Consider the following 106,516-nt stretch of genomic DNA (forward strand, 5'->3'; position numbering starts at 1 on the left):
CCTCGTCGGTTAGTTTTTCGCGGTCGTGGGGGTGGGGGGGTTGGTGTTTCGGGGGGGGCTGGGGGGGGGGGGGCCGGCGCGGGGGGGGGGGGGGGGGCCCTGCGGGCCCGCCGCCGCGGTGGGGGCGGCGGGGTCGGGAAACATCAGGACAGCATTTGTCAGCTCCCGCAAGGGTGAAGTGCCTGGGGATTGGCGTCGAGTGGAAAACCCGGTGATGTACCCATGCTTGGCCGCGACACTGGAAAACGCCGGCGAGAAAATGATTCCCAGGTTGTTCGCGTCTGCGATGGGCTGGATCTGAATCAGTAGTTCAAGGAAGGGATGCTGCGTCAAAGTCTCGTCGACTTGCCATGGCCCCGTGACGAACTCGGCCAACCGATGCGCTTCCAGCAGGTGCTGACCGTATGTGTCGGTGCCGGCGGTTCCGAAGATGTGACCCAGCGTGGTCGGGTAGGTGCCGGTGTCCATCAGGGCTACGTTCGCCGTGTCTGCTTCCTTGGCCTTGACCGCGGCGCCATCCACCGTCGTAGTACAGCCCGACACCGGCAGCAACACCGCCGTGACGGCCACCGCCAACCGACGCGCCACACCGCTGAACCTGCGGACCATTCATATCCCTCGTGTCCGGTCACGCCAAAACGGCTCCCGCAGAGTGGCTTTCAGAATCTTGCCACTGGCGTTGCGTGGTAACGACGGCACGAAGTCGACAGTTCGCGGGCATTTGAAGCCGGCCAGCTGGCGGCGGCAGAATTCGACGAGGTCGGCGGGTTCGACCTCGGAGGTGGTGACAACGATGGCCTTGACCGACTCGCCCCAGAAGTCATCGGGCACACCGATGACCGCGGCGTCGGCGACGGCAGGATGCTCGAGGAGCACGCTTTCCACTTCGGGGCCGTACACATTTTCGCCGCCGGTGATGATCATGTCTTTCAGCCGATCCTCGATGTAGAGGTAGCCGTCGGCGTCGAGGCGGCCGATGTCGCCGGTACGCAACCAGCCGTCGCCGGTGACGGTGTCCGCAGTAGCCTCGGGACGATTCAGGTACCCGCTCATGGTCTGGTCGCTGCGCGCCCAAATCTCGCCGGGCGCATCGTGATTCAGGCGTTCCCCGGTCGCGGGATCGGCGATCTGAAGCTCGGTGCCCGCCGCGGCCTTGCCCGCCGACAGCAGCAACTCGGGCCGGCCCGGATCGCGATGGTCGGCGGGACTCAGCGCGGTGACCGCACCGCAGAGTTCGGTCTGGCCGTACACCTGGACGAAGTTGACGTCCGGCCACGTCGCCAGCGCTCGCTGCAGCAGCGGCACCGGCATGGGCGCCGCCCCGTACACCAGGTAGCGCAAGCGCGCGACGGCACTGCGGGCCGCCTCGCCGCCGTCCAGAAACCGTGCGATCACCGGCGGCACGAAGAACGCATGCGTCGCGCCGTCATTCAGCACGCGGATCAAGGTCGCGGCGTCGGGTTCGCGGGTCAGGATCGTCGGTACCCCGGCGAAGAGGCCGAAACAGGCATAGCCGATGCCCCCGACGTGGAACAACGGCATGGCGACCAGGTTCGCGTCGCCTTCGGCGAACGGGAAAGCCGGGGCCAGGTTGGTGATGTGGTTCACCAGTGCGCGCTGGCTCAGCAGCACGCCTTTGGGACGTCCGGTGGTGCCAGAGCTGTAGATCACCAGAGCGGTGTCCGAACCGTCGCCCTCCACCTCGGTCGACACGGGTGTCGCCGCGGCGAGCAAAGACTCGTATTCGTCGCCCTCGCCACCTACCACGACCACCCGCTCGAGTCCCGGGACGCGTGCCGCGACCGCCTGCACAGTGGGATGCAGTTCGGCGCCGACGACCAGCAAACGGGCACCGCTGTCGTCGAGCACATGGACGAGTTCGTCCCCGATGACGCGCCAATTGACGACGGTGGCGACGGCGCCGATGGATGCCGCGGCAATCAGAATTTCCAGGCAGGCCGGGTGGTTCTTGTCGAGAAACGCGACCCGCTCGCCGCGATCGGCGCCGGCGGCCCGCAGCGCACCGGCCGCGCGACGGATCCGCAATGCCCACTGCGCCCAGGACCATTGCCGGTCACCGAACCGGATCGCGATACCGTCTGGCCGGTGCCGGGCGTGCTGCTCGATGATTCCGGCGAGTGTGGCCGTGGTGTCCGTGGTGGCATCGGCTGCTGGCATGGGCTCTACTCTGCAATATGGTGCCGCCGTGCCACACGGCGGCCGCAGGCAATATGGTGCCGCAGTGCCACACGGCGCCCAAAGACCTACGATTCGCCAATGGGCGTTTCGGTGACTCCTGACGATGCGATAGATGCGATCCGGGGCACCGGCGGAGCGCAGCCCGGCTATCGGGCGTTGCACGCCAAGGGCACCCTCTACCGCGGCACGTTCACCGCGACCCCCGAGGCATCCCGGCTTTCGCGGGCTCAGCACCTCGACGGGTCGGCGGTTCCGGCGCTTATCCGCTTCTCCAACGGCTCGGGCAACCCGGGCCAGCGCGACGGCCTACCCGGCGTGCGCGGAATGGCGGTCAAGTTCACGCTGCCCGACGGGTCCACCACCGACGTGTCCGCCCAAACCGCGCGGCTGTTCGTGTCGAGCACGCCGGACGGATTCGTCGACCTCTTGAAGGCGATGCGGCCCGGCCTGACCATGCCGTTGCGGATGGCTGGATTCTTTGCCACCCATCCCCGGGCGGTTGGCGCGTTACCCGTCCTGCGCGCCGCCAGTAAGGTTCCGGCTAGCTACGCCACCGCGCAATACCACGGATTGCATGCGTTCCGGTGGGTCGGCGCCGACGGCAGCTCCAGATTCGTTCGCTACCACCTTTTCCCCGCCGCGGGCGAGCAGTACCTTTCTAAACCCGAGCCCAAGGGCGCTGATTTCCTCACCGACGAACTGGATGCCCGGCTGCAGACCGGGCCGGTGCGGTTCTCCTTCCAGGTGCAGATCGCCGGGCCCACGGACTCGACGGTCGATCCGTCGGCACGCTGGCGAAGCAGCGAGATGACCGACGTCGGCACCCTCGAGATCGCCGGCCTGGACACGCTGCGGGAGCACGACGGGGACATCGTGGTGTTCGATCCCATGCGGGTGACCGACGGCATCGAACCTTCCGACGACCCGGTGCTGCACTTTCGCAGCCGGGCCTATTCGGCGTCGGTCAAGTTGCGGACCGGCGTGGATCGCGGTACCGAGGCGCCGCCAATCTGAGACGGTGACCATGAAAAGCGTTGGGTCGCAGCCGCGTTAGATGTCTCACACATCGGCTGGCGCAACGTTCGCGCAGGGTAGGGTGCTGCGCAATGTCGGCTTCTCAATTTGCGTGGATCGGGCTGGCCGGGTTCGCCGCCGGCGCGATCAACGCGCTGGTCGGCTCGGGCACGCTGATCACCTTCCCGACCCTGGTCGCCTTGGGCTATCCGCCGGTTACGGCCACCATGTCCAATGCGGTGGGTCTGGTAGCGGGAGGGGTGTCGGGCACTTGGGGCTATCGCTCCGAGCTGCGCGGGCAAGGGGATCGGTTGCGCTGGCAGATCCCCGCCTCGGTGGGCGGCGCGGCGCTCGGAGCATTCCTGTTGCTGCACCTGCCGGAAAAGGTGTTCACCCGCATCGTGCCGGTGTTGCTGGTGGTGGCATTGCTGCTGGTGGTGATCGGTCCGTGGATTCAGTCATGGGCGCGCCGACGCGCTGAGGAAGCAGGACGCTCGGCCGAAAAAATCCGGCCGGTGCGCATGGCCGTCCTGGTCATCGGCACTTTCGCCGTCGGCGTCTACGGCGGCTATTTCACCGCAGCTCAGGGCATCTTGCTGGTGGGCGTGATGGGCGCACTGCTGCCGGAATCGGTGCAGCGCATGAACGCGGCGAAGAACCTGCTGTCGACTGCGGTGAATATCGTTGCGGCGATTGGCTATACGTTGGTGGCCTGGGATCGCATCAGCTGGCCGGTTGCCGGGGTGATCGCGGCGGGCTCACTGATCGGGGGGTGGCTCGGGGCGCGTTATGGGCGCCGGCTGTCACCGAATTCCTTGCGCGCCACGATCGTCGTGGTCGGCCTGATCGGGTTGTACCGCCTGCTGACTGTGTAGCCCGCATTCAGCTCAGCGTGGCAGCAGCGGCTTCGGCGATGACGTCCGTCATCTCCCCGCGTTTCCGCCACGCGCGGCGCTGGCGCATCGCGCCGTTGCCCTGCGTCGCGATGCGATCGAGTTCGGCTGCAACACAGTCATATTCACCGATCGACTCCAGGGCCGGCCGCACTCGTCGCAGCAATGTGTTCAGTTGCTCGCGGGCGGGGACCGCCCCCCGGCCGCCCACCAGGTCGAGCGTGTTTCCCGACAGCCCGTCATGTGCGGCTTTCCAGTACGCGGCCCGCAGCGCGGCCGGTGGTAGATGTCCGACCTCCACACCTCGCGAGCGCTCGTCGAGCGCCGTCATAACGGCGGCTCTGATCAGGTTGGCCAGCAGCACCGTCTCAGCGACCGTTGCCGGCACGTCGGCCACCCGCACCTCGATCGTGGGGAAGTCTGCCGACGGCCGCACATCCCAATAGATCATGCCGGCATCCAGGATGATGCCGGTGTCCACCAGCATGCGCACCGTACGGTCGTATGCCTCGATGGAGGAGAAGAACGGCGGCGGGCCCGCGGCAGGCCAGCGTCTCCACAGGATGCTGCGCCAGCTTGCGTAACCCGAATCGGTGTTGCGGTACAGCGCCGAATTGGCCGACAAGGCAAGCAGCGACGGCAGCCACGGCCGCAGCCAGGTGCTGGCGTGGATGGCAGCCGTACGATCTGGCACCTGCACATGCACGTGACAACCGCAGATGCCCTGTTCGTGCGCGACCATCCCGTACTCCGCCCCGATCCGCTGATAGCGCTCGGTGTCGGTGACCGGGAACTTGTGCGGCGTGACAGGAGGCAGCCCCAGCGCCAGCAGTTGAGCTCCGGCGGCCTCGGCGGCCTGCGCCGCGACCTGCCGCAGCCTGGCGAGTTCAGCGCCGAGTTCGACGCTGGTTGTCGTTACGGCAGAGGTGGTTTCGACCTGACAGCTGCTCAGTTCCAGTTGCAGTTCGACGCCCCGGCGCTTGGCCTCCTCGGCCACCGCGGCGTTGAGCGGGATCGGCTCGCCGGTCAGCGGATCGGCGAGCAGGAATTCTTCCTCAACGCCGACCGTCGCAATGCCGCTCACCTGGCCTCCACCCGACAGTGGCGCTCATGTCGCGCGAACTACCCACGCGACGATACGACAAAACTTCCGGACGGCCAGGCGGGCTAACCGGCGAGCGGTCTCGCGAGTGCCGAGTCCGCGGTCGGGTAGGTGGGCAGCAACTCGGTGAGGCCGCAAGCCTTGAGGACTCTGCCGACGAGTGGCTGGCGGGCAACCAGACGCAATTCGATACCGCGACGCCGGCAGCGCTCCGCTTCGTCGGCCAGGACGGCGAACGCGCAGCAGGCCATGAAGTCCAGACCGTTGACGTCGATGACGAACGGACCCGGCGCGGTGACGACGCTGCCCGCCTCCCTGATGAGCTGTTGCCAGGTGTGCTCGTTGTGGGCGTCGACCTCACCGCCGGCGTTGATGAGCACCGCCGACCCGCTGCGATCGGTGGTCGCTCTCAGGGTGCTGTGGGGATCGCCGAGTTCGTAGACGAGCCGGGTGCTGAGCATCAGGTGTGTGGAGATGGGTTCTGCTATGGCCAGGCGCATTGTGGACTCCCTCATCAACTGACGCGAGGCGCCAGGATGGATGCCCGTCCTGTTGTCTGAAGACAGACTTTCCGCGACTGCGGAATCTCATTTGTATAACAAGACAGGGCGGTCTGTCTACATGTTCGCGGCTGTGGTTATGGTAAGGATCGTTATGCCTAGCCTCGACGCGGCGACGCCGGGACAGTCGGCCCGGGAGCGCATCTTGGGTGCGGCGTATGAGCTGTTCAGCCGGCGTGGGATCCGAGCGGTGGGAACCGACGAGGTGATCGACCGGGCGGGCGTGGCCAGGGCAACGCTGTACCGTCACTTCGCGACGAAAGACGCCCTGGTGCTGGCCGTTTTGCAGCGTCGCGAGCAAGTCTGGACCCACGGCCTGATCGAGGAACAGTCGCAACTGCGCGGAGAGACCCCCGAAGAACAACTGTTGGCCATCTTCGATGTGTTGCATGACTGGTTTCAGAACCGCGACGGCTATGAGGGTTGCTCGTTCATCAACGTGTTGCTCGAATTGGGGCCGGACCATCCGGCCGGCAAAGCCTGCATCGGTCATATCCACCAAGTCCGTGAGATCGTGCGCCGGCGTGCTGTGGCAGCTGGGCTCAACGACGTCGACGATTTCGCCTCGTCGTGGCACATCCTCATGAAGGGCGCCATCATTCTCGCCGCCGTAGGCGACGTGGATGCTGCTCAACGCGCCCGGAAGATGGCTCGCGCGCTCATCGAGGAGCACCGGCCGACGGTGGCCGACTAGCCCTCAGGCGGCGTCGGCCGCGGTGCTGTCGGCCTTGCGGTAGTGCTCGGCCTCGAGTTCGGCGATCGCGCGGGATGTGCGTTCGCGCAACAAGATTGCCGCGGTGGCGCCGCACACGACGGCGACGACGAGCGCGATCCAGGAGAAATCCTGCATATAGCGTTCGGCGGCCTCACCGGCGAAGTAGACGGCCGCGGTGGTGCCGCCGGCCCAACAGATACCACCCGAGACGTTGGCCACCAGGAAGCGTGGGTAGGGCATTTTCAACGCACCGGCCAAAGGCCCGGCGAAGATGCGCAGCAACGCGATGAACCGGCCGAAGAACACCGCCCGCACACCCCAGCGGTTGAACAATTTCTCGGCAAGCGCGACGTGCCCGGGGCCGAAATGCTTCGGGAAACGCCGGCCGAGCCGGTCGAACAGCGGCATGCCGAAGCGGCGCCCGATCGTGTAGCCGATCGAGTCGCCGACGACCGCGCCGATAACGGCGGCGGCGCCCACCCCGACGGGGTTGACGGCCAGCTCGTGGTGTGCCGACATCAGCGCCGCGCTGACCAGCACGATCTCGCCCGGCAGCGGGATGCCCAGGCTCTCGATCCCGACCACACCACCGACCACGAGGTACACCAGGATCGGCGGGATGGATTGCAGTATGCCCTGGACATTCATGCGTACAGAATGCCTGAATTCTTAGGGCGAGCAGACGCAAAAGCACGCAATTCCGACCCGAAACGCGTGCTTTTGCGTCTGCTCGGCACTATTGCTGCATGGAGTTCAACCTCGCGCAGGTCTTCGGCGCAGTGGCGGCGGCCAATCCGGACCGGGACTGCATCGTGTTCGGGGATCGGCGCTTCACATTCGCGCAGACCGCCGAGCGTTCCCGCCGATTCGCCCACGCGCTACACGAGTGGGGCTTCGGCGCGCGTCGGGAACGCTCCGAGCTGGCGCCCTATGAATCGGGCCAGAGCCACCTCGGCCTCTACATGGCGAACTGCAACGAATTCCTCGAAGCCATGCTGGGCGCATACCAGGCCCGGGTCGCGCCGTTCAATGTCAACTACCGATACGTCGCCGATGAGCTGGTGTATCTGCTCGGCAATGCCAGTGCCGACGCGATCATGTATCACGCCCGGTTCGCCCCGACGCTCGCCGAGGCGCTGCAGCAGATGGGCCGCCGGCCGCGCCTGATCCATGTCGAGGACGGGTCCGGAAACGATCCGCTGCCCGGGGCGGTGGATTACGAGGAACTGCTGGTTTCCATGTCAGAGGCGCCACTCGACGTCGTTCCTTCGTCCGACGACCTGTATGTGCTCTACACCGGCGGGACCACCGGGCTGCCCAAGGCGGTGCTGTGGCGCCAGCATGACATCTATATGAATGCCATGGGCGGGCGGACGTTCGGCACCAGCGAGATGGTGACCAGCCTGGAGCAGATCGTCGAACGATCGCGGCCCGAGGGCCCTGGTTCGATGACCGCCGCACCCCTGATGCACGGCGCCGCGCAGTGGGCGGCCTTCATCAACCTGTGCACCGGACGGCCGTTCGTCATGGCACCGACCACCACTCGCTTCGATCCGGTCGAGGTGTGGGCGCTGGCCAGCCGCGAACGCGTCATCTCGCTCTCGATCGTCGGCGACGCCTTCGGCCGGCCCCTGGTCGACGAACTCGAGGCCGGCGATTACGACCTGTCCGGGCTGCTGGTGCTGGTCACCGGCGGCGCCGCGCTGAGCGCCCCGGTCAAACAGCGATTCCTGCAGCTGCTGCCGTACCTGACGATCATGGACACCGGCGGGTCGTCGGAATCCGGAGCGCAGATGGGACAGTTCTCCAACCGCGCGCAGACCTCGTGCGGCCGATTCGCCCCGAACCCGGGTGCCGTTGTGGTCAGCGAGGACCTGACCAGAATCCTGTCGCCCGGTGACGACGAGATCGGCTGGCTGGCCCAGCAGGGCCTGATTCCGCTGGGCTACCTCGGCGACCCGGCGAAGACCGCGAAAACTTTCCCCGTCATCGATGGCATCCGGCATTCGGTGCCGGGCGACCGCGCCCGCTGGCACACCGACGGCCAAATCGAGTTGCTCGGAAGGGATTCCGTCACGATCAACTCCGGCGGTGAGAAGATCTTCGCCGAAGAGGTCGAGGCCGCCATCGCCGAGCACCCCGCGGTCGCTGACGTGGTGGTGACGGGTCGGCCCAGCGAGCGGTGGGGCAACGAAGTCGTCGCACTCGTCCAGTTGGCGCCCGGTGCACAGGTCGACGCCGGCAGCATCGTCGCCGAGGCCGCCCGCCACATCGCACGCTACAAACTGCCCAAAGAGGTCGTCTTCTGCGCCGCGCTGCAGCGCTCACCGTCGGGCAAGGCCGATTATCGTTGGGCGAAAGCCCAAGTGGCACAGACTAGTTGAAGAAACCAGACTGATTGTCACCGGAGTTGAAGCCGCCTGAACTGCCGTTGCCGGAGTTGCCCACACCCGAGCTGTTGTTGCCGGAGTTGAACAGCCCGGCGTTGTAGGCGCCGGTGTTGCCGAACCCTGAGTCCGCGAAGCCGGTGTTGTAGAAACCGACGTTGCCCCGCCCACCCGAGTTGTGGAATCCGGAGGTGAAGCCGAAGGGGGAGTCCGTCGTGTTGCCGAAACCAGAGCTCTCGCTGCCGGTGTTGTTGAACCCGGACAGATTGCTGCCGGTGTTGTTGAAGCCGGAGTTGACGGCCCCGACCGGAGTGTTGGGACTGCCGAAGCCGGTGTTGTAGTTGCCCGAGTTGAACAGGCCGGTGTTGACGCTGCCCGAATTGAACATGCCGGTATTGAAATAGCCCGAGTTGAAGAAGCCGGTATTGGTGCCGTAGCCGGTGTCGTAGGGGGCGAGGTCGGCGAAATAGCCGCTGTTTCCGATGCCGGTGTTTCCAGAGCTGGCGTTCCAGAAGCCCACGTTGTTGAAGAACGCGTTCCCGGCGCCGACATTGTTGCTGCCGGCGTTGCCGAAACCGAAGTTGTAATCCCCGCCGTTGCCGAAGCCCGTATTGACGGAGCCTCCGTTCCAGAAGCCGGTGTTGGTGGCGCCGGCGTTGCCGAAGCCGAAGTTGCCGTTGCCCGAGTTGAAGAAGCCGACGTTGTTGTCGCCCGAGTTGAAGAAGCCGACGTTGTTGTTGCCTGAGTTGCCCAAGCCGAGGTTGGCGAGGCCGGAGTTCAGTGAGCCGATGCCGATCTGGTTGTCGCCGGTGAGGCCGAAGCCGATGTTGTTGTTGCCGGGGTTGCCGAACCCGAAGTTGGCATCGCCCTTGTTTCCGAAGCCGACGTTGGAATCGCCGATGTTTCCGCTGCCGAGGTTGGCGGAACCGGTATTTCCGCCGCCGACGTTGGTGTTGCCGGAGTTACCGCCGCCACGGTTGCCGTCGCCGATGTTCCCGCTGCCCAGGTTGCCGTTGCCGGACGTCAGGGAGAACTGGTCCGAGTGCCCGTTTCCGCTGCCGAAGTCGAGATTGCCGATGTTGCCGTTGCCGAAGTTGGTGTTGCCGGCGTTCCCGTTGCCGACGTTGGTGTTGCCCCAGTTGCCGCTGCCCAGGTTGGCGTTGCCCAGGTTGCCACTGCCCAGGTTCGTGTTGCCGTAATTGCCGCTGCCCAGGTTCAGGTCACCGGTGTTCTCGCTGCCCAGGTTGGCGTTGCCGGTGTTTCCGATGCCCAGGTTTCCCGCGCCGTTATTGCCGATGCCGGTCAGGGCCGCCAAGGGTGCCAGCGGCTGCTGCCAGGACGTCAACTGTGCCGCGGCGGCCGAGGCTCCGGCGTGATAGCCGCTCATCGCGGTGATGTCCTGGGCCCACATTCCCTCGTACAGGCCCTCGACGGCCGCGATCGCAGGGGCGTTCTGCCCGAACAGATTCGAGGTCACCAGTGACACCAGTTGCGAGCGGTTTCCCGCGATCGCTGCAGGATGCACCGTTGCCGCCCGCGCCGCCTCGTAGGCGGCGGCGGTGGCTTTGGCCTGCCCGGCCGCCCCCGCGGCCCGCGCTGCCGCGGCGCTGAGCCACCCCGCATAGGGCGCCGCCGCGGCCGTCATCGCCGCCGCCGCAGGGCCCTGCCAGGCCGCGCCCGCCAATCCCGAGGTCACCGAACCGAACGATTCGGCCGCCGAACCGAGCTCGCCGGCGAGCCCCTCCCAGGCCGCCGCCGCGGCCAGCATCGGGTCAGAACCCACGCCGCCGAACATGAGCGCCGAATTGACCTCCGGTGGAAACACCAAGAAATTCACGCGTGTGCCCTTTGCCCTGGACGAGAAGACGGTCTTTGGCCCGTAGGACCGTATAAGAAACCGCCCGCCACGATGGGGGATTTTGGCGAACTTGCCCCGGTCTGGGCAGAAAGCGCCAGGGTAGCCTCACGGTCATGCAGAAGAAGGGGCAGCGGGCTTCTGATGAGCCGGCTTCGCCTGCGCCGCAGTACCCCATCGAGTCGGTCGACAACGCGCTGAAGCTGCTGCTGTTGCTGGGCGAGCAGCCCCAGATCCGGCTGAGCGAGGCGACTACGTACCTCGGTGTGGCGTCGTCCACCGCGCACCGGCTGCTGGCGATGCTGACCTACCGCGGTTTCGTGCGGCAAGACCCGGTGTCCAAGGCGTATCTTCCGGGGCCGGCGCTGACCAGCGTTGCGTTTGCGATCTTCGGCCGCATCGATGTTCCGGCGACCGCCACGCCGATCATGCGCAGCCTCAGCGAACGTCTGCGCGAAACGATCCATGTCGGCATGCTCGACGGCGCCGACGTTCGTTTCGTCGCCGCGGTCGAGGGTCCCGCCGCGGTTCGGGTTGCTTCCCGGCTGGGACGCACGATGCCGGCGCACTGCACCTCGACGGGAAAGGTCATGCTGGCCCAGTTGACCGAACCCGAACTGCGGCAATTACTTCCGCACGAGAAGCTGGAGCGCATCACCGCGCGCTCGATCGGAAACCGCACCGAGTTGGAGGCCGAGCTGTCCCGAATCCGGGAATGCGGTTATGCGGTCAATCGCGAAGAGAGCGAGGAAGGTGTTGCCTCGGTTGCGGTTCCGATACCCACCAAGGCTCCGGGGCTGCGCCTTGCGCTGAACGCAGCCGCCCCGCAGAACCGGCTGGACAGCTCGCAGTACACCACCGTTGTCGCCGAACTTGTGGAGGCGGCCAAGGAAATCGGCGACCGGTTGGGTTAGTCGTCCGGTTGGGCTAGTCGGGCGATCTCGTGGCGCCAGGCCGCTTCGGCGGTAAACGCATGACCAAGGTCGGGCAGGTCTTGCCAGTCGGCATCGTCGATATCGCACAAGGTCCCGCCGGCTGCGCGCACCCGCAACGACATCCGGGCCAGCTCGTCGACGCTGATCGCCTGCAGCACCGCTTGTTGCACGGTTGTTGCGGCGCTGGTGATTCCGTGCCCGCGGCAGATGACCACCGGCGCACCGCGCATGGCAGCCACCATTTCCTTGCCCAGTTGCGAGTTTCGGATAAGCACTGCGCGTTCGTAGACGGGCACCCCGCTGCGTGCCAGCCGCGCGCCCGGAATGTCGTAGGCCCCGTAAATCGGCCGGATCGCGATGCCGGCCAGATCGGCGGCGACGACGGCGGGTGGATGCAGATGCGCGACGGCCCGGTGCGAACTCGCGAGCATGGTTTCGACATGGATGGGCAGCTCGTTCGGCACTCGGTAACCGTCGAGTTCGCCGTCGGCGGCCGGGCTGCCGTCGAAACGGATGAGCCGGATATCGGCGGGCCGGGTGAAGGCCACCCCGGTGTCGCTGTCACTCCGGCAGCGGATGAGCAGGTGGTCGTCGTCGACCCGCAGGCTGAGGTGCCCGAGGATCCCGTCGACCAGTCCGCGGGCCGCGGCGACCCGGCAGCCCTGCGCCACCAAAGCTCGTTGCTGGTCTAGGGATTCGGGCGTCGTCATGTCGACTTGGCTCGGCCGATGCGAAATCCGCCGTCCGGGTGGATGGTCTCGCCGGTGATCCCATGGGAGCGGTCCGAGGCCAGGAAGACGAAGCTCCACGCGTGGTCTTCGGCCGACAGCGCGACGTTCAGCGGTGTACGGGCGGCCAGGTCGCGGGCCCGGTCGGGGGTGTCGTTGAGGCGGACGCTGTCGAGCCCCAGGGTGGTAAGGCCCCGCAGGTCGGTGTTCAGCGTGCCGCCCGGGGCCACCCCGTTGACGCGGATGCCCGGTGACAGCTCATGCGCCAGTGCGGCCACCAGCCCACGTACGGCGAACTTCGACGACACGTACAGCACGCCACCGCGTCCGGGGTAGAACGACGACGTGGATTCGGTGAGCACGATCGAGGATCCGGTCCCGGCGCGCAACCAGGGCACCGCGGCCTTGACCGATTGCAGGTGGCTGAGCACATTGATCCGGAACATCTCGTCGAACGCGCCGGAGAGGTCGTCGGCGTTGATGTCGGTGATGCCCTTGTAGAAATCGAACACGCCGACGCAGTTGACCAAAGTGTCAAGGCCCCCATAGGTATTCACCGCGACGTTGACGGCCTGCTCGTTGGCCTGCCGGGTGACGGCATCGCCTTCGACCACCGGTACTCCGGGCAGTTGCTCGCGCAGCATGTCGCACTTGTGCCGATCTAGTTCCAGCACAGTGATTCTCGCGTCCTCGGCGAGGAATGCCTCGGCGACAGCGCGGCCGATTCCCGATCCGCCGCCGACGATCAGGGCCCGCTTGCCATGCAGCCATTCGGTCATGGTTGCGATTCCACCACATCATCGCCCTCAGGCCCGGGCGGTTCGTCCGGCTCGTCCGGCAGCAGCGGCGCATAGGAATTGCCCACCATCGCCGCCAGGGTGCGGGTGTTCTGCCACGTCAGTGCCTCGACTTCAAGCGCGTCGAGGGTGATCCACTGTCCGGTCTTGGGCGAGGTGATCAATAGCCGTGAGCCGTTGCGGGTATCCACCCGGCGCACCACCACCTCAGTGAATTCGTTTGCGACCGTGAGTGGTTCGCCTACGGCTCCCTCCAGTAACCGGGCCACTTCGGGGTTCACAGGAACACCGCCAGATTCTGCATGCGCAACACCGACTCGTCGACGTGGATGACGCGGCGCGCCAGTTTCCACGTCTTGGTGTCGTTGTACCAGCGCAGCAGATCCTCACGGCCGCAAGACACCAACGCGCCCGCGTTGACATCGCCTCGACTACGGAACAACAGTTCGGCCGATTCCACTCGGAGGTGGCCCGGATCCCCCCATTCGAAACAGCGCACGTTGGTGATGAAGTGGCGCAGTCGCGACGGCGGATCCTCGGTCCAGGCATGCTCGGTTTCCAGCCGCGCGACCCGCTGGCTCAGCGAATACTTGTCCTCATCGAAATGGGACATTCCCGGCTCCCTACCAGCCAACGTGTCGAAGCCGGCACCGCGTGCGGTGGTGACGCGGACCGGCATCAGGTACTGAACGTCGTAGGTGAGCGTGTCCAGCCACAGCCGGTACTGCTGGGCATCCAGCAGGTAGGCTTCGTCGACCAGGAACTGATGCGCCTGCAGATGTCGAATATCATTGAAAGGCAATGCCTTTCGTGGAGGCTTGGCGCTCACCCGGGAACCGCCGATTCCAGTTGCGTGGCCCACAATTTGAGCAGCTCGCGCTGGTTGTACTCGTTGTAGCCGACCTGGGCGCGGCCCGGGCCGTGGAAGGCCTCGGCGGGCAACGCCTCGATGACCGGGCGGTCGTCGGCGAGCAGGCCCATCCGGCTGTTCAGCAGCAGCCGTCGGGCCATGGAGCCGCCGGCGGTGGTGGTCAGCGACACCCAGTTCTCCACGTCGTCCTGCTCGAACATTCCCGTCGACCCGAAGCACATCAGATAGGCCTTGTACGAGTCTTTCTTGAAATCGGCTGGCGCCGCGGAGTCCACGGCGAACCACGAGCAGACCTCGGTTTCGTTCTCGCTGATCGGCTGCCAGAGCCGGATCGAGATGAAGGGCAGGACTTCTTGGTCCTTCTCGCGATCGGATTCGTGCGGCTCGTCCCGAACCCGGGGCCAGTTATGGACGAAACTCAGGTTCGGGAAGCAGGTGGCGGCAGAGATCATGAATCCATCGTCGCCGACGACGCGCTGCTGGCGCGGTGACCAGACGTCCTTGATCCGGCGGATCATCTCGTCGGGGTAGCCGACGTAGCGCATCCGCTCGTCGAATCCGCCGGGCGGCAGCTTGTAGGTGGTTCCACCGCCGCGGTGCGCCCAGTAGGTGGCACCGTCCTTGCGCTTCTGGGCTTTTGGCTCGCGGAACAGGCCGATGTCAACGATCGAGGCGTGCGTGTGCGGCGTGTGGTACATGTCGCCGGAGAAGTTCTCGGCGCCGATCTTCCAGTTCGCCTTGATTCGCCAGCGCTGTGGTCCGCGCAGCTCCAGGCCCCCGGCGCTCTGCTTGGTGTAGAAGTCCAGGTAGAACCTGAAGTCGCCGAGGAACTCGTCGAGCGGCTGCGCGTCGCGGTCCAGGTTGATGAACAGCAGACCGTTGTAACTGGCCAAATTCGGTGCGGGCAAGAGGGTTTGGTCGCTTTTGACGAATCCTTCGTCGCCCCCGTAGGCGTCTTTGTGGAACGGCAATCCGGTGAGTCGGCCGTCGTTGCGGTAACTCCAGCCGTGATACGGGCAACGGAAATTGGACGCGTTTCCCAACTCCGCGCGACATACCTGCATGCCGCGGTGCAGGCACATATTAAACATCGCGCGCACATCACCGTTGGAATCCCGCGCGATGATGAACGAGTCGTCCAGCACCCTGCGCACCACATAGTCGCCGTCCTGCGGGATCTCTGACTCGTGCGCCACGAAGATCCACGCCCGGCTGAACAGCCGCTCCTTCTCCAGCGCGAAGAGCTCTTTGTCGTTGTAGATATGGGCGGGGATCATGCCCCGCCGGATGTTCTCGAAAAGATCCGAGACGTCGGGCTGCTCTATCACTGAACGCAACACCCTTCGCTTTTTGTCTGTTCTACAGAGATTCACTCTGTAATACAGAGTCCCTGGTGCGGGGGTGGTAGTCAATGCGCCGGCTGGTAGCCGCATGCGACGTTGAGCTAATTCACAGGTAGCTCACAACCATAGGTCGGGGGTGCCGCGCAAGCGCGACAGGCTACGGTGGACACAATGCACGCAGGCACGGTTTTTTAGGGATTATTTCTCCGCTAGTGCATTCACTCCACGCTTCCAACTCCGCAGTTGAGGAAAGGCAGGGTCATGGTCGGTCGGTCTCGGCACGCCGAAGGTCGATTGCAGCAGATCGGAACGCAAGTGCTGGCGGCCATCGGTCGGCAAGAGTGGCTGGATCGGCCCAGCTATCGGCTGGAGCACGCGCTGAGCTTCGCCTACAACGCGCTGGGCGGCGCGCGTAACCGCGTCACCAACGCGCTGCACGGCGTGTGGCTCGGACATCCCGTGCACCCGCCCCTGGCTTCGCTGACCAGCGGGGCACTCGGCACCACCGTCGCCCTGGACGCGCTCAGCTTGCTGCCGGGCCGGCCCGCCACCGAGGTCCTCGACGCGTCGCGGTTCGCGACGCGCGCCCTCGGCCTGGGAATTCTGGCTAGTGTCGGCTCGGCGGTCACCGGCGTCACCGACTGGCAACACACCCACGAGAAGGACCGCCGTGTGGGGCTGGTACACGGCGTGGTGAACCTGGCCGCGACCGCGCTGTACGCGATGTCCTGGTGGGACCGGCGGCAGGGCAACCACGGCCGGGGGATCGCACTGACCGCGCTGGGGTACGGCATCACCGTCGGCGGCAGCTACCTGGGCGGGGCGCTGGTGTTCGAGTCGGGCATCGGCATCGACCAGTCCGGTGAGCGGCTGCGCACCAAAGAGTGGACGCCCGTGTTGCCCGCGAGCTCGTTGAACGGAAAGCCGGTACGGGTCGAGGTCGACGGCGTCGGCCTGGTGGTGTGTCAGACCAAGCCTGGGGAGATCAAGGCGTTCGGTGAGTTCTGCCCGCATCTGGCCGCGCCGATGGCCGACGGGTGGGTCGACCGGGGCCGCATCGTCTGTCCCTGGCATGGCTCGTGGTTCGAGGCCGAGTCGGGAGACGTGCTGCGCGGCCCGGCGGCAGCCCCGCTGCCGTACTACGAAGCCCGATTGGTCGACGGAATGGTCGAGGTCCGCGGCGGCAAGCAGTCCGGTTTGGGCGGGGCGGCAAGGATCGCAAAAGGAGGAGCCAAGTGAACGCCTACGACGTCTTGAAAGAACACCACGTCGTGCTGAAGGGGCTGGGCCGAAAGGTCAGCGAAGCGCCCATCGACAGCGAAGAGCGCCACGCGCTGTTCGACGAGATGCTGATCGAGCTTGACATCCACTTCCGCATCGAAGATGACCTGTACTACCCGGCCCTGGCGGCGGCCAGCAAGCTGATCGCGATCGCCCATGCCGAGCACCGCCAGGTGATCGACCAGCTGTCCGTGGTGCTGCGGACCCCACAGAGCGCGCCGGGCTACGAGGACGAGTGGAACTCGTTCAAGACCGTCCTGGAAGCCCATGCCGACGAAGAAGAACGCGACATGATCCCCGCTCCGCCTCCGGTCGAGATCGGCGACGAGGAGCTCGAGAAGCTGGGCGACAAGATGGCCGCCACGATCGAGCAGTACCGCGGCTCCGCGCTGCACAAGCTGCGGACCAAGGGACGCGCCGCGCTGGTACGCGCACTGTAGAGCGCGTCCGTGGCGCTCGCGCACGTCCGACGCGTCATATGTCGTGGCTAACTGGCGCAGTCGGTTTCCTTCGGCGACTAGGTCGCCGTTGAACCGAAGGTGTGGAATGCGTTGCAACGCCTGGGTCCAATAGCGGCATAGCGCGGGCTTGCCAAAGTGCTCGAGGACGGATTCAACGGCGTGGGCATTCGCGCCTCAACCCATTACCTGGGAGTCCACCGGATCAATGTCCAGCATGGGCACGGTAGTGGCACTTGGGCCCAAGCGGTTTCGCGACCGGGTAACCTCAGCTCTCGTGAAGGCCGCGCCGGAGCCCGTTGCGTCGCAAGCCGACATTAGCGCGGAGATCGCGTACATCGCAGCCGAATACCAACGCACCGGAATCGGTGAAGCCCAACCGCGGCTCGACTATCCGCCGTACCGCAGTAGCACGCTGCGACATCCGAAAAATCCGCTGTTGCTCCTCGACCCCGAGGAGGTCGAACGCTGGGCGCCGTGCTTCGGGTCGCAGGATGTCGACGCGCTCGACGCCGACCTGACGGCTGGCCATGCGGGCGAGCCGATCGGGGAGCGCATTATCGTGACCGGGCGGGTGCTCGACGGCTTGAGCAAGCCAGTAGCGGGCCAGCTGATCGAGATCTGGCAAGCCAACGCCGCCGGCCGCTACCACCATCAGCGCGACCAGCACCCAGCTCCGCTCGACCCGAACTTCACCGGCGCCGGGCGTTGCCTGACCGGGCCGGACGGCAGCTATCGGTTCGTGACCGTCAAACCCGGTCCCTATCCGTGGCGCAACCACCACAACGCGTGGCGGCCGGCGCACGTCCACTTCTCAGTCTTCGGAACCGCTTTCACGCAACGCCTGGTCACCCAGATGTACTTTCCCGGCGATCCGCTGTTCGACCTGGACCCGATCTTCCAATCGATCGTCGATCCGGTTGCGCGACAACGGTTGATCGCTGCGTACGACCATGATGTCACCGAGCCCGAATACGCGACCGGCTACCGGTGGGACATCGTGCTGTCCGGCAGCTACCCGACTTGGACCGAAAGTCCGCGCAGTGGCTGAATTACTTTGCACCCCAGGGCAAACGGTCGGACCGTTCTTCGGCGTGGCGTTGCCGTATCGGGGCGCCGGCTCGCTGGTCAGCGACGCGGACCCCGATGCCGTTCAGTTGTACGGGACCGTTTACGACGGCGCGGGCCAGGGGGTTCCCGACGCACTGATCGAACTGTGGCAGCCCGACAGCGCCGGTCGCATTGTGCGACAAGCCGGTTCGCTGTGCCGTGACGGTGCCGGGTTTACCGGCTGGGGCCGCGCCGCCACCGACGCCGACGGCCGTTACGTCTTCACCACGGTGCGGCCAGGTGTGGCGAGCAGACGCAAAATCCCCCGTACGCTCGGCGTGTCGGGGGATTTTGCGTCTACTCGCCAGGGAGCGTTCTTTGCGATCGCGGTGTTCGCGCGGGGACTGCTGAACCGGCTGTTCACCCGCGCCTACCTGCCAGACGTTGATCTGGATGCCGATCCGCTGTTGTCCACCCTCGACCCGGGCCGGCGCGCCACCCTGCTGTGCGTCGCCGAAAGCGGTTACCTTTTCGACATTCACCTGCAAGGCCCGAACGAGACGGTGTTCCTGGAGTTCCGCGACGACTCAGGCGATCCAGGCGAGCCGAGATGACGAACCTATTGTGGCCCGGAGACGATCGGGCAGGCCGTCTGATGACGGACCAGGCCTTGCTTCAGTCGATGGTCGCGGTCGAATCAGCCTGGCTGGGCGCGCTGGCCACCGCCGGTCTGGCGCCTGCCGACTGCGCCGGTGCCGATCTGTGGCATCTGCTGAGTAGGCGCGACTGCGAGCTGCTCGCGGTCACCGCGGAGGACGGCGGCAACCCGGTCATCGGCCTGGTGTCGCTGCTGCGTGAACGCGCCATGCCGGCGATCGCACCCTGGATTCACCGCGGACTTACCAGTCAGGATGTACTGGACACCAGCCTGATGCTGGGCCTGCGGGACGTCGTCGATCGCGTGATATCCATTCTTGCGGAACAGATTTCGACGCTGTCCGCACTGGTGTCGACCCACCGGACCACGCCCATGGTGGCCCGCACACTGAGTCAGCATGCCGCCCCCACCACGTTCGGCGCCAAGGCCGCCGGCTGGCTCGACGGTGTCGTCGACGCCTATCGGCAGATGAATGCGCTGGCCATTCCGGCGCAGCTGGGCGGTGCTGTTGGAATCTGGTCTGCGACCACCGAATTGGCCGCATTGCTGACCGGCGCTGCCAACCCGGCGGCGGTCGCTGAGCACGTCGCCCGAAGTGCTGCGGCCACTTTGGGATTGGACTTCCGGGCACCGTGGCACACCACCCGGAACCCAATCACCACGGCCGCCGACGCGCTCGTCGGGTGCACCGACTGCTGGGGCCGTATCGCCTCGGACGTCGTCACCCTGGCCCGTCCGGAGATCGCCGAGTTGAGCGAGCCCGCCACCGAGAAGCGCGGCGGCTCGTCGTCGATGCCACACAAGCGTAATCCGGTGCTGTCCATACTGATTCGCCGAGCTGCCATCTCGGCGCCACACCTGGCCGCGATCCTGCACAGCGCCGCGGCGCTGGCGCACGATGAACGCCCAGACGGCTCCTGGCACGCCGAATGGGACACCCTGCGCGTGTTGGCCCGGCGCACCGTGGTGGCGGGCTCTCAGTGCGCCGAACTCCTGGGCGGCCTGCAGGTGCACACCGACAAGATGGCCGAAAATCTCAGCGGCAGTGATGTTCTCGGCGAGCAGCGCGCCATTGCTGACCTCGCTGACAGCGCGCCGTCGCCAACGTATTTCGGTGCCGTCGATCGTCTGATCGACGAGAGCCTGCAGGGCGCACGGCGCGCCCTCGGCGGTCGCTAACGATCGATCTTGCTCAGGACTTCCGTTCTGACAGAAGCGATCTTGTCGCCCAGCACCTCGTAGACCTGCAGCGGCTCCGCCTTGCCCTTGACCTGCATCCGCGGCAGCTCGCGCACCGTGAAGACCTTGCCGGTGGCCTCGTAACACTCCTGGGTGATCAGGACGTTGGTTCTCATCTTCTGATTCAGCGACTCCACCCGGTTCGCCACGTTCACGGTGTCGCCGATCACGGTGTACTCCATCTTGCGGTCCGACCCGATGTTGCCGGCGATCAGTGTGCCGGTGTGCAAGCCGACCCCGACGTCCACCTCGACGCCGCCCTGCCGTCGCTGCTGGGCGTTGAAGCGCGAGACCTCCTCGATCATCCGGAGCGCCGCGCGCACGGCGCGAGCGGCATCGTCGGGCTTGGGCACCGGCGCACCGAAAACGGCCATCACGGAATCGCCGATGAACTTGTCCACAATGCCGCCCTCGTCGAAGACGATGTCGACCATGCGCTGCAGGTAGTCGTTCAGGAAGCCGACCACCTCCTCGGGAAGCAGTCTCTCGCTGATCGAGGTGAAACCGCGGATGTCGCTGAAAAGCACTGTCGCGGTGAGCTTTGCGCTCAGGCGGCCGCCGTCCTTGATGTTCAGCGCCGCCCGCACGACGTCGGCCGGCACGTACTTCTGGAAGATCTGACGCACCCGCTTCTCGGCCTCACGCGACTCGGCGACCTCGTCGAACAGCCGGGCGTTCTCCATGGCTATCGCCGCCTGATCGGCGAAGGCGTGCAACAGGTTCTGCGATTCTTCGTTGAACTTCGTCTCGGTGAACTTGCTGTCCACGTACAGCGCGCCCAGGATGCGCTCCTTCAGCCGCAGCGGCACACAGATGAGCGAGCGCACCTCCAAAGCCATGATCGATCTCGAGCCACGCAGCGAGGTCTGCGCATCCGTGGTCAACACCGGCTCGCCGGTATCCGTCACGCTGTCGAGGACCGAGCGCGAGATGAGCTTCGAGGGATCCTCGATGTCGGTCCGGTCGCGATTGCGGGCGACCTTGAAGTCGAGTTCCCCGTCCTGCACCAGGATCAGGAAGCCGCGTTCGGCTTTCATCAGCTGGACACCCTTGTCGACGATCGTTTCCAGGACTTTCGACATGTCCAGTTCGCTGTTGAGGGCCTTGGTGGTTTCGATGAGCGCCGTGATGTCACGCAGCTTCTGGCTGGTGATCCGCTGAGATTCCTTGCTCTCGGCCAGCGCGGCTTTGGAAGTGGGGGCCGTGGGTGCCTCGCCGCCCGAGCCCTCGTCGGGCACGAAGTAGAGCACGGTCGAAGCCAGCTGGATGCGGTCGCCGGCGCGCAGTGTGTGCTCGGTGACGGCCAGGTTGTTCACGTACGACCCGTTGAAGCTGCCGAGGTCGCGCAGCAGCCAGTGCCGACCGCTGCGGCGGAACTCGCAATGGCGTCGGGAAAGTCCCGGATCGTCCAGCCAAAGCGTGTTGTCCGGCGCGCGGCCGACAGTGGTCGTGCGGTCACTCAGCACGACGACGTCATCCTGGTCTTCGCGCAGGACGATCAGTTTGGCCAAGAGAGTCCTGCGGGTCCTTCGGGCATGAACTGAGATTAGAGCGTGTGCGACAACCCTGTTGGGCATTCCCGCGTCACTCGCACGTCCCACACGTTCGACGCGCCCGTAAGTTCGCCTCGTCGTTAGGCCGGCTTGCGGGCCACGATAGCCACGGCCGCCAGGCGCTCGCGGTGTTTACGGAACGTGCGGCGCATCGCGAGTACCCGCTTACGGGCGTCCCGATGAACGAGCAGATTCCGGGCGAACCGCAAGGCACCGAACAGGCCTTCGTCGGCGATCACCCGCCGCGGCTCCAGCAGCGCCATCGGCGTGGTGGCGACGTGGTCTACCACCAAGCCGTGGCCGGCCAACAACTGCGACCATTCCGCAACCGTGAGGGGACGCGCGTTGACCTTGATCGTGCGGGCCAGCGACTGCCGGATCTCGGTGCTTACTTCCTCGGGAACATCGTCGGGCGTCAACGCCAGTTCGTGGATCGCGTAACGGCCGCGCGGGCGCAGCACCCGGGCCGCCTCGGCGACGATGGCGTGTTTGGTCGCGTCGCCCTGCATGGTCAGCATCGCCTCGCCGATCACGACGTCGGAGCTGGCATCGGGCAACCCGGTATCGGCCGCGTCCGCGACCCGGACCTCGCCGTGTCCCGCGACGACATTGCGAACCAAGTTGGCCGCATCGGGGTCGGCTTCCGCGCCGAGGTACGACCGCGGCCCGCGGGACAGAATCTCGGTTGCCGTGCGGCCCAGGCCCGGGGCCAGCTCCACCACGTCGGCATCGCCAACCTCGGCACGCGCCAGCAGGGTGCGGGTGAGTTCGACGCCGCCGGGACGCAGCACCCGCTTGCCCAGGCGAGCCAGCAGCCAGTGCCCCTGCACGTTTTCGTCGGCACGATTCGAAGACGGCAGGGGCGGGCGCGGTTCATCTCGCTGGGTGGGCATCAGACCGCCTGTCGCGCTTCGGGTTTCGCGGGCTCCAGGACGAGCGCCTGGCGCCGGTGGTGCACGGTGAGGTATCGCAACCCGTCGGGACCGGCGTAGAACTGCCGGCGCGAACCTCGCGGCAACCACACCAAGGCGCCGGGGGACAGCTCGATAGTGCTCATTTCGGTAGTGAGTGTGCCATTGCCGGACAACACGTGAATCAACACATCGAGGTTGGGTCCGGAGTGTGCGGCGATGCTGCCCGCGGGAGGCAACGCGATGATGTTCGAATCCAGATCGCGGTCACGTGCCTGCAGCTTCCACACCGCACCGGTAGCGTCCGGCTCGGCCCTGAACTCATGCGTGTCGGCCACGACACGCGGCAACGGGGTCGAGGCGAGCTTGGTGATGCGGATTCGCCACACCTCGGGTCCCTTGTCGAGGTACTCCCAGCCGTAGCTGCCAGGGTGATCGGCATCGAACTCGTCCCGCAGGTGCCTGGGATCGTGGTTGTTCACCAGCACGAACGACTCGCCGGCCGACAGCGCCGAATAGGTGGCGAAGATTGTCGGGTGCTTGTCGGGCTTACGCAGCTGCCGGACGTCGAGCTCTTGAAGTTCCCTGTCTGCCACAGCTTCTCCTGTAGTATTTACAATATGGTTTGTGTAAACTCTAGCCCATGACGTACGTGATCGGAAAGCCGTGCATCGACGTGATGGACCGGGCCTGCGTGGACGAATGCCCGGTTGATTGCATCTACGAAGGCGGCCGAGCGCTCTACATCCATCCGGACGAATGTGTGGACTGTGGCGCATGTGAACCCGTGTGCCCGGTCGATGCGATTTACTACGAAGACGACCTGCCCGAGGAGTTGCAACCCTATCTGGCCGACAACGCAGCGTTTTTCGCCGAGACACTGCCGGGTAGGGAGGCGCCACTGGGCTCTCCGGGCGGGGCCGCGAAGGTTGGGCCACTAGGTGTCGACACGCCCCTGGTAGCCGCCCAGCCGAGCGGGGACGACGCACGAGGAGCGTGAGCGAAATTAGGCCGAACGAAGAGAACGCGGGCCGTCGCCGCGCCGTGCTGCGGACGTTGCGGGCAGCGACCGTCCCGATGACGATCATCGAGATCGCCGAGGTGCTCGGTGTGCATCCCAACACCGTGCGCTTCCACCTCGACAGCCTGGTCGGCGACGGGCAGGTGGAGCAGGTCGAGCCCGGCCGCAAGGGGCCGGGACGTCCGCCGCTGATGTTCCAGGCGGTCCGGCAGATGGACCGCGGCGGGACTCGGCATTACAAGCTGCTCGCCGAGATCCTCAGCATGGGCCTGGGCGCCGACGAAGACCCGAGCGCCAAGGCGCTGGCGGCGGGGCGGGCCTGGGGACAGAAGGTCGAAACGGGAGAGGACGCTGTAGAACCCGTCGCGAGCGCCGACGAATCGATCGATCGCCTGGTGGACGTGCTCGACGAGCTGGGGTTCGCTCCCGAGCTGCGTACGTCCGAGGGAGAGCAGCAAGTCGGCCTGCGGCACTGTCCATTCCTGGAACTGGCCGAAACCGGAAGCAAGGTCGTTTGCCCGGTCCACCTCGGGCTCATGCAGGGTGCGTTGGAAACCTGGTCGGCGCCGGTCACCGTCGACCGGCTCGAACCGTTCGTCGAACCGGACCTGTGTCTGGCCCACCTCAAGTTGGTGGGTGCCGCCAAGTGACCAGCCACACGGCTGGAACCAGCACTGCCATAGCGGTCACCTATGTTTGGCTCGGCATGGTGCTGGCCATCTCCTTCCTGGAAGCGCCGCTGAAGTTCCGGGCGCCGAATGTGACCCTGCAAATCGGGCTGAGCATCGGTCGTCTGGTCTTTCGTGCGCTCAACACTGTGGAAGTCGCGTTCGCCCTGATCATTCTGGCGATTGTGGCGGCCGGCCCGACGCCGGTGCGGATCACCGTCGCATTCGCCGTCGCGTTTGTCGCGCTGGCCGTCCAGCTGATCGTTATACGTCCCCGATTGACCCGTCGCTCCGACCAGGTCCTCGCCGGTTCGGAAGGGCCTCGGTCCCGCGGCCACTGGGCATATGTGGGGTTGGAGGCGGTCAAGGTCGTCGCGTTGCTCGCGGCGGGGATACTGCTACTGACCGGCTGAGAGACACAACGACTGAGAAGGATCGTCCGATGGAATCGATTTCGTTGACCGGCTTGGCGTCCGAAAAGCTGGCCGAGGCCCAGAAGTCACACAGTGGGCGGGCAGCGCACACGATCCACGGCGGTCACGCCCATGAACTTCGGCAGACGGTGCTGGCCCTGCTGGCCGGCCACGACCTTTCCGAACACGAGAGCCCGGGCGAGGCGACGCTGCAGGTGCTGCAGGGCCACGTGCAACTGACGGCCGGCGACGACGCGTGGGACGGCAAAGCGGGCGATTATGTCGCGATCCCGGCCCAGCGGCACGCCCTGCACGCCGTCGAGGACTCGGTGGTCATCTTGACCGTGCTGAAGTCACAGCCCGGCGCCGCGCACTAGTGGCGATCGCGAGCGCGGCGGAGCCGGGCGAAGCGGGTCGTCACCATCATGACGTGGTGCTCGCTACCGAGTGGTCGCGCGGCTTCGGCCTGCGAGTACCGATCGTCAATGCGCCGATGGGCGGCGTCGCCGGTGGCCGGCTGGCCGCCGCGGTGACCGCCGCCGGTGGTCTGGGCATGGTCGGGATGGGCAGCGTCGCGACGCCCGAAGCGCTGGCCGCCGAGTTGCGGCAGGTCAACGGAAGATTCGGCATCGGGCTGGTGGACTGGGTGATGCGCAAGCAGCCAGCGCTGTTCGAGGATGCCCTGGCCGCACGGCCCGCGGTCCTGTCGGTCAGCTTCGGCACCGACTGGTCCTGGGTCGCCAGGGCGCACGACGCGGGAATCGCCACCATCACCCAGGTGTACGACGCTCTCGGCGCGCGTCAGGCGGCCGACGCCGGCGTCGACGTCCTGGTGGCGCGCGGGGCCGAGGGCGGTGGTCACGGGGACGTGCAGCTTTCGACGCTGCCGCTGCTGGACGCCGTTTTGGATGCCGTGTCGGTGCCGGTACTGGCCGGCGGTGGGATCGCTTCGCCACGCAGCCTGGCGGCAGTCCTGGCCGCCGGGGCGAGCGGGGCGTGGGTGGGCACCCGCCTGGCCGCCTGCCCGGAAGCTCTCACCGGCGACGCCAGCCGTCGGGCCCTGATCGCCGCCGGCGCCACCGACACCCGGGTCACCCGCGTCTTCGACTTGGCGTCCGGGCTGCCGTGGCCCGAGCGGTTCCCGTCGCGCGTGCTGGCCAACGAGTTCGTCGCGCGCTGGACGGGCAGGGAGGAGGCGCTGGCCGCAGACCGTTCGGCCGGCGCCGAGCTGGCCGCCGCGACCGCCGGCGACGACCGCCGGATCGCGCCGGTCGACGCCGGTCAGGGCGTCGGAATGATCGACGGCGAGGCGACGGTTGCCGAGGTCATCGAGACCATGTGTGCGGGCGCCGAACGTCTGCTCCGCGCCTGGGCGCCCTAGCGCCGATTGTCACGCTGGCGTGACGTTCGGCAGGCGGTCATTTGCAGCCGCCGGCTTCAGCACGACGCAACACCTGTTCGCCCCCGGGCACAGTCGAGCGTCCGGCCCGTGCGGGGCCAACGCCTCGGCCACACCGGTGATTAGCGCATGGTTCATGTTGCAGGCCAACTCCGTCTGCTCCCGGGCCAGGGCATGGAACGGGCAATTGGCCAGGTGGACTTCGCCGTCTGCCCGACGGGGTTCGTAGCCGTACCTGCGCAGCATCTCGGTCACCAGCTGCAGCGCGGTCGCGGCGTCACTCGGCGGCGCGCCCACCTCGGCGCCGATGATCTTGCCGTACTCGCGGGCGACCCGGTTGAGCACCTCGAGCACTGGCTCGCCGGTGGCGGCCGACCGGGTAATGGCGGTCGCCATCAGCCGTCCGGCCAGCTCGTACTCGCGCTGCGGCAGGCTGACCGCGATGTCGCGGCCGGCCCTGCGATACAGCTTGGCGGTTCGTCCCGCGCCCGGCCCGGAGCGTCCGGTCAGCCGGGCGTACTCGGTTTCCAGCAGGCCCTCGGCGGTAAGCCGGTCCAGGTGGAACTTGGCCTGGTGGTGCGGGATCCCGACGGCGTCGGCCGCCTGCTCGCGGCTGACCGGCGCCGCTTGCGCGCATACGAATTGGTAGAGCCGTTGGCGCACCGGGTCGGCAAGCGCACCGATGCCGGCCGCGTCGCGCTGCAGGTCCATGAGTGCGCCTCATTTCTAACGAACAAAACACTTGACGTTACAGTCTACTGATTCTAACGTTCACATTATTACCCGTTAGAATCTCAGGAGGAAGTCATGACTACCAGACAAGCCGCCGCGCCCGCCTTGGCGGACCAGGTCAAAGACCCCGCATATTCGGCCTTTCTGCTGCTGCGCACTGTCTTCACGATCGCGCCCATCGTGTTCGGTCTGGACAAGTTCTTCAACCTGCTGACCCATCCGCATCACTGGAGCATGTACCTGGCGGGCTGGATCGACGACATCGTTCCGGGTACCGCCGATCAATGCATGTATGTGGTCGGGGTGATCGAGATCGTCGCCGGTGTCGTGGTTGCGGTAGCGCCCCGCTTCGGTGCCTGGCTGGTCGCCGCGTGGTTGGGCGGCATCATCATCGACCTGGTCACCGGACCCGGTTACTACGACATCGCGCTGCGTGACTTCGGGCTGCTGGTGGGCGCACTGGCGCTGGCCCGGCTGGCGCAGGGCGTGCACAGCGGGAGTATTCGGGCGAGCGTTGCGCCGCGTTGATCGATCGAGACGTCACACCGCGCGCAGATAGCGCTTGGCGATGACGCGCTGAGCCAGCGTCACCATCGGCCCGCCGGCCTTACTCCACCAGGTCCCGGGCCGGGAGAACGCCGATACCTCCGCGAACACCGCGGAGGTGTCGGGGTCCCTGCGGACAGTGAACCGTTCCTCGCCGCTCTCCGGATGGCCCGGCAACGTGCCGTATGCGAAGCCGCGAACGTCTGGTTCGTCGATGACATAAACCACCCGGCACGGTGCGCGCAACACGCCCAGCATCTTCACCACCACCACCGCGGAAACCACGACGACGTCGGAGCTGGCCTGCACACGCAGGCCGGCTCCGCGCTGCATTCCCCAGTGCATGACGGCGTCGGCCGCCTGCTCGAAACGCTGGTCGCCGCTGCCGATCTGGGCCGACGCACTGAGGTGGTGATAGCCCGACGGCAGCTGGGCCGCCGCGGTGGCGCCCACCTCCCGGTATGTCAGCGGCTGATCGGCGAGCGCTTCCAAGTCCACCAGCCCAGCTTGCCACGCGTACGGTCGTAGACGTGACTGCTGAAGCATCCGGAACATTCACTCTCGGCGGCGACTTGACCGTCAACCGACTGGGTTTCGGCGCGATGCGCCTGACCGGCAAGGGCGTCTGGGGGCCGCCCGCCGACCGCGACGAGTGCGTGCGGGTTCTGCGTCGTGCCGCCGAGCTCGGCGTGAACTTCATCGACACCGCGGACTCCTACGGCCCCTACGTCTCCGAGGAGATCATCCGCGAGGCGCTGCATCCCTATTCCGGCGTCGTGATCGCGACCAAGGCCGGGCTGCTGAGGACCGGCCCTGATGTGTGGATCCCGCTGGGCAATCCGAGCTACCTGCGTCAGGAACTCGAGATGAGCCTTCGTCGCCTGGGCGTGGAAACCATCGACCTGTTCCAGTTGCACCGGATCGACAAGAACTTCCCGCTGGCCGACCAGGTCGGCGAGCTGGCCACGCTGAAGGACGAAGGCAAGATCCGCCATATCGGCCTGTCCGAAGTGGATGTCGACCAACTCAACGCGGCTCAGCAGATCACGCCGATCGTGTCGGTGCAGAACATGTACAACCTCACGGCCCGCGGCTCCGAGGCGCTGTTGGATACCGTGAGCAGCCAGGGCATCGGCTTCATCCCGTGGTTCCCGCTGGCCGCCGGACCGCTGGCCGCTCCGGGTGGCCCGCTGCAGCGCATCGCCGACAACCATGACGCGACGCCGTCGCAACTGGCCCTGGCCTGGTTGCTGAAGCGCTCGCCGGTGATGCTGCCGATCCCGGGCACGTCGAAGGTGGCGCATCTGGAGGAGAACGTCGCCGCGGCTGATATCACCCTCACCGACGAGGAGTTCGAGACCCTGGCCGAGGCGGGGGCGCAGCAGGGCGGCGAGCAGTGATCGTCGGCGCCCTCACTGGCGTGAAACGTTGGCGTTGGGTGTAACGGGAGGGCGGGAAAAATCGCCCAGATGCCGCCGCAGTTTCACCTCGAAAGCCCTGCATTCACTTTCAAAGCCGTGAGTCACGCTGAACGCCGTGAGTTCACGTTGAAAGCCTGACTGCAGCCTCAAAGCCCCGGGGCGCGCATTGCATCAGTGACCCGTGCCACCGCGCTGGATGAAACCGACCAGCACGTCGACGATCGCCGGAATCGCGCCGCGCGTGATGACTTCATAGCCGTGGGTGCTCAGGGTTGGCACGCACAACAGGCCCGCTCGGGGGGCCAGACCCTTGGCTTTGGATTGCGACGCATCCGACTCGAAGGCGCCCAGCACCGCGGCCTGCGGCGAAAGCCCCAGCTCGGAGGCGACGTCCAGCAAAGCGTCGGCAACATCCTTGTCGTAGACGCACAGCGCGTCGCTGTAGGCCACGATTGGGCCGCCGCTGCACGTCGTGCCGTACTCGACCTCGGTCGGCCCGACCTCGACTGCCACGGTGAGCTCTCCCGGCAGCGTGCGGCTCGCGAAACAACCGCCGACCCCGCCGATTTCTTCGTTGGTGGTGAAGACGAGATAGACATCGCCCGGCGGTCGGTGCCCTTCCGACAACCGTCGCGCCGCCCGCAGCAGCGCGACGACCGCTGCCCGGTCGTCCATGAAGTAGCAGCCGAGATAGTCGCCGAACTCGATCAGCGTCCGCTTGCTGCGATGCACGCACACGCGAGTGCCTGGGCCTATGCCGTTATCGGCCAGTTTCTCGGGCCGGTGACCGGTGAATACGTAGACGTGGGTCCAATCCAGCGCCTTGTCGCCCTGGTCGGGCTTGGTCTCCCAGATTCGTTGACTCTCTTTCGTGGTGTGCTCCGAACCGAGCGTCAGCACCCCGCACAGTGTTTCGTCGCCGAGTATCGCGACCGGGCCCAGCCCGAAATTGCCGGGATACATCGTGCCCAATTGGGTGACGTGGAGAGTCCCGTCTGGCTCGACACGCTTGATCAGCATCGACAGTTCATCCATGTGCGCCATGACCCGGATCGCCGGCGCATCGCCGCCGCGGATCAACCCGACCAGATTCCCGGCGGCGTCGACCCAACTCTCGTCGACGACTGGCTCGAGCTCGCGGCGGCAGATATCCCGGACGGCGTCCTCCTGACCACAGGGGCCGTACGCGCCGAGTAGTTCCTGCAGCAGGTCGCGGTTGAACTCGTGGTCCTCGTTACCCACCAGGGTTCCCTTCGTCTCGATTGCGGGCGGCTCACCTGGCACCATGAGTATCCACGAACGGACGAGCCCGCGACGCAGACCACCCCGATACGGTGTCCTGGTGTCCGGCAAAGCTCAGCATCACCCTGGCGGCGGATTCAACCCGCCCGTTCCGACCACCAAGGGCGGCCCCGACTACGGCCGGTTCATCGATGCGGTGCGCAAGCTGCAGGACCACGCACGTGCCGTCGACGCACCCGACGAGGTGATCACCGAAGCCGCCGACACGCTGGAGAAACTGTCCGCCATGCTCACGCCGTTCGACACCGACGAATGGGAGTCGCCGTCCGGACGCCGGATGGACCTGTCGGTCCGCGGCAACATCCTGACAATCCCGATGTCCGCCCACAAAACCGACGACGGGCGAATCCGCGGCTGGGCCCGCTTCGCCCGATTTCACCTTGGACGCAACGGCGCCGTACACGGCGGGGCACTGGGCATGCTGTTCGACACCGTGCTAGGGCTGACCACATCTGTCCTCACCGGCGGACCACGCCAACGCACCGCCTACCTGAAGATCGACTACCGCCACATCGTGCCGATCGAAAAGGAGCTGCAGATCGACGCCGGAATAGACCGGGTCGAGGGGCGCAAGATCTTCGTCTCCGGCCGCCTGAGCGACGGCGACACCCTGCTGACCGAAGCCGAAGCGTTGTTTGTGCGACTCAAGCCCGGGCAGCCGTAACAGATTGATGGCTCGGGCTCGTCGGGTTCGGCGCCGACGAGCCGCAATGGCCCCCGATAACATTGCTAGGGCCGGCTAGGTCCGTTGATGGCCGTCGAACACGCACAACCCTGGAGACCAATCCGATGAGCGCCCCCGCACACCCCGTCCCGGGAGCCGATGGTGGCGACCCGCGGCGATCGTCGGGCGTCCCGATTCGGGTTCCGGCCGGGACGACGGCGGCCGCCGCCGTCGGCGAGGCGGGGCTGCCCCGGCGCGGAGCGCCCGACGCGATCGTGGTGGTGCGTGACGCCGACGGCAAGTTGCGCGACTTGAGCTGGGTCCCGCATGCTGACGCCGAGGTCGTCCCGGTGGCGGCCAACACCGAGGACGGCCGCAGCGTGATCCGGCATTCGACGGCGCACGTGCTGGCCCAGGCCGTCCAGGACTTGTTCCCGCAAGCCAAACTGGGCATCGGACCACCCATCACCGACGGCTTCTACTACGACTTCGACGTGGCCGAGCCGTTCACCCCGGAGGACCTGGCCGCACTGGAAAAGCGGATGCGGCAGATCGTCAAGGAAGGGCAGCTGTTCGACCGGCGCGTCTACGAGTCCAAGGACCAGGCGCGTGCGGAGCTGGCCGGCGAGCCCTACAAGCTCGAACTCGTCGACGACAAGTCCGGTGATCCGGACGTAATGGAAGTCGGCGGTGACGAACTGACCGCCTACGACAACCTCAATCCCCGTAGCCGCGAACGGATCTGGGGTGACCTGTGCCGCGGACCGCACATCCCCACCACCAAGCACATCCCGGCGTTCAAACTGACCAGAAGCTCGGCCGCCTACTGGCGGGGCGACCAGAACAACGCCAGCCTGCAGCGCATCTACGGCACCGCCTGGGAGTCGCAGGAAGCCCTGGACCACCATCTCGAACTGATCGCGGAAGCTCAGCGCCGCGACCACCGCAAGCTCGGCGTGGAGCTGGACCTGTTCAGCTTCCCCGACGAAATCGGTTCGGGCTTGGCCGTTTTCCACCCGAAGGGCGGGATCGTACGCGCTGAGCTCGAGGACTACTCGCGGCGCAAGCACATCGAGGCGGGCTACGACTTCGTCAACACCCCGCACATCACCAAGGAGCAGCTGTACATCACTTCGGGCCACCTGGAGTGGTACGCCGAGGGCATGTTCCCGCCGATGCACATCGACGCGGAGTTCAACGAGGACGGCACGGTGCGCAAGCCCGGGCAGGACTACTACCTCAAGCCGATGAACTGCCCGATGCACCACCTGATCTACCGGTCTCGTGGCCGCTCGTACCGCGAACTCCCGTTGCGGCTCTTCGAGTTCGGCAGTGTCTACCGCTACGAGAAGTCCGGGGTAGTGCACGGCCTGACCCGGGTGCGCGGCATGACCCAGGACGACGCACACATCTACTGCACCCGCGAGCAGATGCGCGACGAGCTGGCCTCGTTGCTGCGCTTCGTGCTCGACCTGCTGGCCGATTACGGGCTCGACGAGTACCACCTGGAGCTCTCGACCAAAGACCCGGAGAAGTACGTCGGCTCCGACGAGGTCTGGGACGAGGCCACCGAGGTGCTGCGCGAGGTCGGCGAGGCCTCCGGCCTGCACCTGATTCCGGACCCCGGGGGCGCGGCGTTCTACGGCCCCAAGATCTCGGTGCAGGTCAAGGATGCGCTGGGCCGCAACTGGCAGATGTCCACCATTCAGCTGGACTTCAACATGCCCGAACGGTTCGACCTCGAGTACACCGCCGGCGACGGCTCGCGGCAACGGCCGGTGCTGATCCACCGTGCGCTGTTCGGGTCGATCGAACGGTTCTTCGGCGTCCTCACCGAGCACTACGCGGGCGCGTTCCCGGCCTGGCTGGCGCCCGTCCAGGTGGTCGGCATCCCAGTCGCCGACGAGCACGTCGGCTATCTGGAAGACGTTGCGGCACAACTGAAATCGCACGGGATCCGGACCGAGGTGGACACCAGCGACGATCGGATGGCCAAGAAGATCGTGCACCACACCAATCAGAAGGTGCCATTCATGCTGCTGGCCGGGGACCGCGACGTCCAGGCCGGCGCGGTGAGCTTCCGGTTCGGCGACCGCACCCAGATCAACGGCGTGCCGCGCGACGCGGCGGTGGCAGCCATCGCGAGGTGGATCGCCGATCGCCAGAATGCCGCTCCCACAGCGGAATTGGTACAGCTGCCGGAGCGCTCGGAGGGCTCCCGTGAGTGACCTGGAGCGTTCGGAAAGCGCCGATCGCGACGACGACACCATCTTCGACACCGGCGTCGGCGAGCGTGACCAGTTGCAGCGGCTGTGGACGCCGTATCGGATGAATTACCTCGCCGAAGCGCCGATGAAGCGCGACGATGCCGAACGCGCCCAGCCATTTAGTGACATCCCGCGGATGTCCGACGAAGAAGGTTTGGTGGTCGCCCGCGGCGAACTCGTCTACGCCGTGCTCAACCTCTACCCCTACAACCCCGGGCATCTGATGGTGGTGCCCTACCGGCGGGTTTCGGAGCTCGAGGACCTGACCGAGCCGGAGAGCGCGGAGTTGATGGCGTTCACGCAGAAGTCGATTCGCGTCATCAAGAAGGTCTCCCGGCCGCACGGCTTCAACGTCGGCCTCAACCTGGGCACGTCGGCGGGCGGGTCGCTGGCCGAGCACCTGCACGTGCACGTGGTGCCGCGGTGGGGCGGCGACGCGAACTTCATCACGATCATCGGCGGCTCCAAGGTGATCCCGCAGTTGCTGCGCGACACGCGGCGGCTGCTTGCCACGGAATGGGCCCGGCAATCATGAGCAAGCTGCCCTTCCTGTCCCGGGCGGCATTCGCACGGATCACGACCCCGGCCGCCCGCGGGGCGCTGCGGATCGGCCTCACTCCGGACAGCGTCACCATTCTGGGCACCACCGCGTCGGTGGCCGCCGCACTGACGCTGTTCCCGATGGGCAAGCTGTTCGCCGGCGTGCTGGTGGTCACGTGTTTCGTGGTGTTCGACATGCTCGACGGCGCGATGGCGCGTGAACGCGGCGGCGGCACCCGATTCGGCGCGGTGCTGGATGCCACCTGTGACCGGATCAGCGACGGGGCGGTGTTCTGCGGGTTGCTGTGGTGGATCGCATTCCACCAGCACGACACGCTGCTGGCGGTGGCGACGCTGGTCTGCCTGGTCACCTCGCAGGTCATCTCCTACATCAAGGCCCGGGCGGAAGCCAGCGGATTGCGCGGCGACGGCGGGTTCATCGAGCGTCCGGAGCGCCTCATCATCGTCCTGACCGGAGCTGGGGTATCGGACATTCCATATGTGGGCTGGCCGCCCGCGCTGGCGGTCGGCATGTGGGTACTGGCGGTGGCCAGCCTGATCACCTGCGCCCAGCGCTTGTACACCGTGTGGAGCACACCGGGGGCCACCGATCGCATCACCGGTCCCGCCGTCGGGCCGGGAAAGAGCGGACCATGACCGCCGCGCGATTCGGCACCCGATTAAGTCCCCGATTCGGCCTCAGTGTCGTTGGGGCGCAACGCCAATTGGCGCGCAGCCTTTTTGCCGGCGCCGCGACGGACTGGGCGTACGCCACCGGCTGGATGGCGGTGCGGGCAATGCCGGAGTTCGCTGCGCGCACCGCGTTCGACACCGGGGCGCGCTACGCGTCACGCCACGGCGGCCCCGAGCAACTGCGCAAGAACCTGGCCCGCGTCATCGGGGTGCGGCCCCGCGACGTGCCGGATGAGCTGATGCGCGCCTCGCTGGCGTCGTACGGCCGCTATTGGCGGGAGGCGTTCCGGCTGCCGACCATGAACCATCACGCGCTGGCCCAAGTGCTGGATCGAGCGTTTCGCGGTGCCGACAACCTGGACGCCGCCTTAGCCGATGGTCGCGGCGTCGTGCTGGCCTTGCCGCACAGCGGCAACTGGGACATGGCCGGGGTGTGGCTGGTGCAAACCCGCGGCACCTTCACCACCGTCGCGGAGCGGCTCAAGCCAGAGTCGCTGTACCGGCGCTTCATCGACTACCGCCAGAGCCTCGGTTTCGAGGTGTTGCCGCTGTCCGGCGACAATCAGGCGTCGTTCCGGCCGCCCTTCGAGGTGCTGTGCGAGCGGCTGGCCGACAACGGGATGGTGTGCCTGATGGCCGAACGCGACCTCACTCGAACCGGGGTCGAAGTGGATTTCTTCGGCGAACCCACCCGGATGCCGGCCGGGCCGGCCAAACTCGCGATCGAGACCGGGGCGGCGTTGCTGCCGGTGCACTGCTGGTTCGAGGACGATGACGGCTGGGGATTCTCCGTGCACGAGCCGCTGGATTGCAGCAGCGGCGACGTGGGCGTGATCACCCAGGCGCTGGCGGACCAGTTCGCCACCAACATCGCCGCCCATCCCGCCGATTGGCACATGATGCAGCCCCAGTGGCTGGCCGATCTGTCCGATGCCAGACAGGCCTGGCTGAAGGAACACTGATGCGGATCGGGATGGTGTGTCCCTACTCGTTCGACGTGTCGGGTGGGGTCCAATCACACGTGTTGCAACTGGCCGAGGTGATGCGCGCCCGTGGACACGAGGTCAGTGTGCTCGCGCCGGCTTCGCCGGACGTGTCGCTACCGGAATACGTCGTCTCGGCCGGGCGGGCGATCCCGATTCCCTACAACGGCTCGGTGGCGCGGTTGCAGTTCAGTCCGGCCGTACACGGCCGGGTCCGGCGCTGGCTGGCCGAGGGTGACTTTGACGTCCTGCACCTGCACGAACCGAATGCGCCCAGTCTGTCGATGTGGGCGCTGCGGGTTGCCGAGGGGCCGATCGTGGCCACCTTCCACACCTCGACCACCAAATCGCTGACGCTGACCGTGTTCCAGGGTGTGCTGCGGCCCTGGCACGAGAAGATCGTCGGCCGGATCGCGGTATCGGACTTGGCCCGGCGCTGGCAGATGGAGGCGCTGGGCTCCGACGCGGTCGAGATCCCCAACGGGGTCGACGTCGAATCGCTGGCGTCGGCCCCGCTGCTCGACGGGTATCCGCGACCGGGCAAGACGGTGCTGTTCCTGGGCCGCTACGACGAGCCGCGCAAGGGCATCGCGGTGCTGCTCAACGCGCTGCCCAGAGTGGTGGAGCGCTTCGGCGATGTGCAGCTGCTGGTGGTCGGGCGCGGTGACGAGGACGAATTACGCGCCCAGGCAGGCGAATTGGTGCAGCACATACGTTTCCTTGGTCAGGTCGACGACGCCGAAAAGGCGTCGGCGATGCGCAGCGCCGACGTGTACTGCGCGCCCAACCTCGGCGGCGAGAGTTTCGGCATCGTCCTGGTCGAGGCGATGGCCGCCGGCACCCCGGTGGTGGCCAGCGACCTGGACGCCTTCCGGCGGGTGCTGCGCGACGGCGAAATCGGCCGCCTGGTGCCGGTGGGCGACGGCGCCGCGCTGGCCGACGCGCTGGTCGCGGTGCTGGAGAACGACGTGCTGCGGGAAAGGTACGTGGCCGCGGGGTCGCAGGCCGTCGGCCGCTATGACTGGTCGGTGGTGGCCAGCCAGATCATGCGGGTATACGAGACGGTCGCCGGAGCGGGCACCAAGGTTCAGGTGGCCAGCTGATGACGTCATTGACGATCGCCGTCATCGTGCTGGCGGCGGTGCTCTTTGTGGTGCTGGCCCTGTTCGGGGCCTGGGGGTATCAGCGGGCCAACCGGCTGGACCGGTTGAACGTGCGCTACGACCTGTCCTGGCAGGCGCTGGACGGCGCGCTGGCCCGGCGAGCGGTGGTGGCCCGGGCCGTCGCGATCGATGCGTACGGCGACTCGCCCGAGGGCCGTCGGCTGACGGCGCTGGCCGACGCCGCCGAGCGCGCACCGCGGCACCTGCGCGAAGCCTGCGAAAACGAGCTCTCGGCGGCACTGGCCGTGGTGGATCCGGCGTCGCTGCCCGCGGGCCTGGTCGCCGAGCTCGCCGACGCCGAAGCCAGGGTGCTGCTGGCCCGCCGATTTCACAACGACGCGGTTCGCGACACGCTGGTGCTGGCCGAGCGGCGCATGGTCCGCTTGTTCCGGCTGGGTGGAAGAGCCCCGCTGCCAACGTATTTCGAGATCGCCGAGCGCCCCCACGCGTTGGCGCACAGCGATGCCGGCGCGCCTGGTGTGCCCAACCACCGCACGTCGGCGCGGGTGGTTCTGCTCGACGAGACCGGCGCGGTGCTATTGCTGTGCGGTTCGGATCCGGCGCTGGACGCCTTGGAAGGCGGCGCGGCCCCGCGGTGGTGGTTCACCATCGGCGGGGAAGTGCAGCACGGGGAGCGGCTGGCCGAAGCCGCCGCGCGAGAACTCGCCGAAGAAGCCGGCCTGCGGGTCAAGCCGGCGGACATGATCGGGCCCGTCTGGCGACGCGACGAGGTCTTCGAATTCAACGACGCGCTGATCGACAGCGAGGAGTTCTTCTTCGTCTACCGCACCCAGCGGTTCGAGCCGTCCATCGGGGGGCGGACCGAGCTGGAACGCCGCTACATTCACGGCCACCGGTGGTGCACCGCCGACGATATCGCCGAACTGGCGGCCGCCGGCGAAACCGTGTATCCCCTGCAGTTGGCCGAACGGCTCGCCGATGCGGTCGCGATGGCCGACAGCCGCAGCGCCGACCGGCCGCGCCAACTGCAGTCCATCCGCTAGGGAGCGCGCGCTCTAGATACCGCGAACAGACGCAAAATCCCCTCATTTCGGCACCAAACGGGTGAGTTTGCGTCTGCTCGCGCTGGTTGGGTGACCCCTCATTAGACTGGGCGGACACCAGTTGAAGGAGATAAGCAGTGGAAACCGCCCCTTCGTCGAACGGTAGCGGGCAAACCGGGACCGCGCGGGTGAAGCGCGGCATGGCTGAGATGCTCAAGGGCGGCGTCATCATGGACGTCGTCACCCCGGAGCAGGCGAAGATCGCCGAGGGCGCCGGCGCCGTCGCGGTCATGGCACTGGAACGGGTGCCCGCCGACATCCGCGCGCAGGGCGGGGTGTCGCGGATGAGTGACCCCGACATGATCGAGGGGATCATCGCCGCGGTCACCATTCCGGTCATGGCCAAGGCGCGCATTGGGCACTTCGTCGAGGCGCAGATCTTGCAGAGCCTCGGGGTGGACTACATCGACGAGTCGGAGGTGCTGACTCCCGCCGACTACACCCACCACATCGACAAGTGGAAGTTCACCGTGCCGTTCGTGTGCGGCGCCACCAACCTCGGCGAGGCATTGCGCCGCATCAGCGAGGGCGCGGCGATGATCCGCTCCAAGGGCGAAGCCGGCACCGGCGACGTCTCCAACGCGACCACGCATATGCGGGCGATCGGCGGCGAGATCCGACGGCTGGCATCGTTGTCCGAGGACGAATTGTACGTTGCCGCAAAGGAATTGCGGGCGCCCTACGAACTGGTCGTCGAGGTGGCGCGGGCCGGCAAGCTGCCCGTCACGCTGTTCACCGCGGGCGGTATCGCCACCCCCGCCGACGCGGCGATGATGATGCAGCTCGGCGCCGAGGGCGTCTTCGTGGGCTCGGGCATTTTCAAGTCGGGCGATCCGGCGCAGCGCGCCGCCGCGATCGTCAAGGCCACCACGTTCTACGACGACCCCGACGTGCTGGCCAAGGTGTCGCGCGGGCTGGGCGAGCCGATGGTGGGCATCAACGTGGAGCAGATCGCCGCGCCGCATCGCCTGGCCGAACGCGGCTGGTAAAAACGTCCCGTGGCGATCGAGGAGATCCTTGATCTCGAGCAACTCGAGGTCAACATCTATCGCGGCAGCGTGTTCAGCCCCGACTCGGGATTTCTGCAGCGCACGTTCGGCGGTCATGTGGCGGGCCAATCACTGGTGTCGGCGGTGCGAACCGTCGACCCGCGCTACCGGGTGCACTCGCTGCACGGTTACTTCCTGCGTCCGGGCGATGCCAAGGAGCGCACGGTTTTTCTGGTGGAGCGCACCCGCGACGGCGGATCGTTCGCCACCAGGCGAGTCAATGCCATCCAGCACGGCGAAATCATCTTCAGCATGGGGGCGTCGTTCCAGACCCACCAGGAGGGCATCAGCCATCAGGACGCCATGCCTGCCGCGCCGCCGCCCGACGGCCTGCCGGGATTGCAGTCGGTCCGGGTGTTCGACGACGCCGGGTTCAAGCAGTTCGAGGAGTGGGACGTCTGCATCGTGCCGCGGGAGAAGCTGCAACGTCTGCCCGGCAAGGCCTCGCAGCAGCAGGTATGGTTTCGGCATCGCGATCCGCTGCCCGACGACCCGGTGCTGCACATCTGCGCGCTGGCCTACATGAGCGACCTCACGCTGCTGGGATCGGCGCAGGTCACGCACCTCGACGTGCGCGAGCATCTGCAGGTGGCCTCGCTGGATCACGCGATGTGGTTCATGCGGTCCTTCCGCGCCGACGAATGGCTGCTCTACGACCAGTCCTCGCCGTCGGCCAACGGTGGCCGCGCGCTCACCCAGGGCAAGATCTTCACCCAGCGCGGTGAGTTGGTGGCGGCGGTCATGCAGGAAGGGCTGACCCGCTTCAAGCGCGGCTACCAGCCGTGAACGCACCCAAGGTTGGCGTGCTCGCGCTGCAGGGCGACACCCGCGAACACCTGGCGGCGCTGCGCGAATGCGGCGCCGAGCCGACGACGGTGCGTCGCCGCAGCGAGCTGGACGCGGTGGACGCCCTGGTCATTCCGGGTGGGGAATCCACCACGATGAGCCACCTGCTGGTCGATATCGACTTGCTGGAGCCGTTGCGCGCGCGGCTGGCCGACGGGCTTCCGGCCTACGGTGCGTGCGCCGGAATGATTCTGCTGGCCTCCGAGATCCTGGACGCCGGCGCCGACGGGCGCCAGGCACTGCCGCTAGCCGCCATCGATATGACGGTGCGCCGCAACGCTTTTGGACGGCAGGTTGACTCGTTCGAAGGCGACGTCGTGTTCGCCGGCCTGGCTGACCCGGTGCGGGCGGTATTCATCCGCGCGCCCTGGGTCGAGCGGGTAGGTGAGGATGTGCAGGTGCTGGCGCGCGCCGCCGGTCACGTCGTCGCGGTACGTCAGGGACGGGTGCTGGCGACCGCGTTTCATCCGGAGATGACCGGAGACCGTCGCATTCACCAGCTGTTCGTGGACATTGTCACCGGGCGGGCGTAACCCTCGCGAGCTTCCGTGTGAAGCCTGGGATTTGGGTGTGAAGCCTGGGTGGGGATTCGCGCTTGATGCCCGCCGTAGGCTCACGTCGAAAGCCGTCAGTTCACACCGAAAGCCGTCAATTCACGCTGAACGCGCGCTCTCGTGATCAGACGCCCGCCAGGCATGATGTGTGCATGGCCGACATCGTGCGGGGCCGATTGGGACGCGTGGCAAAGCTGGCGAGCCTTCCAGCGGGCGCGGCCGGACGCGCCGCTCTTGGCGTGGGCAAGCGAATGAGCGGCAAGTCCAGGGAAGAGGTCAACGCGGAACTTCTGGAGAAAGCCGCAGACGAGCTGTTCCAGGTGCTGGGCGAGCTCAAGGGCGGTGCCATGAAGGTCGGTCAGGCGTTGTCGGTGATGGAGGCCGCGATACCACCGCAGTTCGCCGAGCCGTTCCGCGAGGCCTTGGTCAAGCTGCAAACCGAGGCCCCTCCGCTACCGGCAGCAAAGGTGCACCGGGTACTCGACGCCCAGCTGGGCACCAAATGGCGTCAACGCTTCGACTCCTTCGACGACATCCCCGTCGCCTCCGCAAGCATCGGGCAGGTTCACAAGGGCAGGTGGAAGGACGGGCGTGAGGTCGCCGTCAAGGTCCAATACCCCGGCGCCGATGAGGCGCTGCGCGCGGACCTCAAGTTGATACGACGGTTCTCCTGGCTCGCCAAGCAGATTGCGCCGCGCGCAGATGTGGACCGCCTCGTGGCAGAGGTCAGCGAGCGCATCGAAGCGGAGCTGGACTACCGTCAGGAGGCCGACTATCAGCGCGCCTTCGCGAAAGTGTTTGCGGGCGATCAGAAGTTCTGCGTACCGGCAGTCGTCGCCAGCGCGCCGAAGGTCATCATCTCGGAGTGGATGGAGGGCAGGCGTCTTTCCAACATCATTGCCGAGGGCACCCCGGACGAACGAAATGCCGTGTGCGCCTTGCTCGTCGAGTTCACGGTGAGCTCACCGGCGCGCGTCGGACTGGTGCACGCCGACCCCCATCCGGGCAATTTCATGACGATGGCCGACGGCCGCCTGGGAGTCATCGATTTCGGTGCCGTCTCCGCGCATCCCGGCGGCGTCCCCGCCGAATTCGGTGAACTCCTGTGCTGGGCGCGGGACGAACAGTGGGATGAAGTAATCCGGTTGTTGAAGAAGCTCGGGTTCATGCCGCGCGATTACGACCTGACTGCCGGGCAGGTGGTGGAGTACATCGGACCGCTGTGGGCCTATATCGACCCGCTGCGGGCCGGCGAATTTCATTTCACCCGTAAGTGGTTCCAGAAGTCGGCATTGGCCACCACTGATCCGCTCCGGGAGGGATTCGGCGAGCGGTTCAAGGTGGCCCGTCAGTTGACCATCCCACCCGGGTATGTGATGTTGCTGCGCACTTTGGGTGGTCTGCTCGGTGTGGCCGTGCAGTTGGACGCGCATGTGGACTACGCAGCCTTGGCCGAGCGATGGTTACCGGGGTTCTTCCCGCCGGGCGACGGCCCGGAGCCGTCCACGTAGACTCGTTTGGCGAACTTGTCGAGCCATAGAACCAGAAAAACGAGGTAGTAGGGGATGAGCGGCCATTCGAAGTGGGCCACCACCAAGCACAAGAAGGCCGTCATCGATGCCCGCCGCGGCAAGATGTTCGCCCGGCTGATCAAGAACATCGAGGTTGCGGCCCGGGTCGGCGGCGGTGACCCGGCGGGCAACCCGACGCTCTATGACGCCATCCAGAAGGCGAAGAAGAGTTCGGTACCCAACGACAACATCGAGAAGGCCCGCAAACGCGGGGCCGGCGAAGAGGCCGGCGGCGCCGACTGGCAAACCATAACCTACGAGGGATACGCGCCCAACGGCGTGGCGGTGCTGATCGAGTGCCTGACGGACAACCGCAATCGCGCCGCCAGCGAGGTGCGGGTGGCGATGACTCGCAACGGCGGCACCATGGCCGACCCGGGCTCGGTGGCCTACCTCTTCTCCCGCAAGGGTGTCGTGACCCTGGAGAAGAACGGCCTGACCGAAGACGACGTGTTGTTGGCGGTGCTCGAGGCGGGCGCCGAGGACGTCAACGACCTCGGCGACAGCTTCGAGATCATCACCGAGCCAGGCGACCTGGTGGCGGTGCGTACCGCCTTGCAGGACGCCGGTATCGACTACGAGTCCGCCGAGGCCAGTTTCCAGCCGTCGGTGAATGTGCCCGTCGACATCGACGGCGCCCGCAAGGTGTTCAAGCTGGTCGACGCGCTGGAAGACAGCGACGACGTGCAGAACGTCTGGACGAACGTCGACGTGTCCGACGAGGTGCTGGCCGCTCTCGACGAGGAGTGACCGCGCCGGCTCACGGGTGCCAGCGGCTCGCGGTGCGGACCACGGTGCCGCCGGAGCCGGAGCAGTGCGGGTACAAATGCCACGTTTGCCAGCGCCAGCCGGCGCCGTCGGGTTCGGCGGCCAGTACCGTCAGCGCCGCCTCGTCTCCGGGGAACATTCCGCCCAGCCAACCGGTTTCGGCCGCGCAGCGCTCGCGGAGATCCGCGGCGATCCGGCGGAACGTCGCCTCATCGTGGGTCTCGGTGCGGGACTCCAGCGAGTAGCCCGGCGCGTCCGTGGACTCCGGCAGCTGGCCGTCTCCGCCCGCGGCGCACGAAACCTGTTCGGAGAAACGGCATCCCGGGTGATCCACGCTGACGACATGCGATGCGCCGAGGACCCCGAGTAGCAGTGCACCGCGATCGGGGTGGTCCATTCGGTAGGTCGCCAACGGCCGCGGCGCCGGCACATTGAGGGCGAGCCCGAGTTTCGTCCCGGATACGTCCGCCGGAGCCACGGCGAGGTGATGGAGTGGCACCGGCAGTTCCTTCCTTAGCGCGATTCAACGTAACAGCCTGGCTCGTCATGTCACGAACTCGAACTCGAGTTGCAACGCCTCGTATGTAGTAGCCGCCCGCACATCCCTGGTCAACAGTGTTGCCCCAGCAGCTTTGGCCGTGAATCCGACCAGCGCGTCGTATGCCGCGCCACCAGTGATACCGCGCTTGGCAAGGTGGTCGATCAAGCCGAGATGTGAGCGCGCGTCGAGCGTCAGGTAGTCGTTGGAGGTGACGTCCGCCAAGTAGGCGTGAACAACAACAGGATTAACGCGATGCGGCGGCGGAAGACGTGTCAAAACAGAATAAGTCTCCAGTACCGTGTGGGCGATCAAATGGACACCACGGTTGAGCGCATGCACCGCCGATTCGTGTGCCTCGTGCCATGTGGCGAATCCGGCAATGAGAACGCTGGTGTCTGGTGCCATCACCGCCGTACGCGATCAAGCGTTTCCCGAACGATCTCGTCGGTCAGCGGAGGCAGGGGACGTTCCGGTCTGGCGACGAGGACGGAACCGTCGCGAACCAGGTCGACGTGGGTGGGTGCCGGCTCAATCTCGATGCGGCCATCGCGCTCGGTGACCTCCACCTGATCATTGCCGCGCAATCCGAGGCGGTCGCGGATCCGCTTGGGGATCACCAAGCGCCCCGCTGCGTCAATGGTCGTACGCATGGTAGAAAACCTACCATTCACGACGCCGCCCTGACCGCGTGTCCTACCCGGCGCTGTCGGTGACGCCCGTTAGGCTATCGAACAGCTGTTCGTACCCAGAGCAATTTTCCTACCACGCGGGAGCAGACGATGCGGGTGATGGGCGTCGACCCCGGCCTGACGCGCTGTGGGCTGTCCGTCGTCGAAAGCGGAACCGGCCGGCACGTCGTCGCACTGGATGTCGATGTGGTGCGCACACCATCGAACACACCGCTGAGCCAGCGCCTGATGAGCATCAGCGACGCCGTCGAACACTGGCTGGACACGCATCGTCCCGACGTGCTGGCCATCGAGCGGGTGTTCTCCCAGCACAATGTGGCGACGGTGATGGGCACCGCCCAGGCCGGCGGGGTGATCGCCCTGGCAGCTGCCAAGCGCGGGATCGACGTGTACTTTCATACCCCCAGCGAGGTCAAGGCCGCGGTGACCGGCAACGGCGCCGCCGACAAAGCACAGGTCACTGCGATGGTCACCAAAATCCTTGCGCTGCAAGCCAAACCGACACCAGCCGACGCGGCGGACGCGTTGGCCCTGGCGATCTGCCACTGCTGGAGGGCGCCGATGATCGAGCGGATGGCCGCGGCTCAGGCGCTGGCCGCCCAGCAGCGACACGCCTACCTCGCCAAACTGAAGGCCGCGCGATGATCGCCTCGGTTCGCGGTGAGGTGCTCGAGGTGGCGCTCGACCATGTGGTGATCGAGGCCGCCGGCGTCGGTTACCGGGTGAACGCGACGCCGTCGACGTTGGCGACGCTGCGGCAGGGGACCGAGGCCCGGCTGGTTACGGCGATGGTCGTGCGCGAGGATTCCATGACGTTGTACGGGTTCTGCGACGGGGAAACCCGCGACCTGTTCCTGACGCTGCTGTCCGTATCGGGCGTCGGGCCCCGGCTGGCGATGGCAACGCTGGCCGTGCACGACGCCGCGGCCCTGCGGCTGGCACTGGCCGACGGCGACGTCTCCGCACTGACCCGGGTGCCCGGCATCGGAAAGCGCGGCGCCGAACGCATGGTGCTGGAGCTGCGCGACAAGGTGGGTCCGGCGGGCACTTCCGCGGGCGCACCCGCGGTCAACGGGCACGCGGTGCGCAGTCCCGTGGTCGAGGCTCTCGTCGGCCTCGGCTTTGCCGCCAAGCAGGCCGAGGAGGCCACCGACAAAGTCCTGGTCGGTGAGCACGCCGCGACTACGTCGAGTGCCCTGCGCGCCGCCTTGTCGCTGCTAGGAAAGTCGAAATGAACGCCGATCCCTCAGAATCCGCAGATCCCGAGGCGCGCGAGATCTCGGGGGCCCTGCTGTCTGGCGAGGGCGACATCGACGGCAGCCTGCGACCGCGGTCGCTGCGCGAGTTCATCGGCCAGCCGCGGGTGCGCGAACAACTGCAACTGGTCATCGAGGGCGCCAAGAACCGCGGCGGCACACCGGATCACATCCTGCTATCCGGGCCCCCCGGGCTGGGTAAGACGTCGCTGGCGATGATCATCGCCGCCGAGCTCGGCTCCTCGCTGCGGGTGACGTCCGGGCCCGCCCTGGAACGAGCCGGCGACCTGGCCGCGATGCTGTCCAACCTGGTCGAGCACGACGTGCTCTTCATCGACGAGATCCACCGGATCGCCCGGCCGGCCGAGGAGATGCTCTATTTGGCGATGGAGGACTTCCGGGTCGACGTGGTCGTCGGCAAAGGTCCCGGGGCGACCTCGATTCCCTTGGAGGTCGCCCCATTCACCCTGGTCGGCGCGACCACCCGGTCCGGGGCGCTGACCGGGCCGCTGCGCGATCGGTTCGGCTTCACCGCGCACATGGATTTCTACGAGCCCGCCGAACTGGAGCGGGTGCTGGCCCGCTCCGCCGGGATCCTGGGCATCGAGCTGGGCGCCGAGGCCGCCGCGGAGATCGCCCTACGTTCGCGCGGCACGCCACGGATCGCCAACCGGCTGCTGCGCCGGGTCCGTGACTTCGCCGAGGTACGCGCCGACGGGGTGATCACCCGCGACGTAGCCAAGTCCGCGCTGGCGGTCTACGACGTCGACGAGCTCGGCCTGGACCGGCTGGACCGGGCGGTGTTGTCCGCGCTGACCCGCAGTTTCGGCGGCGGACCGGTCGGGGTGTCGACGCTGGCAGTGGCGGTAGGGGAGGAGGCGGCGACCGTCGAGGAGGTGTGCGAGCCGTTTCTGGTCCGGGCGGGTATGGTCGCCCGTACCCCGCGCGGCCGGGTGGCCACCGCCCAGGCATGGACCCACCTGGGCATGGTTCCGCCCGTGGGGGTCAGCGGTTTCGGGCAGCCGGGCCTGTTCGACTAGGAGGCACTTGTGCTGATCGCAGGACTGGTGTTCGCCGGGCTGGCCGCCCTGCTGCACGTCTACATCTTCACGATGGAGTCGCTGACCTGGACTTCGGCGCGGACTCGCGCCACTTTCGGCACCACGCCCGAAGAAGCCGAGACCACCAAGCAGCTCGCGCTCAACCAGGGCTTTTACAACTTGTTTCTGGCGATCGTCACCGCTGTCGGCATCGCCGCGATCGCGATGGGGCACAAGGCCGTCGGAGCAGCACTGATCTTCGCCGGCGTGGGATCGATGGGGTTGGCGGCGGTGGTGCTGTTGATCTCCGCGCGGGACAAGGCGCGCGCCGCGTTGATCCAGGGTCTCTTCCCGGCCATCGCTGTGGTGCTGGTCGCGGCGGCTCTGGCGGCGTAACATTTCGCCACATCAATAACAATAGCCTCAGCAGCCACATTGGCCACGCCGCATGGTGTTTTGCGCGTGGCATCGCTGCTTCGGTGTCACTGAGGCCGGGTACTCCAGCGCGGTACCGAAGCGAGGAGATGTCATGAAAAACGTGGAAAGCAACCGTCCGGGCCGGCTGCGAATGCCGCGGTCGCGTGGCGCGGTGACAGGGCTGATCTTGGTCATTCTGGGCGCCTGGGGCGCGCTGATTCCCTTCGTGGGACCCCAATTCAACTTCGCCTACACGCCCGACCGTGCATGGGCGTGGACCGCAGCCCGGGGCTGGCTGGAGGTGCTGCCCGGAGCCGTGACGGTGGTGGGGGGTCTGCTGCTGATCGTCTCCGGGAACCGCGCAAGCGCGATGGTCGGCGGCTGGCTGGCAACCCTCGCCGGCGCGTGGTTCGTCGTCGGCGGCGCGATCGCCCCGGTGTTGCACCTAGGGTCCGTCGGCGACCCGGTTGCCAGCACGGATCGCAAGCGGGCGGCGCTCGAGATCGCGTACTTCTCCGGCCTCGGTGCGCTGATCGTCTTCCTGGGTGGGGCCGTGCTGGCCCGACTGGCCGTGCGGCTGGCCCGCGATGTGTACCCGTTGGAGCCTGCCGAATCCGCCGAATCCACGGCGCAACCGGCCGGTGAGCCCTACTACTCCGGTCTGGAAGAGCCACCGCGCGAGGTGTCGCCGGACGCCGAGACCCGGCCGCAAGTGGGAACCTCGCCCGCAGCCAAGAGGCCGAGGAGGAGTTTCCGCCGACAGCGCGAAACCGCGGCGGCCGGGTGGCCGCACCCGCAGAGCTGAGTCGCTCGTTGAGACGCAGGAGCTGCCGAAAATATTCGGCAGCTCCTGCGTGTCGGCGTCAGAGCAGGCCGAGCAGCTGTAGGTCGCTGATGTACTTGGCGATGATCGGCGGGGTGATGTGCGGAATGTCTTTGTCCGCACCGATTTTGGCGTCCTGGACTGCTGCGCGGAACCGGTCGGTGGGGGCGATCGATCCGTTGATGGGGTTTTGCGGTTTTTGGTAGTTGTGCAGCAGTGGCAACAGTGAGCTGTTGCGCTGTTTTTCGGGCAGGCCGCGCAGGGTGGTTTCGAAGCGCTGTAGCCATTCGCCGTAGTCGGCGATGCGCGCGATGGCGCAACCATCGTCGATGAGCCAGTCGACGAATTGGTCCATGCCGATGCCGTCGTCGTAGGGATTCATCACGTGATAGGTCTGGAACCCGTCCCGTGGTCCCAAAACGGTGATGGCCTCGGCGATGAATTCCACCGGCAGCCCGTCGTAGTGGGCGCGTTGACGGTTGCCCTCGGCGTCGAGTTCGTAGAACGAACCCGGAGCCACGCCGGTGGCGGCCAGGCTGAGCATCATGCGGGTGAACATGTCGGGCACGTTGAGCTGACCGGCCCAGGTGGTGTCGGCCAGGATCATGTCGCAGCGAAACACCGCCACCGGCAGGCCGCACAGGTCGTGGGCCTCGCGCAGTAGTACCTCGCCGGCCCACTTGCTGTTGCCGTAGCCGTTGGCATAGCTGTCGTCGATGCGCCTCGTCGCGCTGATCCTCCGGATGTCGGCGTCCTCGGTGAACTTGGCCGGCGCGATCTGGTCGCCCACCCCGATCGTCGAGGTGTACGTGAACGGCTTCTGCTTGCCGGTCAGTGCCAAGCGGATCAGCTCGGCGGTGCCCAGCGCGTTGGGGCCGAACAGTTCGCTGTAGGGCAGCACGTGGTTGACCAGGGCGGCGGGGTCGACGATCACGTCGACGGTGTCGGCCAGGCGTTGCCAGGTTGCGGCGTCCAGGCCCAGGTCGGCGTCGCCTTTGTCGCCGGCGAGCACTTCGAGGTGCACGGCCAGATTCCGGTAGTGGGCCAACAGCTTCGGGTCGCCGCTGGCGAACGTGGCGTCCAGTCGGGCGCGGGCCTCTTCATCGGACTTGGCCCGCACCAGGCAGATCACGGTGCCGTCGACCAGGGCCATCCGCTCGAGCCATTCCAGCGCCAGGTACCGGCCCAAAAAGCCGGTCGCGCCGGTCAGCAGCACGGTGCGCACCTCGGAACTCGGCGACGGCAGCCCAGGCGCGGCCGCCAGGGTTTCGGCGTCGATGAATTTGTCCAGGGTCAGGTCGGCGGCGTGTACCTCCACGGCGTCGCGGCCGTGCACCGAGGCGAAGGTGGGGCGCTTCGAGCCAGCGCGCTCGCCCTCGATGTAGGCGGCGATGGCACCCAGGTCGTTGGCTGGGGAGACGATGACGCCGACCGGCACGTCGATGTCGAAGATCTCGTGTAGCAGGTTGCCGAATGTCAACGCCGACAACGAGTCTCCGCCCAAGTCGGTGAAGTGGGCATCCGGTGACAAATCCGTGGCGGCGCTGCCTAGCAGCGCACCCGCGGCCCGGACCACGGTGTCGAGCACCGGCGCGGCGGCGCCACTGCGACGCAGCTCGCTCAACTCACTGGCCTGGCTGTCCGCCAGCTCGACGTACAGCCGCTCCAACCGCTCGCCGTAGTGGCTCTTCAGCTGCGGGCGTGCCAGCTTGCGGATGCCGGTCAGCAGACCGTTCTCCAGCGTCCACGGTGTGGTCTCGACGATGAAGTCACGCGGCACCTCGTAGGACTGCAGCCCGGCTTCTTTGGCGACGGTCTGCAGAGAATCGGCGATCGCTTGCTTCGACGCGTTCTCGTCGGTCGGCACGACAACGGCCAACAGGTACGCGCGGGCGCTGTTGCCGTAGAGGAAGATCTGCCGCACCAGCGGGCTGTTCCCGAACACCGCCTCCAGCTTGGACACGGTCACGAATTCGCCCTGGGACAGCTTCAGCACGTTATTGCGCCGGTCAAGGTAGACGAACTGTTCCGGGCCGACTTCGGCCATCACGTCGCCGGTGCGGTAGAAGCCGTCCTCGTCGAACACGCCCGCAGTAGTTTCCGGCCGCTTGTAGTAGCCGGGGAACAGGCTCTGGGTCTTGACCAGCAGCTCGCCGCGCGGGTGCGGCCGGTCGGTCAGGAAGTAACCCAGCTCGGGCACGTCGACCAGCTTGTAGTCGATTACCGCGGGCCGGCGGATGTGGTCGTCGATCAACACCATGCCGGCCTCGGTGGAGCCGTAGCCCTCGGTCAGATGGATGTCGAGTAGGGCTTCGACCCACGCTTTCATCTCGGCAGAGATCGGCGCCGAGCCCGTCAGCGCCGCGACGAACCGCCCACCGAGCAGGTCCTGGCGCAGCTCGGCCTTGACCTGCGCCTCCACGGCTTGCCGATCCGCGGAGTCGGTCGACCGCCGGTCCACCTCGCTCTGGAACCGCTCGAACAGCATGTCCCACACGCGGGGCACGAAGTTCAACTCGGTCGGGCGCACCAGCGCAAGGTCTTCGAGCAGCGTCGAAAGGTCGCTCTTGGCAACGAAATACGCGGTGCCGCCGTTGCACAGCGTGCCGTACAGCGCCTGACGGCCCATCACGTGACTCATCGGCATGAAGTTCAGCGTGATCGACGGATAACCGCCGGCTTGGAACCAGGCGCTGGACTTGCGCCAGAAGTTGGTCACCCGGCTCGCGGGGTACATGGCGCCCTTGGGCGCGCCGGTGCTGCCGGAGGTGTAGATCAGCAGGGCCAGTGCGTCATTGTCGACGGCGCCGGCGACAGCCGGGGCCGGCGGCATGTTCTGCTCGCGCTCGAGCACGTCGGCAAGTGTCTCGACGATCACCGGAGTGCCGGCCAAACGGGCTCGGGCGGCTTCGAGGGCTTCGCGATGTGCATCTACCTCGGCGTGGTAGTCGAACGCGATCAGCCGCGCCGGCGCGTGACCGGTGAGCACCAACTCGACGGCTTCGGCGAGGTTGTCGATGCTCGCGGCCATCAGCGCCGGCTCGGTCTCGGTGACGACGGGTCGCAGCTGAGCGGCCGTCGCACTGGTTTGCAGCGGGACCGATACCGCGCCGAGCACGGTGGCCGCCATGTCGATGGTGGTGTAGTCGACGCTGGAGAACCCGAGCACGCAGACGCGGTCGCCGGGCTCGACGACGCCCGTCAGCGCGCTCGCGAAGGCGTTGGTGCGGTCCCACAACTCGCGGTAGGTGACGGTCTCGAAGCGGGGGAGCACCTCCACGACGGTGCGCTCGGTCTCCGGATCTTCGACGAACTCCACCACACGCTGGCCCAAGGCCGGCCGATCGGCGTAACCCTCCATGACGGTCCGGATGATCTGCCGTAGCCCGAGGTCAGATCGCTCGACGGCCTTTGCGACCGCCGGGCTCGGCCTGGCAGCGGCGAACTGTGCGTCGTGGGCGTAGAGGTCCTCGATGCGGCGGGCAAGCCGTTCTGCACTGGTGATGGTCGACATAGCAGTTCCCCTTGTCGTGGTTGGGAGGTTTGAGTCTCGGTGCAGCGCTGCGATGCGCTTGACAAATAGAACGTTAGCAAAAGTAATTAAATTCCCAACAACGGATGCCGCTCGCGTGGTGTGAGATGTGTTACGGCGAGATGCGAAGGCTCCCGAAATTCTCGGGAGCCTTTGCGGGGGGCCGGATCAGAGCAGGCCGAGCAGGCGAAGGTCGCTGATGTACTTGGCGATGATCGGCGGGGTGATGTGCGGAATGTCTTTGTCCGGACCCACTTTCGCCTCCTGAACCGCCGCGCGGAACCGGTCCGTCGGCGCAATCGATCCGCGCACCGGCTTCTCTGGCTTCTGGTAGTTGTGCAGCAGCGGCAGCAGCGAAGCGTGACGCTGCTTCTCCGGCAGGCCGCGCAGCGCGGTCTCGAAGCGCTGCAGCCATTCGCCGTAGTCGGCGATGCGCTGAATCGCGCAACCATCGTCGATGAGCCAGTCGACGAATTGGTCCATGCCGATGCCGTCGTCGTAGGGATTCATCACGTGATAGGTCTGGAACCCGTCCCGTGGTCCCAAAACGGTGATGGCCTCGGCGATGAACTCCACGGGCAGCCCGTCGTAGTGGGCGCGTTGACGGTTGCCCTCGGCGTCGAGTTCGTAGAACGAACCCGGAGCCACGCCGGTGGCGGCCAGGCTGAGCATCATGCGGGTGAACATGTCGGGCACGTTGAGTTGGCCCGCCCAGGTGGTGTCGGCCAGGATCATGTCGCAGCGAAACACCGCCACCGGCAGGCCGCACAGGTCGTGGGCCTCGCGCAGTAGTACCTCGCCGGCCCACTTGCTGTTGCCGTAGCCGTTGGCATAGCTGTCGTCGATGCGCCTCGTCGCGCTGATCCTCCGGATGTCGGCGTCCTCGGTGAACTTGGCCGGCGCGATCTGGTCGCCCACCCCGATCGTCGAGGTGTACGTGAACGGCTTCTGCTTGCCGGTCAGTGCCAAGCGGATCAGCTCGGCGGTGCCCAGCGCGTTGGGGCCGAACAGTTCGCTGTAGGGCAGCACGTGGTTGACCAGGGCGGCGGGGTCGACGATCACGTCGACGGTGTCGGCCAGGCGTTGCCAGGTTGCGGCGTCCAGGCCCAGGTCGGCGTCGCCTTTGTCGCCGGCGAGCACTTCGAGGTGCACGGCCAGATTCCGGTAGTGGGCCAACAGCTTCGGGTCGCCGCTGGCGAACGTGGCGTCCAGTCGGGCGCGGGCCTCTTCATCGGACTTGGCCCGCACCAGGCAGATCACGGTGCCGTCGACCAGGGCCATCCGCTCGAGCCATTCCAGCGCCAGGTACCGGCCCAAAAAGCCGGTCGCGCCGGTCAGCAGCACGGTGCGCACCTCGGAACTCGGCGACGGCAGCCCAGGCGCGGCCGCCAGGGTTTCGGCGTCGATGAATTTGTCCAGGGTCAGGTCGGCGGCGTGTACCTCCACGGCGTCGCGGCCGTGCACCGAGGCGAAGGTGGGGCGCTTCGAGCCAGCGCGCTCGCCCTCGATGTAGGCGGCGATGGCACCCAGGTCGTTGGCTGGGGAGACGATGACGCCGACCGGCACGTCGATGTCGAAGATCTCGTGTAGCAGGTTGCCGAATGTCAACGCCGACAACGAGTCTCCGCCCAAGTCGGTGAAGTGGGCATCCGGTGACAAATCCGTGGCGGCGCTGCCTAGCAGCGCACCCGCGGCCCGGACCACGGTGTCGAGCACCGGCGCGGCGGCGCCACTGCGACGCAGCTCGCTCAACTCACTGGCCTGGCTGTCCGCCAGCTCGACGTACAGCCGCTCCAACCGCTCGCCGTAGTGGCTCTTCAGCTGCGGGCGTGCCAGCTTGCGGATGCCGGTCAGCAGACCGTTCTCCAGCGTGCACGGCGTTGTCTCGACGATGAAGTCACGCGGCACCTCGTAGGACTGCAGCCCGGCTTCTTTGGCGACGGTCTGCAGAGAATCGGCGATCGCTTGCTTCGACGCATTCTCGTCGGTCGGCACCACAACCGCCAACAGATAGGGGTGCGCGCTGTTGCCGTAGACGTAGATCTGGCGGACCAGCGGGCTATTGCCGAAGACCGCCTCCAGCTTCGCGACGGTGACGAATTCGCCCTGCGCGAGCTTCAGCACGTTATTGCGCCGATCGACGTACACCAGCCGGCCGGGAGCGACCTCGGCGACCACGTCGCCGGTCCGGTAGTAGCCGTCCTCGTCGAAGACGCCCGCAGTGGTTTCCGGTCGCTTGTAGTAGCCCGGGAACATGTTCTCGGTCTTGAGCAGCAACTCGCCGCGCGGGTGCGGCCGGTCGGTGGCGAAGTAGCCCAGGTCGGGCACGTCGGCCAGCTTGTAGTCGATCACCGGCGGGCTTTGCACCTCGCCGTCGAACAAGACCATCCCGGCCTCGGTGGAGCCGTAGCCGTCGAGCAGATGCATCTCGAGCAGGGATTCGACCCACGCCTTCAGGTCGGGCGACGTGGGCGCCGAGCCTGTCATCGCGAAGATGAACCGGCCGCCCAGAAGGTACTGGCGTTGCTCGTCCAGGACCTCGGCTTCGGCGGCCGCGCGGTCGTAACCCTCGGCCACCCGGCGCTCGACCTGGCGCTGATACTCCCCATACAGCGTCTCCCAGATCCGCGGCACGAAGTTCAGCTCGGTGGGCCGCACCAGCTCGAGGTCTTCCAGCAGCGTGGAAAGGTCGCTCTTGGCCGCGAAGTACGCCGTGCCGCCGTTGCCGAGCGTGCCGTAGAGGATGCCGCGTCCCATGACGTGACTCATCGGCATGAAGTTCAGCGTGATCGACGCGGCGGTTTCGCCGAACCAGTTCCTGCTCGAACGGCACCACATCTTGCCGACATTGCTCTGCGGATACATCGCACCCTTGGGTGCGCCGGTGCTGCCGGAGGTGTAGATCAAAAGCGCCAGCGGGTCACCGTCGGGAACCGCTACCGGCTCAAGAACCGCAGGAAGCCGCTTCCCGCGGTCGAGCACCTCGTTCAGGGTTTCGACGCTCACGCCGGTGTCCGCCAGACCTGCCCGGGCGGCGTCGACGGCGTCGCGCTGGTCGTCGACCTCGGCGTAGTGGTCGAACACCAAGAGCTTGGCCGGCGCGGGCCCGGCGAGGATCAGCTCGACCGCCTCGGGCAGCTGGTTCACGCTCGCGGCAATGATGCGGGGCTCGGTCTCGGCGACGATGGGCTGCAGCTGGGCCAGGGCCGCGCTGGTCTGCAGCGGAACGGCCACGGCGCCCGTCTTGGCCAGCGCCACGTCGATCGTGGTGAAGTCGACGCTGTTGAAGCCCAGCACGGCGACGCAGTCGCCGGCGCGCACACCGTCGTCGGTCAGCGCCCGGGCCAGGGCACCGACGCGCTCGTCCAGCTCGCGGTAGGTGATGGTCTCGAAGCGGGGGAGCACCTCCAAAACAGTGCGTCCGGTCTTCGGGTCCTTGACGAACTCCACCACGCGCTGGCCCAGGGCCGGCCGGTCGGCGTAGCCCTCCAGCACGGTCTGGATGATCTGCGGCAGGCTCAGGCCCGGCTGCTGTACGGCCGCGGCGACCGCGGGGTCGGGTCTGGCTGCGGCGAACTGCGGGTCGTTGGCGGTCAGGACTTCAACGCGGCGCTCGAGCCGCTGGTCAGTAGTAGTCGACATGGCAGTTCCTAGCGATTGCTGAGAAATCGGGGTTCGTGCGCCACGCTGCGCTGACGAAATAGAACGTTACTCAAGCTAATGGTATTCCGCGATAGGCGGGCCCTGATAATCGGCTGTGAGTCGCGGGCGCCGGCGACTACGCCGAACGTGCAACCACGGCGACAAACTCGGCGAACATTCTCCTTGAGAGCACGCTCGGCGACGGGTCAGAGGTCGGCGAGCAGCCCGGCCATGACGTCGAGGCCTTCGGTCAGTAGCTCGTCGCTGATGACCAGCGGCGGCAGCAGCCGGATGACGTTGCCGAACATGCCGCACGTCAAGACGATGACACCGGCTGCGTGCGTTGCGGTGGCCAGTTTCAAGGTCAGCTCGGGGTCGGGGTCGGCGGTTCCGGACTTCACCAACTCGATGGCGATCATCGCGCCGCGACCGCGCACGTCGCCAATCCGGTCATCGGCGGCCTGCAGACGGGTCAGCCGGTCCATCATCAGCCGTTCGATCTCCTGAGCACGCTGGACCAGGCCGTCGCGCTCGATGGTCTCGATGGTGGCCAGGGCCGCCGCGCAGCAGACGGGATTGCCGCCGAAGGTGCCGCCCAGGCCACTGGGGTGCGGGGCGTCCATGATCTCGGCCCGGCCGGTCACCGCCGACAGCGGCAACCCGTCGGCGATGCCCTTGGCGATGACGATCAGGTCGGGCTCGATGCCTTCGTACTCGCAGGCGAACATCGCGCCGCTGCGCGCCAACCCGGTCTGCACCTCGTCGGCGATGAACACCACGTTGTTGTTGCGGCACCAGTCGAGCAGGGCGGGCAGGAAGCCCTCGGCCGGGACGATGAAGCCGCCCTCTCCCTGGATCGGCTCGATGATGACCGCGGCCAGATTGTCGGCGCCGACCTGCTTTTCGATGAAGCTGATGGTCCGGGCGGCGGCCAGTTCACCATCGGTGGCCAGCTCCTTGTCGAGCAGGCCATCCCGGTACGGGTACGACAGCGGGGCCCGGTAGATCTCCGGCGCGAACGGACCAAAGCCGCTCTTGTAGGGCATGGACTTGGCGGTGAGCGCCATCGCCAGGTTGGTGCGGCCGTGATAGGCGTGGTCGAACGCCACCACCGCGGTCTTGTGGGTATAGGCACGGGCGGCCTTGATCGCGTTCTCGACCGCCTCGGCGCCGGAGTTGAACAGCACCGAACGCTTCTCGCCGCTGCCCGGCGTAATCCGGTTGAGCTCCTCGGCGACGGCAATGTATTCCTCGTAGGGCGTCACCATGAAGCAGGTGTGGGTGAACTCGGCCACCTGTTCGCGGACGGCATCCACCACCCGGGGCGCGGAACTGCCGATCGTCGTGACGGCGATGCCCGACCCCAGATCGATCAGCCGGTTGCCGTCGACGTCTTCGAGGATCCCCCCGGCCGCGCGAGTCACGAATACCGGCATGGTCACCCCCACGCCGTGCGACACCGCCGCCACGCGGCGTTTGGTCAGTTCCAGCGATGCGGGACCGGGGATTTCGGTGACCAGATGGCGAGTCTGCTCGAGGCTGGCCACTAAATCCTCCTCACCGCGGGCATGCCCGCTGCCGCCAAAGAAAACGCAAACAAAGCCTAGCCGTTAGGCAGTGTTTCCGGCGGGCCGCAGCGGGCGATCGAGGCCTCGCCGCCCGGCCTGACAGACTGGACGGGCACACTGGACGGTTGACGAGGTACCGAAAGATAGGCCACCGATGAATAGCTTGGTTTTGTTCCTGCCGTTCCTGCTCATCATGGGCGGGTTCATGTGGTTCGCGGCGCGCCGCCAGAAGCGCGCGATGCAGGCCACGATCGATCTTCACGACTCTTTGAAGCCCGGGGACCGGGTGCACACCACGTCGGGCCTGGAAGCCACCGTCACCGCCATCACCGACGACACCGTTGACCTGGAAATCGCGCCCGGGGTGGTGACCACCTGGATGAAGCTGGCGGTGCGCGACCGGATCCTGCCCGACGAACCCGATTTCGACGACGCAGACGATCTGGACGGCATAGCGGAGGCAGCCGCGAGTCCGGCCGACGGCCCCAGCGCGCCCGAAGCGGCGGCAACCGAGAGCCGCGCGAGCAAGGATTCCTGACCCAGGGACTCGCCGATAAGGCGCTTGCCCGAAGGGCATGTGAACGCGACACGTAGTCTTTTCGGAGGCTCTGTCGTGGGCAGCAACCGATTCGCAAGGAGATTCAAGGAACGTGGCATCGTCTTCGGCGCCGGTGCACCCTGCCCGCTACCTGTCGGTGTTCCTGATCATGCTCGTTTTGGTCTACCTGCTGGTGTTCCTCACCGGCGACAAGAAGGCCGCCCCCAAGCTCGGCATCGACCTGCAGGGCGGCACCCGCGTCACACTGACCGCGCGCACGCCGGACGGCTCCCGCCCCAGCCGTGAGTCGCTGGCTCAGGCGCAGCAGATCATCAGTGCGCGGGTCAACGGGCTCGGCGTCTCCGGTTCCGAGGTCGTCGTCGACGGCGACAACCTGATCATCACGGTGCCCGGCACCAACGGCAACGAGGCCCGCAACCTGGGGCAGACCGCGCGCCTGTACATCCGGCCGGTTACCCAGGCGGTTCCGGTGCAGCCCAAGGAACCCCCCAAGCCGAAACCACCCGCGGCGCCCGGTGGCCAGCCACCGCCGGGCGAGCAGCCCCCGCCTGGGCAACCCGGTGGCCAACCCGCGCCGACGGGTGGTGCCCCTGCACCGGCGCCGGCGCCGCAACCGCGGCCCTATCCGCAAGACCCCACGCCGCCGCCCAGCCCGAACCCAGCACCCGCACCGAGCCCCGCCCCGGCACCCGCCGGTGGGGCACCCGCGTCGGCGGAGCCGCCACCGGGGCAGGCGCCGCCGGGTGAAGCGCCCGCGCCGCCCGATCCCCGCAAGGAGCTGGCCGAGCGCATCCAGCAGATGAAGGAATTCAGGCAGAGCAGCAACCCGTACATACAGATGGTCGCCATGCGGTACGTGGCCGCCCACTGCGGCAATGACGACATCCTGGCCGGCAATGACGATCCGAAGCTGCCGCTGGTGACGTGTTCGACCGACCACAAGCAGGTGTATCTGCTGGCCCCGTCGATCATCAGCGGCGACCAGATCCAGGATGCGAGCTCGGGAATGAACCAGCGCGGCCTGGGCTACGTCGTCGATCTGCAGTTCAAGCCCGCCGCAGCAGCCACCTGGGCAGACTTCACCACCAAGAACGTCGGCACCCAGACCGCGTTCACCCTGGACTCCCAGGTCGTCAGCGCTCCGGTGATCCAGGAGGCGATCCCCGGCGGGCGGACCCAGATCAACGGTGGTGATCCGCCGTTCACCGCCTCGACGGCGAAGCAACTGGCCAACGTGCTGAAATACGGGTCGCTGCCGCTGTCCTTCGAGGCATCGGAAGCCCAAACCGTCTCGGCCACACTGGGATTGACGTCGCTACGAGCGGGCCTGATCGCAGGTGGCATCGGTTTGATCCTGGTGCTGCTGTACTCCCTGCTGTACTACCGGGTGCTGGGTTTGCTCACGGCCCTGTCGCTGATCGCTTCCGGCGCAATGGTTTTCGCGATCCTGGTGCTGCTGGGCCGGTATATCAACTACACCCTGGACCTGGCCGGCATCGCGGGTCTGATCATCGGTATCGGTACCACCGCGGACTCCTTCGTCGTCTTCTTCGAGCGCATCAAAGACGAGATCCGCGAAGGCCGTTCGTTCCGATCGGCGGTTCCCCGGGGTTGGACGCGGGCCCGCAAGACGATCGTGTCGGGCAATGCCGTCACCTTCCTGGCGGCCGCGGTGCTGTACTTCCTGGCGATCGGAGAGGTGAAGGGATTCGCCTTCACGCTGGGTCTCACCACGATCCTCGACCTGGTGGTGGTTTTCCTGGTGACCTGGCCGCTGGTGTACCTGGCCTCCAAGTCGTCGACGCTGTCGAAACCGGCGTACAACGGCCTGGGCGCCGTGCAGCAAGTTGCCCGCGAGCGCCGGGCTTCCGGCCGATCGACCGAACGGGTGTGACGGATGGCAGCTGACCCGAACAAGAAAGCAACTGGCGCATCGCCGGAAGAGGCCACCCAGGAGGCTGCCAAACCAGCCGGGCAACCGGTCAAGAAACCGGCCGCGAAGAAACCCGCCGCGAAAAAAGCCGCCGCGAAAAAAGCCACCGCGACAAAAGCCACAACGAAGCCCGCCGACCCCGACCAGACCGTCGCGGCGGCCGAAATCACCGAATCCACCGCAGTCGTGCCCGCGTCGACTTCCGCCCCGGCAGCCACTCAGCCGCCCCACCACAGCCTGCTGTCGCGGCTGTACACCGGAACCGGCGCCTTCGAGGTGGTCGGGCGGCGCCGGCTGTGGTACGGGATCAGCGGCGCGATCGTCGCGATCGCCGTCGTCAGCATCTTGCTGCGCGGTTTCACGTTCGGGATCGATTTCAACGGCGGCACCAAGGTGTCAATGCCCATCGCAGGTGGGTCCGGCACGATCCGCACCGCTCAGGTCCAGGACGTCTTCCGGAAGACCATCGGCCGTGACGCCGAATCGGTCGTCATTGTCGGCAGCGGCTCCTCCGCGACCGTCCAGATCCGTTCCGAAACGCTGTCCAACGACCAGACGGCGAAGCTGAAAAACGCGCTGTTCGACGCCTTCCAGCCCAAGGGTGCCGACGGGAAGCCCAGCAAGCAGGCGATCAGCGACTCGGCCGTGTCGGAGACCTGGGGCGGTCAGATCACCAAGAAGGCGCTGTTCGCCCTGGTGGTGTTCCTGGCGCTGGTCAGCGTCTACATCACGGTGCGCTACGAGCGCTACATGGCGATCTCCGCGCTGACGACCATGCTCTTCGACCTGACCGTCACCGCCGGCGTGTACTCACTGGTGGGATTCGAGGTCAGCCCGGCCACTGTCATCGGCCTGCTGACAATCCTCGGCTTCTCGCTCTACGACACGGTCATCGTGTTCGACAAGGTCGAGGAGAACACCCACGGCTTCCAGCACACCACCCGGCGCACCTTCGCGGAGCAGGCCAACCTGGCGATCAACCAGACGTTCATGCGGTCCATCAACACCAGCCTGATCTCGGTGTTGCCGATCCTGGCTTTGATGGTGGTCGCGGTATGGCTGCTCGGCGTGGGCACGCTGAAGGACCTGGCGCTGGTGCAGCTGGTCGGCATCCTGGTGGGCACCTACTCGTCGATCTTCTTTGCCACCCCGCTGCTGGTCACCCTTCGTGAACGGACCGAACTGGTACGCACCCACAGCCGCCGGGTCGCCCGACGGCGCGGGCCCGGTTCGTCGACGGCAGGCTCGGAACCTCCGGACCACGCGGACACCGAGAAAGCGGAGCAGCAGACCAAATCCGCTGCAGATGACGACGCGGCGGAGGAGACCACCGAGATGGTCACGCAGCCCGCGGCCACCAAGGCGACGGCGTCGAACAAGCCGGCGCCGGGGGCGCGGCCGGTGCGGCCCACCGGCACCCGGCGTCCGACCGGCAAGCGAAACGCTGGCCGGCGTTAGGCAGGGCTAGTGGCGATGGCCGGTTACCGGTGGACACTCGTTGGTCTGACGGCGACGCTGACGGCAGCTTTCACGATGACCGCGTGTTCCGGCGGCGCCTCCGATCACATCGACTACGTGGTCGACGGCTCGCTGATCACCTATAACACCAACACCGTCGTCGGTGCGGCCACGGCAGGGGCACAGGCATTCGCCCGCACCCTCACCGGCTTCAGTTATCACGGCCCCGACGGGCAAGTCGTCGCCGACCACGACTTCGGCACCGTCTCGGTCGTGGGTGGCGCGCCGCTGGTGCTCGACTATCAGATCGCCGACAACGCCGTCTACTCCGATGGCAAGCCGGTGACCTGCGACGACCTGGTGCTGACCTGGGCGGCCCAATCCGGCAAGTTCCCCGCCTTCGAAGCCGCCACGGAGGCCGGCTACGTCGACATCGCCAACATCGAGTGCATTCCCGGGCAGAAGAAGGCCCGCGTGTCGTTCATCCCGGACCGCAGCGTCGTCGACTACGCCCAGCTGTTCACCGCGACCTCGATGATGCCGTCGCACATCATCGCCGACCAGCTGAAGATCGACGTGACGGCGGCGCTGCTGGGCAACAAAATTCAGCTGGTCAACGAGATCGCCAAGCTGTGGAACACCATCTGGGACCTCAAGCCCGGCCTCGACCTCAAGCGTTTCCCGTCGTCGGGCCCGTACAAGATCGAATCCGTCCCGGACGCCGGCACGGTGGTGCTGACGGCCAACGACCGCTGGTGGGGACCCAAAGCGGTCACCAAGCGGATCACCGTGCGGTCGCAGGGAGCCGACATCCAGGACCGGGTCAACCACCGGAATGTGGACGTGGTCGACGTCGCGGCCGGTTCGTCGGGATCGCTGGCCACCCCGGACAACTACGAGCGCAGCGATTCGCCCTCGGCCGGCATTGAGCAGCTGATCTTCGCGCTGCAGGGACCGCTTGCGCTGGCTCGTGAGCGCCGCGCGCTGGCCCTGTGCACGCCGCGCGACGTGATCGCCAGGGACGCCGGGGTGCCGATCGCCAACTCGCGCCTGGCCCCGGTTTCCGACGACGCCATCGGCCAGGCCGACGGCACCGCGCAGGCCGGCCAATTCAGCAAGGCGGATCCGGTTGCGGCTCGCAATGCGCTCAATGGCGCGCCGCTGACCGTGCGGATCGGCTATCAGGGGCCCAACGCGCGATTGGCGGCGTCCGTCGGCGCGATCGTCAAGTCGTGTGCCGCCGCCGGCATCACCGTGACCGGGGTCACCGTCGACTCGCCGGGCCCGCGGGCCCTGCGGGACGGGAAGGTCGACGTGCTGCTGGCCAGCACCGGCGGAGCCACCGGCAGCGGATCCAGCGGATCTTCGGCGATCGACGCCTACACCCTGCACAGCGGCAACGGCAACAACCTGTCCGGCTATGCCAACCCCCAGATCGACGGCAATATCAACGCGCTGGCGGTGTCCGCCGACCCGGCCGAGCGGGTCAGGCTGCTGACCGAGAGCGCGCCGATCCTGTGGGGCGACATGCCGACGTTGCCGCTGTACCGCCAGCAGCGCACGCTGTTGATGTCGAAGAAGATGTATGCGGTGAGCAAGAATCCGACCCGCTGGGGTGCGGGCTGGAACATGGACAGATGGGCCCTGATGCAGTGACGAGCGGCAGCGATCCGGTGGCGCAGGTGATCGCCTCGCTGACCCGCGACGTCGCCGACTTTCCGCAGCCCGGCGTGCAGTTCAAGGACCTCACCCCGCTATTCGTCGACCGCGACGGCATGGCTGCGGTAATTGACGCGCTGGCCGCCATCGCCGCGGAAGCTGACTTGGTCGCCGGCATCGAATCCCGCGGATCACTGGTGGCGGCGGCCACCGCCGCCCGGCTCGGCACCGGCATACTTTCCATCCGCAAGAGCGGCAAGCTACCGCCGCCGGTGCTCAGCGAGCACTACACCAGGGAGTACGGCGACGCCGCGATGGAGATCCCTGCTGACGGCCTCGACCTGCAGGGCCGCACCATCGTGATCATCGACGACGTGTTGGCTACCGGCGGCACATTGGGCGCGGCGCGGCGCTTGCTCGAGCGCATCGGGGTGAACGTGCTCGGGGCCGCGGTGCTCGTCGAACTTTCGGCGCTGGGTGGCCGGGACGTACTCGCGCCCATGCGCGTGCACAGCTTGAGCATCGCCTAGGCAGCGTGTCTGACCGTCACCGCCGAGATCGACGCTGGCGCGGCATCTACTCGGACTTTTCAACGCTGCCGTCGATCTCGGATACTCGAGTGGCGCGGGGGCATGAGGTTCAGCGATATCCTCGAAGGGCGAAGCGACTTTCGGAGGGTTTGACGTGGCGGACGATCAGAGCACGGCACAAGCCGTTGCTGCGCCGCCCGCGGAACCTGCCGACGAAGCGGTTGTGGAGCCCGTCACCGAAACGCCCGAAACACCCGAAACGCCCGAGCCGCCGGTAGAGACGCTTAAAACCACCAGCAGCGCGTCGCGGCGCGTACGGGCCCGGCTCGCCCGGCGGATGACGGCCCGCAGCGGCGCCATCAACCCCGTCCTCGAGCCGCTGGTGGCGGTGCACCGGGAGATCTACCCCAAGGCCAACCTGTCGCTGCTGCAGCGGGCCTTCGAGGTCGCCGACCAGCGGCACGCCACCCAGTTGCGCCATTCCGGCGATCCCTACATCACCCACCCCCTGGCCGTCGCCAACATCCTTGCCGAGTTGGGCATGGACACCACCACACTGGTTGCCGCGCTGCTGCACGACACCGTCGAGGACACCGGGTACACGCTCGAGGCTTTGAGCGAGGAATTCGGCGAAGAGGTGGGCCATCTCGTCGACGGCGTGACCAAGCTGGATCGCGTCGTGCTGGGCAGCGCCGCCGAGGGTGAGACCATCCGCAAGATGATCACCGCGATGGCCCGCGATCCGCGGGTGCTGGTGATCAAGGTGGCCGACCGGCTGCACAACATGCGCACCATGCGCTTCCTGCCGCCGGAGAAGCAGGCACGTAAGGCCCGCGAAACTCTGGAAGTCATTGCGCCCCTGGCCCATCGCCTGGGTATGGCCAGCGTCAAGTGGGAGCTGGAGGATCTCTCGTTCGCGATCCTGCATCCCAAGAAGTACGAGGAGATCGTGCGGCTGGTCGCCGGGCGCGCCCCGTCCCGCGACACCTACCTGGCCAAGGTGCGCACCGAGATCGTCAACACCCTCAATGCCTCGAAAATCAAGGCGACGGTGGAGGGGCGGCCGAAGCACTACTGGTCGATCTATCAGAAGATGATCGTCAAGGGCCGCGACTTCGACGACATCCACGACCTGGTCGGCATCCGTATTCTGTGCGACGAGATCCGGGACTGTTATGCCGCTGTGGGCGTGGTGCATTCGCTGTGGCAACCGATGGCCGGACGGTTCAAGGACTACATCGCCCAGCCTCGATACGGGGTCTACCAGTCGCTGCACACCACGGTCGTCGGGCCGGAGGGCAAACCGCTGGAGGTGCAGATCCGTACCCGCGACATGCACCGCACCGCCGAATACGGTATCGCCGCGCACTGGCGCTACAAGGAAGCCAAGGGCCGCAACGGCGTTCCGCATCCGCATGCCGCCGCCGAGATCGACGACATGGCCTGGATGCGTCAGCTGCTCGACTGGCAGCGGGAGGCCGCAGACCCTGGCGAGTTCCTGGAGTCGTTGCGTTACGACCTTGCGGTGCAAGAGATTTTCGTGTTCACCCCCAAGGGTGACGTCATCACACTGCCCAACGGGTCCACACCGGTGGACTTCGCCTACGCCGTGCACACCGAGGTCGGCCACCGCTGCATCGGCGCCAGGGTCAACGGTCGGCTGGTGGCCCTGGAACGCAAGCTGGAAAACGGGGAAGTCGTAGAGGTTTTCACGTCCAAGGCACCCAACGCCGGGCCGTCGCGGGACTGGCAGCAGTTCGTGGTGTCGCCGCGGGCCAAGACGAAGATCCGGCAGTGGTTCGCCAAGGAGCGGCGCGAGGAGGCGCTGGAGGCCGGCAAGGAAGTCATGGCCCGCGAGGTACGCCGCGGCGGACTTCCGTTGCAGCGCTTGGTTAATGCCGAATCCATGGGAGCTGTCGCCCGGGAGCTGCACTACACCGACGTGTCGGCGCTTTACACCGCGATAGGCGAAGGGCACGTGTCGGCGCGCCATGTCGCGCAGCGCCTGCTGGCCGAGCTCGGCGGTATCGACCAGGCCGAAGAGGAACTGGCCGAAAGGTCCACGCCGGCAACCATGCTGCGCCGCCCGCGCAGCAACGAGGACGTGGGTGTTTCGGTGCCCGGTGCGCCCGGCGTGCTGACCAAGCTGGCCAAGTGCTGCACACCGGTGCCCGGCGACCAGATCATGGGGTTCGTCACCCGCGGCGGCGGCGTCAGCGTGCACCGCACCGACTGCACCAACGCCGCGTCGTTGCAGCAGCAGGCCGAGCGGATCATCGAGGTGCTGTGGGCGCCGTCGCCGTCGTCGGTGTTTCTGGTGGCGATTCAGGTGGAGGCACTGGACCGGCACCGCCTGCTCTCGGACGTGACCCGCGTGCTGGCCGACGAGAAGGTAAACATCCTGTCCGCCTCCGTGACTACTTCCGGTGACCGGGTGGCGATCAGCCGGTTCACCTTCGAGATGGGTGACCCGAAGCATCTCGGGCACCTGCTCAACGTCGTCCGGAACGTGGAAGGCGTCTACGACGTCTACCGGGTCACGTCGGCGGCCTAGCGTCTTGGCTTGGCTTTGCGCCGACTCTGCGCTGACGGCGCCGAAACTGCGCTCAGAGCGCCGTATCGGCGCTTAGGCTAGCCCTCAACGCAGGCTCGATCCGCCGGTCGGTCGTCATTCCATGCGCACCGACTTGATCGTTACCGGCGTGACCGCGACTCCGTCCTCACGGCCTCCGACAACGCCGGCCTTGGCGACGTTGTCGATGGTCGTCAGGCCCGTCGGGTCGATCCTGCCGAAAACCGTGTACTGCGGAGGCAGCTGGGAGTCGCGATACACCAGGAGGAACTGGCTGCCGTTGGTGTTCGGCTCGGTGTTCCAGATGGCCAGCGTCCCGCGCGGGTACAGCACCGGCTGGTGTAGCGCCGGATCGCCGGATTCGTACTGGTTGGTGGGGTATTCGTCGTTGAAGTGGTAGCCGGGGCCGCCGGTGCCGTCGCTGTTAGGGGCACCGCATTGGAGGGTGCCCAGCGTAGACGAATTGGTCAGCCGGAGGCATTTCGTGCCGTCGTAGAAACCTTGCTGCGCCAGGCTGATGAAGCTGTTCACCGTGCACGGTGACTTGCCGTTGTCGAGGCTCAAGCTGATGTCACCCTGGTCGGTCACCATGTTGACGTTGACCTCGACCGGGGTGGTGGGCACCTTGCCTGATCGCGGCGGCTTGGCTGGCTTGCTGTCCGGGCTAGGCGCCGGCGGGTACTGGCAGTTGGCACCCAGATCACTGGGGGGGTTGAACGGCGGCAACGGCGGCACGCGCGACGCCGGCGCGGCTGAAGCTGCGGTCGTTGTCGTCGATCCCGTGGCGGGCGCGGCATTGTCGCTGTGCCTCGTGAGTCCGGCGACCAAAGCGACCACCGCAACCACCACCAGGCTCGGCCCGGCGACCAGGCCGGTGATCAGCAGCGCGGACCTTCGCTTCGCTGCGGCGGCCGAAACGGGCTTCGGCGGGGTGTGCTGGTCAAGTGTTCGCGGTGCCGGCCCGCTGGGCATGCCTGCGCCGTCCAGTGCCGCTCTTGCCGCGCGGGCGAGTTCCGGTGCGGTCTGGTACCGCTGAGCGGGGTTCTTGGCCATGCCCCGGGTGATCACCTGGTCGAACGCCGGCGGTATGCCCGGCGCCATGGGCGAAGGTCGGGGCGGCGCGGTGTCCAGGTGACCGCGGAGTTGCTCTTCGATGCTGCTGCCCGGGTAGGGACGGTGCCCGGTCAGGCACTCGTACAGCACGCAGGCCAGCGAATACACGTCGGCGCGCAGATCCGTGGTGCCCCAAAAGCGTTCGGGCGCCATGTAATCCATCGTCCCCATGGTCTCGCCGCTGTGCGTGAGCGAGGTGTCGGTTGCGGCGCGCGCGATCCCGAAGTCGATGAGATATACGAAATCGCGCGCATTGGCGACCAGGATGTTGGACGGTTTGACGTCGCGGTGCACCAGGCCCGCGCGGTGGGCGCTATCCAGTGCACCCGCTACCTGTTCAACCACCGCGACGGCCTGCGAAGGGCTTAGCCGCCCACCTTTCTCGGCAATGTAGGTGGCCAGATCGCGACCCTCGATCAACCGCATGTCGACGTAGAGTTGGCCGTCGATCTCGCCGTAACCATGGATGGGCACGATGTTCGGGTCGTTGAGACTTGCGGCCGTACGTGCCTCGCGCCGGAAGCGTTGCTGGAACTCGCGGTCCTCGGCCAGATGCTGGGGGAGCACCTTGAGAGCCACTACCCGGCCGGTGGTGGTGTCATAGGCGCGGAAGACCTGTCCCATACCGCCGCGGCCCAGCACTCCCTGCAATCGGTATCTCCCGAATGAGCCTGGCGTCGCCACTCAACGACCTTAAGCTGTCCGGCGCGGCGGGCCGGTGTGGCCCGCTGGGTCGTCAATAACTGCGTCTAGTCGAGCTTGACCGACTGGATGATCACCTCGGTGGCCGGCGCTCCGTCTTCACCGCCGTCGGCGACGCCGCCCTTGGCGATCTTGTCCAAGGTGGCCAGCCCGTCGTCTTGGATCTTTCCGAAGACGGTGTAGTCGGGCGGCAGCACCGAATCCCGGTACACCAAGAAGAACTGGCTGCCGTTGTCGTGCTGATCGCGGCTGTGGGCCATGGCCAGGGTGCCGCGCGGATAGAGCGCGGGCTGCTGCAACTTGGGGTCGTTGGGCGGATATTGGTTGGTCGGGTACTCGTTTTCGAACTGATAGCCCGGGCCGCCGGTGCCGTCGCCCTTCGGGTCGCCGCATTGCAGCACCGCCAGGGCGGGGGAGGTGGTCAGCCGGTGGCATTTGGTGCCGTCGAAGAAGCCCTGGCCGACCAGACTGGAGAAACTGTTGACAGTGCAAGGTGATTCGGAACTGAGCAGCAGTAGACCGATTTTGCCCTGATTGGTCACCATGCTGACGCTCGTAGGCGTGGCCTCGGTTGGCAGTTTGCCGGTCTTCGGAAGCTTGACCGGTTTCGGGGACTTGTCCTGCGAGGGCGGGTACTGACAGTTGGCGCCCAGGTCGGCCGGCGCCTTGTTCGACGGCAACGGCGGAGCCATCGGCTTGCTCGGCGCCGCGCTGGTGGTCGTCGTCGCGGCCGCAGTGTTTTTGTGGTCTTTCTTGTTGACCACCACGACGACGACTATCGCCGCGATCACGGCCACCGCGGCGACCGCGGCACCGATGATCGTCAGCTGGCGGCGCCTCTTGGCTTGCTTGGCACGGCGTTCCAGCTGCCGTTCGAGTTTGCGTTTGGCGGTCGCGCGTCGCTGTTGGTTCGTCGGCACGGCCGATATCTTTCCATGTAGGCCTGTTCCGTCGCCGGGGGCGGGGGATGGGAAACTGGAAAGCGTGTTGATCACCGGATTTCCTGCCGGGTGGCTGGCCTGCAACTGCTATGTGCTGGCTGAACGGCCGGGAACGGACGCCATCATCGTGGATCCCGGACAGCGGGCGATGGGCCAGTTGCGGCGCATTCTCGACGAGAACCGGCTCACCCCGGCCGCGGTGCTGCTGACGCACGGGCATATCGACCACATGTGGTCTGCCCAAAAGGTGTCCGACACGTTCGGCTGCCCCACCTACATTCATCCCGAGGACCGGTTCATGCTGAGCGACCCCATCTACGGCTTCGGCCCCAGGATGGCCCAGCTGGTCGCCGGCGCGTTCTTCAGTGAGCCCAAACAGGTCGTCGAGCTGGACCGCGACGGCGACAAGATCGACCTGGGCACGGTGTCCGTCAACGTCGACCACACCCCCGGGCACACGCGTGGATCGGTGTGCTTCCGGCTTCTGCAGGCGGCCGAGACCGGAGCAGACGTCGTGTTCTCCGGCGACACCTTGTTCGAGCGTTCCATCGGCCGCACCGACCTGTTCGGCGGCAGCGGCCGCGACCTCTACAACTCCATCGTCAAAAAACTGTTGGTGCTCGACGACCAGACCGTGGTACTACCCGGGCATGGCAACGCCACCACTATCGGCGCCGAGCGGCGCCTCAACCCCTTCCTCGAAGGCCTCTAGCCGGTGACGCAAGCTTTCTCGGCACCGAAGGGGGTACCGGACTACGTCCCGCCGGACTCGGCGCAGTTCGTCGCGGTGCGCGACGGCCTTCTGGATGCCGCAAGACGGGCCGGTTACGGCTACATCGAGCTGCCGATATTCGAGGACACCGCGCTGTTCGCCCGCGGCGTAGGCGAATCCACCGACGTGGTGTCCAAGGAGATGTACACCTTCGCCGACCGCGGCGACCGCTCGGTAACCCTGCGGCCGGAAGGCACCGCCGGGGTAGTGCGCGCGGTGATCGAGAACGGCCTCGACCGCGGCACACTGCCCGTCAAGCTGCGTTATTCGGGCCCGTTCTTCCGTTACGAGCGCCCGCAGGCCGGCCGCTACCGCCAGTTGCAGCAGGTCGGGGTCGAGGCGATCGGCGTCGACGACCCGGCACTGGACGCCGAGGTGATCGCCGTCGCCGACGACGGGTTTCGGTCGTTGGGCCTCGACGGGTTCCGGTTGGAGATCACCTCGCTGGGCGACGACACGTGCCGCCCGCAATACCGAGAGTTGTTGCAGGACTACTTGTTTGGGCTCGATCTCGACGAGGACACCCGGCGACGCGCAGAGCTCAACCCGCTGCGGGTGCTCGACGACAAGCGGCCCGAGGTGCGCGCGCTGACGGCCGATGCGCCGGTGCTGCTGGACCACCTCTCCGACGAGGCCAAGCAGCACTTCGACAGCGTGCTCGCCCACCTGGACGCTTTCGGGATCCCATACGTCATCAACCCGCGGATGGTGCGCGGCCTGGACTACTACACCAAAACCACCTTCGAATTCGTGCACGACGGCCTGGGTGCGCAATCCGGCATCGGCGGCGGCGGCCGCTACGACGGGCTGATGCGTCAGCTCGGCGGACAGGACTTGTCGGGCATCGGATTTGGCATCGGCGTCGATCGGACCGTGCTCGCCCTGCGCGCCGAAGGCAAGAGCGTGGGGGAGGTGTCCCGGTGCGACGTGTTCGCCGTGCCGTTGAGCGACGCGGCCAAACTGCGGCTGGCAGTGCTGGCTCGGGAGCTGCGGCGTTCCGGCGTCCGTGTCGACCTTGCGTATGGTGACCGTGGGCTCAAGGGCGCGATGCGCGCCGCCGACCGTTCAGGTGCCCGTATCGCGCTGGTCGCCGGCGACCGTGACCTCGAAGCCGGCACAGTCGGGGTGAAGGACCTTGCGACCGGCGACCAGGTGTCGGTGCCGTTGGATTCTGTTGTCGCCGAGGTGGTTTCGCGGCTGGGAAGCTAGGCGCGCCCGAATTCGCTTCTGGCACTTCGCACCGGGAATCCTCGGCGGGTGCTATCGAATATCCTGCCGTGCGATCATGACGGAATGGCGTTCCCATCACAGACACCTGGTCATTGGCGCCGGAAGAAGAAGATGGCAGCGCTGCGCGTTCTCATGGTTATCGCCCTGGTCTTTGCATTCAGCGTCGGGGTGAGCGTCACCTTCTATGGTCTAGAGCGTGAGAAGGGTGCCGCATCCAGCGTCGTGTGGGTAGGTCTGGCCATAACCTTGCTGAGCGTGCTGATTTCCGCCGGTTGGTGGATTAGAGCAATCGCGGGAGCCAAGAAAGACCGTGCACTACGAGAGGGTGGCACTGTTGAGCTGCTGACGGTCGCATCGTCTTATATTCCCGCGGAGGACGATTACTGGGAGCTGACCAGCGATATGCAGATCCGTCTGGACAGCGGCCCTACGTTGCGCGGATCCTATTGCGCGACCGTGGAGGACTGGCGGTTGCGCAAGCGGCGGCGCGCCTTTACCCCTGACGGGGTGGAAATCATCCGGCCGCGGCCCTCGGGTGGAATGCTTCCGCATTTCGACGAATGGTTTTGCGTCGGCGCGAGCATGCGGTGTCAATACAACCCGGCAAATCCCGACAAGGTGCTCGTGTTCCCCTTCGCCGAGCGGGGTGACAGGATTCGGTACAACGAATTCATTGGTGCCGGATCAGACTATGTCTGGTTCTTCTCGGCGACGTAAGGCAAACGTAGGCCCTGAAGGAATAAGAGACTTACCGATCGGCCGTCAGTTCTTTTTCAGCTCCTCGGCGAGCATCACGATGATGCCGCTGGGACCGCGGATATACGTGAGTTTGTAAACGTCCTCATACGTCGCCACGCCGCGAAGGGGAAGGCAGCCGTGCCTCGCGGCTATCTCAAGGGCTTTGTCGATGTTGTCGACTGAGAAGGCGACGCGGTGCATACCAATCACGTTGGGACTGGTGGGTTTCGACTCGATCGCTTCGGGGTGGATGTACTCGAACAGCTCGAGGCGACCGTGACCGTCTGGCGTCTGGAGCATCGCAATGTTGGCGTGGTTGCCATCAAGGCCAACGGCAGTGTCGGTCCATTCGCCGCTGACCGTGTCACGGCCGATGACCGTGAGACCGAGGTCGGTGAAGAAGGCGATCGTTGCTTCGAGGTCGCGAACGGCGATGCCGACGTTCTCAAGTTTGATGCCCATGCCTGGCATGCTATCGAGGCGGACAATCGTCTGGCAGCCATTTGCACCGCGGCTCGCCGTGAAGGCATTGGGAGACAACCACTTTCGGGACGAACCAATCGGACCCGGGAAGTGCCACGCCGCACCCGTTTTGAACCAGCGGTGCTGCTGAATTCGCTCTTGTTCCTTGGTTTCAGTAGTCCTAGGCAGGATTTAGTCCACAGTCGCGTGTTTATCCACAAGCGGTGGTCTGTGCGGTGGTTGCTGTCACCGGTACGGCATAGGATTCGAACATGTTTTCGAGTAGCCGGGAGGAGATCGCTGAGGCGTTCGACGCGCTGCACGCCGCCCGGGCCCGGGTCAACGGCTTGTCGTTCGACGCGCTGAGCACCCCCGAACGGCTGGCGTATTTGGAGCACCTTGAACGCGATGCGCGCCGAACCCCGGTGCCCGCGCAAGCGTTGATCAATCAGATCGCCGAGCAGGCCGATGAGAAAACCCTGGGCGGGCGCCTGCCGGCCGTACTGGCCGCCCGGCTACACATCAGCCGCCCCGAAGCGCGCCGCCGGGTCAGCGAGGCCGCCGATTTGGGTCCACGGCGAGCCCTGACCGGCGAAGTGTTGCCCCCGCTGCTGACTGCCACCGCCACCGCGCAACGCGACGGGCGCATCGGAGCCGAGCACGTCAAAATCATCCGCGGCTTCTTGCACCGCCTGCCCAGTTTTGTGGATCAGCCCACCCGCGAACACGTGCACGCCGATTTGGCCGACAAAGCCACCCAATTCGGGCCCGAAGACCTAGCCCAGCTCGCCGCGCACGCCATGGACTGCATCCATCCCGACGGCGACTACACCGACGCCGACCGCGCCCGGCGGCGCGGACTGACCCTGGGCAGCCAACGCCCCGACGGCATGTCGCGGCTCAGCGGCGATGTGACCCCCGAATTGCGCGCCACACTCGAGGCGGTGTGGGCCAAACTGGCGGCCCCCGGCATGTGCAACCCCGACGAGCAGACACCGATTGTGGACGGCCCCCTCCCCGAGCAGACCGCCCGGCGCGATCGGCGCTCACCAGCCCAACGCCAGCACGACGCACTCAACGCCGCCCTACACGCGCTGCTGGCCTCGGGCAACCTGGGCCAACACAACGGCCTACCCGCCTGCATCGTGGTCACGGCCAGCCTCACCGACCTCGAAGCTGCCGCCGGCACCGGACTCACCGGCGGCGGCACCATCCTGCCGATGTCCGACGTGATCCGCCTGGCCCGCCACGCCCACCACTACCTGGCCATCTTCGACCACGGTAAAGCCTTGGCGCTCTATCACACCAAACGCCTGGCCTCACCGGCACAACGCATCGTGCTCTACGCCCGCGACCGCGGCTGCACGCGGCCCGGCTGCACCGTCTGGGGCTACCACTGCGAAGTCCACCACACCAAAGACTGGGCCACTACACACTGCACCGACGTCAACAAACTCACCTTCGCCTGCGGAGCCGACCATCCCCTAGTCGAACCCGGCGGCTACACCACCCACACCCGCCACGACGGCCAAACCGAATGGATCCCACCGGCTCACCTCGACCACGGACAACCCCGCACCAACCCCTACCACCACCCCGAAAGAATGCTGCGCACCGAAAACGAGGACGAAGACGACCCGTGACGTTCGCGGTAGTGCCTACGCGCGGCTAGGCGTACTGGCGGCAGCGCTCGACGAGGATCTGGGCTAGCCGTTCGGGCTCGCTGACCATCAGGCAGTGGCAGGTGTCCATCGGAATGAGGGTCTGTACACCTCCGAGCGCATCGATATATTGCCGCTGCATCTTCGCCGAGAGGGCACGATCCCGCAGCGTCAGGATCCAGGTGCGTGGAATGTCGTCGGGCATTCCTTGCCGCGACACCTTCTCCGCGAGCATCCGCGCGGATTCCGGGTGCACTTTGCCGGCCAGGAACCTGCGCCGCGCCTGGGTGACTCCGTTGAGGTAAGTGAATCTGATTCCGGCGGCAGGCGTTTGGCTTAATCCGCCCCGCTTTGCATTGCGGCGAGCGATCGGAGCCCACACTCCGGTCAGCGTGTCGACGAGCGACTTGCCCTCAGGCGGGACAAAAGCTGCCGCGAACACCATCTCGCGTACCTTCGACGATCCGAGCTTGCTGACTACGCCGGGAATCGTCAGCCCGGCCATCGAGTGACCGACAATGACCAGATCCTCCAGCCCGGCGTCCTCGATGTCGTCGACCACCGATATCACGAAGTCGGCGATGGTGACCGTCAACAGGTAAGCGGGCTTGTCGCGCCGCCCTGGCAGGTCGACCGCGAGCACTTTCAACTCCGGTTCCAGTCGCCGGATGGCGTCGATGGTGAGTTCCCACGAATCGGCGGCCAGGCCGCCGCCGTGCACCAGCACCAATGCGGGCAGCGGCCTCGAGTCGCCGGTCGCTCCCATGCAGGGACCCTAACCGCCGCATTGCCTTGACTCTATATCGAACTACTGTTCGAATAGAGGACATGCGCTGGTCTGGTCAGGCTGTCGCGGTCAACGGGACGCCCGTCGACGACGGAGCGCTGCCGGGGCTGCAGCGTATCGGCTTCGTCCGAAGCGTGCGCGTGCCGCATTTCGACGGCATCACTTTCCACGAAGTGCTGTGCAAGTCAGCGCTCAACAAGGTTCCGAATGCGGCGGCGCTGCCCTTTCGGTACACCGTCAACGGCTACCGCGGCTGCTCACACGGGTGCCGTTATTGTTTCGCCCGTCCCACCCACGAATACCTGGATTTCAACTGCGGCAACGACTTTGACACCCAAGTGGTGGTGAAGACCAACGTCGCCGAAGTGCTGCGCCGCGAACTGCACCGTCCGTCATGGCGCCACGAGACCGTCGCGCTGGGCACCAATACCGATCCTTACCAGCGCGCCGAGGGTCGCTACGTACTGATGCCCGGCATCATCGCCGCGCTCGCAGGGTCGGGTACGCCGTTGTCGATTTTGACCAAGGGCACCCTGCTGCGGCGCGACCTGCCGTTGATCGCCGAGTCCGCGCGCCACGTGCCGGTGTCGGTGGCGGTGTCGCTGGCGGTCGGCGACGCGGAACTGCACCGCGAAGTCGAGCCGGGAACCCCGACGCCGCAGGCGCGGCTGCGGCTGATCACCGCGATCCGCGACGCCGGTCTGGACTGTCACGTGATGGTCGCCCCGGTGCTGCCGTATCTGACCGACTCCACCGAGCACCTGGACTGGCTACTCGGCCAGATTGCCGAAGCCGGCGGCACCGGCGTCACGGTTTTCGGCCTGCATCTGCGTGGCTCGACGCGCGGCTGGTTCATGTCGTGGCTGGCCCGGGCGCATCCCGACATGGTCGAGAAGTACTGCGAGCTGTATCGGCGCGGGGCCTATCTGCCGCCGAGCTATCGCGACCTGCTCCGCAAGCGAGCCGCGCCGCTGGTCGCGAAGCATCGGCTGGGCGGCGACCAGCGCGCACCTTCCCCGGCGGCCGAAGCGGCGGTAATGCCGGAACCGCTGCAGCAGACACTGTTTTGACCGGCGAGCGTGCACGTTCGCACGTGTACACGCCGAAAAAGCCGGCAGTTTGCGCACCTTCGCGCCGGGAACGGCCCGGGTAACAGATCCAGTAGCGTTTTCGATATGACCAACGTGCAGAAAGTGACATACGGGGTTGCGGCGGCGATATTTGCGGCGGCTCTGGGAGTCGCCGGAGTTGCGTTCCCGCCGGGCACAGCGCATGCAGACGGCCACCAGGTGACCTACACCATCACCAGCACCGGCAATCTGACCGGCAACGTGCGGTACATGAACAGCGATCCGCCCAGCCAGGCGGCCTTCAACGCGAACTCGGCACAGTTCATGAACACAGTGCAGACGCCGTTCGCACCTGACCAGCCGCGCGTCTACACCGCAACGCTGGCGAACCCAAGCCAGTGGGCGTACGTCGCCGCCAGCGGCGGATGTCACTGGCCCGACTGCGGCTCCGGGGCCACTCCCGAACTCCACTGCGAGATCGCCGTCGACGGCCAGGTCGTCGTGACTCAGAGCGCCACCACGGGCGTCACCTGCTCGACGCGGCCTTGGTAGTCAACGGGGTAGCCCCTACCGGCACGCCACCACCAGCACTTCGGCGCGCTGCCCACCGACCCCACGGATCTTGTGGGGGAGCGACGCGTCGAAGTAGGCACTGTCCCCGGTGCCGAGCGTGATGGTCTGGTCGCCGTAGTCAAGCTCGACGGTCCCGGAGTGCACGAACACGAACTCTTGGCCCGGGTGGTCGGGATGCGGATCGTGTGCCGGGTCACCCGTCGGCCGAACTACGAACGGCGACATCGACTTTCCGAGCAGCGCCGATGCCAGCGCACGGTATCGCCCGCCGCCCGACCCGGCTCGGTCGACGGCGATCTTCTCCTCAGCGGCGTCATCGGAGAACAGCCGGCCGACGTCGACATCGAGCGCCCGCGCGACCTTCAGTGCGACGGCGATCGACGGTGTGCTCTGACCGCGTTCGATCTTGGACAGGTAGCTCTTGGTCAGCCCGGTCTGCGCGGCAAGCCCTTCCAACGTGAGGCCGCGTTGCCTTCGGACGGCGCGCAGCAGTGCTGTCACCGGCGGACCTCCCTCATGACACAAGGTTTCTTATAGTGCTACTATTGTGTCACATGTTCTGCGACGCCGGGGAGCCCTGATGGCAACCACTTTCACCGATTCGAAGTCCGACTTGATGCGCCGCGCGCAGGACCAGCTGAGCGCGCAGACCGCAGAATCGCAGCTGACCAAGCGGCAGAAGCTGGCGCTGACCTGCCGAGCGCTCTACGACGCTGGGCACGATTCCGGGCTGGCAGGCCAAATCACCGCCCGCGCCGAAGCCGACGGCACCTATTACACCCAGGCTTTGGGCCTCGGCTTCGACGAGATCACCGACGACAACCTGCTGCTGGTCGACGAGGACCTCAATGTACTAAGCGGAGACGGAATTCCCAACCCCGCCAATCGTTTTCACAGCTGGATCTATCGCGCGCGGCCCGACGTCCAGTGCATCGTGCACACCCACCCCTTCCACGTGGCGGCGTTGTCGATGCTGGAAGTGCCGTTGGTCGTCTCGCACATGGACACCACGCCGCTTTATGACGATTGCGCGTTCCTCGCGAAATGGCCCGGTGTCCCCGTCGGCAACGAGGAGGGGGAGATCATCAGCGCCGCGCTCGGCGACAAAAAGGCCGTCCTGCTGGCGCATCACGGCCAGGTGGTCGCCGGTGCCAGCATCGAAGAGGCCTGCTCGCTGGCGATTCTCATCGAGCGTGCCGCGAAATTGCAATTGGCCGCGATGGCCGCCGGGACCGTCAAAGAGCTGCCGGACGAACTGGCCCGGGAGGCCCACGACTGGACGCTGACGCCCGCGCGCAGCAAAGCCAATTTCGCGTACTACGCCCGCCGAGCTCTTCGCCACCACCCCGACGTTCTGACCAGCTGACAAAGGAGCCCGTCTGTGCCAGAGATCCACGGCATCATCGCCTACCCGGTGACCCCGTTCGCCGCCGACGACACTATCGACACCAAGCGGCTGTCGGCCCTCGTCGAGAAGCTCGTCGACTCCGGTGTTCACGCGATCGCTCCGCTCGGGAGCACCGGCGAACTGGCCTACCTGGAAGAACCCGAGTTCGACACCGTGGTCGACACGACCATCACGACCGTCGACGGTCGGCTGCCGGTCGTCGTCGGCGTCTCAGATGTGACCACCGCCAAGACAATTCGGCGGGCCCGGTATGCCCAACAGGCCGGCGCCGACGCGGTGATGGTGCTGCCGGTCTCCTACTGGAAGCTCACCGAACGTGAAGTCGTCCAGCACTACCGCAGCATCGGCGACGCCATCGGCATCCCGATCATGGCCTACAACAATCCCGCCACCAGTGGCGTCGATATGCGGCCCGAACTTCTGGTGAGCATGTTCGACACCATCGACAACGTCACCATGGTCAAGGAGTCCACCGGCGACCTGTCCCGGATGCAGCGCATCGCCGAACTCTCCGGCGGCAAGCTGCCCTTCTACAACGGCAGCAATCCACTGGTGCTCGACGCGCTGACGGCGGGTGCCTCCGGATGGTGCACGGCCGCGCCCAATCTGCGGCCCCAGCCGTGCATCGACCTGTACAACGCGGTACGCGCCGGCGATCTCGACAAGGCGCAGGCCATTTACGACGACCTCAAGCCGCTGCTGGAGTTCATCGTCGCGGGCGGACTGGCCACCACGGTGAAGGCCGGTCTGGATCTGCTCGGTTTCCCGGTGGGCGATCCGCGTGCCCCGCTGCTGCCGCTCGACGATCAGGGACGCGCCGAGTTGCAGGAGCTGCTGACGACCGCGTAGGGCCTACCCCAGGTCGGAGGCGCTGAATGTGTCGCAGTTCTTCGGCTGACCGGTCTGATACCCGACGGTGAACCAGTGCTGCCGCTGCTCGGATGAGCCGTGCGTCCAGGATTCGGGGTTGGTCCTGCCGTTGGTCTCCTGCTGGATACGGTCGTCGCCCACCGAAGCCGCCGCCGACAACGCGTCAGCGATGTCCTTGTCGCTCAATGGGTTCAGGTACGGAACACCGGTGCTCTCCTGCTTGGTGGTGGACGCGTAGTGCGCCCAGATCCCCGCGTAGCAGTCGGCCTGCAACTCGGTGCGCACGCCGTTGCCGCCGGCGCCCTGCGCGCCCTGCTGGGCGCGACCCAGGACGTGCAGCAGATTCTGCACATGATGGCCGTACTCGTGCGCCACCACATACTCCTGCGCGAAAGGCCCACCGCTGGAACCGAATCGGTCCACCAACACCTGGAAGAAGTCGGTGTCGAAGTATGCCGTCTGGTCCACCGGGCAGTAGAACGGCCCGACTTCACTGGTGGCCGCGCCGCAGCCGGTGTTCACCTGGCCGGTGAACAGGCGCACGTGCGGGCGGGTGTAGTTGCGCATCAGCTCATGCCACACCGCGTCCACCGAGTTGCCGGTGGCGACCACCCGGCACTGCACGTATTTGTTGGCGTCGGCGCCGGTTTTGCACTGACTCAGGTCGAAACCGGGCGCCGAGTAGTCGCTGGTATTCATTCCCTGCTGGTGCATCACCCGGCCGGGATCGACGCCGAGGAACATGGCCAGCAGCACGATTACCAACCCGCCCAGGCCGCCGCCGATGGCGACCATGCCGCCACCACCTCCGCCGCCGGAAGACGACGCGGTGCTGGTGTCGATCTGCATACCCTCGTTGAAGGTCATGGCACAGCCTAACGCGATCGCGTGGCGGAGAATCGGGCGTCGGTGTAAGAGCGCAGGTTGCGCAGAAACCGCCGTAGCGCCAGATTGAGCAGCGGCGCAGCCAAAAACATCGCCAGCCGCGCCGGGCCGGCCGGTTTCTGCGCCATGGTCCAGGTCAGCCGGCAGCCGTCGGGTATGACCTCGACCCGATAGTCCTCGGCGAACGCGGCGACCGAACTCGTCGAGCATTCGTTGAACCGGAATGCCATGTGGGTGAACGGTTCCCACGCCAGGAATTCTTCGTTGCCGACGATGCCGCCGCGCATCTCGACGATGCGCGTGGTCCCGACACCGCGCGGCTCGGGACTTGTCCAGGTCACTTTGGTGATCACGCTCGCCCAGCGGGGCCAGGACTCGGCGTCAGCCAGCACCTCGAACAGCTGCTGCGGGGTGATGGCGAGGTCGACACTGCTGCGGAACATGTAAGGCGCGTTGTCGGTGAAATTCAGGTCCACGCGCTCGCAGGGGAACATGAGTACTTAACCTAACCCGGGCCGTCGCTGGCGGCCGCCAGCAGTGGCACCACGACGTCGCTGATCGGCGTGGCCAGCCCGTGGGCGCGCGCCTTGCGGATGATCACCCCGTTACGGATGTCCCACTCCAGCCGTCGATGGCTTTCCCGGTCGGCCAGCATCGAGGTGCCCATGTCCTCGGGAACCTGACGGAACATCTCGACCATTTCATCGACCGAGTCCTCGGCCAGCCGTGCGCCCTCGGCCTGAGCGACGGCCAGGCATTCGGTGACGTAGCGGCGCGACAGGTCGGCGACGTCGTCGCGGCGGAACATGCCCGACCGCCGCCCGGACAACGCCATGAACCCCGCGAGCGCGTTGACCAGCAACTTGCGCCATGCCGCCGTGAGAAAGTCGGGGTCGCACTCCACGTGGCAGCCGGCACCGCGCAACAGTTCCGCAAGTTCGGCCGCCATGGGTCCGCTGGGCAGCACCAGCCTGGCTTCGCCGCGCAGCCGCACCCAGCCCTCGGGCTGGGTCTCAGCCGCGTACCACACGATCCCGGGCACCACCGGCGACGACGGACAGTGCGGCTGCACCTGCTCGACTTGTTCGACCCCGTTCTGCAGCACGGCGACGATGGTGTGCTCGCCGCACAGCCGCCTCAGCCAGCCGGCGGCGTCCTCGTTCTGGGTCGCCTTGACCGCGAGTATCAGCACATCGACAGGACCGTCCACCTCGCGTGGATCGGTGTGCACCGGGCCGGGCACCACGATCGCTTCCACGCCGTCGGGCCGCAGTTCGATGCTGTCGCGCGGCGTGTGACCGCAGACCACCACCGGATGCCCGGCCTTGTACAGCAACGCGGCGACCGTCGTGCCGACGGCGCCGGGGCCGACGAGTGCGATGTTGGTTGTGATGAGACAGAAATTACCTCCTCTAGACTGGTCACTCGTTCAATCCCGGCTTGAAGAGGAGTTTTTGTGTTGCGCAGCCACGCCGCTGGTTCGCTTCGGACTCACGACGTCGGGCAGCAGGTGACGTTGGCCGGCTGGGTGGCTCACCGCCGCGACCACGGCGGCGTCATCTTCATCGACCTGCGGGACGCGTCCGGCATCGCCCAGGTCGTGTTTCGCGCTTCCGACGTGCTGGCGCAGGCGCACCGGCTGCGCGCCGAGTTCTGCATCGCGGTGACCGGCGTGGTCGAGACCCGCCCAGAAGGCAACGCCAACCCCGAGCTGCCGACCGGCGAGATCGAGGTCAACGCGTCGGCGCTGGCGGTGCTGGGTGAGAGTGCGCCGCTGCCGTTCCAGCTGGACGAGCCCGCGGGCGAGGAGTTGCGGCTCAAGTACCGTTACCTCGACCTGCGCCGCGAGGGTCCGGCCGCGGCAATTCGGTTGCGCTCCAAGGTGAATGCCGCCGCGCGGGCAGTGCTGGCCCGACGGGAGTTCGTCGAGATCGAGACGCCGACGATCACCCGCTCGACGCCGGAGGGGGCGCGCGACTTCCTGGTCCCGGCCCGGCTGCGGCCCGGCACGTTCTACGCCCTGCCGCAGAGCCCGCAGCTGTTCAAGCAGTTGTTGATGGTGGCGGGGATGGAACGCTACTACCAGATCGCACGCTGTTACCGCGACGAGGATTTCCGCGCCGACCGCCAACCCGAGTTCACCCAGCTCGACCTGGAGATGAGCTTCGTCGACGCCGAAGACATCATCGCCGTCTCCGAAGAGATCCTGACCGCGCTGTGGGCGCTGATCGGCTATGAGATTCCCACGCCCATCCAGCGGATCACCTACGCCGAGGCGATGCGGAGGTTCGGCTCGGACAAGCCCGACATGCGGTTCGGGCTGGAGCTCGTCGAGTGCACAGAGTTCTTCTCCGACACCACGTTTCGCGTCTTCCAGGCGCCGTATGTCGGTGCGGTCGTGATGCCCGGCGGGGCGTCGCAGCCGCGGCGCACGCTGGACGGCTGGCAAGACTGGGCCAAGCAGCGCGGGCACCGCGGGCTGGCCTACGTCCTGGTCGGAGAGGACGGCATCCTGGGCGGGCCGGTGGCCAAGAACCTCAGCGACGCCGAGCGCGACGGCCTGGCCGCGCACGTCGGCGCCCAGCCCGGTGATTGCATCTTCTTCTCGGCGGGCCCGCCCAAGCCGTCGCGAGCCTTGCTGGGGGCGGCCCGCAGCGAGATCGCGGGCCGGCTCGGGCTGATCGACCCGGACGCCTGGGCGTTCGTGTGGGTGGTCGACCCGCCACTGTTCGAGCCCGCCGACGACGCGACCGCGGCGGGGGACGTGGCGGTGGGCTCCGGGGCGTGGACCGCGGTGCACCACGCCTTCACCGCGCCGAAGCCGGAGCACGAGGATGCGGTGGACGGCGATCCCGGCAGCGTGCTGGCCGATGCCTACGACATCGTGTGCAACGGCCACGAGATCGGTGGCGGCTCGATCCGTATCCACCGCCGTGACATCCAGGAGCGGGTGTTCGCGGTGATGGGCCTGGACAAGGCCGAGGCGGAGGAGAAGTTCGGTTTCCTGTTGGAAGCGTTCACCTTTGGCGCTCCGCCGCACGGCGGGATCGCGTTCGGCTGGGACCGCATCACGGCGCTGCTGGCCGGGATGGACTCGATTCGTGAGGTGATCGCGTTTCCCAAGACCGGCGGCGGCGTCGACCCGCTCACTGACGCGCCGGCACCGATCACGCCCCAGCAGCGCAAAGAGTCTGGAATAGATGCCAAGCCCAAACAGGTTGAGCAGGCATGAGCCAACCTGACACCGGAACGCTGAACGCGTTCAACAACAACATCATCGAGGAGTTCCGGGCCAACAACGGCAAGGTCGGCGGCCAATTCGTCAACGCCAACCTGTTGCTGCTCACAACGACCGGCGCCAAGTCCGGCCAAAAGCGAATTTCGCCGCTGGCTTATTTCCGCATCGATGGCAAGCTGATCATCATCGGGTCCTTCGCGGGCGCCGACGTCAATCCAGCTTGGGTGCACAACTTGCGGGCCAACCCGAGCGCGCACATAGAAGTCGGCTCGGATGGGTTCGACGTGACCGCCCGCGAACTGCCGTCCGACGAGCGTGACGAGCTCTTCGAAAAGGTCGCCGCGGCCGCCCCGGGCTTCGCCGAATACCAGTCGAAGACCAGCCGGGTGATCCCGCTCTTCGAGCTGTCTTAGGCCGTCGAATGTGGGCTCGCGGCACGTCTGGGCCGGGCGAAGCGTGACACAAGTCCACAGTCGCGGAGGCGCCGCGCGCCACGGTGGGGTAAGCAAGCCTGATGAGCACCTCGCGGCTGACGCTGTTTTCCAGGGCGGCTGAGGGCGGCAAGGCCGGCCTGCAACGAGTCCGCGGCGTGTGGTGGACCATCCTGCAGACGGCGGTGGCCGCAGGCCTGGCCTGGTACATCACCCACGATCTGCTCGGGCATCCGCAACCGTTCTTCGCCCCGATCGCTGCCGCGGTTTGTCTGTCGGCCAGCAATGTCTTACGTGCGCAACGCGCGATTCAGATGATGGTGGGAGTGGCGCTCGGTATCGGCATAGGCACCGTCGTGCAGAAGGTCATCGGGACCGGGGCCGTCCCGATCGCGGTCACCGCGCTGGTGGCGCTGTGCTTCGCGGTGCTGATCGGACAGGGTTTCATCGGGCAGGGACTGATGTTCGTCAACCAGACCACCGTGTCGGCGGTTTTGCTGCTGGCGTTGTATCGCAGCGGTGTCGGCGCCGAACGCATCTACGACGCGCTGATCGGTGGTGGGCTGGCCGTCGTCTTCGCCGTCCTGTTCTTTCCGGCCAACCCGCTGGTGGTGTTGGGTGGCGCGCGCACCGGGGTGCTGAACGCCTTGTACGACGTGCTGTGCCGCACCGCGGATTTCGCCGCCGGTCGCAAGAAAGCACCTTCTGACTGGCCATTGTCGGCGGTCGACCGCGTCCACGAGCAGCTCGGCAACCTCATCCAGGCCCGCAATACGGCCCGACAGGTGGTGCGGGCGGCGCCGCGCCGGTGGGGGATGCGCCAAGTCGTGTACGCCGCCGATCACCAGGCGCTGTATGCGGCCTTGCTCGCGGGCTCGGTGATGCAGCTTGCCCGCGCGGTCGCGCCCGCGCTGCACACCCCCGACTGGCTTCCGCAGCCGATGCCCGCGGTACTCGTCGACCTCGCGCAGGCGACATCGCTGGCGGACTCGGATCCGGTGAGGGCGAGCGCACACGTCGAGGCTGCGCGCGGACATGCCGCGGCGCTGCAGTCGAGCGCCGCCGAGAAAACAGAAGTGCTGCTGGCCGGCGTCGTGCAGTCCTGCGTGGACGACCTGCAACGAGTGATCGAGCTCAGACCAACGTGAGCCAGATCCAAGGATCTACGACGATTCGGCGAGAAACTCCTGAACCAGCCGCTTGGGGGCCTGCGTCAGCCACGCCTCGGTGATCAGCTCCTCGAGCTCGATGACCCGGATGTTCGCCAGTTTCACCAGCACCGCCGGATAGCCGTCGAAATGCGGGGTGGTGAAATACACGTCCGGCTGGTCGGCGATCAACGCGAACTTCACGCCTTCGTCGGACACCCGGACACCGAGGATGTCGCCAACGGGTGGCTGCGTCCCGAGCGCGCGCAGCGCTTCATGGTCGGACTTGCGCAACGGCCGCTCCCAGGCCACCAGTTTCTTGCCCACCCGCCAGTCGTGCGGCGCCGGTTCCGCGGTCAGCGGCAGCTGACCGATGATCCGGGCGACGTCGTTCCAGGTGGCCACCCTTCGATTGTGCTCCCGCCACCACAGCTATGGCAGGTTTCTGCGTGTATCCGGCCCCAAGGGCCGAAGCGCCCGCTGCCGCTAACGCCGTCGAATTAGCTCGCGGATTCCGGCAGGGCCGGCGCCTCACTCAGCCAGTCCAGCAGCTTTTGGTAGATCGACGGGTGATTGAGCAGGTCGAAATGGTGCAGACCGGTCAACGTCAGTCCGTGTGCGGACTCGAACGGAATCTTGCGTGACCGGCCACGGCCGGCCGCGCTCGCCGGACGCACGAGGCTGTCGCCGACCAGGAGGCCGATCGCGCGCGGCGCAGCGGAGGTGGCGACGAAGTGGTAGACGGCGTGCGGCAGGAAGGGCACCTCGTGGCAGCGGTCCTGCAGAAATTCGTCGGGGTCGCAGTCGCGCCAGTCCTCGTCGAGCAGCGCGCCGAAGCGCAGGTCCTTGACGCCGGAGCTGCGCCTGTTCAGGAAGTAGGCAACTGCGCGGGTCTCCGGAAGCTTGGCCAGCGCCCAGGAGGCGACGTTGACCCCTTTTTCCAGGTCGGCGCCGAGGTGCGGCGAACCCAGGCAGACCACGTGTCTGACCTTGTCGGTCCAGCCCTGCTGGTGCTCTAGTCCGTAGTGGCAGGCGCTGCGTGCCACCAGGCCGCCCATCGAGTGCCCCACCAGCGCGATTTCGTCAACCGGCACCGGCCACAGGGTCTGCAGCTGGTGCAGCAGATCGGCCAGGCCCTGGCCGTTTTGCGAGATGTGGAACCCGGTGTTGTACCGCAGATAGATCGGGGTGATCCCCAGCTCGTTGCGCAACCCGGTGCCGTACGGCTGGTGGATTTCCCCGGTCCGCGGCCGGCGCCACCACGAGCGCTCGGTCAGACACCAGCCGTGCACGAAAACCGCGATCCGGCCGGTAGCCTCCGGAAACGCTGCCGCGATCGACTCGGTGGTCAGTGCGACGGGCTGTCCGTGCCGGCGGATCCCCATCGAGAGTGCGAAGGCGTTGCCCTGGTCGGCCAGCTGGTCGCCGTAGATTCCGTTGAGCGCCGCGACGGCTCCCGCGACCCGCGGAGCCGCCTGGACCGTCGGATCGTCGTCGTTGCTGCAAGCCTCGGCGGCGAGCGCCCCCGCACCGTGCAGCGAACCCCGGATGGCGCCGTCCACCAGCCGGTAGGTGACCGCTGCGGTGGCGTCGTGAACCAGCTGCACGGGTTTGGACACCGGCCCCACCGCGTCGAAGACGCGACTCGAGATCCCGCTGTGCATGTCGCGGACCAGCGCGGTGACCACCCGGGTGCCTTCGCCCGCAAGGTCGGCCAACGATCGGATTTCGTGTCGTTGCACGAGCCACTCCTCCCCAGTTGCTGTCGGCGCACACGACAGTCGTCAACAGACGTTAATGGTTCCCACTTTGTCGCAGAAGACCACAATTGGTCAGAATCTCGGTGTGCCTGACGCTTCGTTCGACTCCGCCGCCCACCGCTATCGCGTCACGCACCGCACCGAATATCGCTACTCCGACGTCGTGACCAGCTCCTACGGCCGGGCTTTTCTCACCCCGCGCGACTCGCTGCGGCAGCGCTGCATCGCACACCGCCTGGTCATCGAACCAACTCCGGCCGACAGCTCCACGAGCCGCGACACCTACGACAACATCAGCTCGTATTTCCACGTCACCGAGCCGCATCGCAGCCTGACCATCACCAGCGACTCGATCGTCGAGGTGGGTCCACAGGTCCCCAGCCGGTACGCGGGCGGGCCGGCGCTGCAACCGTGGGAGGCCGCCCGGCCGAGCGGGACCCGGGGAGCGCTGGCAACCGACTTCGCGCTGGACCTGAACCCCCCCGAGATCACCGACGAGATCCGCGAGTACGCGGCACCCAGCTTCCAGCCCGGCCGCCCCTTGGTCGAGGTGATGCGCGACCTGGGAAGGCGGATCTTCAACGATTTCACTTACCGGTCCGGCACGACGACGATCTCCACTCGGGTCGGTGAGGTTCTGGCGGCCCGCGAAGGGGTATGTCAAGACTTCGCGAGGCTGGCGATCGCCTGCTTGCGAGCCAACGGTCTGGCGGCGTGCTACGTCTCCGGGTACCTGGCCACTGACCCACCGCCCGGAAAGGATCGGATGATCGGCATTGACGCAACCCACGCCTGGGCGTCGGTGTGGACGCCCCAGCAGCCAGGACAATTCGAGTGGCTGGGCCTCGATCCCACCAACGATCAGCTGGTCGACCAGCGCTACATCGTGGTGGGTCGAGGCCGGGACTATGCAGACGTGCCGCCGCTGCGCGGCATCATCTACACCAACTCCGAGCACAGCGTGATCGACGTCGCCGTCGACGTGGTGCCGTTCGAAGGCGATGCCCTGGATGCGTGATTTTCATTGCCCGAACTGCGGTCAGCGCCTGGCATTTGAGAACTCGGCGTGCTTGGCGTGCGGCAGCGCGCTCGGATTTTCGCTGGAGCAGATGGCCTTGCTGGTGATCGCCCGGGACGGAGACACCGACCACGCCGGCGCCGTGCCTGCCGACGACTATCAGCTGTGCGCCAATCTCTATGTGGCCGAATGCAATTGGCTGGTTCCCAAAAGCCGTCCGGGCGGGCTGTGCACGTCGTGCGCGCTGACGCTGGAACGGCCCAACGACACCGACACCGACGGCCTGGCGGCATTCGCCCGGGCCGAGGCGGCCAAGCGGCGGCTGATCGTAGAGCTGTACGAGCTGAAGTTGCCGATCGTCGGACGCGACGAGGATCCGGAACAAGGTTTGGGATTTCGCCTGCTGTCCAGTGCATTCGAGCAGGTGATGACCGGCCATGACAACGGGGTCATCACGCTGGATCTGGCCGAGGGCGACGACGTCCATCGCGAGCAGTTGCGGGTTGAGATGGACGAGCCGTACCGGACCCTGCTCGGGCACTTCCGGCACGAGATCGGGCACTACTACTTCTACCGGCTGATCGCTCCGTCGAGTGACCACCTGAAGCGGTTCAACGAGCTGTTCGGCGACCCCGACGCCGACTACCAGGCGGCGCTGGACCAGCACTACGACGAAGGTCCGCCCGACGGCTGGCAGGAAAGCTTCGTGTCGTCCTATGCGACCATGCACCCGGCCGAGGACTGGGCCGAGACGTTCGCCCACTATCTGCACATCCGGGACACCCTGGACACCTCCGCCTGGTGCGGCTTCGCGCCGGCGACGGCGACCTTCGACCGTCCGGCCTTGGGGCCCAGCGCATTTCCGCACATCATCGAGATGTGGCTGCCGGTGTCGTGGTCACTGAACATGGTGAACCGATCGATGGGCCACGACGACTTGTACCCCTTTGTGCTGCCGGTCGCCGTGCTGGAAAAGATGAAGTTCATCCACACGGTCATCGTCGACTCGTAGCGCAAGTTCTCCCGCGAGCAGACACAAAATCGCCCAAATCCCCGGTGATTTGGGCGATTTTGCGTCTGCTCGGCCCCCTAACCGGCACGCCTAGGCAGGCATGACCCGTCGTTCGTCGGGTCCCCACAGCGGCTGCATGCCACCCGGCAACGCCAGCTGGGTGTCCGTGATGACGTCGGCGAGCTCGCGCAGCGCCGCGTGGATCGCATCCAGCAGATCCGCCAGCTCCGCGCGGCGGCCCTCGGTGACCTCGTCCAGCTCGGCCGGATCCGACCGGCGCAGGCGGGTGTTGATGTCGTCGGCCATGCGCTCCGGCCGCGACGAGCCCGACGAGCCCGGCAACTCCCTGAGGTTGGCCCGCAACCGCTCCAGCTGGTAGGCCAGCGACCGGGGGTTGTGGGGGTCGAACAGCATCAACTCCGTCACCGCGGCGACGCTGACGATGCCCACGTTGCGGCGCCGGTAGATGACCGACGATTCACATGCCACCAGGGTGGACTCGATGATGGTCTGCTCGGCGGGCGCGCTGCGCACCCTGGTCAACGTCGCCCGCAGCAACGCTGTCAGCCAGAGGCCGCGTTCGATACGTTTACCGACGTCCATCATGGTCCAGCCGACGTCGTGCACCATCGACTCGCTGGCCACCCCCGAGAGCGTCAGCATCCCGGCCAGCGTCTGCGTCTGAGCCGAGGCGAGCAAGGCGTCGGCCTCGCCCAGCGACTGCGGCGGGTCGTCCCGCTGCACTACCGCGCGTTCCACATTGGCCAGCACCATCCAGGTGTCGTTGGACAACTGGTCGCGCACCGCCCTGGCGGCCAGCGCCAGCCCGTCCACCGACTGGACCAGCGATCCCGGCCGGTCCGGGTCCATGGTCAGCGACCAAAGCATCGAGGGGGCGACGGCTACCAGCTCGGCGTGATCGTTGCGGGTGCCGATGTCGGTCCCGGTGATGCGGCCCAGCGCGGCCATCAGCACCGGCACGCACTCGCTTTCCTCGGTGACCTGCTGGTTGCGGTATACGTGGTAGCGCTCGCGGGCGACGATCAGCAAACGGGCCATGTTCTCCGCGCGCTCGCCGTAGCGGCCCATCCAGAACAGGTCGGACAGCACGCGCGGCGAGCTCACCCCCAGGGTGCCGGCGCCACTCTTCGCCGGGTGACGTGCCGGCGCCCCCAACGCAGGTAGAGCAACCGCCTCGGCGCGGGCACGTTCCGTCGGCCGAACCCAGACGTCCTTGGCCGCAACGGTTTTCAGCGTGTAGCCGGCGGGCCCGGGCGCCAGCACGTAGCCCAGCCCGCCGATCATCGGCGCGTAGCCGCTGCGCTGGGCAACGGTGAACAATCGCATCCCGACACCGGCCGACGTCAGCACACCGGCATGGTCGGTCGGCGCCGACGAGAACTCCGGTGGTTCCTGCCCGACCCACTGCCAGGGCATGTCCGCGATGCGCGCGGCCAGCTCGTCCAGCTCGGCCGATGAAAGTGCCAGTCCGACAAAGCTTTCCGCCCGCACCGTGGACTTGATCAACAACGAAGGCAGCTTCGCCAACAGATGCGAGAGTTCACCGGCGATGCCGCCCCAGTACACCGGCGCCGTGTCCAGCAGCGGAGCCTCGCCCAGCAAGCGCCCGGTGAGCTCGGGCAAAAACCGAAGCAGCCCTGGGCTTTCCAGGATGCCACTGCCCAGGGTGTTGACGACGGTGACGGTCCCGCGGTGTTGTGCCTCGACCAAGCCGACGACCCCCAGCCTGGAATCGGCGCGCAGATCCAGTGGGTCCACATAGTCGGCGTCGACGCGCCGCAGAACGACGTCGACCCGCTTGAGGGTGCCCAACGAGCGCATCCACAGCTTCCCGTCGCGCACCACCAGGTCCGCGCTCTCGACCAACGGGAAGCCCAGCAACGTCGCCAGATACGCCTGATCGAAAGCGGTTTCGGAGTAGATGCCCGGGCTGAGCACCACCACCACCGGGTCTTGGGCGACGTCGGGCGCCGCGTCGATCAGTGCCAGCCGCAGCGCCTGGGCGAACGGCGTCGTCGGCCGCGGCGCAATTCTTTCGTAGAGGTCGGGGATCGCGTGCGCCATCACGCGGCGGTCGGCCAGCGCATAGCCGGCTCCCGACGGTGCCTGCGTCCAGTCGGCGTTGACCTGAAAACCACCGTCGGGGCGCCGGGTCAGATCGCAGCCGTGCATGAACAGCTGGTGGCGCCCCGGCACCTCGACTCCGATCGCCGCCCGCACGTAACCGGGATGAGCGAACACCAGTTGTGCCGGAAGGATGCCTTCCGTGAGCAGCGTGCGCGGTCCGTACAAGTCCGCGAGCACGGCGTTGAGCAGACGCGACCGCTGCACCAGGCCGGATTCGAGCACATCCCAATCGGCCGCGGAGACCACCAGCGGCAGCGTGTCCAGCGTCCACGGTCCCGGCTCCGGCCCGTGCCCACCGGTGGCCCGGTCCCAGCTGGCCTCGGCCTCCGAGACTCCGGTGTAGGTGATTCCGTCGTTGTCGATCAGGCTGCGCACCACCGAGCGCAGCCGGTCCAGCCCGGCCCTGCCGCGCTCGGCGACGGTGTCGGCCAACTCGGCCCAAGCGGGCCGCACGCTTCCGCCGGCGTCGACGAATTCGTCGTAACCTCCGCCCGCTGAGCCGGCCGCCCGCAGATCGAAGAGGGCTTCCTGGGCGCGCGCGGTGCGGTACCCGGCCACCAGCCGGTCTACGTCGTAGCGTGCGGTAGCAGCCGGGTCGCTCGTCCCGAGCGTCATCGTCCGGCCCGTCCTGCGCATCTCATTACTGCTGCACGGTACGCAGGCATCGCGGACCGGGAATGCCAGGCGCGCCGAGGCCTGCAGGCATCCCGTTTCAGCGCAACGTCGCTGCTCATCACCGCTGATCTCATCACAATGGCGGGCACCCTGCAGCGCAGTGCAATTCCGTTGGTTGGCCCTGCTTCCCGCAAATGGGTTTCGGCTCCTGACTTGCCGTCAGGAGCCGAAACCTTTTTGCGGGGCTAGCTGTACTGCGGGCCGGGCGGGATCCCCGGCGGCGGGCCCTGCTGGAACCCGGGCTGGGCCACCTCGGCGACTTGGCCACCGGTGAGCTTGCGGTACGTGTAAGCCTGGATCAACGCTGCCACCGGGATAGCGACGACAACGCCGATGCCGCAAGCCAATTGGCCGACCAGGATCACCGCGTACTGGACGAGCCAGGACAACAAGGTGGGGCCGACGTTGGCCCTGGCCGTCTCGATGCTGGCCTTGATGGCGTCGACGGGCGACAGGGACCGGTCGATGGCGAACTGAATCGCGAATATCGAGAGGAAGGCAAAGATCAGGCCGGGGATGAAGCACAGTATCGATCCGATGCCAACGCCCAGGGCCACCAACAACGCGGTCAGGATGACCGGACCCAGGTTGCGCGGTTTGAAGAACGTCCCGATGCTCACCGGCTTTCCGTCGGCGATGTCCAGGGCACCCGACGCATATGAGGCTTGCATGTACATCGCCGCGGCGATGATCAGGACGTACATGACAAGCATCAGGATCAACGCGCCTGCGCCTCCCGACGACGATGTGTGTTGGTAGCCGTAGGAGTCGGTATAGGTCGAGGTCGTCGCGAGAGCGATGGTGCCGCCATACATCACACCGAAGACGATTCCCATGCCAACGATGTAGATGATTGCCGGCACGACCAGCGCCTGCGCGTTCTGCGTGAACTTGTCCTTGGCCCAGTTGAACGCATCACCGACGCTGAACGGCGGTGATACCGGACCGCCGGGTTGTCCGCCGTATCCCGGGGGCGGGTAGCCGGCCTGGGGCGCGCCGTAGCCTTGCGACGACCCGGGGGGAGGGGGAGGCGCCCCGTAGCCGCCGCCGGGTTGGCCTCCGGGTGGGCCATAGTTCGGCGGCGGGGGAGGCGGTGCGTTGTAACCGGGCGGAGGTGGCGTCCCGTAGTTGGGTGGCGGGTGGCCCGAAGAACCTGGGTTTCTGCCATACGGGTCGGGGGGCTGGCTCATTGCCGTCCTCATTCGCTGTTGTCGGTGCGCCGTAATCTGGCAAACCGGAACTTAGCAAATAAGAGGCAAAGACGCTCGGGTTGCGCGCAAGGAACTTTTGCCTTCGCGCGGGGTGTCGCGGCGACGTGGTATGCCTGAAACCGTGTCCGACGGTCTGTTCGACCTGCCCGGCGCGCCGCAGACTACCGGCCAGGAGTTGAGACTCCCGGGCGCGTCGGCGCCGCTGGCGGTGCGGATGCGTCCGGCGTCTCTCGAAGAAGTGGTTGGCCAGGACCATTTGCTGGCGTCCGGGTCGCCGCTGCGCCGGCTGGTTGAGGGTTCGGGTGTGGCGTCGGCCATCCTCTACGGCCCGCCGGGCAGCGGGAAGACGACGCTGGCGGCGCTGATTTCGCAGGCCACTGGCCGCCGGTTCGAGGCGCTGTCGGCACTGTCGGCTGGTGTCAAGGAAGTTCGGGCCGTTATTGAGAGTGCCCGGAGAGCGCTCCTTTCCGGTGAGCAGACGGTGCTGTTCATCGACGAGGTACACCGTTTCTCCAAGACTCAGCAGGACGCTCTGCTGTCCGCGGTGGAGAACCGGGTGGTGCTGCTGGTCGCCGCGACTACCGAGAACCCGTCGTTTTCCGTGGTGGCGCCGCTGCTGTCCAGGTCGCTGATCCTGCAGTTGCGGCCGTTGACCGCCGACGACATCCGTACGGTTGTGCAGCGCGCGATCGACGACCCACGCGGCCTGGGTGGTGGCGTCACGGTGTCGCCCGAGGCCGTAGACCTGTTGGTGCAACTAGCTGCCGGGGACGCCCGCCGGGCGTTGACCGCCCTGGAAGTGGCCGCCGAAGCCGCTGAGGCGGCCGGTGTTCCGGTCAGTGTCGAGACCATCGAGCAGTCCCTGGACAAGGCCGCAGTCCGCTACGACCGCGACGGCGACCAGCACTACGACGTCATCAGCGCCTTCATCAAGTCGGTGCGCGGCTCCGACGTCGACGCTGCGCTGCATTATCTGGCCCGGATGCTGATAGCCGGCGAGGACCCGCGGTTTGTCGCGCGCCGACTGATGATCCTCGCCAGTGAGGACATCGGAATGGCCGATCCGACTGCGCTACAGACGGCGGTCGCCGCCGCCCAGACGGTTGCGCTGATCGGGATGCCCGAAGCTCAGCTCACGCTGGCGCACGCCACCGTGCACCTGGCCACGGCGCCGAAGTCGAACGCGGTGACGACAGCGCTGGGTGCGGCTATGAACGACATCAAGGCGGGCAAGGCCGGCCTGGTTCCCGCGCATCTGCGCGACGGGCATTACTCCGGCGCGGCGGCGCTGGGCAACGCGCAGGGCTACACGTATTCCCACGACGACCCCGACGGCGTTGTCGCTCAACAATATCCGCCGGATGAGCTGGTTGGCGTGGACTACTACCGGCCCACCAATCACGGGGTTGAACGGGATATCGCCGGCCGGCTGGATCGGCTGCGGGCGATCATCCGCAAGAAGAAGGGACGCTCATGAGGACCTTTACCGACGACGAGATGCGCGAACTGCTGCCCGGCGCCAAGGTCTACAGCGTCGTCATCCTCAAGCAAGGACCGAGTTTCGGCGAAGACAGGGCGCCGGCGATCGTCTGGGAACACGGCCGCCGCAACTTCGGACTACGCGACGCCGGTGTGCTGGCAGTGGTGCTGCCCGTCACCGACGACTCCGACGTGTGCGGCATCGGGCTGTTCGACGCGACGTCCGAGGACACTGCCGCGCTCATGGACGAAGACCCCGGAGTGGTCGCGGGGGTTTTCACCTACGAGGTGCACCCCTGCCGCGGCTTCCCCGGGGACGCGCTGCGGTAGGCGTGCTCGCCGGGTCGGCAGGCCCGTCGAGCGTGCCGCCAGCCGCACAGTGGCGCGCGAGCGTGCGGCTGTCAGCACGCTCGTGAAGGGAACTCAGACCAGCTCGGGCACCCGCAGGTGCGCCAGCGCCAGCTCGAATTCCTCGACGTCGTACTGGTCCACCCCGAGGTTGCGCAGCTCAGCGGTCCGCAACGCGCGGGACTGCTCCCGGTTGCGGTCCATCGCCTCCATGCTGTCGAATGTCGTGGACACCACCGCGCGGGCCGAGATGGTGTCGATCAGCAGGCTGGTGCTGCAGAAACCCTCGAGCTCCTCGATCGCCGGCACAATGGCCATCCGGTAGTAGTCGATGGCCGGCTCGAACCGATCGGGCCGCGCCTTGACCCACGTGGCGCGGACGCAGGCGCCGGGGCCTGAGCGGTGGTCGCGGTGAAACACCGCGATCTGCCATTGGTCGACGGCGGTGTAGCCGCCGAACCGGTCGGCCGCTTCCTGGCGGACCGGCCACACGCGCTCGGCGCTGTCGCGCATCGCGTCGAAGGTTTCCCAGGAGCTGGTCGCTATGCACCTGCCGGTTTCCCGGTTGACCAACAGCGACAAGCCCAGGCAGCCGTCGATCCCCCTGAGCGCGGGCATGACGACATCGCGCACGTGGGCGATGCCGGCGTCGATGCACCCTGTCTTCGCTTGGATTGTGGTAGAGCGTGCGTACACGGTCGGCCCTCTCCCTCTCGGGCGGCGCCCCGGTGCGCCACCGGTAAACCACTACGTTCCTCCGACGAATTGGCCATGGCAATACTTTCGCGGGGCAGAACGCGTAGTACCGGCCGAATGCTTGATCCAGCCGGTAGTACTGCGGTTCTCGTTCAGACGAGCTCGGGCACCCGCAGGTGCGCCAGGGCCAGCTCGAACTCGTTTTCGTCGAGTTCCTCGGCGCCCGCCTCCTGCATCGACGAGTTCTTCAGTTCGGTTGCCCGGTCCCTGTTCCGCTCCATCGCGTCGAGGCTGTCGAACGTCGCCGATGACACCGCGCGACCGGATGCGCGGTCGACCAGCAGGCTTGCACTGCAGAACCCGTCCAGGCCCTCGAGTTGGGGCAGCACAGACGACTTGTAGTACTCGATGCCTTGGTCCATCTGGTCGGGCGCGACCCTGACCCAGGTCGCACGCACGCCCGCACCATCGGGCGCGCGGTGGTCGCGGTGTAGCGCCGCGATCTCCCACTGCTCGACGTTTGCCGTGCCCCCGAACATCTCGGCGGCCCGATCACGAATCGGCGTCACGGTTTCGCCGCTGGCGCGCATGGCCTCGTCGCTCTCCCAGGCGCTCGTGGCGATGCACCGGCCAGAGCGACGGTCGACCAAAAGGGATACACCGATGCACCCCGGCATACCTTGCAGCGCGGGCATAACATCCTCGCGAACGTGCGCAATTCCGCCGTCGATGGACGAGGGTTGCGCCTGGATTGTGGTAGAGCGTGCGTACACGATCCGCCCCCTCTTTGTTCGGGGCAGCGCCCCGGTGGCGCCACCGGTCCACGCACTACCTTCCTCCTGCCGGTTAGCGCCCGCAATGGTGTGGCGGCGCGCACAAACAATTGGTCGCTCTCAGCAGCCGCGCCGTAGGCTTTACCGAATGAAGACCGATGTGCTCGATGTGGACACCGCGCGTCGCCGCATCGTCGATCTCACCGACGCGGTGCGGTCGTTCTGCGCCGAGCACAGCGACGGCTTGTGCAACGTGTTCGTCCCACATGCCACGGCCGGGGTCGCGATCATCGAGACCGGTGCCGGTTCGGACGACGACCTGGTCGACACCCTGGAACGGCTGTTGCCACGCGACGACCGCTACCGGCACGCGCACGGCTCCTTCGGTCACGGCGCCGACCATGTGCTGCCGGCGATAGTCGCGCCCTCGGTGACGGTGCCCGTCTCCGCCGGCGAGCCGCTGCTGGGCACTTGGCAGAGCATCGTTCTCGTCGACCTCAACCGGGACAATCCGCGGCGATCGGTGCGCCTGAGCTTCCTGGAAGGCTAGGCACGGCCCACCGGTACTGTGAGCGATCGGAAAGCCTCGTTCGAGGGCCTTCCGACGTCCCGGCGAATAGGCTGGAAACCGGTTACGAGCAAAGCCGGGAACCAAGAGAGAAGGACATGCAGACACACGAGATCAGGAAGCGGTTCCTTGATCATTTCGTGAAGGCAGGCCACACGGAGGTGCCGAGCGCCTCGGTGATCCTCGACGACCCCAACCTGTTGTTCGTCAATGCCGGGATGGTCCAGTTCGTCCCGTACTTTCTTGGTCAGCGCACACCCCCGTATGCAACGGCCACCAGCATCCAGAAGTGCATCCGCACGCCCGATATCGACGAGGTGGGCATCACCACCCGCCACAACACCTTCTTCCAGATGGCCGGCAACTTCTCGTTCGGCGACTATTTCAAGCGCGAAGCCATCGAATTGGCCTGGACGCTGCTGACCAACCCCATCCCCGACGGGGGATACGGGCTGGACCCGCAAAAGCTTTGGGCGACCGTGTATCTCGACGACGACGAGGCCGCGGAACTGTGGCAGGAGGTCGCCGGTCTGCCCGCGGAGCGGATCCAGCGTCGGGGCATGGCCGACAACTACTGGTCCATGGGCATCCCCGGGCCGTGCGGGCCGTCGTCGGAGATCTACTACGACCGCGGGCCGGAATTCGGTCCCGAGGGCGGTCCCATTGTCAACGAGGACCGCTACCTCGAGGTGTGGAACCTGGTGTTCATGCAGAACGAACGCGGCGAGGGAACCACCAAGGAGGACTACGAAATCCTGGGGCCGTTGCCGCGCAAGAACATCGACACCGGCATGGGTGTCGAACGCATCGCGCTGGTTCTGCAGGACGTGCACAACGTTTACGAGACCGACCTGCTGCGGCCGGTGATCGATCTGGTCGCCAGCCGCGCGCCTCGCCCCTATGACGCCGGAAACCACGCCGACGACGTGCGCTACCGCATCATCGCCGACCACAGCCGCACCGCCGCGATCCTGATCGGCGACGGCGTCAGCCCCGGCAACGACGGCCGCGGCTATGTGCTGCGCCGGCTGCTGCGCCGGGTGATCCGCAGCGTCAAGCTACTTGGCGTGAACGACTCAGCCACCCCGATCGTCGGCGACCTGATGGCCACCGTGCGCGACGCGATGGGCCCGTCATACCCCGAACTCGTCAGCGACTTCGACCGGATCAACCGCATCGCCGTCGCCGAGGAAACCGCGTTCAACCGCACTCTGGCGTCGGGGTCCAAGCTGTTCGACGAGGTCGCCGGCAGCACCAAATCCACTGGCGCCACTGTGGTTTCCGGTTCGGACGCGTTCGCCCTGCACGACACCTATGGCTTCCCGATCGAGCTGACCCTGGAGATGGCGGCCGAGGCCGGACTGACCGTCGACGAGGCGGGATTCCGCGAGCTGATGGCCGAGCAACGGCAGCGCGCCAAGGCCGACGCGGCCGCGCGCAAGCACGCGCACGCCGACCTGACCGCATATCGCGAGCTGGTCGACGCCGGCCCCACCGAATTCACCGGGTTCGACGAATTGACCTCCCAGGCAACCATTCTGGGCATTTTCGTCGACGGCAGGCGGGTACCGGTGGTGGCACACGCCGACTCGGTCGAGGCCGATCGGGTGGAGCTGGTCCTCGACCGCACCCCGCTGTATGCGGAGTCCGGCGGTCAGCTCGCCGACATCGGCACCATCAGCGGAACGGGTTCGGGCGAGAGCGCCCGGGCCGCGGTCGCCGACGTGCAGAAGATCGCCAAAACCCTGCACGCGCACCGGGTCAACGTCGAGTCCGGGGAATTCGTCGAGGGTGACACCGTCGTCGCGACGGTGGATCCCGGTTGGCGCAAGGGTGCGACCCAGGGGCATTCGGGCACCCACATGGTGCATGCGGCGCTGCGACAAGTGCTGGGGCCCAACGCCGTTCAGGCCGGTTCGCTGAATCGGCCCGGTTACCTGCGCTTCGATTTCAACTGGCAGGGTCCGTTGAGCGACGTGCAGCGCACGCAGATCGAGGAAGTGACCAACGAAGCGGTGCAAGCCGATTTCGAGGTGCACACATTCACCGAACAGCTGGACAAGGCCAAGGCGATGGGCGCGATGGCGCTGTTCGGCGAGAGCTATCCCGACCAGGTGCGGGTGGTCGAGATCGGCGGCCCGTTCTCGCTGGAGCTGTGCGGGGGTACGCACGTGCACAACTCGGCGCAGATCGGTCCGGTGACGATCCTGGGCGAATCGTCGATCGGCTCAGGGGTGCGCCGCGTGGAGGCCTACGTCGGGCTGGAGTCGTTCCGGCACCTGGCCAAGGAGCGGGCGCTGATGGCTGGGTTGGCGTCGTCGCTGAAGGTGCCGTCCGAAGAGGTGCCGGCCCGGGTGGCCAACTTGGTGGAGCGGCTCAAGGCCGCCGAAAAAGAACTCGAGCGTGCCCGGCAAGCCGGCGCGCGGGCGGCTGCCACCAATGCGGCCGCCGGCGCGGAGCGCATCGGTAACGTGCGTGTGGTGGCGCAGCGGATGTCGGGCGGGATGACGGCGGCGGACCTGCGTTCCCTGGTCGGAGACATCCGCGGAAAGCTGGGCAGCGACCCGGCGGTGGTCGCCCTGATAGCCCAGGGCGAGAACGACAATGTGCCCTATGCGGTTGCGGCCAATCCGGCCGCCCAGGAGATTGGGATCCGCGCCAACGAGCTGGTCAAGCAGCTGGCCTTGGCCGTCGACGGCCGCGGCGGCGGCAAGGCCGACCTGGCGCAGGGCTCGGGCAAGGACCCGACCGGCATCGACGCGGCGCTGGACGCGGTGCGCTCCGAAATAGCGCGGGTCGGTTGAGTGGTCTCATCACAGCAGCGCCTGCCCGATCGGCCCGGCGAACAGGTTCCTGACCCCGGTCGGGGGCGGCGCCTCGGCATCGACGTCGGCAGTGTGCGTATCGGGGTGGCCGCCAGCGACCCCGACGGCATCCTGGCCACCCCGGTGGAAACGGTCCACCGCGATCGCTCCGGAAAGCATGTGCGCAGGCTGGCGGCGCTGGCCGCCGAGCTGGAGGCCGTCGAGGTGGTCGTCGGGCTTCCGCGCACCCTGGCCGACCGCACCGGGGCGTCGGCTCGGGACGCGATCGAGCTGGCCGAAGCTCTGGCGGCGCGGATCGCGCCGACGCCGGTGCGTCTCGCCGACGAGCGCCTCACCACGGTCAGCGCGCAGCGATCGTTGCGAGCCGCCGGGGTGTCGGCCAAGAACCAACGCGCGGTGGTCGACCAGGCGGCCGCGGTCGCGATTCTGCAGTCCTGGCTCGATCAGCGCCGCGGGATGGCAAGGGGCCTGACCGATGGCTGACGGCGTGCGAGACGGACGAGCCGAGCCGGAGGCCGTCGGGCCGCCGCGGGCGGCGAAGAGCCGCCTAGACCGGATTCAGGCCGAGCGGGGACAGCGACGACGGCGTTTCGCCCAAAGATTGGTGTTGGGACTGCTCGTCGTGGTGGTGGTGGCCGCCGGCGTGGTCGGCGTCAAGTTGTGGCACACGATGTTCGGCAACGGCGACGACTACACCGGCAGCGGCAAGCAGGACATCATGATTCAGATCCAGGCCGGCGATTCCACCACGGCGATCGGCGAAACGCTGCTCAACCACGGCGTGGTCGCCACCGTCAAGGCATTCGTCCGGGCCGCGCGCGGCAACGCCGCGATTTCGGCGATCCAGCCGGGCTACTACCGGATGCGCACCGAGATCCCGGCGGCCGCGGCGGTCGCCCGGCTGACCGATCCCAGCAATCGGGTGGGTCGGCTGGTCATTCCGGAAGGGCGCCAGCTCGACGACACCACCGACATGAAGACCAACGCGGTGACCCCGGGAATCCTCAGCTTGATCTCCCGGGCCACCTGCGTGGACCTCGACGGCGACCGGCACTGCGTCTCGGTGGACGACTTACGCAAGGCGGCGGCCCACAGCGCACCGGCGACGCTTGCCGTGCCGTCCTGGGCGGTCCAACCGGTGACCGAACTCGCCAACGACCATCGCCGGATCGAGGGCCTCATCGCACCGGGGACCTTCAACGTCGATCCGTCGGCCTCGGCCGAGACCATTCTGGCCGGCCTGATCACCGCGGGCGCCGCGGAGTTCACCAAATCCGGGTTGGTCGATACCGCCGCCTCCCTCGGCCTGTCGCCCTACGACATCCTCGTGGTGGCGTCGCTGGTGCAGCAGGAATCCAAGTCGCAGGATTTCGCGAAGGTGGCGCAGGTCATCTACAACCGCCTGCACGAGCACCGGACGCTGGAATTCGACTCGACGGTGAACTATCCGCTGGACCGCCGCGAGGTCGCCACCAGCGACGCGGACCGCGCCCAGCGAACACCGTGGAACACCTACGTGTCCCAGGGCCTGCCGGCCACCGCGATCTGCTCCCCGGGCATCGAGGCGCTGACCGCCGCCGAGCACCCCGAGGCGGGCGACTGGCTGTACTTCGTCACCATCGACGCCCAGGGGACAACCCTGTTCACCAGGGACTACCAACAACACCTGGCGAACATCGAGTTGGCCAAGCACAACGGTGTCCTCGACAGCACGCGCTGAAACAGCCCGAAAAGCGGCGGTCCTCGGTTCGCCGATCGCCCACTCGCGTTCCCCGCAGCTGCATCTGGCCGCCTACCGCGCGCTGGGCCTGCACGACTGGACGTATGACCGCATCGAGTGCACTGCCGACGAGCTGCCCGGTATCGTCGGCGGATTCGGGCCGGAATGGGTCGGGGTTTCGGTGACCATGCCCGGCAAGTTCGCCGCGCTGCGCTTCGCCGACGAGCACACCGCACGCGCCGAACAGGTCGGCTCGGCCAACACCCTGGTCCGCACCCCGCGCGGCTGGCGCGCCGACAACACCGACGTCGACGGCGTCACCGGAGCGCTTGGCCGGGTGTCCGGACGGGCGCTGGTATGTGGTTCGGGCGGCACCGCCCCGGCGGCCGTCGTCGGATTGGCGCACCTCGGCGTCACCGGTATCACCGTGGTGGCGCGCGATGCCGGCAAGGCTGCCCGGCTGGTGGACTTGGGCACAGGGATCGGGGCGGACACCCGGTTCTGCGGCCTGGACAGCGGCGCGCTGGCCGACGAGGTGGCGGCCGCGCAGGTGCTGGTCAGCACCATCCCGGCCGACGTGGCCGCGCGCTATGCCCGCACGTTCGCCAGGATCCCGGTGCTGCTGGACACCGTCTACGACCCGTGGCCCACCCCGCTGGCCGCAGCGGTGGCCGATGCGGGCGGGCGGGTGGTCAATGGCTTGCAGATGCTGCTGCATCAGGCCTTCGCCCAAGTCGAGCAGTTCACCGGGCTGCCGGCGCCTCGTGACGCGATGACTTGCGCGCTGGAGGAATTGCTCTAGCGTGCAGCGGCATGCTGATCGCGGCTGTGGTGGCGTGGCTGGTGGGGTTGAGCTGCTACGACATCGGGCAGCGGCGACTGCCCAACCTGTTGACCCTGCCCGGGGCGGGCGTGATCTTGCTGGCCGCTGGCATGGCCGGTCGTGGTTGGCCCGCGCTGGCCGGCGCAGCGGCATTGGCGGGGATATATCTGCTGGTGCACCTGTTAGCGCCGGCGGGCATGGGCGCCGGCGACGTCAAGCTGGCACTCGGGCTGGGCGGTCTGGCCGGCTGCTTCGGGATAGGGGTGTGGTTCCAGGCGGCGCTGGCCGCGCCGGTTCTGACCGCGCTGTGCGGGATGGTGTGTGGGGTACGCGCCGTGCCGCACGGCCCCTCGATGTGCCTTGCGACCGCTTGCGCCGTGGGCCTGAGCGTCGGGTGATCCCCCGTCGAAATCGACGGCAGCGCGGAAAAACGCGAGTGAGCCGCACGCTGGCGTCAATTTCGAATGACCGCCCGGATTCAAGTCTGCGCTGCACAACGGTGGTTGGTTGAGCCATGGGAAGATGGTTCACGTGTTGCGCTGGATCACCGCGGGGGAATCGCATGGCCGCGCGCTGGTGGCCGTGGTGGAAGGCATGGTCGCGGGCGTGGAGGTCACCTCGACCGACATCGCCGACCAGCTGGCCCGTCGCCGGCTGGGCTACGGCCGCGGCGCGCGGATGACGTTCGAGCGCGACGCGGTGACCCTGCTGTCCGGCATCAGGCATGGCATCACACTCGGTGGGCCCATCGCCATCGAGATCGGCAACACCGAATGGCCGAAGTGGGAAACCGTGATGGCCGCCGATCCGGTCGATCCGTCGGTGCTGGAAGAGCTGGCCCGCAACGCCCCGCTTACCCGGCCGCGGCCCGGCCACGCCGACTACGCGGGCATGCTCAAATACGGATTCGACGACGCTCGGCCGGTGCTGGAGCGCGCCAGCGCCCGCGAGACCGCCGCCCGGGTCGCGGCCGGAACGGTCGCACGCGCGTTCCTGCGTCAGGCACTGGGTGTCGAGGTGCTGTCTCACGTGATCTCGATCGGCGCGTCGGAGCCTTACGACGGCGCGCCACCGGGGCCGGAAGATCTCGCCGCCATCGACGGCAGTCCGGTGCGTGCGTTCGACAAGGCCGCCGAGCACGCCATGATCACCGAAATCGAAGCCGCCAAGAAAGACGGCGACACGCTCGGCGGGGTGGTGGAGGTGGTGGCGCTGGGCCTGCCCGTCGGGCTGGGATCGTTCACCAGCGGCGACAACCGGCTCGATAGCCAACTGGCCGGTGCCGTGATGGGAATCCAGGCGATCAAGGGGGTGGAGATCGGCGACGGCTTCCAGACCGCGCGCCGCCGCGGCAGCCGCGCCCACGACGAGATGTATCCCGGACCCGACGGCGTCGTCCGCTCCACCAACCGGGCCGGCGGACTGGAGGGCGGCATGACTAACGGCCAGCCGTTACGGGTACGCGCGGCGATGAAGCCGATCTCGACCGTGCCGCGCGCACTGGCCACCGTTGACATGGCCACCGGCGACGAGGCGGTCGCCATCCACCAGCGATCCGATGTGTGCGCGGTGCCCGCCGCGGGCGTTGTCGTCGAAACCATGGTGGCCCTGGTGCTGGCCCGCGCGGCGCTGGAAAAGTTCGGCGGCGATTCGCTGATCGAAACCCGCCGCAATGTCGAGGCATACCAGCGTGCGGTCGCCGACCGGGAAGCGCCGGCCGCCCGGGCTTCGGGAGGTTAGCGGCCGTGGCACCCAAGGCGGTACTGGTCGGGCTGCCCGGCTCGGGCAAGTCGACGATCGGACGGCGGCTGTCCAAGGCGCTCGGCGTGAGCCTGCTGGACACCGACGCGATGATCGAACAGCGGACCGGGCGCCGCATCGCCGACATCTTCGCCGCCGAAGGGGAGCGGGAATTCCGCCGCATCGAGGAGCAAGTGGTGCGCGCGGCGTTGGCCGAGCACGACGGTGTGGTCTCGCTCGGCGGCGGGGCCGTCACCAGCCCCGGGGTGTGCGAGGCGCTGGCCGGACACGCCGTCGTCTATCTGGAAATCGGTGCGGCCGAAGGCGTTCGGCGAACCGGCGGCAGCACCGTGCGGCCGCTGCTGGCCGGGCCGGACCGCGCGGAGAAATTTCGCGCCCTGATGTCCCAACGTATTCCGCTGTACCGGCGAGTCGCCACCATACGGGTTGACACCAATCGCCGCAATCCCGGGGCGGTGGTCCGCTACATCATGTCGCGACTGGAAGGCGAGAAGCCAACCGGCAACGCGGGCTCTACTCCGGCGCAGGCGACCAAATGACCGAAATCCCGACACCGGTCACGGTTGAGGTGGCCGTCGACCCGCCGTATCCCGTGGTGATCGGTACCGGTCTGCTGACCGAGTTGGAAGCGCTGCTCTCCGACCGGCACCGGGTGGCGATCCTGCATCAACCGGTGCTGGCGCACACCGCCGAGGCCATCCGAACCCTGTTGGCCGACAAGGGCGTCGACGCGCACCGCATCGAAATCCCGGATGCCGAGGCCGGCAAAGACCTGCCCGTGGTGGGCTTTATCTGGGAAGTGTTGGGCCGCATCGGAATCGGCCGCAAGGATGCGCTGGTCAGTCTCGGCGGCGGCGCCGCCACCGACGTCGCCGGGTTCGCGGCGGCCACCTGGCTGCGCGGCGTGGCGATCGTGCACGTGCCGACGACGCTGCTCGGCATGGTCGACGCCGCCGTCGGCGGCAAGACCGGCATCAACACCGAGGCCGGCAAGAACCTGGTCGGTGCGTTTCATCAGCCGATCGCCGTGCTGGTCGACATGGCGACGCTGGAAACGTTGCCGCGCAACGAGATCGTCGCCGGGATGGCCGAGGTGGTCAAGGCCGGCTTCATCGCCGACCCGGTGATCCTCGACCTCATCGAAGCGAACCCGCGGGCCGCCCTGGACCCCGCGGGTGACGTGCTGCCGGAGCTGATCCGGCGCGCGATCGTCGTGAAGGCAGAAGTGGTCGCCGCCGACGAGAAGGAGTCCGAGCTGCGCGAGATCCTGAACTACGGCCACACTCTGGGCCATGCGATCGAGCGTCGCGAGCACTATCGGTGGCGCCACGGCGCGGCCGTGTCGGTGGGCCTGGTGTTCGCCGCTGAGCTGGCCCGGCTGGCCGGCCGGCTCGACGACGCCACCGCCGAGCGGCATCGCAACATCCTGTCCTCGCTGGGCCTGCCGACCGGCTACGACGCCGGCGCGCTGCCAGAGTTGTTGGAATACATGGCCGGAGACAAGAAAACCCGGGGCGGTGTGCTTCGGTTCGTGGTCCTCGACGGGCTGGCCAAGCCGGGCCGGTTGGCCGGACCCGATCCGGCGTTGCTGGCCGCCGCCTACGCGGGACTCGAGCAGTCATGACGAGCACGGTGAACATCATCAACGGCCCGAACCTGGGTCGCCTGGGCCAGCGCGAGCCGGCAGTCTACGGCAGCACCACTCATGACCAGCTGGTGGCCGCCGTCGAAACCGAGGCTGCCGCGCTGGGGCTCAAAGCTATTGTGCGGCAAAGTGATAACGAAGCCCAGCTGCTGGAATGGATTCATCGGGCCGCTGATGCCGGCGAACCGGTGGTCCTCAACGCCGGCGGACTGACCCACACGTCGGTGGCGCTGCGCGACGCCTGCGCCGAGTTACGCGCACCATTGATCGAGGTGCACATCTCCAACGTGTATGCGCGCGAGGAGTTTCGGCGCCACTCCTACATCAGTCCGGTGGCGACCGGGGTGATCGTCGGGCTGGGCATCGAGGGGTATCTGCTCGCCCTGCGCTACCTCGCGGGGAATTCGCACTAGTCGGGCCTAGAGGGGCATTGGTCACACGCGTCTGGTCGGCGTTCGGATTTTAGTGTGAATCCACGGCTTTGGGTGTGCGTGTAGGGCGGGAAAATCGCCGGATCAACGCATTGGCTTCACGCCGAAAGCCGTCGCTTCACACTGAAAGTCGCGAATGCCCGTCGCCCTTAGCGGCGACGGTTGTCGCGCTGTTGGGTGGCGTCGGGGTCCAGGCGGATTTCCTGCGTGGGTGACTCGCCGCGGGTGTCGATGGCTTCGGTACGCGCCTCGTGAGTCGGCAGTGCCTCGGTGCGTCCCTCGTGCGTGGGGAGCTCCTCGGTACGTTCCCCACGCTCGGCCGTGGCCACCGCGGCGGTCCGCGCCTCGGTCTGGGCCTCGCCGCGCTGAACCGGAATCTCTCCGGTGGGCGACTCGTCGGCGCGGACCGCGGAGAACACATCGGTGTCGGCCGGCCGGTCGTGTGATCCGTCGTGATGCGGGGCCTCCGGAGCCTTGCGGTCGATCAGCCAGCGGCCGACCGCCACGCCGATGATGGCGGGCACGAAAATGATCAGCGCGGTGAAGGCCGCGAACGTGGTCAGCTCGTTGATCGGCCCACCGGTGTACAGGCCCTTGTAGAGCAGCGAAATGAGCCACGACACCGCGCCGCTGAGGATCCCGGCCGCGATGCCGGCCAGCAGCCAGGTCATCGCCAGGTCCTCGCGCCGGTCCGGGTCGGGGTTGGCGTTGGCGTCGGCGCGGCCGTCGCGAACACCCCAAGCGGACACAGCGGCAATGAACAAGAGGAGCAGTATCACGCTGATCAATCCGGACATCGTCGGCCAGGCGTTGATCACCGTCCCTTGGATCAGGCGGAGAACGACCATCAACCCGGCGAACACCAGTCCGCGCACCATCCAGTTCCTCATGGGCAAACAGCGTAGCGAGTACCGTCAAGGGTCGTGACACATTCTCAGCGTCGACACAACCTCAGAAGCCGAATCGTTGCCAAAGAATTGGACGCGATGCTGGTCACAGACTTGGTCAACGTCCGCTATCTGTCGGGATTCACCGGGTCCAACGGCGCGTTGCTGGTATTCGCCGACGATCGGCAGCCGGTATTAGCCACCGACGGCCGGTACCGCACGCAGGCCGCGGAGCAGGCGTCCGGGGTCGAGATCGTCATCGAACGGGCCTGCGCACGCCACCTGACCGGTCGCGCCGCCGAGGACGGAGTGCACCGGCTGGGCTTCGAGAGCCATGTGATGACTGTCGACGGTTTGGACGTGCTGACCAACGAAGTGGACGGCACGGCCACCGAGCTGGTGCGGGCGTCGGGAACCGTCGAGGCATTGCGCGAGATCAAAGACGCCGGTGAGCTGGCGCTGCTGCGGCTGGCGTGTGAGGCCGCCGACGCCGCCCTGACCGACCTGGTGGGTCGCGGTGGCCTGCGGCCCGGCCGGACCGAGCGCGAGGTGGGACGCGAGCTGGAGGCGCTGATGCTTGACCACGGCGCCGACGCGATGTCGTTCGAGACGATTGTGGCCACCGGTCCCAACTCGGCGATCCCGCATCACCGGCCCACCGACCGCAAGCTGGCCACCGGCGACTTCGTGAAGATCGACTTCGGCGCGCTGGTCGCCGGATATCACTCCGACATGACGCGCACCTTCGTGCTGGGTTCGGCTGCGGACTGGCAGCTGGAGATCTACCAACTGGTCGCCGATGCGCAGAAGGCGGGACGGGAGGCGCTGCGGCCGGGCGCCGACCTGCGCGACGTCGACGGCGCGGCACGCCGGCTGATCGTCGACGCCGGCTACGGCGAGCAGTTCGGCCATGGTCTGGGGCACGGCGTCGGCCTGCAGATCCACGAAGCGCCGGGGATCGGGGCCACGTCCGCCGGTACACTACTTGCGGGCTCCGTCGTGACCGTGGAGCCCGGCGTCTATCTACCCGGCCGCGGCGGTGTGCGCATCGAGGACACCCTGGTGGTGGCCGGCGGGACGCCTAAAGACCCAGAAACCACCGGGCAGACCCCGGAATTGTTGACCCGGTTCCCGAAGGAACTGGCCATCTTGTAGGAGATCTAGGAGATCGTGGCGACCACTGCTGACTTCAAGAACGGACTTGTCCTGGTAATCGACGGGCAGCTGTGGACCATCACCGAGTTCCAGCACGTCAAGCCCGGCAAGGGTCCGGCTTTTGTGCGTACCAAGCTGAAGAACGTGCTTTCCGGCAAGGTGGTCGACAAGACCTACAACGCCGGCGTCAAGGTCGACACGGCCACCGTCGACCGGCGCGACACCACCTACCTGTACCGCGACGGCTCCGACTTCGTCTTCATGGACAGCCAGGACTACGAGCAGCACGCATTGCCCGAGTCCCTGGTGGGCGACGCCGCGCGATTCCTGCTGGAGGGCTTGCCGGTGCAGGTGGCCTTCCACAACGGGTCGCCCCTGTACATCGAGCTGCCGGTCACCGTCGAACTCGAGGTCACCCACACCGAGCCCGGCCTACAGGGCGACCGCTCCAGCGCGGGCACCAAACCGGCCACGCTGGAAACCGGCGCCCAGATCCAGGTTCCGCTGTTCATCAACACCGGCGACAAGCTCAAGGTGGATTCCCGCGATGGCAGCTACCTGGGCCGGGTCAACGCCTGAGACATGCCGGATGCAAAGCCGGAGAAACCGGCGAGACCCGCCAGGGCGGTCAAGGGGCGTCATCAAGCCCGCAAGCGTGCGGTGGACCTGCTGTTCGAGGCCGAGGCTCGTGGTCTGAGCCCGGCCGAGGTGGTCGACGTCCGGACCGCGCTCGCCGAGGCAAAGCCGGAGGTGGCGCCGTTGCACCCCTATACCGTCGCGGCGGCGCGCGGAGTGGGTGAGCACATGGCCCACATCGACGACCTGATCACCTCGCATCTGCAGGGCTGGACGCTGGACCGGCTGCCGGCGGTGGATCGCGCCATCCTGCGGGTGGCGGTATGGGAGCTGCTGCATGCCGATGACGTGCCCGAGCCGGTCGCCGTCGACGAGGCGGTCGAGCTGGCCAAGGAGCTGTCCACCGACGATTCGCCGGGCTTTGTCAACGGCGTGCTGGGCCAGGTGATGCTGGTGACGCCGCAGATCCGGGCGGCCGCCAAGGCGGTCCGGGCGGGCGCCCTGGGGGGGTGTCGCTTATTCCCATCTGACGCTGCCGCCGAAT

106 protein-coding genes are annotated in these 106,516 nt (G+C 66.9%); 68 read left to right on the forward strand and 38 right to left on the reverse strand.

Going from position 1 to position 106,516, the window contains the following annotated elements; genetic code table 11:
• Window positions 1-9: 9 nt before the first annotated feature.
• Window positions 10-609, reverse strand: a complete 600-nt coding sequence (locus A9W99_RS18840; RefSeq protein WP_067381488.1) for a hypothetical protein — start codon at window positions 607-609, stop codon at window positions 10-12.
• Window positions 610-2,178, reverse strand: coding sequence for a long-chain-fatty-acid--CoA ligase (locus A9W99_RS18845; protein WP_067381491.1), 1,569 nt, complete (start codon window positions 2,176-2,178; stop codon window positions 610-612).
• A 99-nt stretch (window positions 2,179-2,277) separates the two neighbouring features.
• Between A9W99_RS18845 and A9W99_RS18850 the strand changes: the two genes are divergently transcribed.
• Both A9W99_RS18850 and A9W99_RS18855 read left to right on the forward strand, forming a co-directional pair.
• Window positions 2,278-3,213, forward strand: coding sequence for a catalase family peroxidase (locus tag A9W99_RS18850; protein ID WP_067381494.1), 936 nt, complete (start codon window positions 2,278-2,280; stop codon window positions 3,211-3,213).
• Window positions 3,214-3,305: 92 nt separating this feature from the next.
• Entirely contained in the window at window positions 3,306-4,088 is a 783-nt protein-coding gene (locus A9W99_RS18855; RefSeq protein WP_067381497.1) for a sulfite exporter TauE/SafE family protein, read from the forward strand.
• Between the two features lie 7 nt (window positions 4,089-4,095).
• Here the strand turns inward: A9W99_RS18855 and A9W99_RS18860 are convergent, their stop codons facing one another.
• Window positions 4,096-5,190 carry a glutamate--cysteine ligase gene (locus A9W99_RS18860; RefSeq protein WP_067381500.1) on the reverse strand — a complete coding sequence of 365 codons (1,095 nt, stop codon included), beginning with the start codon at window positions 5,188-5,190 and terminating at the stop codon, window positions 4,096-4,098.
• 83 nt (window positions 5,191-5,273) lie between these two features.
• On the reverse strand, window positions 5,274-5,708 hold the full coding sequence (locus tag A9W99_RS18865) for an anti-sigma factor antagonist (protein WP_067381503.1): 435 nt from the start codon (window positions 5,706-5,708) through the stop codon (window positions 5,274-5,276).
• A gap of 154 nt (window positions 5,709-5,862) precedes the next feature.
• On the opposite strand from A9W99_RS18865, the gene A9W99_RS18870 reads away from it, so the two are divergent.
• On the forward strand, window positions 5,863-6,462 hold the full coding sequence (locus A9W99_RS18870) for a TetR/AcrR family transcriptional regulator (protein WP_067381506.1): 600 nt from the start codon (window positions 5,863-5,865) through the stop codon (window positions 6,460-6,462).
• 3 nt (window positions 6,463-6,465) lie between these two features.
• Here the strand turns inward: A9W99_RS18870 and A9W99_RS18875 are convergent, their stop codons facing one another.
• A complete protein-coding gene (locus A9W99_RS18875) occupies window positions 6,466-7,131 on the reverse strand; it encodes a DedA family protein (protein ID WP_067381508.1) in 666 nt (221 codons plus the stop codon).
• Between the two features lie 98 nt (window positions 7,132-7,229).
• On the opposite strand from A9W99_RS18875, the gene A9W99_RS18880 reads away from it, so the two are divergent.
• On the forward strand, window positions 7,230-8,867 hold the full coding sequence (locus tag A9W99_RS18880; RefSeq protein ID WP_067381511.1) for an acyl-CoA synthetase: 1,638 nt from the start codon (window positions 7,230-7,232) through the stop codon (window positions 8,865-8,867).
• On the opposite strand, the gene A9W99_RS18885 is transcribed toward A9W99_RS18880, so the two are convergent.
• Window positions 8,860-10,707 (reverse strand): PPE family protein, encoded by a 1,848-nt coding sequence (locus A9W99_RS18885; protein ID WP_067381514.1) that lies wholly within the window; start codon window positions 10,705-10,707, stop codon window positions 8,860-8,862. The genes A9W99_RS18880 and A9W99_RS18885 overlap by 8 nt on opposite strands.
• Window positions 10,708-10,841: 134 nt before the next feature.
• Here A9W99_RS18885 and A9W99_RS18890 point away from each other — a divergent pair, with 134 nt between their 5' ends.
• Window positions 10,842-11,639: an IclR family transcriptional regulator gene (locus A9W99_RS18890; protein ID WP_067381517.1), complete on the forward strand. Its 798-nt coding sequence runs from the start codon at window positions 10,842-10,844 to the stop codon at window positions 11,637-11,639.
• Here A9W99_RS18890 and A9W99_RS18895 read toward each other — a convergent pair.
• From A9W99_RS18895 to A9W99_RS18915, 5 genes are read right to left on the reverse strand one after another with little or no spacing between them, the layout of a single operon-like run.
• On the reverse strand, window positions 11,636-12,370 hold the full coding sequence (locus tag A9W99_RS18895; RefSeq protein WP_067381520.1) for a class II aldolase/adducin family protein: 735 nt from the start codon (window positions 12,368-12,370) through the stop codon (window positions 11,636-11,638). The genes A9W99_RS18890 and A9W99_RS18895 overlap by 4 nt on opposite strands.
• Window positions 12,367-13,167 carry a 3-(cis-5,6-dihydroxycyclohexa-1,3-dien-1-yl)propanoate dehydrogenase gene (gene hcaB, locus A9W99_RS18900; protein WP_067381523.1) on the reverse strand — a complete coding sequence of 267 codons (801 nt, stop codon included), beginning with the start codon at window positions 13,165-13,167 and terminating at the stop codon, window positions 12,367-12,369. The genes A9W99_RS18895 and hcaB overlap by 4 nt, the downstream gene beginning before the upstream one ends.
• On the reverse strand, window positions 13,164-13,466 hold the full coding sequence (locus A9W99_RS18905; RefSeq protein ID WP_067381526.1) for a dihydrodiol dehydrogenase: 303 nt from the start codon (window positions 13,464-13,466) through the stop codon (window positions 13,164-13,166). The genes hcaB and A9W99_RS18905 overlap by 4 nt, the downstream gene beginning before the upstream one ends.
• Window positions 13,463-14,014: a 3-phenylpropionate/cinnamic acid dioxygenase subunit beta gene (locus A9W99_RS18910; RefSeq protein ID WP_067381529.1), complete on the reverse strand. Its 552-nt coding sequence runs from the start codon at window positions 14,012-14,014 to the stop codon at window positions 13,463-13,465. Before A9W99_RS18910 ends, A9W99_RS18905 begins: the two co-directional genes overlap by 4 nt.
• The gene (locus A9W99_RS18915) at window positions 14,011-15,333 is read right to left on the reverse strand and encodes a Rieske 2Fe-2S domain-containing protein (protein ID WP_067381790.1); all 1,323 of its coding nucleotides are present in this window, start codon (window positions 15,331-15,333) and stop codon (window positions 14,011-14,013) included. Before A9W99_RS18915 ends, A9W99_RS18910 begins: the two co-directional genes overlap by 4 nt.
• A gap of 327 nt (window positions 15,334-15,660) precedes the next feature.
• Between A9W99_RS18915 and A9W99_RS18920 the strand changes: the two genes are divergently transcribed.
• The 5 genes from A9W99_RS18920 (at window position 15,661) to A9W99_RS18940 (ending at window position 20,025) form a co-directional block, all read left to right on the forward strand.
• Complete coding sequence (locus tag A9W99_RS18920) at window positions 15,661-16,638, forward strand: Rieske 2Fe-2S domain-containing protein (protein WP_067381533.1); 978 nt, start codon at window positions 15,661-15,663, stop codon at window positions 16,636-16,638.
• Window positions 16,635-17,120 (forward strand): hemerythrin domain-containing protein, encoded by a 486-nt coding sequence (locus A9W99_RS18925; RefSeq protein WP_067381537.1) that lies wholly within the window; start codon window positions 16,635-16,637, stop codon window positions 17,118-17,120. The genes A9W99_RS18920 and A9W99_RS18925 overlap by 4 nt, the downstream gene beginning before the upstream one ends.
• 295 nt (window positions 17,121-17,415) lie before the next feature.
• Window positions 17,416-18,189 (forward strand): protocatechuate 3,4-dioxygenase subunit beta, encoded by a 774-nt coding sequence (gene pcaH, locus A9W99_RS18930; protein WP_067381540.1) that lies wholly within the window; start codon window positions 17,416-17,418, stop codon window positions 18,187-18,189.
• Entirely contained in the window at window positions 18,182-18,802 is a 621-nt protein-coding gene (pcaG, locus tag A9W99_RS18935; RefSeq protein ID WP_067381543.1) for a protocatechuate 3,4-dioxygenase subunit alpha, read from the forward strand. The genes pcaH and pcaG overlap by 8 nt, the downstream gene beginning before the upstream one ends.
• Window positions 18,799-20,025: a lyase family protein gene (locus A9W99_RS18940; RefSeq protein WP_067381546.1), complete on the forward strand. Its 1,227-nt coding sequence runs from the start codon at window positions 18,799-18,801 to the stop codon at window positions 20,023-20,025. The genes pcaG and A9W99_RS18940 overlap by 4 nt, the downstream gene beginning before the upstream one ends.
• On the opposite strand, the gene A9W99_RS18945 is transcribed toward A9W99_RS18940, so the two are convergent.
• From A9W99_RS18945 to A9W99_RS18955, 3 genes are all read right to left on the reverse strand, one after another.
• The gene (locus A9W99_RS18945; RefSeq protein WP_067381549.1) at window positions 20,022-21,596 is read right to left on the reverse strand and encodes an adenylate/guanylate cyclase domain-containing protein; all 1,575 of its coding nucleotides are present in this window, start codon (window positions 21,594-21,596) and stop codon (window positions 20,022-20,024) included. The genes A9W99_RS18940 and A9W99_RS18945 overlap by 4 nt on opposite strands.
• A 122-nt stretch (window positions 21,597-21,718) precedes the next feature.
• Complete coding sequence (locus A9W99_RS18950) at window positions 21,719-22,531, reverse strand: class I SAM-dependent methyltransferase (RefSeq protein WP_067381553.1); 813 nt, start codon at window positions 22,529-22,531, stop codon at window positions 21,719-21,721.
• Window positions 22,531-23,145: a DUF2249 domain-containing protein gene (locus A9W99_RS18955; protein WP_067381556.1), complete on the reverse strand. Its 615-nt coding sequence runs from the start codon at window positions 23,143-23,145 to the stop codon at window positions 22,531-22,533. Before A9W99_RS18955 ends, A9W99_RS18950 begins: the two co-directional genes overlap by 1 nt.
• Before the next feature lie 47 nt (window positions 23,146-23,192).
• On the opposite strand from A9W99_RS18955, the gene fdxA reads away from it, so the two are divergent.
• The 5 genes from fdxA to A9W99_RS18980 are packed head-to-tail and all read left to right on the forward strand — an operon-like array spanning window position 23,193 to window position 26,032.
• Window positions 23,193-23,549 (forward strand): ferredoxin, encoded by a 357-nt coding sequence (fdxA, locus tag A9W99_RS18960; protein WP_067381559.1) that lies wholly within the window; start codon window positions 23,193-23,195, stop codon window positions 23,547-23,549.
• Window positions 23,546-24,220 (forward strand): metalloregulator ArsR/SmtB family transcription factor, encoded by a 675-nt coding sequence (locus A9W99_RS18965; protein ID WP_067381562.1) that lies wholly within the window; start codon window positions 23,546-23,548, stop codon window positions 24,218-24,220. Before fdxA ends, A9W99_RS18965 begins: the two co-directional genes overlap by 4 nt.
• Before the next feature lie 56 nt (window positions 24,221-24,276).
• Window positions 24,277-24,651: a hypothetical protein gene (locus tag A9W99_RS18970; protein WP_067381791.1), complete on the forward strand. Its 375-nt coding sequence runs from the start codon at window positions 24,277-24,279 to the stop codon at window positions 24,649-24,651.
• 29 nt (window positions 24,652-24,680) lie between these two features.
• On the forward strand, window positions 24,681-25,028 hold the full coding sequence (locus A9W99_RS18975) for a cupin domain-containing protein (protein WP_067381565.1): 348 nt from the start codon (window positions 24,681-24,683) through the stop codon (window positions 25,026-25,028).
• A 56-nt stretch (window positions 25,029-25,084) separates the two neighbouring features.
• Window positions 25,085-26,032, forward strand: a complete 948-nt coding sequence (locus tag A9W99_RS18980) for a nitronate monooxygenase family protein (protein WP_067381794.1) — start codon at window positions 25,085-25,087, stop codon at window positions 26,030-26,032.
• 9 nt (window positions 26,033-26,041) lie between these two features.
• On the opposite strand, the gene A9W99_RS18985 is transcribed toward A9W99_RS18980, so the two are convergent.
• Window positions 26,042-26,761 (reverse strand): metalloregulator ArsR/SmtB family transcription factor, encoded by a 720-nt coding sequence (locus A9W99_RS18985; RefSeq protein WP_067381568.1) that lies wholly within the window; start codon window positions 26,759-26,761, stop codon window positions 26,042-26,044.
• Between the two features lie 96 nt (window positions 26,762-26,857).
• Between A9W99_RS18985 and A9W99_RS18990 the strand changes: the two genes are divergently transcribed.
• Window positions 26,858-27,310, forward strand: a complete 453-nt coding sequence (locus A9W99_RS18990) for a DoxX family membrane protein (RefSeq protein ID WP_067381572.1) — start codon at window positions 26,858-26,860, stop codon at window positions 27,308-27,310.
• A gap of 12 nt (window positions 27,311-27,322) precedes the next feature.
• Here A9W99_RS18990 and A9W99_RS18995 read toward each other — a convergent pair whose 3' ends face one another.
• Window positions 27,323-27,826 carry a DUF1990 family protein gene (locus tag A9W99_RS18995; RefSeq protein WP_067381796.1) on the reverse strand — a complete coding sequence of 168 codons (504 nt, stop codon included), beginning with the start codon at window positions 27,824-27,826 and terminating at the stop codon, window positions 27,323-27,325.
• A gap of 32 nt (window positions 27,827-27,858) precedes the next feature.
• On the opposite strand from A9W99_RS18995, the gene A9W99_RS19000 reads away from it, so the two are divergent.
• Window positions 27,859-28,728, forward strand: coding sequence for an aldo/keto reductase (locus tag A9W99_RS19000; protein WP_067381575.1), 870 nt, complete (start codon window positions 27,859-27,861; stop codon window positions 28,726-28,728).
• 192 nt (window positions 28,729-28,920) lie between these two features.
• Here the strand turns inward: A9W99_RS19000 and A9W99_RS19005 are convergent, their stop codons facing one another.
• Window positions 28,921-29,991 carry a M20/M25/M40 family metallo-hydrolase gene (locus A9W99_RS19005; protein ID WP_067381799.1) on the reverse strand — a complete coding sequence of 357 codons (1,071 nt, stop codon included), beginning with the start codon at window positions 29,989-29,991 and terminating at the stop codon, window positions 28,921-28,923.
• 43 nt (window positions 29,992-30,034) lie between these two features.
• Between A9W99_RS19005 and A9W99_RS19010 the strand changes: the two genes are divergently transcribed.
• The 12 genes from A9W99_RS19010 (at window position 30,035) to A9W99_RS19065 (ending at window position 42,195) form a co-directional block, all read left to right on the forward strand.
• On the forward strand, window positions 30,035-30,715 hold the full coding sequence (locus A9W99_RS19010) for a PaaI family thioesterase (protein WP_082930098.1): 681 nt from the start codon (window positions 30,035-30,037) through the stop codon (window positions 30,713-30,715).
• Between the two features lie 125 nt (window positions 30,716-30,840).
• Window positions 30,841-32,943 (forward strand): threonine--tRNA ligase, encoded by a 2,103-nt coding sequence (thrS, locus tag A9W99_RS19015; protein ID WP_067381578.1) that lies wholly within the window; start codon window positions 30,841-30,843, stop codon window positions 32,941-32,943.
• 1 nt (window position 32,944) lies between these two features.
• Window positions 32,945-33,517 carry an HIT domain-containing protein gene (locus A9W99_RS19020; RefSeq protein WP_371514972.1) on the forward strand — a complete coding sequence of 191 codons (573 nt, stop codon included), beginning with the start codon at window positions 32,945-32,947 and terminating at the stop codon, window positions 33,515-33,517.
• Window positions 33,514-34,179, forward strand: a complete 666-nt coding sequence (pgsA, locus tag A9W99_RS19025) for a phosphatidylinositol phosphate synthase (protein ID WP_067381804.1) — start codon at window positions 33,514-33,516, stop codon at window positions 34,177-34,179. Before A9W99_RS19020 ends, pgsA begins: the two co-directional genes overlap by 4 nt.
• Entirely contained in the window at window positions 34,176-35,177 is a 1,002-nt protein-coding gene (locus A9W99_RS19030; protein WP_067381583.1) for a phosphatidylinositol mannoside acyltransferase, read from the forward strand. The genes pgsA and A9W99_RS19030 overlap by 4 nt, the downstream gene beginning before the upstream one ends.
• On the forward strand, window positions 35,177-36,301 hold the full coding sequence (locus A9W99_RS19035) for a glycosyltransferase family 4 protein (protein WP_067381586.1): 1,125 nt from the start codon (window positions 35,177-35,179) through the stop codon (window positions 36,299-36,301). Before A9W99_RS19030 ends, A9W99_RS19035 begins: the two co-directional genes overlap by 1 nt.
• The gene (locus tag A9W99_RS19040; protein WP_067381588.1) at window positions 36,301-37,365 is read left to right on the forward strand and encodes an NUDIX domain-containing protein; all 1,065 of its coding nucleotides are present in this window, start codon (window positions 36,301-36,303) and stop codon (window positions 37,363-37,365) included. Before A9W99_RS19035 ends, A9W99_RS19040 begins: the two co-directional genes overlap by 1 nt.
• 200 nt (window positions 37,366-37,565) lie before the next feature.
• The gene (pdxS, locus tag A9W99_RS19045; RefSeq protein ID WP_253870073.1) at window positions 37,566-38,414 is read left to right on the forward strand and encodes a pyridoxal 5'-phosphate synthase lyase subunit PdxS; all 849 of its coding nucleotides are present in this window, start codon (window positions 37,566-37,568) and stop codon (window positions 38,412-38,414) included.
• Window positions 38,415-38,423: 9 nt separating this feature from the next.
• The gene (tesB, locus tag A9W99_RS19050; RefSeq protein WP_067381594.1) at window positions 38,424-39,260 is read left to right on the forward strand and encodes an acyl-CoA thioesterase II; all 837 of its coding nucleotides are present in this window, start codon (window positions 38,424-38,426) and stop codon (window positions 39,258-39,260) included.
• Window positions 39,257-39,853 carry a pyridoxal 5'-phosphate synthase glutaminase subunit PdxT gene (pdxT, locus tag A9W99_RS19055; RefSeq protein ID WP_067381597.1) on the forward strand — a complete coding sequence of 199 codons (597 nt, stop codon included), beginning with the start codon at window positions 39,257-39,259 and terminating at the stop codon, window positions 39,851-39,853. The genes tesB and pdxT overlap by 4 nt, the downstream gene beginning before the upstream one ends.
• A 173-nt stretch (window positions 39,854-40,026) precedes the next feature.
• Window positions 40,027-41,385, forward strand: a complete 1,359-nt coding sequence (locus tag A9W99_RS19060; RefSeq protein ID WP_067381600.1) for an AarF/ABC1/UbiB kinase family protein — start codon at window positions 40,027-40,029, stop codon at window positions 41,383-41,385.
• A 54-nt stretch (window positions 41,386-41,439) separates the two neighbouring features.
• Window positions 41,440-42,195 (forward strand): YebC/PmpR family DNA-binding transcriptional regulator, encoded by a 756-nt coding sequence (locus A9W99_RS19065; RefSeq protein WP_067381604.1) that lies wholly within the window; start codon window positions 41,440-41,442, stop codon window positions 42,193-42,195.
• Window positions 42,196-42,205: 10 nt separating this feature from the next.
• On the opposite strand, the gene A9W99_RS19070 is transcribed toward A9W99_RS19065, so the two are convergent.
• Genes A9W99_RS19070 through A9W99_RS19080 form a run of 3 tightly spaced genes read right to left on the reverse strand, consistent with a single transcriptional unit; the run spans window position 42,206 to window position 43,404 of the window.
• Window positions 42,206-42,712 (reverse strand): DUF2617 family protein, encoded by a 507-nt coding sequence (locus tag A9W99_RS19070; RefSeq protein WP_067381607.1) that lies wholly within the window; start codon window positions 42,710-42,712, stop codon window positions 42,206-42,208.
• A gap of 45 nt (window positions 42,713-42,757) precedes the next feature.
• Window positions 42,758-43,162 carry a type II toxin-antitoxin system VapC family toxin gene (locus A9W99_RS19075; RefSeq protein ID WP_067381611.1) on the reverse strand — a complete coding sequence of 135 codons (405 nt, stop codon included), beginning with the start codon at window positions 43,160-43,162 and terminating at the stop codon, window positions 42,758-42,760.
• Window positions 43,159-43,404 carry an AbrB/MazE/SpoVT family DNA-binding domain-containing protein gene (locus A9W99_RS19080; protein WP_067381614.1) on the reverse strand — a complete coding sequence of 82 codons (246 nt, stop codon included), beginning with the start codon at window positions 43,402-43,404 and terminating at the stop codon, window positions 43,159-43,161. The genes A9W99_RS19075 and A9W99_RS19080 overlap by 4 nt, the downstream gene beginning before the upstream one ends.
• 129 nt (window positions 43,405-43,533) lie before the next feature.
• On the opposite strand from A9W99_RS19080, the gene ruvC reads away from it, so the two are divergent.
• The 5 genes from ruvC to A9W99_RS19105 all read left to right on the forward strand — a co-directional run bounded on the left by ruvC (window position 43,534) and on the right by A9W99_RS19105 (window position 46,961).
• On the forward strand, window positions 43,534-44,088 hold the full coding sequence (gene ruvC / locus A9W99_RS19085; RefSeq protein WP_067381617.1) for a crossover junction endodeoxyribonuclease RuvC: 555 nt from the start codon (window positions 43,534-43,536) through the stop codon (window positions 44,086-44,088).
• Window positions 44,085-44,678 carry a Holliday junction branch migration protein RuvA gene (gene ruvA, locus A9W99_RS19090; RefSeq protein ID WP_067381619.1) on the forward strand — a complete coding sequence of 198 codons (594 nt, stop codon included), beginning with the start codon at window positions 44,085-44,087 and terminating at the stop codon, window positions 44,676-44,678. Before ruvC ends, ruvA begins: the two co-directional genes overlap by 4 nt.
• Window positions 44,675-45,739, forward strand: coding sequence for a Holliday junction branch migration DNA helicase RuvB (ruvB, locus tag A9W99_RS19095; protein WP_067381622.1), 1,065 nt, complete (start codon window positions 44,675-44,677; stop codon window positions 45,737-45,739). The genes ruvA and ruvB overlap by 4 nt, the downstream gene beginning before the upstream one ends.
• Window positions 45,740-45,748: 9 nt before the next feature.
• Window positions 45,749-46,135: a DUF1304 domain-containing protein gene (locus A9W99_RS19100; protein WP_067381625.1), complete on the forward strand. Its 387-nt coding sequence runs from the start codon at window positions 45,749-45,751 to the stop codon at window positions 46,133-46,135.
• A gap of 133 nt (window positions 46,136-46,268) precedes the next feature.
• Window positions 46,269-46,961, forward strand: coding sequence for a hypothetical protein (locus A9W99_RS19105; RefSeq protein ID WP_067381806.1), 693 nt, complete (start codon window positions 46,269-46,271; stop codon window positions 46,959-46,961).
• A 58-nt stretch (window positions 46,962-47,019) separates the two neighbouring features.
• Here A9W99_RS19105 and car (A9W99_RS19110) read toward each other — a convergent pair whose 3' ends face one another.
• The 3 genes from car (A9W99_RS19110) to gabT form a co-directional block, all read right to left on the reverse strand.
• Window positions 47,020-50,493, reverse strand: coding sequence for a carboxylic acid reductase (gene car, locus A9W99_RS19110; RefSeq protein WP_067381628.1), 3,474 nt, complete (start codon window positions 50,491-50,493; stop codon window positions 47,020-47,022).
• Between the two features lie 186 nt (window positions 50,494-50,679).
• Window positions 50,680-54,153 (reverse strand): carboxylic acid reductase, encoded by a 3,474-nt coding sequence (gene car, locus A9W99_RS19115; RefSeq protein ID WP_067381632.1) that lies wholly within the window; start codon window positions 54,151-54,153, stop codon window positions 50,680-50,682.
• Window positions 54,154-54,359: 206 nt separating this feature from the next.
• Window positions 54,360-55,700, reverse strand: coding sequence for a 4-aminobutyrate--2-oxoglutarate transaminase (gene gabT, locus A9W99_RS19120; RefSeq protein ID WP_067381635.1), 1,341 nt, complete (start codon window positions 55,698-55,700; stop codon window positions 54,360-54,362).
• 175 nt (window positions 55,701-55,875) lie between these two features.
• Between gabT and yajC the strand changes: the two genes are divergently transcribed.
• The 6 genes from yajC (at window position 55,876) to A9W99_RS19150 (ending at window position 64,414) form a co-directional block, all read left to right on the forward strand.
• Window positions 55,876-56,259, forward strand: a complete 384-nt coding sequence (gene yajC, locus A9W99_RS19125) for a preprotein translocase subunit YajC (protein WP_067381638.1) — start codon at window positions 55,876-55,878, stop codon at window positions 56,257-56,259.
• A gap of 112 nt (window positions 56,260-56,371) precedes the next feature.
• On the forward strand, window positions 56,372-58,174 hold the full coding sequence (gene secD, locus A9W99_RS19130; protein WP_067381642.1) for a protein translocase subunit SecD: 1,803 nt from the start codon (window positions 56,372-56,374) through the stop codon (window positions 58,172-58,174).
• A gap of 3 nt (window positions 58,175-58,177) precedes the next feature.
• Window positions 58,178-59,671 carry a protein translocase subunit SecF gene (gene secF, locus A9W99_RS19135; RefSeq protein WP_253870063.1) on the forward strand — a complete coding sequence of 498 codons (1,494 nt, stop codon included), beginning with the start codon at window positions 58,178-58,180 and terminating at the stop codon, window positions 59,669-59,671.
• A 15-nt stretch (window positions 59,672-59,686) separates the two neighbouring features.
• Window positions 59,687-61,327: an ABC transporter substrate-binding protein gene (locus A9W99_RS19140; RefSeq protein ID WP_067381808.1), complete on the forward strand. Its 1,641-nt coding sequence runs from the start codon at window positions 59,687-59,689 to the stop codon at window positions 61,325-61,327.
• Window positions 61,309-61,860 carry an adenine phosphoribosyltransferase gene (locus A9W99_RS19145; protein ID WP_082930099.1) on the forward strand — a complete coding sequence of 184 codons (552 nt, stop codon included), beginning with the start codon at window positions 61,309-61,311 and terminating at the stop codon, window positions 61,858-61,860. Before A9W99_RS19140 ends, A9W99_RS19145 begins: the two co-directional genes overlap by 19 nt.
• A gap of 154 nt (window positions 61,861-62,014) precedes the next feature.
• Window positions 62,015-64,414: a bifunctional (p)ppGpp synthetase/guanosine-3',5'-bis(diphosphate) 3'-pyrophosphohydrolase gene (locus A9W99_RS19150; protein WP_067381645.1), complete on the forward strand. Its 2,400-nt coding sequence runs from the start codon at window positions 62,015-62,017 to the stop codon at window positions 64,412-64,414.
• A gap of 114 nt (window positions 64,415-64,528) precedes the next feature.
• Here the strand turns inward: A9W99_RS19150 and A9W99_RS19155 are convergent, their stop codons facing one another.
• The gene (locus tag A9W99_RS19155; RefSeq protein ID WP_067381648.1) at window positions 64,529-66,229 is read right to left on the reverse strand and encodes a protein kinase; all 1,701 of its coding nucleotides are present in this window, start codon (window positions 66,227-66,229) and stop codon (window positions 64,529-64,531) included.
• 65 nt (window positions 66,230-66,294) lie between these two features.
• Window positions 66,295-67,167 carry a peptidylprolyl isomerase gene (locus A9W99_RS19160; RefSeq protein WP_067381652.1) on the reverse strand — a complete coding sequence of 291 codons (873 nt, stop codon included), beginning with the start codon at window positions 67,165-67,167 and terminating at the stop codon, window positions 66,295-66,297.
• Window positions 67,168-67,231: 64 nt separating this feature from the next.
• On the opposite strand from A9W99_RS19160, the gene A9W99_RS19165 reads away from it, so the two are divergent.
• The 3 genes from A9W99_RS19165 (at window position 67,232) to A9W99_RS19175 (ending at window position 69,907) form a co-directional block, all read left to right on the forward strand.
• Window positions 67,232-67,900 carry an MBL fold metallo-hydrolase gene (locus tag A9W99_RS19165; RefSeq protein ID WP_067381655.1) on the forward strand — a complete coding sequence of 223 codons (669 nt, stop codon included), beginning with the start codon at window positions 67,232-67,234 and terminating at the stop codon, window positions 67,898-67,900.
• A gap of 3 nt (window positions 67,901-67,903) precedes the next feature.
• Window positions 67,904-69,169, forward strand: a complete 1,266-nt coding sequence (hisS, locus tag A9W99_RS19170; protein WP_067381657.1) for a histidine--tRNA ligase — start codon at window positions 67,904-67,906, stop codon at window positions 69,167-69,169.
• 84 nt (window positions 69,170-69,253) lie between these two features.
• Window positions 69,254-69,907, forward strand: coding sequence for a hypothetical protein (locus tag A9W99_RS19175; RefSeq protein ID WP_156623186.1), 654 nt, complete (start codon window positions 69,254-69,256; stop codon window positions 69,905-69,907).
• A gap of 45 nt (window positions 69,908-69,952) precedes the next feature.
• Here A9W99_RS19175 and A9W99_RS19180 read toward each other — a convergent pair whose 3' ends face one another.
• A complete protein-coding gene (locus tag A9W99_RS19180; RefSeq protein ID WP_067381663.1) occupies window positions 69,953-70,390 on the reverse strand; it encodes a VOC family protein in 438 nt (145 codons plus the stop codon).
• Between the two features lie 272 nt (window positions 70,391-70,662).
• Here A9W99_RS19180 and A9W99_RS19185 point away from each other — a divergent pair, with 272 nt between their 5' ends.
• Window positions 70,663-72,033 (forward strand): HNH endonuclease signature motif containing protein, encoded by a 1,371-nt coding sequence (locus tag A9W99_RS19185; RefSeq protein WP_067381674.1) that lies wholly within the window; start codon window positions 70,663-70,665, stop codon window positions 72,031-72,033.
• Window positions 72,034-72,058: 25 nt separating this feature from the next.
• On the opposite strand, the gene A9W99_RS19190 is transcribed toward A9W99_RS19185, so the two are convergent.
• Window positions 72,059-72,817 (reverse strand): alpha/beta fold hydrolase, encoded by a 759-nt coding sequence (locus tag A9W99_RS19190; RefSeq protein WP_067381677.1) that lies wholly within the window; start codon window positions 72,815-72,817, stop codon window positions 72,059-72,061.
• Between the two features lie 62 nt (window positions 72,818-72,879).
• Between A9W99_RS19190 and A9W99_RS19195 the strand changes: the two genes are divergently transcribed.
• Window positions 72,880-73,908, forward strand: coding sequence for an Rv2578c family radical SAM protein (locus A9W99_RS19195; protein ID WP_067381680.1), 1,029 nt, complete (start codon window positions 72,880-72,882; stop codon window positions 73,906-73,908).
• 105 nt (window positions 73,909-74,013) lie between these two features.
• On the forward strand, window positions 74,014-74,460 hold the full coding sequence (locus A9W99_RS19200; RefSeq protein ID WP_067381683.1) for a hypothetical protein: 447 nt from the start codon (window positions 74,014-74,016) through the stop codon (window positions 74,458-74,460).
• 15 nt (window positions 74,461-74,475) lie between these two features.
• Here the strand turns inward: A9W99_RS19200 and A9W99_RS19205 are convergent, their stop codons facing one another.
• The gene (locus A9W99_RS19205; RefSeq protein WP_067381686.1) at window positions 74,476-74,982 is read right to left on the reverse strand and encodes a helix-turn-helix domain-containing protein; all 507 of its coding nucleotides are present in this window, start codon (window positions 74,980-74,982) and stop codon (window positions 74,476-74,478) included.
• 79 nt (window positions 74,983-75,061) lie between these two features.
• On the opposite strand from A9W99_RS19205, the gene A9W99_RS19210 reads away from it, so the two are divergent.
• Window positions 75,062-75,847, forward strand: coding sequence for an aldolase (locus tag A9W99_RS19210; protein WP_067381689.1), 786 nt, complete (start codon window positions 75,062-75,064; stop codon window positions 75,845-75,847).
• Between the two features lie 15 nt (window positions 75,848-75,862).
• Window positions 75,863-76,738, forward strand: a complete 876-nt coding sequence (locus tag A9W99_RS19215; protein ID WP_067381692.1) for a dihydrodipicolinate synthase family protein — start codon at window positions 75,863-75,865, stop codon at window positions 76,736-76,738.
• 3 nt (window positions 76,739-76,741) lie between these two features.
• On the opposite strand, the gene A9W99_RS19220 is transcribed toward A9W99_RS19215, so the two are convergent.
• Genes A9W99_RS19220 through A9W99_RS19230 form a run of 3 tightly spaced genes read right to left on the reverse strand, consistent with a single transcriptional unit; the run spans window position 76,742 to window position 79,037 of the window.
• A complete protein-coding gene (locus A9W99_RS19220; protein WP_067381695.1) occupies window positions 76,742-77,626 on the reverse strand; it encodes a neutral zinc metallopeptidase in 885 nt (294 codons plus the stop codon).
• A gap of 8 nt (window positions 77,627-77,634) precedes the next feature.
• A complete protein-coding gene (locus A9W99_RS19225; RefSeq protein WP_067381698.1) occupies window positions 77,635-78,138 on the reverse strand; it encodes an SRPBCC family protein in 504 nt (167 codons plus the stop codon).
• Window positions 78,139-78,149: 11 nt separating this feature from the next.
• The gene (locus A9W99_RS19230; RefSeq protein ID WP_216639743.1) at window positions 78,150-79,037 is read right to left on the reverse strand and encodes an oxidoreductase; all 888 of its coding nucleotides are present in this window, start codon (window positions 79,035-79,037) and stop codon (window positions 78,150-78,152) included.
• Window positions 79,038-79,100: 63 nt separating this feature from the next.
• Here A9W99_RS19230 and aspS point away from each other — a divergent pair, with 63 nt between their 5' ends.
• The 3 genes from aspS to A9W99_RS19245 all read left to right on the forward strand — a co-directional run bounded on the left by aspS (window position 79,101) and on the right by A9W99_RS19245 (window position 82,461).
• On the forward strand, window positions 79,101-80,876 hold the full coding sequence (aspS, locus tag A9W99_RS19235; RefSeq protein ID WP_067381703.1) for an aspartate--tRNA ligase: 1,776 nt from the start codon (window positions 79,101-79,103) through the stop codon (window positions 80,874-80,876).
• The gene (locus A9W99_RS19240) at window positions 80,873-81,295 is read left to right on the forward strand and encodes a nitroreductase family deazaflavin-dependent oxidoreductase (RefSeq protein ID WP_067381705.1); all 423 of its coding nucleotides are present in this window, start codon (window positions 80,873-80,875) and stop codon (window positions 81,293-81,295) included. Before aspS ends, A9W99_RS19240 begins: the two co-directional genes overlap by 4 nt.
• A 101-nt stretch (window positions 81,296-81,396) precedes the next feature.
• Window positions 81,397-82,461, forward strand: coding sequence for an aromatic acid exporter family protein (locus tag A9W99_RS19245; protein ID WP_067381715.1), 1,065 nt, complete (start codon window positions 81,397-81,399; stop codon window positions 82,459-82,461).
• 15 nt (window positions 82,462-82,476) lie between these two features.
• Here the strand turns inward: A9W99_RS19245 and A9W99_RS19250 are convergent, their stop codons facing one another.
• Window positions 82,477-82,866 carry an MmcQ/YjbR family DNA-binding protein gene (locus A9W99_RS19250; protein ID WP_067381718.1) on the reverse strand — a complete coding sequence of 130 codons (390 nt, stop codon included), beginning with the start codon at window positions 82,864-82,866 and terminating at the stop codon, window positions 82,477-82,479.
• Between the two features lie 95 nt (window positions 82,867-82,961).
• Window positions 82,962-84,203 carry a triacylglycerol lipase gene (locus A9W99_RS19255; protein WP_067381722.1) on the reverse strand — a complete coding sequence of 414 codons (1,242 nt, stop codon included), beginning with the start codon at window positions 84,201-84,203 and terminating at the stop codon, window positions 82,962-82,964.
• A 103-nt stretch (window positions 84,204-84,306) separates the two neighbouring features.
• Between A9W99_RS19255 and A9W99_RS19260 the strand changes: the two genes are divergently transcribed.
• Window positions 84,307-85,239 carry a transglutaminase family protein gene (locus A9W99_RS19260; protein ID WP_253870067.1) on the forward strand — a complete coding sequence of 311 codons (933 nt, stop codon included), beginning with the start codon at window positions 84,307-84,309 and terminating at the stop codon, window positions 85,237-85,239.
• Window positions 85,232-86,251 (forward strand): putative zinc-binding metallopeptidase, encoded by a 1,020-nt coding sequence (locus A9W99_RS19265; RefSeq protein ID WP_067381823.1) that lies wholly within the window; start codon window positions 85,232-85,234, stop codon window positions 86,249-86,251. Before A9W99_RS19260 ends, A9W99_RS19265 begins: the two co-directional genes overlap by 8 nt.
• A 90-nt stretch (window positions 86,252-86,341) precedes the next feature.
• Here the strand turns inward: A9W99_RS19265 and A9W99_RS19270 are convergent, their stop codons facing one another.
• Both A9W99_RS19270 and A9W99_RS19275 read right to left on the reverse strand, forming a co-directional pair.
• Window positions 86,342-89,014, reverse strand: a complete 2,673-nt coding sequence (locus A9W99_RS19270) for a circularly permuted type 2 ATP-grasp protein (RefSeq protein ID WP_067381728.1) — start codon at window positions 89,012-89,014, stop codon at window positions 86,342-86,344.
• Between the two features lie 245 nt (window positions 89,015-89,259).
• Entirely contained in the window at window positions 89,260-90,264 is a 1,005-nt protein-coding gene (locus A9W99_RS19275; protein ID WP_067381730.1) for a hypothetical protein, read from the reverse strand.
• Between the two features lie 130 nt (window positions 90,265-90,394).
• On the opposite strand from A9W99_RS19275, the gene A9W99_RS19280 reads away from it, so the two are divergent.
• Window positions 90,395-91,762, forward strand: a complete 1,368-nt coding sequence (locus A9W99_RS19280; protein ID WP_067381731.1) for a replication-associated recombination protein A — start codon at window positions 90,395-90,397, stop codon at window positions 91,760-91,762.
• Window positions 91,759-92,094: a hypothetical protein gene (locus A9W99_RS19285; protein WP_067381734.1), complete on the forward strand. Its 336-nt coding sequence runs from the start codon at window positions 91,759-91,761 to the stop codon at window positions 92,092-92,094. Before A9W99_RS19280 ends, A9W99_RS19285 begins: the two co-directional genes overlap by 4 nt.
• A 93-nt stretch (window positions 92,095-92,187) precedes the next feature.
• On the opposite strand, the gene A9W99_RS19290 is transcribed toward A9W99_RS19285, so the two are convergent.
• Both A9W99_RS19290 and A9W99_RS19295 read right to left on the reverse strand, forming a co-directional pair.
• Window positions 92,188-92,808 carry a hypothetical protein gene (locus A9W99_RS19290; RefSeq protein WP_067381741.1) on the reverse strand — a complete coding sequence of 207 codons (621 nt, stop codon included), beginning with the start codon at window positions 92,806-92,808 and terminating at the stop codon, window positions 92,188-92,190.
• A gap of 152 nt (window positions 92,809-92,960) precedes the next feature.
• The gene (locus A9W99_RS19295) at window positions 92,961-93,581 is read right to left on the reverse strand and encodes an antibiotic biosynthesis monooxygenase (RefSeq protein WP_067381744.1); all 621 of its coding nucleotides are present in this window, start codon (window positions 93,579-93,581) and stop codon (window positions 92,961-92,963) included.
• A 160-nt stretch (window positions 93,582-93,741) separates the two neighbouring features.
• Between A9W99_RS19295 and A9W99_RS19300 the strand changes: the two genes are divergently transcribed.
• The 10 genes from A9W99_RS19300 to aroQ all read left to right on the forward strand — a co-directional run bounded on the left by A9W99_RS19300 (window position 93,742) and on the right by aroQ (window position 103,336).
• Window positions 93,742-94,131: a secondary thiamine-phosphate synthase enzyme YjbQ gene (locus A9W99_RS19300; RefSeq protein ID WP_156623189.1), complete on the forward strand. Its 390-nt coding sequence runs from the start codon at window positions 93,742-93,744 to the stop codon at window positions 94,129-94,131.
• 116 nt (window positions 94,132-94,247) lie between these two features.
• Window positions 94,248-96,953 carry an alanine--tRNA ligase gene (gene alaS, locus A9W99_RS19305; RefSeq protein WP_067381754.1) on the forward strand — a complete coding sequence of 902 codons (2,706 nt, stop codon included), beginning with the start codon at window positions 94,248-94,250 and terminating at the stop codon, window positions 96,951-96,953.
• Window positions 96,954-97,457: a Holliday junction resolvase RuvX gene (gene ruvX, locus A9W99_RS19310; RefSeq protein ID WP_067381756.1), complete on the forward strand. Its 504-nt coding sequence runs from the start codon at window positions 96,954-96,956 to the stop codon at window positions 97,455-97,457.
• Entirely contained in the window at window positions 97,450-98,694 is a 1,245-nt protein-coding gene (gene mltG / locus A9W99_RS19315) for an endolytic transglycosylase MltG (RefSeq protein WP_067381759.1), read from the forward strand. The genes ruvX and mltG overlap by 8 nt, the downstream gene beginning before the upstream one ends.
• A complete protein-coding gene (locus tag A9W99_RS19320; protein WP_067381762.1) occupies window positions 98,672-99,496 on the forward strand; it encodes a shikimate dehydrogenase in 825 nt (274 codons plus the stop codon). Before mltG ends, A9W99_RS19320 begins: the two co-directional genes overlap by 23 nt.
• Window positions 99,497-99,507: 11 nt before the next feature.
• Complete coding sequence (locus tag A9W99_RS19325) at window positions 99,508-99,915, forward strand: prepilin peptidase (RefSeq protein ID WP_067381765.1); 408 nt, start codon at window positions 99,508-99,510, stop codon at window positions 99,913-99,915.
• 133 nt (window positions 99,916-100,048) lie between these two features.
• On the forward strand, window positions 100,049-101,257 hold the full coding sequence (aroC, locus tag A9W99_RS19330; RefSeq protein ID WP_067381825.1) for a chorismate synthase: 1,209 nt from the start codon (window positions 100,049-100,051) through the stop codon (window positions 101,255-101,257).
• Window positions 101,258-101,262: 5 nt separating this feature from the next.
• Complete coding sequence (locus tag A9W99_RS19335; protein WP_067381768.1) at window positions 101,263-101,817, forward strand: shikimate kinase; 555 nt, start codon at window positions 101,263-101,265, stop codon at window positions 101,815-101,817.
• Window positions 101,814-102,902 (forward strand): 3-dehydroquinate synthase, encoded by a 1,089-nt coding sequence (gene aroB, locus A9W99_RS19340; protein WP_067381771.1) that lies wholly within the window; start codon window positions 101,814-101,816, stop codon window positions 102,900-102,902. The genes A9W99_RS19335 and aroB overlap by 4 nt, the downstream gene beginning before the upstream one ends.
• Window positions 102,899-103,336 (forward strand): type II 3-dehydroquinate dehydratase, encoded by a 438-nt coding sequence (gene aroQ, locus A9W99_RS19345; protein ID WP_067381773.1) that lies wholly within the window; start codon window positions 102,899-102,901, stop codon window positions 103,334-103,336. The genes aroB and aroQ overlap by 4 nt, the downstream gene beginning before the upstream one ends.
• Before the next feature lie 167 nt (window positions 103,337-103,503).
• On the opposite strand, the gene A9W99_RS19350 is transcribed toward aroQ, so the two are convergent.
• Entirely contained in the window at window positions 103,504-104,244 is a 741-nt protein-coding gene (locus tag A9W99_RS19350; RefSeq protein ID WP_067381780.1) for a B-4DMT family transporter, read from the reverse strand.
• Window positions 104,245-104,277: 33 nt separating this feature from the next.
• Between A9W99_RS19350 and A9W99_RS19355 the strand changes: the two genes are divergently transcribed.
• The 3 genes from A9W99_RS19355 to nusB all read left to right on the forward strand — a co-directional run.
• Entirely contained in the window at window positions 104,278-105,396 is a 1,119-nt protein-coding gene (locus tag A9W99_RS19355; RefSeq protein ID WP_067381783.1) for a Xaa-Pro peptidase family protein, read from the forward strand.
• A gap of 15 nt (window positions 105,397-105,411) precedes the next feature.
• Window positions 105,412-105,975: an elongation factor P gene (gene efp / locus A9W99_RS19360; protein WP_067381785.1), complete on the forward strand. Its 564-nt coding sequence runs from the start codon at window positions 105,412-105,414 to the stop codon at window positions 105,973-105,975.
• A gap of 3 nt (window positions 105,976-105,978) precedes the next feature.
• A partial coding sequence (nusB, locus tag A9W99_RS19365) for a transcription antitermination factor NusB (RefSeq protein WP_067381787.1) occupies window positions 105,979-106,516 on the forward strand: 538 nt, incomplete at its 3' end.

Origin of the sequence: Mycobacterium sp. 1164966.3, from assembly GCF_001665395.1 — a bacterium.
GTDB lineage: Bacteria > Actinomycetota > Actinomycetes > Mycobacteriales > Mycobacteriaceae > Mycobacterium.

Bases quoted from the DNA above. Each gene is read 5' to 3' on its own strand.
- A9W99_RS19145 (WP_082930099.1), top strand. From the start codon at position 61,309: ATGGGCCCTGATGCAGTGACGAGCGGCAGCGATCCGGTGGCGCAGGTG.
- pgsA (WP_067381804.1), top strand. From the start codon at position 33,514: ATGAGCAAGCTGCCCTTCCTGTCCCGGGCGGCATTCGCACGGATCACG.
- A9W99_RS18990 (WP_067381572.1), top strand. From the start codon at position 26,858: ATGACTACCAGACAAGCCGCCGCGCCCGCCTTGGCGGACCAGGTCAAA.
- A9W99_RS19175 (WP_156623186.1), top strand. From the start codon at position 69,254: ATGGCGTTCCCATCACAGACACCTGGTCATTGGCGCCGGAAGAAGAAG.
- pdxS (WP_253870073.1), top strand. From the start codon at position 37,566: ATGGCTGAGATGCTCAAGGGCGGCGTCATCATGGACGTCGTCACCCCG.
- A9W99_RS18920 (WP_067381533.1), top strand. From the start codon at position 15,661: ATGGTCGGTCGGTCTCGGCACGCCGAAGGTCGATTGCAGCAGATCGGA.
- A9W99_RS19195 (WP_067381680.1), top strand. From the start codon at position 72,880: ATGCGCTGGTCTGGTCAGGCTGTCGCGGTCAACGGGACGCCCGTCGAC.
- aroQ (WP_067381773.1), top strand. From the start codon at position 102,899: ATGACGAGCACGGTGAACATCATCAACGGCCCGAACCTGGGTCGCCTG.
- ruvA (WP_067381619.1), top strand. From the start codon at position 44,085: ATGATCGCCTCGGTTCGCGGTGAGGTGCTCGAGGTGGCGCTCGACCAT.
- A9W99_RS18975 (WP_067381565.1), top strand. From the start codon at position 24,681: ATGGAATCGATTTCGTTGACCGGCTTGGCGTCCGAAAAGCTGGCCGAG.
- A9W99_RS19350 (WP_067381780.1), bottom strand. From the start codon at position 104,244: ATGAGGAACTGGATGGTGCGCGGACTGGTGTTCGCCGGGTTGATGGTC.
- mltG (WP_067381759.1), top strand. From the start codon at position 97,450: ATGGCTGACGGCGTGCGAGACGGACGAGCCGAGCCGGAGGCCGTCGGG.
- A9W99_RS18890 (WP_067381517.1), top strand. From the start codon at position 10,842: ATGCAGAAGAAGGGGCAGCGGGCTTCTGATGAGCCGGCTTCGCCTGCG.
- A9W99_RS18875 (WP_067381508.1), bottom strand. From the start codon at position 7,131: ATGAATGTCCAGGGCATACTGCAATCCATCCCGCCGATCCTGGTGTAC.
- A9W99_RS18855 (WP_067381497.1), top strand. From the start codon at position 3,306: ATGTCGGCTTCTCAATTTGCGTGGATCGGGCTGGCCGGGTTCGCCGCC.
- A9W99_RS19190 (WP_067381677.1), bottom strand. From the start codon at position 72,817: ATGGGAGCGACCGGCGACTCGAGGCCGCTGCCCGCATTGGTGCTGGTG.
- alaS (WP_067381754.1), top strand. From the start codon at position 94,248: ATGCAGACACACGAGATCAGGAAGCGGTTCCTTGATCATTTCGTGAAG.
- A9W99_RS18895 (WP_067381520.1), bottom strand. From the start codon at position 12,370: ATGACGACGCCCGAATCCCTAGACCAGCAACGAGCTTTGGTGGCGCAG.
- A9W99_RS19105 (WP_067381806.1), top strand. From the start codon at position 46,269: ATGAAAAACGTGGAAAGCAACCGTCCGGGCCGGCTGCGAATGCCGCGG.
- A9W99_RS19010 (WP_082930098.1), top strand. From the start codon at position 30,035: ATGAGTATCCACGAACGGACGAGCCCGCGACGCAGACCACCCCGATAC.
- A9W99_RS18850 (WP_067381494.1), top strand. From the start codon at position 2,278: ATGGGCGTTTCGGTGACTCCTGACGATGCGATAGATGCGATCCGGGGC.
- aroB (WP_067381771.1), top strand. From the start codon at position 101,814: ATGACCGAAATCCCGACACCGGTCACGGTTGAGGTGGCCGTCGACCCG.
- A9W99_RS18840 (WP_067381488.1), bottom strand. From the start codon at position 609: ATGGTCCGCAGGTTCAGCGGTGTGGCGCGTCGGTTGGCGGTGGCCGTC.
- A9W99_RS19080 (WP_067381614.1), bottom strand. From the start codon at position 43,404: ATGCGTACGACCATTGACGCAGCGGGGCGCTTGGTGATCCCCAAGCGG.
- yajC (WP_067381638.1), top strand. From the start codon at position 55,876: ATGAATAGCTTGGTTTTGTTCCTGCCGTTCCTGCTCATCATGGGCGGG.
- car (WP_067381632.1), bottom strand. From the start codon at position 54,153: ATGTCGACTACTACTGACCAGCGGCTCGAGCGCCGCGTTGAAGTCCTG.
- A9W99_RS19245 (WP_067381715.1), top strand. From the start codon at position 81,397: ATGAGCACCTCGCGGCTGACGCTGTTTTCCAGGGCGGCTGAGGGCGGC.
- A9W99_RS18940 (WP_067381546.1), top strand. From the start codon at position 18,799: ATGACGAACCTATTGTGGCCCGGAGACGATCGGGCAGGCCGTCTGATG.
- A9W99_RS19280 (WP_067381731.1), top strand. From the start codon at position 90,395: ATGCCTGAAACCGTGTCCGACGGTCTGTTCGACCTGCCCGGCGCGCCG.
- hcaB (WP_067381523.1), bottom strand. From the start codon at position 13,167: ATGACCGAATGGCTGCATGGCAAGCGGGCCCTGATCGTCGGCGGCGGA.
- secF (WP_253870063.1), top strand. From the start codon at position 58,178: ATGGCAGCTGACCCGAACAAGAAAGCAACTGGCGCATCGCCGGAAGAG.
- A9W99_RS18845 (WP_067381491.1), bottom strand. From the start codon at position 2,178: ATGCCAGCAGCCGATGCCACCACGGACACCACGGCCACACTCGCCGGA.
- A9W99_RS19220 (WP_067381695.1), bottom strand. From the start codon at position 77,626: ATGACCTTCAACGAGGGTATGCAGATCGACACCAGCACCGCGTCGTCT.
- A9W99_RS18970 (WP_067381791.1), top strand. From the start codon at position 24,277: ATGGTGCTGGCCATCTCCTTCCTGGAAGCGCCGCTGAAGTTCCGGGCG.
- A9W99_RS19180 (WP_067381663.1), bottom strand. From the start codon at position 70,390: ATGGGCATCAAACTTGAGAACGTCGGCATCGCCGTTCGCGACCTCGAA.
- A9W99_RS18950 (WP_067381553.1), bottom strand. From the start codon at position 22,531: ATGCCCACCCAGCGAGATGAACCGCGCCCGCCCCTGCCGTCTTCGAAT.
- A9W99_RS19200 (WP_067381683.1), top strand. From the start codon at position 74,014: ATGACCAACGTGCAGAAAGTGACATACGGGGTTGCGGCGGCGATATTT.
- A9W99_RS19030 (WP_067381583.1), top strand. From the start codon at position 34,176: ATGACCGCCGCGCGATTCGGCACCCGATTAAGTCCCCGATTCGGCCTC.
- car (WP_067381628.1), bottom strand. From the start codon at position 50,493: ATGTCGACCATCACCAGTGCAGAACGGCTTGCCCGCCGCATCGAGGAC.
- A9W99_RS18985 (WP_067381568.1), bottom strand. From the start codon at position 26,761: ATGGACCTGCAGCGCGACGCGGCCGGCATCGGTGCGCTTGCCGACCCG.
- ruvB (WP_067381622.1), top strand. From the start codon at position 44,675: ATGAACGCCGATCCCTCAGAATCCGCAGATCCCGAGGCGCGCGAGATC.
- thrS (WP_067381578.1), top strand. From the start codon at position 30,841: ATGAGCGCCCCCGCACACCCCGTCCCGGGAGCCGATGGTGGCGACCCG.
- A9W99_RS18880 (WP_067381511.1), top strand. From the start codon at position 7,230: ATGGAGTTCAACCTCGCGCAGGTCTTCGGCGCAGTGGCGGCGGCCAAT.
- A9W99_RS19275 (WP_067381730.1), bottom strand. From the start codon at position 90,264: ATGAGCCAGCCCCCCGACCCGTATGGCAGAAACCCAGGTTCTTCGGGC.
- A9W99_RS19285 (WP_067381734.1), top strand. From the start codon at position 91,759: ATGAGGACCTTTACCGACGACGAGATGCGCGAACTGCTGCCCGGCGCC.
- A9W99_RS19225 (WP_067381698.1), bottom strand. From the start codon at position 78,138: ATGTTCCCCTGCGAGCGCGTGGACCTGAATTTCACCGACAACGCGCCT.
- A9W99_RS19325 (WP_067381765.1), top strand. From the start codon at position 99,508: ATGCTGATCGCGGCTGTGGTGGCGTGGCTGGTGGGGTTGAGCTGCTAC.
- A9W99_RS19065 (WP_067381604.1), top strand. From the start codon at position 41,440: ATGAGCGGCCATTCGAAGTGGGCCACCACCAAGCACAAGAAGGCCGTC.
- A9W99_RS19210 (WP_067381689.1), top strand. From the start codon at position 75,062: ATGGCAACCACTTTCACCGATTCGAAGTCCGACTTGATGCGCCGCGCG.
- A9W99_RS19040 (WP_067381588.1), top strand. From the start codon at position 36,301: ATGACGTCATTGACGATCGCCGTCATCGTGCTGGCGGCGGTGCTCTTT.
- ruvC (WP_067381617.1), top strand. From the start codon at position 43,534: ATGCGGGTGATGGGCGTCGACCCCGGCCTGACGCGCTGTGGGCTGTCC.
- A9W99_RS18865 (WP_067381503.1), bottom strand. From the start codon at position 5,708: ATGCGCCTGGCCATAGCAGAACCCATCTCCACACACCTGATGCTCAGC.
- A9W99_RS19270 (WP_067381728.1), bottom strand. From the start codon at position 89,014: ATGACGCTCGGGACGAGCGACCCGGCTGCTACCGCACGCTACGACGTA.
- A9W99_RS19185 (WP_067381674.1), top strand. From the start codon at position 70,663: ATGTTTTCGAGTAGCCGGGAGGAGATCGCTGAGGCGTTCGACGCGCTG.
- A9W99_RS19060 (WP_067381600.1), top strand. From the start codon at position 40,027: ATGGCCGACATCGTGCGGGGCCGATTGGGACGCGTGGCAAAGCTGGCG.
- A9W99_RS19265 (WP_067381823.1), top strand. From the start codon at position 85,232: ATGCGTGATTTTCATTGCCCGAACTGCGGTCAGCGCCTGGCATTTGAG.
- A9W99_RS19140 (WP_067381808.1), top strand. From the start codon at position 59,687: ATGGCCGGTTACCGGTGGACACTCGTTGGTCTGACGGCGACGCTGACG.
- A9W99_RS19240 (WP_067381705.1), top strand. From the start codon at position 80,873: ATGAGCCAACCTGACACCGGAACGCTGAACGCGTTCAACAACAACATC.
- A9W99_RS18870 (WP_067381506.1), top strand. From the start codon at position 5,863: ATGCCTAGCCTCGACGCGGCGACGCCGGGACAGTCGGCCCGGGAGCGC.
- A9W99_RS18915 (WP_067381790.1), bottom strand. From the start codon at position 15,333: ATGATCCCCGCCCATATCTACAACGACAAAGAGCTCTTCGCGCTGGAG.
- fdxA (WP_067381559.1), top strand. From the start codon at position 23,193: ATGACGTACGTGATCGGAAAGCCGTGCATCGACGTGATGGACCGGGCC.
- A9W99_RS19035 (WP_067381586.1), top strand. From the start codon at position 35,177: ATGCGGATCGGGATGGTGTGTCCCTACTCGTTCGACGTGTCGGGTGGG.